Origin of the sequence: Herbiconiux sp., from assembly GCF_004297105.1 — a bacterium.
Lineage (GTDB): Bacteria > Actinomycetota > Actinomycetes > Actinomycetales > Microbacteriaceae > Herbiconiux.
Genome location: NZ_SCVE01000014.1, coordinates 1 through 110,843, shown reverse-complemented (window position 1 = coordinate 110,843; position 110,843 = coordinate 1). Strand labels below are relative to the sequence as shown.

The 110,843-nt window shown below is 67.7% G+C and carries 119 protein-coding genes, 1 tRNA gene, 1 rRNA gene and 1 riboswitch (1 of these 122 running past the window's edge); of the genes, 26 read left to right on the top strand and 95 right to left on the bottom strand.

The window, feature by feature from the left end; all coding sequences use genetic code 11:
- The 4 genes from EPO52_RS12015 to EPO52_RS12000 all read right to left on the bottom strand — a co-directional run.
- A protein-coding gene (locus EPO52_RS12015; protein ID WP_290806703.1) for an anti-sigma factor crosses the window boundary here: on the bottom strand, positions 1-114 show its 5' portion. 738 nt of this gene lie to the left of the window's left edge; only the first 114 of its 852 coding nucleotides appear in the window; its start codon is at positions 112-114; its stop codon lies beyond the left edge, outside the window.
- Positions 111-713, bottom strand: a complete 603-nt coding sequence (locus EPO52_RS12010; RefSeq protein ID WP_290806700.1) for a sigma-70 family RNA polymerase sigma factor — start codon at positions 711-713, stop codon at positions 111-113. The genes EPO52_RS12015 and EPO52_RS12010 overlap by 4 nt, the downstream gene beginning before the upstream one ends.
- A 224-nt stretch (positions 714-937) precedes the next feature.
- Complete coding sequence (locus tag EPO52_RS12005) at positions 938-1,567, bottom strand: DNA-directed RNA polymerase subunit beta (RefSeq protein WP_290806697.1); 630 nt, start codon at positions 1,565-1,567, stop codon at positions 938-940.
- A gap of 102 nt (positions 1,568-1,669) precedes the next feature.
- Positions 1,670-1,742 (bottom strand) — tRNA-Lys (locus EPO52_RS12000).
- Positions 1,743-1,781: 39 nt separating this feature from the next.
- Between EPO52_RS12000 and EPO52_RS11995 the strand changes: the two genes are divergently transcribed.
- Entirely contained in the window at positions 1,782-2,240 is a 459-nt protein-coding gene (locus tag EPO52_RS11995) for a hypothetical protein (protein WP_290806694.1), read from the top strand.
- Between the two features lie 2 nt (positions 2,241-2,242).
- Here EPO52_RS11995 and EPO52_RS11990 read toward each other — a convergent pair whose 3' ends face one another.
- Complete coding sequence (locus tag EPO52_RS11990; RefSeq protein ID WP_290806692.1) at positions 2,243-3,217, bottom strand: DUF4436 family protein; 975 nt, start codon at positions 3,215-3,217, stop codon at positions 2,243-2,245.
- Positions 3,218-3,294: 77 nt separating this feature from the next.
- Here EPO52_RS11990 and EPO52_RS11985 point away from each other — a divergent pair, with 77 nt between their 5' ends.
- Entirely contained in the window at positions 3,295-3,669 is a 375-nt protein-coding gene (locus EPO52_RS11985) for a DUF2510 domain-containing protein (RefSeq protein WP_290806689.1), read from the top strand.
- A 32-nt stretch (positions 3,670-3,701) separates the two neighbouring features.
- On the opposite strand, the gene EPO52_RS11980 is transcribed toward EPO52_RS11985, so the two are convergent.
- Positions 3,702-4,628 carry an aldose 1-epimerase family protein gene (locus EPO52_RS11980; protein WP_290806685.1) on the bottom strand — a complete coding sequence of 309 codons (927 nt, stop codon included), beginning with the start codon at positions 4,626-4,628 and terminating at the stop codon, positions 3,702-3,704.
- 72 nt (positions 4,629-4,700) lie between these two features.
- Between EPO52_RS11980 and EPO52_RS11975 the strand changes: the two genes are divergently transcribed.
- Genes EPO52_RS11975 through EPO52_RS11965 form a run of 3 tightly spaced genes read left to right on the top strand, consistent with a single transcriptional unit; the run spans position 4,701 to position 8,829 of the window.
- Positions 4,701-5,285 carry a TetR/AcrR family transcriptional regulator gene (locus EPO52_RS11975; protein WP_290806682.1) on the top strand — a complete coding sequence of 195 codons (585 nt, stop codon included), beginning with the start codon at positions 4,701-4,703 and terminating at the stop codon, positions 5,283-5,285.
- Entirely contained in the window at positions 5,282-7,018 is a 1,737-nt protein-coding gene (locus EPO52_RS11970; RefSeq protein ID WP_290806679.1) for an ABC transporter ATP-binding protein, read from the top strand. Before EPO52_RS11975 ends, EPO52_RS11970 begins: the two co-directional genes overlap by 4 nt.
- Entirely contained in the window at positions 7,015-8,829 is a 1,815-nt protein-coding gene (locus EPO52_RS11965) for an ABC transporter ATP-binding protein (protein WP_290806676.1), read from the top strand. Before EPO52_RS11970 ends, EPO52_RS11965 begins: the two co-directional genes overlap by 4 nt.
- Before the next feature lie 66 nt (positions 8,830-8,895).
- On the opposite strand, the gene EPO52_RS11960 is transcribed toward EPO52_RS11965, so the two are convergent.
- The 3 genes from EPO52_RS11960 to EPO52_RS11950 form a co-directional block, all read right to left on the bottom strand.
- Positions 8,896-9,780 (bottom strand): bifunctional methylenetetrahydrofolate dehydrogenase/methenyltetrahydrofolate cyclohydrolase, encoded by an 885-nt coding sequence (locus EPO52_RS11960; RefSeq protein WP_290806673.1) that lies wholly within the window; start codon positions 9,778-9,780, stop codon positions 8,896-8,898.
- The gene (glyA, locus tag EPO52_RS11955) at positions 9,774-11,048 is read right to left on the bottom strand and encodes a serine hydroxymethyltransferase (protein WP_290806670.1); all 1,275 of its coding nucleotides are present in this window, start codon (positions 11,046-11,048) and stop codon (positions 9,774-9,776) included. Before glyA ends, EPO52_RS11960 begins: the two co-directional genes overlap by 7 nt.
- 43 nt (positions 11,049-11,091) lie before the next feature.
- Positions 11,092-11,173, bottom strand: a riboswitch (ZMP/ZTP riboswitch).
- Positions 11,174-11,180: 7 nt separating this feature from the next.
- Positions 11,181-12,419, bottom strand: a complete 1,239-nt coding sequence (locus EPO52_RS11950; protein ID WP_290806667.1) for an MFS transporter — start codon at positions 12,417-12,419, stop codon at positions 11,181-11,183.
- Between the two features lie 219 nt (positions 12,420-12,638).
- Here EPO52_RS11950 and purU point away from each other — a divergent pair, with 219 nt between their 5' ends.
- Positions 12,639-13,496 carry a formyltetrahydrofolate deformylase gene (purU, locus tag EPO52_RS11945; protein WP_290806664.1) on the top strand — a complete coding sequence of 286 codons (858 nt, stop codon included), beginning with the start codon at positions 12,639-12,641 and terminating at the stop codon, positions 13,494-13,496.
- A 43-nt stretch (positions 13,497-13,539) separates the two neighbouring features.
- Positions 13,540-14,481: a linear amide C-N hydrolase gene (locus EPO52_RS11940; protein ID WP_290806663.1), complete on the top strand. Its 942-nt coding sequence runs from the start codon at positions 13,540-13,542 to the stop codon at positions 14,479-14,481.
- Here EPO52_RS11940 and EPO52_RS11935 read toward each other — a convergent pair.
- From EPO52_RS11935 to EPO52_RS11900, 8 genes are all read right to left on the bottom strand, one after another.
- The gene (locus tag EPO52_RS11935) at positions 14,478-15,200 is read right to left on the bottom strand and encodes a hypothetical protein (RefSeq protein ID WP_290806660.1); all 723 of its coding nucleotides are present in this window, start codon (positions 15,198-15,200) and stop codon (positions 14,478-14,480) included. The two genes, EPO52_RS11940 and EPO52_RS11935, sit on opposite strands and share 4 nt — an antisense overlap.
- Before the next feature lie 39 nt (positions 15,201-15,239).
- On the bottom strand, positions 15,240-16,028 hold the full coding sequence (locus EPO52_RS11930) for a glucosamine-6-phosphate deaminase (protein WP_290806658.1): 789 nt from the start codon (positions 16,026-16,028) through the stop codon (positions 15,240-15,242).
- On the bottom strand, positions 16,016-17,056 hold the full coding sequence (locus EPO52_RS11925) for an ROK family protein (RefSeq protein ID WP_290806656.1): 1,041 nt from the start codon (positions 17,054-17,056) through the stop codon (positions 16,016-16,018). Before EPO52_RS11925 ends, EPO52_RS11930 begins: the two co-directional genes overlap by 13 nt.
- On the bottom strand, positions 17,053-18,540 hold the full coding sequence (nagZ, locus tag EPO52_RS11920) for a beta-N-acetylhexosaminidase (protein ID WP_290806653.1): 1,488 nt from the start codon (positions 18,538-18,540) through the stop codon (positions 17,053-17,055). Before nagZ ends, EPO52_RS11925 begins: the two co-directional genes overlap by 4 nt.
- Entirely contained in the window at positions 18,537-19,436 is a 900-nt protein-coding gene (locus tag EPO52_RS11915; protein ID WP_290806651.1) for a carbohydrate ABC transporter permease, read from the bottom strand. Before EPO52_RS11915 ends, nagZ begins: the two co-directional genes overlap by 4 nt.
- Positions 19,433-20,422 (bottom strand): sugar ABC transporter permease, encoded by a 990-nt coding sequence (locus EPO52_RS11910; protein WP_290806649.1) that lies wholly within the window; start codon positions 20,420-20,422, stop codon positions 19,433-19,435. Before EPO52_RS11910 ends, EPO52_RS11915 begins: the two co-directional genes overlap by 4 nt.
- 134 nt (positions 20,423-20,556) lie before the next feature.
- Entirely contained in the window at positions 20,557-21,837 is a 1,281-nt protein-coding gene (locus EPO52_RS11905) for an extracellular solute-binding protein (RefSeq protein WP_290806647.1), read from the bottom strand.
- A 62-nt stretch (positions 21,838-21,899) separates the two neighbouring features.
- A complete protein-coding gene (locus EPO52_RS11900; protein WP_290806644.1) occupies positions 21,900-23,093 on the bottom strand; it encodes an ROK family transcriptional regulator in 1,194 nt (397 codons plus the stop codon).
- Between the two features lie 176 nt (positions 23,094-23,269).
- Between EPO52_RS11900 and EPO52_RS11895 the strand changes: the two genes are divergently transcribed.
- The gene (locus EPO52_RS11895) at positions 23,270-23,623 is read left to right on the top strand and encodes a YrdB family protein (protein WP_290806642.1); all 354 of its coding nucleotides are present in this window, start codon (positions 23,270-23,272) and stop codon (positions 23,621-23,623) included.
- Positions 23,623-24,846: an N-acetylglucosamine-6-phosphate deacetylase gene (gene nagA / locus EPO52_RS11890; RefSeq protein ID WP_290806639.1), complete on the top strand. Its 1,224-nt coding sequence runs from the start codon at positions 23,623-23,625 to the stop codon at positions 24,844-24,846. Before EPO52_RS11895 ends, nagA begins: the two co-directional genes overlap by 1 nt.
- 111 nt (positions 24,847-24,957) lie before the next feature.
- Here nagA and EPO52_RS11885 read toward each other — a convergent pair whose 3' ends face one another.
- A complete protein-coding gene (locus EPO52_RS11885; protein ID WP_290806637.1) occupies positions 24,958-26,175 on the bottom strand; it encodes an NADP-dependent isocitrate dehydrogenase in 1,218 nt (405 codons plus the stop codon).
- A gap of 138 nt (positions 26,176-26,313) precedes the next feature.
- On the opposite strand from EPO52_RS11885, the gene EPO52_RS11880 reads away from it, so the two are divergent.
- Genes EPO52_RS11880 through EPO52_RS11870 form a run of 3 tightly spaced genes read left to right on the top strand, consistent with a single transcriptional unit; the run spans position 26,314 to position 27,562 of the window.
- Entirely contained in the window at positions 26,314-26,766 is a 453-nt protein-coding gene (locus tag EPO52_RS11880; RefSeq protein WP_290806635.1) for a GNAT family N-acetyltransferase, read from the top strand.
- Positions 26,763-27,143, top strand: a complete 381-nt coding sequence (locus tag EPO52_RS11875) for an MGMT family protein (RefSeq protein WP_290806633.1) — start codon at positions 26,763-26,765, stop codon at positions 27,141-27,143. Before EPO52_RS11880 ends, EPO52_RS11875 begins: the two co-directional genes overlap by 4 nt.
- Complete coding sequence (locus EPO52_RS11870) at positions 27,140-27,562, top strand: hypothetical protein (RefSeq protein WP_290806630.1); 423 nt, start codon at positions 27,140-27,142, stop codon at positions 27,560-27,562. The genes EPO52_RS11875 and EPO52_RS11870 overlap by 4 nt, the downstream gene beginning before the upstream one ends.
- Here EPO52_RS11870 and EPO52_RS11865 read toward each other — a convergent pair.
- The 9 genes from EPO52_RS11865 to sucC all read right to left on the bottom strand — a co-directional run bounded on the left by EPO52_RS11865 (position 27,559) and on the right by sucC (position 39,060).
- The gene (locus EPO52_RS11865; RefSeq protein WP_290806627.1) at positions 27,559-29,373 is read right to left on the bottom strand and encodes an ABC transporter ATP-binding protein; all 1,815 of its coding nucleotides are present in this window, start codon (positions 29,371-29,373) and stop codon (positions 27,559-27,561) included. The two genes, EPO52_RS11870 and EPO52_RS11865, sit on opposite strands and share 4 nt — an antisense overlap.
- Entirely contained in the window at positions 29,370-31,175 is a 1,806-nt protein-coding gene (locus tag EPO52_RS11860) for an ABC transporter ATP-binding protein (RefSeq protein WP_290806624.1), read from the bottom strand. Before EPO52_RS11860 ends, EPO52_RS11865 begins: the two co-directional genes overlap by 4 nt.
- A gap of 199 nt (positions 31,176-31,374) precedes the next feature.
- Positions 31,375-32,580 (bottom strand): dimethylargininase, encoded by a 1,206-nt coding sequence (gene ddaH / locus EPO52_RS11855; RefSeq protein ID WP_290806622.1) that lies wholly within the window; start codon positions 32,578-32,580, stop codon positions 31,375-31,377.
- A 94-nt stretch (positions 32,581-32,674) separates the two neighbouring features.
- A complete protein-coding gene (gene purH, locus EPO52_RS11850; protein ID WP_290806619.1) occupies positions 32,675-34,285 on the bottom strand; it encodes a bifunctional phosphoribosylaminoimidazolecarboxamide formyltransferase/IMP cyclohydrolase in 1,611 nt (536 codons plus the stop codon).
- Positions 34,282-34,875 carry a phosphoribosylglycinamide formyltransferase gene (purN, locus tag EPO52_RS11845; protein ID WP_290806617.1) on the bottom strand — a complete coding sequence of 198 codons (594 nt, stop codon included), beginning with the start codon at positions 34,873-34,875 and terminating at the stop codon, positions 34,282-34,284. The genes purH and purN overlap by 4 nt, the downstream gene beginning before the upstream one ends.
- Before the next feature lie 2 nt (positions 34,876-34,877).
- Positions 34,878-36,173 carry a DUF6350 family protein gene (locus EPO52_RS11840; protein ID WP_290806614.1) on the bottom strand — a complete coding sequence of 432 codons (1,296 nt, stop codon included), beginning with the start codon at positions 36,171-36,173 and terminating at the stop codon, positions 34,878-34,880.
- Positions 36,174-36,283: 110 nt separating this feature from the next.
- Positions 36,284-36,808, bottom strand: a complete 525-nt coding sequence (locus tag EPO52_RS11835; RefSeq protein WP_290806611.1) for a hypothetical protein — start codon at positions 36,806-36,808, stop codon at positions 36,284-36,286.
- Positions 36,809-36,967: 159 nt separating this feature from the next.
- The gene (gene sucD / locus EPO52_RS11830) at positions 36,968-37,873 is read right to left on the bottom strand and encodes a succinate--CoA ligase subunit alpha (RefSeq protein WP_290806608.1); all 906 of its coding nucleotides are present in this window, start codon (positions 37,871-37,873) and stop codon (positions 36,968-36,970) included.
- 17 nt (positions 37,874-37,890) lie between these two features.
- On the bottom strand, positions 37,891-39,060 hold the full coding sequence (sucC, locus tag EPO52_RS11825; protein WP_290806605.1) for an ADP-forming succinate--CoA ligase subunit beta: 1,170 nt from the start codon (positions 39,058-39,060) through the stop codon (positions 37,891-37,893).
- Between the two features lie 224 nt (positions 39,061-39,284).
- Between sucC and EPO52_RS11820 the strand changes: the two genes are divergently transcribed.
- A complete protein-coding gene (locus EPO52_RS11820) occupies positions 39,285-41,132 on the top strand; it encodes a hypothetical protein (protein WP_290806602.1) in 1,848 nt (615 codons plus the stop codon).
- 65 nt (positions 41,133-41,197) lie between these two features.
- On the opposite strand, the gene EPO52_RS11815 is transcribed toward EPO52_RS11820, so the two are convergent.
- Entirely contained in the window at positions 41,198-43,627 is a 2,430-nt protein-coding gene (locus EPO52_RS11815; RefSeq protein ID WP_290806599.1) for a UvrD-helicase domain-containing protein, read from the bottom strand.
- Positions 43,628-43,639: 12 nt separating this feature from the next.
- Positions 43,640-44,662, bottom strand: coding sequence for a glycerophosphodiester phosphodiesterase family protein (locus EPO52_RS11810; protein ID WP_290806597.1), 1,023 nt, complete (start codon positions 44,660-44,662; stop codon positions 43,640-43,642).
- 144 nt (positions 44,663-44,806) lie between these two features.
- Here EPO52_RS11810 and EPO52_RS11805 point away from each other — a divergent pair, with 144 nt between their 5' ends.
- Positions 44,807-45,637, top strand: coding sequence for a Bax inhibitor-1/YccA family protein (locus tag EPO52_RS11805; RefSeq protein ID WP_290806594.1), 831 nt, complete (start codon positions 44,807-44,809; stop codon positions 45,635-45,637).
- Positions 45,638-45,710: 73 nt separating this feature from the next.
- Here EPO52_RS11805 and guaA read toward each other — a convergent pair whose 3' ends face one another.
- The 5 genes from guaA to EPO52_RS11780 are packed head-to-tail and all read right to left on the bottom strand — an operon-like array spanning position 45,711 to position 50,586.
- Complete coding sequence (guaA, locus tag EPO52_RS11800; RefSeq protein ID WP_290806591.1) at positions 45,711-47,312, bottom strand: glutamine-hydrolyzing GMP synthase; 1,602 nt, start codon at positions 47,310-47,312, stop codon at positions 45,711-45,713.
- Positions 47,313-47,319: 7 nt separating this feature from the next.
- Positions 47,320-47,769: a DUF3817 domain-containing protein gene (locus EPO52_RS11795; RefSeq protein ID WP_290806588.1), complete on the bottom strand. Its 450-nt coding sequence runs from the start codon at positions 47,767-47,769 to the stop codon at positions 47,320-47,322.
- Positions 47,770-47,773: 4 nt separating this feature from the next.
- The gene (locus tag EPO52_RS11790; protein ID WP_290806585.1) at positions 47,774-48,607 is read right to left on the bottom strand and encodes an SURF1 family cytochrome oxidase biogenesis protein; all 834 of its coding nucleotides are present in this window, start codon (positions 48,605-48,607) and stop codon (positions 47,774-47,776) included.
- Positions 48,604-50,043, bottom strand: coding sequence for a cation:proton antiporter (locus tag EPO52_RS11785; RefSeq protein ID WP_290806582.1), 1,440 nt, complete (start codon positions 50,041-50,043; stop codon positions 48,604-48,606). The genes EPO52_RS11790 and EPO52_RS11785 overlap by 4 nt, the downstream gene beginning before the upstream one ends.
- A 12-nt stretch (positions 50,044-50,055) precedes the next feature.
- Positions 50,056-50,586: a TrkA C-terminal domain-containing protein gene (locus EPO52_RS11780; RefSeq protein ID WP_290806579.1), complete on the bottom strand. Its 531-nt coding sequence runs from the start codon at positions 50,584-50,586 to the stop codon at positions 50,056-50,058.
- 184 nt (positions 50,587-50,770) lie between these two features.
- Between EPO52_RS11780 and EPO52_RS11775 the strand changes: the two genes are divergently transcribed.
- The 5 genes from EPO52_RS11775 to EPO52_RS11755 all read left to right on the top strand — a co-directional run bounded on the left by EPO52_RS11775 (position 50,771) and on the right by EPO52_RS11755 (position 56,465).
- Positions 50,771-51,847, top strand: a complete 1,077-nt coding sequence (locus EPO52_RS11775) for an iron chelate uptake ABC transporter family permease subunit (RefSeq protein WP_290806576.1) — start codon at positions 50,771-50,773, stop codon at positions 51,845-51,847.
- Positions 51,844-52,938: an iron chelate uptake ABC transporter family permease subunit gene (locus tag EPO52_RS11770; RefSeq protein WP_290806573.1), complete on the top strand. Its 1,095-nt coding sequence runs from the start codon at positions 51,844-51,846 to the stop codon at positions 52,936-52,938. Before EPO52_RS11775 ends, EPO52_RS11770 begins: the two co-directional genes overlap by 4 nt.
- Positions 52,935-53,741, top strand: a complete 807-nt coding sequence (locus EPO52_RS11765; protein ID WP_290806570.1) for an ABC transporter ATP-binding protein — start codon at positions 52,935-52,937, stop codon at positions 53,739-53,741. The genes EPO52_RS11770 and EPO52_RS11765 overlap by 4 nt, the downstream gene beginning before the upstream one ends.
- 79 nt (positions 53,742-53,820) lie before the next feature.
- The gene (locus EPO52_RS11760) at positions 53,821-55,359 is read left to right on the top strand and encodes an alpha/beta fold hydrolase (RefSeq protein WP_290806567.1); all 1,539 of its coding nucleotides are present in this window, start codon (positions 53,821-53,823) and stop codon (positions 55,357-55,359) included.
- Between the two features lie 89 nt (positions 55,360-55,448).
- On the top strand, positions 55,449-56,465 hold the full coding sequence (locus tag EPO52_RS11755; protein WP_290806564.1) for an ABC transporter substrate-binding protein: 1,017 nt from the start codon (positions 55,449-55,451) through the stop codon (positions 56,463-56,465).
- A gap of 88 nt (positions 56,466-56,553) precedes the next feature.
- Here EPO52_RS11755 and EPO52_RS11750 read toward each other — a convergent pair whose 3' ends face one another.
- The 3 genes from EPO52_RS11750 to guaB form a co-directional block, all read right to left on the bottom strand.
- Positions 56,554-58,284 carry a glycerol-3-phosphate dehydrogenase/oxidase gene (locus tag EPO52_RS11750; RefSeq protein ID WP_290806561.1) on the bottom strand — a complete coding sequence of 577 codons (1,731 nt, stop codon included), beginning with the start codon at positions 58,282-58,284 and terminating at the stop codon, positions 56,554-56,556.
- Positions 58,285-58,335: 51 nt separating this feature from the next.
- The gene (locus EPO52_RS11745; protein WP_290806558.1) at positions 58,336-59,454 is read right to left on the bottom strand and encodes a GuaB3 family IMP dehydrogenase-related protein; all 1,119 of its coding nucleotides are present in this window, start codon (positions 59,452-59,454) and stop codon (positions 58,336-58,338) included.
- A 143-nt stretch (positions 59,455-59,597) separates the two neighbouring features.
- The gene (gene guaB / locus EPO52_RS11740; RefSeq protein WP_290806555.1) at positions 59,598-61,100 is read right to left on the bottom strand and encodes an IMP dehydrogenase; all 1,503 of its coding nucleotides are present in this window, start codon (positions 61,098-61,100) and stop codon (positions 59,598-59,600) included.
- Between the two features lie 254 nt (positions 61,101-61,354).
- On the opposite strand from guaB, the gene EPO52_RS11735 reads away from it, so the two are divergent.
- The 4 genes from EPO52_RS11735 to EPO52_RS11720 are packed head-to-tail and all read left to right on the top strand — an operon-like array spanning position 61,355 to position 65,460.
- Complete coding sequence (locus tag EPO52_RS11735) at positions 61,355-62,644, top strand: branched-chain amino acid ABC transporter permease (RefSeq protein WP_290806552.1); 1,290 nt, start codon at positions 61,355-61,357, stop codon at positions 62,642-62,644.
- A 14-nt stretch (positions 62,645-62,658) separates the two neighbouring features.
- Entirely contained in the window at positions 62,659-63,636 is a 978-nt protein-coding gene (locus EPO52_RS11730) for a branched-chain amino acid ABC transporter permease (protein WP_290806549.1), read from the top strand.
- Positions 63,629-64,615, top strand: a complete 987-nt coding sequence (locus EPO52_RS11725; protein WP_290806546.1) for an ABC transporter ATP-binding protein — start codon at positions 63,629-63,631, stop codon at positions 64,613-64,615. Before EPO52_RS11730 ends, EPO52_RS11725 begins: the two co-directional genes overlap by 8 nt.
- A 5-nt stretch (positions 64,616-64,620) precedes the next feature.
- Complete coding sequence (locus EPO52_RS11720; RefSeq protein WP_290806543.1) at positions 64,621-65,460, top strand: ABC transporter ATP-binding protein; 840 nt, start codon at positions 64,621-64,623, stop codon at positions 65,458-65,460.
- A 209-nt stretch (positions 65,461-65,669) separates the two neighbouring features.
- Here EPO52_RS11720 and EPO52_RS11715 read toward each other — a convergent pair whose 3' ends face one another.
- The 4 genes from EPO52_RS11715 to groES all read right to left on the bottom strand — a co-directional run bounded on the left by EPO52_RS11715 (position 65,670) and on the right by groES (position 69,364).
- Positions 65,670-67,028 carry an ABC transporter substrate-binding protein gene (locus EPO52_RS11715; protein WP_290806540.1) on the bottom strand — a complete coding sequence of 453 codons (1,359 nt, stop codon included), beginning with the start codon at positions 67,026-67,028 and terminating at the stop codon, positions 65,670-65,672.
- Between the two features lie 163 nt (positions 67,029-67,191).
- A complete protein-coding gene (locus EPO52_RS11710; RefSeq protein WP_290806537.1) occupies positions 67,192-67,980 on the bottom strand; it encodes an ABC transporter substrate-binding protein in 789 nt (262 codons plus the stop codon).
- 34 nt (positions 67,981-68,014) lie between these two features.
- Positions 68,015-68,938 carry an EamA family transporter RarD gene (rarD, locus tag EPO52_RS11705; RefSeq protein ID WP_290806850.1) on the bottom strand — a complete coding sequence of 308 codons (924 nt, stop codon included), beginning with the start codon at positions 68,936-68,938 and terminating at the stop codon, positions 68,015-68,017.
- Positions 68,939-69,067: 129 nt separating this feature from the next.
- A complete protein-coding gene (gene groES / locus EPO52_RS11700) occupies positions 69,068-69,364 on the bottom strand; it encodes a co-chaperone GroES (RefSeq protein ID WP_259525260.1) in 297 nt (98 codons plus the stop codon).
- Between the two features lie 153 nt (positions 69,365-69,517).
- Between groES and EPO52_RS11695 the strand changes: the two genes are divergently transcribed.
- Positions 69,518-70,702: a class I SAM-dependent methyltransferase gene (locus tag EPO52_RS11695; protein ID WP_290806530.1), complete on the top strand. Its 1,185-nt coding sequence runs from the start codon at positions 69,518-69,520 to the stop codon at positions 70,700-70,702.
- Here the strand turns inward: EPO52_RS11695 and EPO52_RS11690 are convergent.
- From EPO52_RS11690 to glmS, 10 genes are all read right to left on the bottom strand, one after another.
- Positions 70,699-71,238 (bottom strand): DUF4190 domain-containing protein, encoded by a 540-nt coding sequence (locus EPO52_RS11690; protein WP_290806527.1) that lies wholly within the window; start codon positions 71,236-71,238, stop codon positions 70,699-70,701. The genes EPO52_RS11695 and EPO52_RS11690 overlap by 4 nt on opposite strands.
- 103 nt (positions 71,239-71,341) lie before the next feature.
- Positions 71,342-71,623 (bottom strand): DUF4190 domain-containing protein, encoded by a 282-nt coding sequence (locus EPO52_RS11685; RefSeq protein ID WP_290806524.1) that lies wholly within the window; start codon positions 71,621-71,623, stop codon positions 71,342-71,344.
- A gap of 119 nt (positions 71,624-71,742) precedes the next feature.
- Complete coding sequence (gene tsaD / locus EPO52_RS11680; RefSeq protein WP_290806521.1) at positions 71,743-72,798, bottom strand: tRNA (adenosine(37)-N6)-threonylcarbamoyltransferase complex transferase subunit TsaD; 1,056 nt, start codon at positions 72,796-72,798, stop codon at positions 71,743-71,745.
- Positions 72,795-73,295, bottom strand: a complete 501-nt coding sequence (gene rimI, locus EPO52_RS11675; protein ID WP_290806518.1) for a ribosomal protein S18-alanine N-acetyltransferase — start codon at positions 73,293-73,295, stop codon at positions 72,795-72,797. Before rimI ends, tsaD begins: the two co-directional genes overlap by 4 nt.
- On the bottom strand, positions 73,292-73,903 hold the full coding sequence (gene tsaB, locus EPO52_RS11670; RefSeq protein ID WP_290806516.1) for a tRNA (adenosine(37)-N6)-threonylcarbamoyltransferase complex dimerization subunit type 1 TsaB: 612 nt from the start codon (positions 73,901-73,903) through the stop codon (positions 73,292-73,294). Before tsaB ends, rimI begins: the two co-directional genes overlap by 4 nt.
- A 34-nt stretch (positions 73,904-73,937) precedes the next feature.
- Complete coding sequence (tsaE, locus tag EPO52_RS11665; protein WP_290806848.1) at positions 73,938-74,435, bottom strand: tRNA (adenosine(37)-N6)-threonylcarbamoyltransferase complex ATPase subunit type 1 TsaE; 498 nt, start codon at positions 74,433-74,435, stop codon at positions 73,938-73,940.
- The gene (gene alr / locus EPO52_RS11660) at positions 74,435-75,577 is read right to left on the bottom strand and encodes an alanine racemase (RefSeq protein WP_290806513.1); all 1,143 of its coding nucleotides are present in this window, start codon (positions 75,575-75,577) and stop codon (positions 74,435-74,437) included. Before alr (EPO52_RS11660) ends, tsaE begins: the two co-directional genes overlap by 1 nt.
- Positions 75,574-76,734, bottom strand: a complete 1,161-nt coding sequence (alr, locus tag EPO52_RS11655) for an alanine racemase (protein ID WP_290806510.1) — start codon at positions 76,732-76,734, stop codon at positions 75,574-75,576. The genes alr (EPO52_RS11660) and alr (EPO52_RS11655) overlap by 4 nt, the downstream gene beginning before the upstream one ends.
- Complete coding sequence (locus EPO52_RS11650; protein WP_290806507.1) at positions 76,731-77,096, bottom strand: holo-ACP synthase; 366 nt, start codon at positions 77,094-77,096, stop codon at positions 76,731-76,733. The genes alr (EPO52_RS11655) and EPO52_RS11650 overlap by 4 nt, the downstream gene beginning before the upstream one ends.
- A 6-nt stretch (positions 77,097-77,102) precedes the next feature.
- The gene (glmS, locus tag EPO52_RS11645; protein WP_290806505.1) at positions 77,103-78,950 is read right to left on the bottom strand and encodes a glutamine--fructose-6-phosphate transaminase (isomerizing); all 1,848 of its coding nucleotides are present in this window, start codon (positions 78,948-78,950) and stop codon (positions 77,103-77,105) included.
- A gap of 111 nt (positions 78,951-79,061) precedes the next feature.
- Between glmS and coaA the strand changes: the two genes are divergently transcribed.
- The gene (gene coaA, locus EPO52_RS11640; RefSeq protein ID WP_290806503.1) at positions 79,062-80,012 is read left to right on the top strand and encodes a type I pantothenate kinase; all 951 of its coding nucleotides are present in this window, start codon (positions 79,062-79,064) and stop codon (positions 80,010-80,012) included.
- A gap of 174 nt (positions 80,013-80,186) precedes the next feature.
- Here the strand turns inward: coaA and glmM are convergent, their stop codons facing one another.
- The 16 genes from glmM to EPO52_RS11560 form a co-directional block, all read right to left on the bottom strand.
- On the bottom strand, positions 80,187-81,551 hold the full coding sequence (glmM, locus tag EPO52_RS11635) for a phosphoglucosamine mutase (protein WP_290806500.1): 1,365 nt from the start codon (positions 81,549-81,551) through the stop codon (positions 80,187-80,189).
- 26 nt (positions 81,552-81,577) lie between these two features.
- Complete coding sequence (gene rpsI, locus EPO52_RS11630; protein ID WP_290806497.1) at positions 81,578-82,063, bottom strand: 30S ribosomal protein S9; 486 nt, start codon at positions 82,061-82,063, stop codon at positions 81,578-81,580.
- 47 nt (positions 82,064-82,110) lie between these two features.
- Positions 82,111-82,557, bottom strand: coding sequence for a 50S ribosomal protein L13 (gene rplM, locus EPO52_RS11625; protein WP_290806494.1), 447 nt, complete (start codon positions 82,555-82,557; stop codon positions 82,111-82,113).
- Between the two features lie 179 nt (positions 82,558-82,736).
- Positions 82,737-83,600 (bottom strand): tRNA pseudouridine synthase A, encoded by an 864-nt coding sequence (locus EPO52_RS11620; protein ID WP_290806845.1) that lies wholly within the window; start codon positions 83,598-83,600, stop codon positions 82,737-82,739.
- A 171-nt stretch (positions 83,601-83,771) separates the two neighbouring features.
- Complete coding sequence (gene rplQ, locus EPO52_RS11615; RefSeq protein WP_290806491.1) at positions 83,772-84,329, bottom strand: 50S ribosomal protein L17; 558 nt, start codon at positions 84,327-84,329, stop codon at positions 83,772-83,774.
- A 56-nt stretch (positions 84,330-84,385) separates the two neighbouring features.
- Positions 84,386-85,375 (bottom strand): DNA-directed RNA polymerase subunit alpha, encoded by a 990-nt coding sequence (locus EPO52_RS11610; RefSeq protein WP_290806489.1) that lies wholly within the window; start codon positions 85,373-85,375, stop codon positions 84,386-84,388.
- A 176-nt stretch (positions 85,376-85,551) separates the two neighbouring features.
- Positions 85,552-85,950 carry a 30S ribosomal protein S11 gene (gene rpsK / locus EPO52_RS11605; RefSeq protein ID WP_022896808.1) on the bottom strand — a complete coding sequence of 133 codons (399 nt, stop codon included), beginning with the start codon at positions 85,948-85,950 and terminating at the stop codon, positions 85,552-85,554.
- Positions 85,951-85,984: 34 nt separating this feature from the next.
- Positions 85,985-86,362 (bottom strand): 30S ribosomal protein S13, encoded by a 378-nt coding sequence (rpsM, locus tag EPO52_RS11600; RefSeq protein ID WP_066041126.1) that lies wholly within the window; start codon positions 86,360-86,362, stop codon positions 85,985-85,987.
- Between the two features lie 145 nt (positions 86,363-86,507).
- Positions 86,508-86,624 carry a 50S ribosomal protein L36 gene (gene rpmJ, locus EPO52_RS11595; protein ID WP_085018765.1) on the bottom strand — a complete coding sequence of 39 codons (117 nt, stop codon included), beginning with the start codon at positions 86,622-86,624 and terminating at the stop codon, positions 86,508-86,510.
- An 83-nt stretch (positions 86,625-86,707) separates the two neighbouring features.
- Positions 86,708-86,929, bottom strand: a complete 222-nt coding sequence (gene infA / locus EPO52_RS11590; protein ID WP_022883252.1) for a translation initiation factor IF-1 — start codon at positions 86,927-86,929, stop codon at positions 86,708-86,710.
- 110 nt (positions 86,930-87,039) lie between these two features.
- Complete coding sequence (locus tag EPO52_RS11585; protein ID WP_290806401.1) at positions 87,040-88,185, bottom strand: mannitol-1-phosphate 5-dehydrogenase; 1,146 nt, start codon at positions 88,183-88,185, stop codon at positions 87,040-87,042.
- A gap of 18 nt (positions 88,186-88,203) precedes the next feature.
- Positions 88,204-88,635 (bottom strand): PTS sugar transporter subunit IIA, encoded by a 432-nt coding sequence (locus EPO52_RS11580; protein ID WP_290806398.1) that lies wholly within the window; start codon positions 88,633-88,635, stop codon positions 88,204-88,206.
- A gap of 24 nt (positions 88,636-88,659) precedes the next feature.
- Positions 88,660-90,255 carry a PTS mannitol transporter subunit IICB gene (locus EPO52_RS11575; RefSeq protein ID WP_290806396.1) on the bottom strand — a complete coding sequence of 532 codons (1,596 nt, stop codon included), beginning with the start codon at positions 90,253-90,255 and terminating at the stop codon, positions 88,660-88,662.
- Positions 90,256-90,337: 82 nt separating this feature from the next.
- On the bottom strand, positions 90,338-92,017 hold the full coding sequence (ptsP, locus tag EPO52_RS11570) for a phosphoenolpyruvate--protein phosphotransferase (protein ID WP_290806393.1): 1,680 nt from the start codon (positions 92,015-92,017) through the stop codon (positions 90,338-90,340).
- Positions 92,017-92,286 (bottom strand): HPr family phosphocarrier protein, encoded by a 270-nt coding sequence (locus EPO52_RS11565; RefSeq protein WP_290806390.1) that lies wholly within the window; start codon positions 92,284-92,286, stop codon positions 92,017-92,019. Before EPO52_RS11565 ends, ptsP begins: the two co-directional genes overlap by 1 nt.
- Before the next feature lie 2 nt (positions 92,287-92,288).
- On the bottom strand, positions 92,289-92,645 hold the full coding sequence (locus EPO52_RS11560) for a hypothetical protein (protein ID WP_290806387.1): 357 nt from the start codon (positions 92,643-92,645) through the stop codon (positions 92,289-92,291).
- 216 nt (positions 92,646-92,861) lie between these two features.
- On the opposite strand from EPO52_RS11560, the gene EPO52_RS11555 reads away from it, so the two are divergent.
- Positions 92,862-94,784 (top strand): BglG family transcription antiterminator, encoded by a 1,923-nt coding sequence (locus tag EPO52_RS11555; protein ID WP_290806384.1) that lies wholly within the window; start codon positions 92,862-92,864, stop codon positions 94,782-94,784.
- On the opposite strand, the gene map is transcribed toward EPO52_RS11555, so the two are convergent.
- From map to rrf, 28 genes are all read right to left on the bottom strand, one after another.
- On the bottom strand, positions 94,785-95,633 hold the full coding sequence (gene map, locus EPO52_RS11550; protein ID WP_290806843.1) for a type I methionyl aminopeptidase: 849 nt from the start codon (positions 95,631-95,633) through the stop codon (positions 94,785-94,787).
- 33 nt (positions 95,634-95,666) lie between these two features.
- Positions 95,667-96,287 carry an adenylate kinase gene (locus EPO52_RS11545; RefSeq protein WP_290806382.1) on the bottom strand — a complete coding sequence of 207 codons (621 nt, stop codon included), beginning with the start codon at positions 96,285-96,287 and terminating at the stop codon, positions 95,667-95,669.
- Entirely contained in the window at positions 96,284-97,606 is a 1,323-nt protein-coding gene (secY, locus tag EPO52_RS11540) for a preprotein translocase subunit SecY (RefSeq protein WP_290806379.1), read from the bottom strand. Before secY ends, EPO52_RS11545 begins: the two co-directional genes overlap by 4 nt.
- A gap of 134 nt (positions 97,607-97,740) precedes the next feature.
- Complete coding sequence (gene rplO, locus EPO52_RS11535; protein ID WP_290806376.1) at positions 97,741-98,442, bottom strand: 50S ribosomal protein L15; 702 nt, start codon at positions 98,440-98,442, stop codon at positions 97,741-97,743.
- Positions 98,442-98,627: a 50S ribosomal protein L30 gene (gene rpmD, locus EPO52_RS11530; RefSeq protein WP_171707109.1), complete on the bottom strand. Its 186-nt coding sequence runs from the start codon at positions 98,625-98,627 to the stop codon at positions 98,442-98,444. The genes rplO and rpmD overlap by 1 nt, the downstream gene beginning before the upstream one ends.
- Complete coding sequence (gene rpsE, locus EPO52_RS11525; protein WP_290806373.1) at positions 98,627-99,322, bottom strand: 30S ribosomal protein S5; 696 nt, start codon at positions 99,320-99,322, stop codon at positions 98,627-98,629. Before rpsE ends, rpmD begins: the two co-directional genes overlap by 1 nt.
- Positions 99,319-99,690, bottom strand: coding sequence for a 50S ribosomal protein L18 (gene rplR / locus EPO52_RS11520; RefSeq protein WP_290806370.1), 372 nt, complete (start codon positions 99,688-99,690; stop codon positions 99,319-99,321). Before rplR ends, rpsE begins: the two co-directional genes overlap by 4 nt.
- Before the next feature lie 3 nt (positions 99,691-99,693).
- The gene (gene rplF, locus EPO52_RS11515) at positions 99,694-100,230 is read right to left on the bottom strand and encodes a 50S ribosomal protein L6 (protein ID WP_290806367.1); all 537 of its coding nucleotides are present in this window, start codon (positions 100,228-100,230) and stop codon (positions 99,694-99,696) included.
- Between the two features lie 6 nt (positions 100,231-100,236).
- The gene (gene rpsH / locus EPO52_RS11510) at positions 100,237-100,635 is read right to left on the bottom strand and encodes a 30S ribosomal protein S8 (protein WP_290806364.1); all 399 of its coding nucleotides are present in this window, start codon (positions 100,633-100,635) and stop codon (positions 100,237-100,239) included.
- A 76-nt stretch (positions 100,636-100,711) separates the two neighbouring features.
- Complete coding sequence (gene rplE, locus EPO52_RS11505) at positions 100,712-101,305, bottom strand: 50S ribosomal protein L5 (protein ID WP_290806361.1); 594 nt, start codon at positions 101,303-101,305, stop codon at positions 100,712-100,714.
- A complete protein-coding gene (rplX, locus tag EPO52_RS11500) occupies positions 101,305-101,664 on the bottom strand; it encodes a 50S ribosomal protein L24 (protein ID WP_290806359.1) in 360 nt (119 codons plus the stop codon). The genes rplE and rplX overlap by 1 nt, the downstream gene beginning before the upstream one ends.
- Positions 101,665-101,666: 2 nt before the next feature.
- Positions 101,667-102,035 (bottom strand): 50S ribosomal protein L14, encoded by a 369-nt coding sequence (gene rplN / locus EPO52_RS11495; protein WP_137837171.1) that lies wholly within the window; start codon positions 102,033-102,035, stop codon positions 101,667-101,669.
- Positions 102,036-102,359, bottom strand: coding sequence for a 30S ribosomal protein S17 (rpsQ, locus tag EPO52_RS11490; RefSeq protein ID WP_290806354.1), 324 nt, complete (start codon positions 102,357-102,359; stop codon positions 102,036-102,038).
- Positions 102,359-102,679, bottom strand: a complete 321-nt coding sequence (gene rpmC / locus EPO52_RS11485; RefSeq protein ID WP_290806351.1) for a 50S ribosomal protein L29 — start codon at positions 102,677-102,679, stop codon at positions 102,359-102,361. The genes rpsQ and rpmC overlap by 1 nt, the downstream gene beginning before the upstream one ends.
- Positions 102,679-103,098, bottom strand: a complete 420-nt coding sequence (gene rplP / locus EPO52_RS11480) for a 50S ribosomal protein L16 (protein WP_290806348.1) — start codon at positions 103,096-103,098, stop codon at positions 102,679-102,681. Before rplP ends, rpmC begins: the two co-directional genes overlap by 1 nt.
- Before the next feature lie 2 nt (positions 103,099-103,100).
- A complete protein-coding gene (rpsC, locus tag EPO52_RS11475; RefSeq protein ID WP_290806346.1) occupies positions 103,101-103,865 on the bottom strand; it encodes a 30S ribosomal protein S3 in 765 nt (254 codons plus the stop codon).
- Complete coding sequence (gene rplV, locus EPO52_RS11470) at positions 103,865-104,260, bottom strand: 50S ribosomal protein L22 (RefSeq protein WP_290806343.1); 396 nt, start codon at positions 104,258-104,260, stop codon at positions 103,865-103,867. The genes rpsC and rplV overlap by 1 nt, the downstream gene beginning before the upstream one ends.
- A 27-nt stretch (positions 104,261-104,287) precedes the next feature.
- Positions 104,288-104,569, bottom strand: a complete 282-nt coding sequence (rpsS, locus tag EPO52_RS11465) for a 30S ribosomal protein S19 (RefSeq protein ID WP_022897962.1) — start codon at positions 104,567-104,569, stop codon at positions 104,288-104,290.
- Between the two features lie 11 nt (positions 104,570-104,580).
- On the bottom strand, positions 104,581-105,420 hold the full coding sequence (gene rplB, locus EPO52_RS11460) for a 50S ribosomal protein L2 (protein WP_066041181.1): 840 nt from the start codon (positions 105,418-105,420) through the stop codon (positions 104,581-104,583).
- A 25-nt stretch (positions 105,421-105,445) separates the two neighbouring features.
- Positions 105,446-105,751 carry a 50S ribosomal protein L23 gene (gene rplW / locus EPO52_RS11455; RefSeq protein WP_290806333.1) on the bottom strand — a complete coding sequence of 102 codons (306 nt, stop codon included), beginning with the start codon at positions 105,749-105,751 and terminating at the stop codon, positions 105,446-105,448.
- Entirely contained in the window at positions 105,748-106,407 is a 660-nt protein-coding gene (gene rplD, locus EPO52_RS11450) for a 50S ribosomal protein L4 (RefSeq protein ID WP_290806330.1), read from the bottom strand. Before rplD ends, rplW begins: the two co-directional genes overlap by 4 nt.
- A 3-nt stretch (positions 106,408-106,410) precedes the next feature.
- The gene (gene rplC / locus EPO52_RS11445) at positions 106,411-107,067 is read right to left on the bottom strand and encodes a 50S ribosomal protein L3 (RefSeq protein WP_290806327.1); all 657 of its coding nucleotides are present in this window, start codon (positions 107,065-107,067) and stop codon (positions 106,411-106,413) included.
- Between the two features lie 24 nt (positions 107,068-107,091).
- Positions 107,092-107,400, bottom strand: coding sequence for a 30S ribosomal protein S10 (rpsJ, locus tag EPO52_RS11440; RefSeq protein WP_092547990.1), 309 nt, complete (start codon positions 107,398-107,400; stop codon positions 107,092-107,094).
- A 261-nt stretch (positions 107,401-107,661) separates the two neighbouring features.
- The gene (locus EPO52_RS11435) at positions 107,662-108,432 is read right to left on the bottom strand and encodes a fructosamine kinase family protein (protein WP_290806319.1); all 771 of its coding nucleotides are present in this window, start codon (positions 108,430-108,432) and stop codon (positions 107,662-107,664) included.
- Between the two features lie 53 nt (positions 108,433-108,485).
- Positions 108,486-109,253: a hypothetical protein gene (locus EPO52_RS11430; RefSeq protein ID WP_290806316.1), complete on the bottom strand. Its 768-nt coding sequence runs from the start codon at positions 109,251-109,253 to the stop codon at positions 108,486-108,488.
- Between the two features lie 182 nt (positions 109,254-109,435).
- A complete protein-coding gene (locus EPO52_RS11425; protein WP_290806313.1) occupies positions 109,436-110,398 on the bottom strand; it encodes a DNA topoisomerase IB in 963 nt (320 codons plus the stop codon).
- 15 nt (positions 110,399-110,413) lie between these two features.
- Complete coding sequence (locus EPO52_RS11420) at positions 110,414-110,626, bottom strand: Rv0909 family putative TA system antitoxin (RefSeq protein ID WP_290806309.1); 213 nt, start codon at positions 110,624-110,626, stop codon at positions 110,414-110,416.
- A gap of 103 nt (positions 110,627-110,729) precedes the next feature.
- Positions 110,730-110,843, bottom strand: a 5S ribosomal RNA gene (gene rrf / locus EPO52_RS11415); the annotation flags it as partial.

The window sequence follows — 110,843 nt, the reverse complement described above, 5'->3', positions numbered from 1 at the left end:
CTCGGATGACGCGGCCTCGCGTTCGAAGGCCTCGGCCTCCTCGGGGCTCAGCGCATCGAGCGAGTAGGCACCGGTGAGCAGGCGCGGATCGCTGTCGTCGTGTCGTTCGGTCATGATGTCACCCCCAGTTCGTCTCGAAGTCGGATCATCCCGTCACGGAGTCTGGTCTTGACGGTCCCCACCGGGATGGAGAGGAGACCTGCGACCTCGGTATGGCTGTAGCCGCCGTAGTAGGCGAGGGAGATGGCCTCGCGCTGAAGCGCGGTCAGCTTGTCCATGGCCCGCTTCACACGCTCGTGCTCGATGCGGATCTCGACGGTCTCGCTGACCTGGTCGTAGTCGGGTTCGATGTCGCGCAGGCCGATGCGCTCGTCGCGGTCATGCCCCGCCTGCGAGGAGCGCACCCGGTCGATCGCGCGGCGGTGCGCCATGGTGAGCATCCAGGACATGGCGTTGCCTCGGGTGGCCTCGAACTTCGTGGCCGTGCGCCAGATCTCCAAGAACACCTCCTGAGCGACTTCTTCGGACTGCGCGTGATCGATGAGCACTCGCTTCACGAGACCCAGTACGCGCGGCGCAGTTCGGTCGTAGAGCTCTGAGAACGCCTGCTGGTCGCCGCCGGCGACGAGTTCGAGGAGGGACTCGAAGCTCTGCACCGCTTCGGCGCCTTCGATATCCGTCGTTCCTCGGTCAGTGGTCACGAGTTCAAGCATGACAGGTCACGCTCCTGCCCGCTCTCGGCACTTTCCGGATGACGTCCACGATCGATATTCGGAGCCGGACCAGAACCGGATTGCGCCGGGGAACACGGTGCGCTAAGCACGGTGCCGGGCAGCGGAGAGCCGGGCCGCAGAAACGCCTCTCGGCGGAAGGCCGCTCGTAGCGGCGAATTTTGGAGCCCGGGGTTACTGCGACCCGACCGTCTCAGTTTAACCGATCAGTCGAGGTTGTCGTGCCGCCAGAGGGCACCCGACTGGGTCAGCTCGTCGGCTGTCGTCTCGAAACGGAGGGCCCGGGTGGTGAGGGTCGAGGCCGTCTCGGGGGCCCCGATCTCCGCGTCGTCGGCGATGCTGGCGCAGCCCTGAGCCATGATCCGGCAGAACGAGGAGGCCCGATCCAAGGCCACCGCAAAATCTCCTGTGAAGAGTCCGCGGAGGATTTGATCGGCCAGGTCGGTGATCTCCTTGGGGCCCGTTGGCGACTCAGCGCCGGCCACCACGGGGTCGATGCTCGGAATGAGGTTCACACCGCGCTCGAAGAAGTAGCTCGCCTGCTGGGGGTCTTGCCGGATGAGAGCGCGCAGCAGATAGATGCGCCAGAGGCTGCCCGGCAGGCTGTGGGCGCTCGCACGTGACCAGAGTTCGGCGACGGCGTCGATCCCGTGGTCGTCGGTGAAGGCGAGCAGCCGGTCGATCACCTCGGGCTGCGGATCGTCGCGCACCCTGCTGAGCAGGGCTCCGGCGGTCTCGTGGGCGATGCGGTTGATCGTCGCAGGATCCTCGCCGCCCTGGAACGCCTCGAACGCGCTCCCGTCGTAGAGCACCGGTCGGTGGAAGTCGTTGGCCATGCCATCCCATCTCGCGGGGGCTGCACACCCCGCAGGAGGTACAACGCTACGCGCCGTCATCCGTTCCCGCCCGACGTCACGCGCACAGCGAAACTGCGAAGGTGTCCCCCGTCGGGCTCGAACCGACGACCCACGACTTAAAAGGACGTTGCTCTACCAACTGAGCTAGAGGGACCGGGCATCGGGTGTCTGACGTCGCTCCTAGCGTGAAGCCATGAAGACATGCACCCAATGCAACGAGTCTAAATCACTCGAGGAGTTCAATGCCAAGCGCGCCGCGCGCGACGCACACCAGAACGTCTGCCGCGACTGCAATCGGGCGAGCGCGCGGCGCTACTATGCCCTCAACCGCGAGGCACACATCCGCGTCATCCTGGCACGCACGGCGGCCCAGCGGCGGGCGAACCTCGAGCTGATCGGCCGGCATCTCGTGGAGCATCCCTGCGTCGATTGCGGGGAAGCCGACCTACGCGTTCTCGATTTCGATCATCGCGATGCCACACAGAAGGCGGCCGAGGTGATGATCCTGGCGAAGAACGGATACTCGCTGCGTCGGGTGATCGATGAGATCGCCAAGTGCGACGTGAGATGCCGCAACTGCCACGCGAAGGTCACGTACGAACGCATGGGTGCCAATTGGCGAAGCGCCTTCATCGCGTCGACGCTCGGCTGAACTCAATCCGCGTGTGCGCCGCCGTTCACGTGGGGTGGCGTGGAGGGGGGTGCGCCGCGGGCGAACTGCGGGTCGGGGGTGCCCCAGCGGTTCCAGGCGAGCACGTAGATGGTGAGGCCTGCGATCAGTCCCACGATCACCCAGAGCACCACGAGGAAGTCGATCCACGAACCGATCGGCGGCGAGCCCGGAAGGAAGCCGCGCAGGGGGATCGTGGCGAACAGCATCGCGCCCATCCAGCTCGTGAGGGTGGCCTCGACCTTGCGGTGGCCTGTGTAGGCACGGATGGCTACGAACAGCACGAGTATGGGCATCACGACGAGAAGACTCAGCAACAGGAACCCGAACGCGAGCGTGCTCCCTGATCGCGAAGCACCGATGTCGAGGGAGGGCAGCGATTCGGTGCGGCCGTCGGTGTCGGTCACCGCAACGGGCTTCTCGTGGTTCTCCTGCACCTGGAAGTTCCAGCCCGACACAGAGCCCTGCCATTGCACGAAGGTGGGCAGAGCGGTCTTGACGCCGTCCTCCGTGCTGTACGCGAGTACCGAGAGGGTGGCGTCGTAACGGTCGAACGGCCAGTTCTCCACCGTGCCCGCTGCCGGCACCGAGATCGTCTTCGTGACCAATGCCAGGGAACCGGCCTCCAGCGAGACGGCCTGCGTCCCATCGATCGGGGAGACGATCACCGAGAGATCCTTCGTGAGGGTCAGGTTGTCGTCGGCCACCAGGGAGTCGGGCGGGAAGATACGCACGTCGACCGAGAGCCGCTCGCCCGGCCCGTTCACGGATACGGGCGCCATCTCGACGCGCACTGCCTCGGCGTCGGACGTGCCCAAGGTGCCCCCCTGCCCCGAGCGGGCGTTGGCGGAATAGAGCAGGATCACCGCCACGTAGCCGAGTACGACGAGCAGGACGAACGCGCCGGCCACGATTCGGCGCCCCTGGAACCGCCCCTGTTCTCGCTGCTCAGACCCCATGCGCCGAGCCTACCGAGGGCACGCCCGACGCGGCGACTCTGACGAGCCGCTCAGCCGCCCGGGGTAGGTTCGTGCGTATGAACTATCTGCCGGCCCACGGCGCGATCCCGCCGGGCTGGTACCCCGACCCGGAGGCGGCCGACGTGCTCCGCTGGTGGGACGGCTACCGCTGGACCGACGACTTCGCGCCCGGCCTCACCGACCCCGCCGACAGCCGCAACGGCTACGCCACCGCATCGCTCGTGTTCGGCATCCTGGCCATCGGGGTGAACGTGCTCTTGCTCCCCAGCGTTCTCGCGGTGGCATTCGGCGTCGCGGGTCTCGGCAAGGCCACCCGCATGGGCCAGGGGCGCAGCATGTCGACCATCGGCATCGCGCTGGGCGCGATCGGCGTGCTGCTCATGATCGCGCTGATCGCACTCGTGATCATCACCCGCCTCGGCTCCCCCTGACCTCGGCATCACGCGGGATGACGTGACTCACGTCACGCAGCGAGGTAGCGGATGCCCCACTCCAGCTCCCACGTCTCGCCCGGTTCGAGCCAACGAAGCCCCTCCCCCGAGTTGAACGCATCGGCCGGAGCCGTCATCGGCTCGATCGCCACCGCACGCCGCGGCCCGTCGTCGGCGGCGAAGTTGCGCGGGGTGAACACCTGCACGAACCCGAAGTTCTCGTCGGCCCACAGTTCGACGCGGCGGCCATCGGGCGCGGTGAGAGACTGCGTGCTGCGGCCATCCGTCACCGTCACACCGCCGAACCCGTGGTCGATCTCCAGGTCGCCGATACGACGGCCTTGCGTGAGGTCGAAGTCGGTGCCCTGCACGCGCTCCTCCGAGATGGGGATCTGGTTCTCATCGGTGAGGAACCGCGTCGCAGCATCGACCGTGAGCACGAGCTCGTCGATCGGCACAGCGCCCAGTGCGAGATACGGATGCGCGCCCACCGCCACCGGAGCAGCCGCCTCCGAGCGGTTCACGATCCGGTGCCGCACGGTGAGCCCATCCGACGAGAGAAGGTGCTCGACAGACGTGTCGAGCAGGAACGGATACCCGTGCTGCGGGAACACGGTCGCCGTCTGCACCACTCGGTGAGCCTCCTGCACGTCGAGCCGATACCCGGTGAAGCGCAGGAGTCCGTGGATGGCGTTGTGCTGCTTCGGCTCCGACAGATCGAGCTGCTGCACGGCACCGTCGAGCATCCACCGACCGTCCTTGACGCGATTGGGCCACGGAACCAGCACGATGCCCGCCGCGCCCGGCGGCGTGCGCGACTCGTCGAACGTCTCGACGAGCGCGACCCCGTCGACCTCGAGCGCACGGATACCCGCCGCCACCTCGGTGACCACCGCGCTCACCTCATGCCCGCTGCTCGACAGGGTGAGGCGGTATTGGGCTCCGGTGGGTGCAGTCACAGGCACAGCCTAGCGAGGGACGGATGCGCGCGACGGCTTGCGAGTGAGCGCTCACTCATTTACTCTCGACCTGTGAGTGAACGCACCGCCCGGGCCCCCGCCCTGCCCGTCGAAGACCGTCGCCGCGCCATCGTGGCCGCGGTCATCCCGCTCCTGCTCGAACGCGGAGCGGATGTCACCTCCCGCCAGCTCGCCGACGCCGCCGGAGTGGCCGAGGGCACGATCTTCCGCGCATTCGGCGACAAGGAGTCGGTGATCGCCGCCGCCGCCGAGATGTACTTCGATCCCGACACCGCCCGCAACGCCCTGCGGGCGATCGACCCCGACGATCCGTTCGAGACCAAGCTGGCCCAGGTGATCGATCGCGTGCGCGAACGGGTCACCGGCACGATGCGCATGATGGCCGCCCTCGGCCGCCGCCTCCCTCCCCCGCACTCGGCCCGGGGCGACACCGGCGAGATCATCGGCCGAGTCTTCGCGGCGGAGCTGCCGCGTCTCGGCCTCTCCGCCGAGCGGCTGGAGCACCTCGTGCGCGTGGTCGCCTTCGGCTCCGCCATCCCGCCCGTGGCCCGGGTCGACGATCCCCTCACCTCGGAAGAGCTCGCCCACATCCTCGCCCACGGCCTCCTCGACCCCCAGGAAGGAGGGTCGCGATGACCCTGCTCAGACTCCTCGGCCACTACCTCCGGCCGCACGGGCGTTCCATCGCGCTCGTGGTGCTGTTCCAGCTCATCCAGTCGGTGGCGTCGCTCGTGCTGCCCACGCTGAACGCCGACATCATCGACAAGGGTGTGGCGACGGGCGACACCGCCTACATCCTCTCCACCGGCATGATGATGCTCGGCGTCACCGTGGTGCAGGTGGCCGCCGCCATCGCCGCCGTCTGGTTCGGCGCCCGGGTGGCCATGGCCCTCGGCCGCGACCTGCGGGCGGCTCTCTTCCACCGGGTGAGCGGGTTCAGCGAGCGCGAGGTGTCGGCGTTCGGAGCCCCCTCGCTCATCACCCGTTCCACGAACGACGTCCAACAGGTGCAGATGCTGGCACTCATGACCTTCACCCTGCTCGTGTCGGCGCCCATCCTGGCCATCGGCGGCGTGGTGCTCGCTCTCCAGCAGGATGTGCAGCTCTCGGCGATCATCGCCGTCAGCGTTCCGGTTCTGCTCATCTCGCTGAGCCTCATCATCGTGCGGATGGTTCCGCAGTTCCGCCGCATGCAGGGCCGCATCGACACCGTGAACCGGGTGCTGCGCGAGCAGCTCACAGGCATCCGCGTCGTGCGCGCCTTCGTGCGCGAAGAGGGCGAGACCGAGCGCTTCGCGCGGGCGAACCGGGATGTCACCGACTCCGCGCTGCGGGCGGGCCGCCTGATGGCGCTCATGTTCCCCACCGTGATGCTCGTGCTCAATGTGTCGAGCGTGGCGGTGATCTGGTTCGGCGCCTTCCGCATCGACGACGGGTCGATGCAGGTGGGCACCCTGATCGCCTTCCTCAGCTACCTCATCCAGATCCTCATGGCGGTGATGATGGCCACCTTCATGGCCATGATGATCCCGCGTGCCTCGGTGTGCGCCGACCGCATCACCGAGGTGCTCGAGACGGAGACCTCGGTGGTGATGCCGGCCAACCCCGTGCGCGACCTGCACAGCACCGGCACCATCGAGCTGCGCAACGCCACGTTCGCCTATCCCGGCGCGGATCAGCCGGTGCTGCGAGGGCTCGACCTCACCGTCACCCGGGGCCAGACCCTGGCCATCATCGGCAGCACCGGATCGGGCAAGACCACCCTCGTGAACCTGCTGCCGCGGCTCTTCGACGTCACGGAGGGCTGCGTGCTGGTCGACGGCGTCGACGTGCGCGAGCTCGACCCCGACCTGCTGTGGAGCCGCATCGGCCTCGTGCCGCAGAAGCCCTATCTCTTCTCGGGCACCGTGGCATCCAATCTCCGTTACGGAAAGCCGGATGCCACCGACGCCGAGCTGTGGCACGCGCTCGAGGTGGCGCAGGCCGCCGATTTCGTGAGGGCCATGCCCGGGCAGCTCGAGGCGCCGATCGCCCAGGGCGGCACCACGGTGTCGGGCGGCCAGCGCCAGCGGCTCGCCATCGCGCGGGCTCTGGTGAAGCGACCCGAGATCTACGTGTTCGACGACTCGTTCTCGGCCCTCGACCTCACCACGGATGCCCGCCTGAGACAGGCGTTGCGCGCCGACGTGGGCGGCGCGACGCAGGTGATCGTGGCCCAGCGGGTGTCGACCATCGTCGACGCCGACCAGATCGTGGTGCTCGAAGACGGCGCGATCGTCGGCCGTGGAACGCACGACGAACTCCTCGCGACGAATGAGACGTACGCCGAGATCGTGGCCTCGCAGCTCACGGCGGAGGAGGCAGCATGAGCGGGCGCGGACCCTTCGGCGGCGGCGCAGGCCAGCCCGTGCAGAAGTCGATCACCTTCGGCCCCTCGGTCAAGCGGCTGCTCGCCCGCCTCAGCCCGCATCGGGTGCCCGTGGTGCTGGTGGTCCTGCTCGGCGTCATCAGCGTGGTGTTCACGGTGCTCGGGCCCTCCCTGCTCGGCCAGGCCACGAACATCGTGGTCGCCGGGGCCTTCACGGGCACGCCGATCGACTTCGACGCCCTCGCCGTGGTACTCGGCACGGTGCTGGTGCTCTACGTGCTCGCATCCGTCTTCTCCTGGTTCCAGGGGCGCCTACTCAACGCCATCGTGCAGCGCACGGTCTTCGCCCTGCGCGAGGAGGTGGAGGCGAAGATCAACCGGCTCCCCTTGTCGTACTTCGACCGGATGCCCCGCGGCGAGCTGCTCAGCCGCGTCACCAACGACATGGACAACGTGGCGCAGAGCCTGCAGCAGACGCTCAGCCAGATGCTCACGAGCGTTCTCACGGTGGTGGGCGTGATCGTGATGATGTTCGTGACCTCGCCGCTGCTCGCGGTGATCTCGCTGGTCACCATCCCCCTCACCGTGGGCATCACGGCCGTGATCGCGAAGCGGTCGCAGAAGCTCTTCGTGGCCCAGTGGTCGCACACCGGCGCGCTCAATGCCCAGGTGGAGGAGAACTTCACGGGGCACGCCCTGGTGAAGGTGTTCGGCCGTCAGCGCGAGGTGGAGGCATCCTTCCTCGAGAAGAACGACGAACTCTACCGGGCGAGCTTCGGCGCCCAGTTCGTGTCGGGCATCATCATGCCCGCCATGATGTTCGTCGGCAATCTCGTGTACGTGGCGATCGCCGTGGTGGGCGGGCTGCAGGTGGCCTCGGGGGCGCTGACGATCGGTGCCGTGCAGGCCTTCATCCAGTACTCGCGGCAGTTCACCCAGCCGCTCACCCAGCTCGGCTCGATGGTGAACCTGCTGCAGTCGGGGGTGGCCTCCGCCGAGCGCGTGTTCGAGTTGCTCGATGCTGAGGAGCAGTCACCGGATGCCGACCCCGCGTCGACACCGAGCGACTCCCGCGGCCGCCTGGTGTTCGATGACGTCGCGTTCCGCTACGTTCCCGATCGCCCCCTCATCGACGGCCTGTCGCTGGTGGCGGAACCCGGCCAGACCATCGCCATCGTGGGCCCGACGGGAGCCGGCAAGACCACGCTGGTGAACCTCATCATGCGGTTCTACGAGATCCAGGCCGGGCGCATCACGCTCGATGGTGTCGACATCGCCGAGATGACGCGGCACGATCTCCGGTCGCGCACCGGCATGGTGCTGCAGGACACGTGGTTGTTCGGCGGCACCATCCGCGACAACATCGCCTACGGCCGGCCGGATGCGACCGAGGAGGAGATCGTGGCGGCGGCGCGGGCCACCTTCGTCGACCGCTTCGTGCACTCGCTGCCCGAGGGCTACGACACCGTGCTCGACGACGAGGCGTCGAACGTGAGCGCCGGCGAGAAGCAGCTCATCACCATCGCGCGGGCGTTCCTCGCGCGGCCGAGCGTGCTCATCCTGGATGAGGCCACGTCGTCGGTCGACACCCGCACCGAGAAGCTGGTGCAGAGCGCCATGTCGGCGCTGCGGGCCGATCGCACGAGCTTCGTGATCGCGCACCGGCTCTCGACCATCCGCGACGCCGACCTCATCCTCGTGATGGAAGCGGGTCACATCGTTGAGCAGGGCACGCACGAGGAGCTGCTGGCGGCCGAAGGCGCGTATGCACGGCTCTATGCATCGCAGTTCGCGTCGGCGGCCGCCGACTGAGGCGGGAGACGACGAACGGCCGCGCAGGGGGTCACCCGGCGGCCGTTCGGCGGAATTCGCGAGACCTCAGAGAGCGGCGCGGCGCTCCGCCTCGGCCACCACGTTCTCGAGCAGCATCGCACGGGTCATCGGGCCCACGCCGCCGGGAACCGGCGAGAGGAAGCCCGCCACCTCGGCGGCGCCCGGGTCGACGTCGCCCACGAGTCGAGCCTTGCCGGTCTCCTCGTTCACCATGCGGGTGATGCCCACGTCGAGCACGGCGGCGCCGGGCTTCAGCCAGTCGGCCTTGATGAGCCCGGGCACGCCCACGGCTGCGACCACGACATCGGCTCGCCGCACCTCGTCGGCCAGGTCGACCGTGCGCGAGTGCGTGAGGGTGACCGTGGCGTCGACGCCCTTGCGGGTGAGCAGCAGACCGAGCGGCCGTCCGACGGTGAGGCCGCGGCCCACGACCACCACGTGTTTACCGGGCAGCGTGATGCCGTAGCGCATGAGCATCTCGACGATTCCGGCCGGGGTGCAGGGCAACGGGGAGTTCAGCTCCCCGCTCACGCCGAGTACGAGCCGGCCGAGGTTCGTCGGGTGCAGACCGTCGCTGTCTTTCGCGGGGTCGATGAGCTCGAGCATCGCGTTCTCGTCGATGCCCGCGGGCAGCGGCAGCTGCACGATGTAGCCCGTGACGGCGTCGTTGGCGTTGAGCTCCGCGATCGCGTCACGGACGTCCTGCTCGGATGCCGTGGCCGGCAGATCGACGCGCACCGACTCGATGCCCACCTCCGCGCAGTCGCGGTGCTTACCGGCGACGTAGGAGATCGATCCGGGGTCGTCGCCCACCAGCAGCGTGCCGAGGCCGGGAACGATGCCCTGGGCCCGCAGCGCCGCCACCCGCTCGGCGATCTCCGCCTTGAGGGCGGATGCCGTCTCGACGCCGTCGAGCCGGACCGCTACCACTGCTCGAGGCCCGGGTAGAGCGGGAACGCGTCGGTGAGGGTCTGCACGCGTGCACGCAGCGCCGCGACATCCGGCGCCGGCTTCAGCGCGGTGCCGATGATGTCGGCCACCTCGGTGAACTCCACGTCGCCGAAGCCGCGGGTGGCGAGGGCGGGCGTGCCGATGCGGAGGCCCGAGGTCACCATCGGGGGGCGCGGGTCGAAGGGCACCGAGTTGCGGTTCACGGTGATCCCCACCTCGTGCAGGATGTCTTCGGCCTGCTGGCCGTCGAGCTCGGAGGTGCGGAGGTCGGCGAGCACGAGGTGCACATCCGTTCCCCCGGTGAGCACGTCGACGCCGGCGGCGCGGGTGTCGTCGGCCGTGAGGCGCTCGGCCAGGATGCGTGCGCCCGAGAGGGTGCGCACCTGGCGGTCTTTGAACTCGGGCTCGGCCGCGAGCTTGAACGCGGTGGCCTTGGCGGCGATGACGTGCATGAGCGGGCCGCCCTGCTGGCCCGGGAACACGTTCGAGTTGAGCTTCTTGGCGAGCTCCAGGTCGCGGCTCACGATGAAGCCGGAGCGGGGGCCCCCGATGGTCTTGTGCACGGTCGACGACACCACGTCGGCGAAGGGCACGGGCGACGGATGCAGGCCTGCCGCCACGAGACCGGCGAAGTGCGCCATGTCGACCCAGAGCTTGGCGCCCACCTCGTCGGCGATGGCGCGGAAGGCGGCGAAGTCGAGCTGGCGGGGGTAGGCCGACCAGCCGGCGATGATGACCTGCGGCTTGTGCTCGAGGGCCTTGTCGCGCACCACGTTCATGTCGACGAGGAAGGTCTCGGGGTCGACGCCGTAGGAGACCGCGTTGTAGAGCTTGCCGGAGAAGTTGAGCTTCATGCCGTGCGTGAGGTGGCCGCCGTGGGCGAGCTCGAGCCCGAGGATGGTGTCGCCCGGGGTGGCGATGGCGGAGAGCACGGCGGCGTTGGCGGTGGCACCCGAGTGGGGCTGAACGTTGGCGTACTCGGCGCCGAACAGCGACTTGGCACGGGCGATGGCCAGTTCTTCGGCGATGTCGACGAACTCGCAGCCGCCGTAGTAGCGGCGGCCCGGGTAGCCCTCGGCGTACTTGTTGGTGAGCACGGAGCCCTGGGACTCGAGAACGGCGCGGGGAACGAAGTTCTCGCTCGCGATCATCTCGAGGGTGTCGCGCTGACGGCCCAGCTCGAGCTTCAGGACTTCAGCGATCTCAGGATCGACTTCACTGAGTGGCGCGTTGAAGATGTCGGACATGACGGGCTCCTTTTCGGCGTGACGGACTACGAGTGTCGGGATCCGTATCGACCCAGGCGCGCGGCCGAATCCCTGTCCGTCGCTTCCCGATGGTGACCATCTGAACGCCAGTTGCGACGCTCAGAGCCTACCTCAAAGGCGCTGCGCTCGGCGAGTGAGTGCGGGGGTCGCGATGAGCAGTGCCGCGCCGATCACGAGGGCCCCGAGGTAGAACCACGGCAGGGATGTGAGGCCGAAGGAATCGAGGAAGAACCCGCCCACCAAGGCGCCGAGGCCGATCCCCGCGTTGAAGGCGGTGGAGTAGAAGGCACTCGCCGAGTCGCGGATAGCCGGCGACGCGGCGTGCATCAGCTGGGTGGGCAGCAGCGTGGGGATGACACCGAAGGCGACGCCCCACACGAAGAAGGCGCCGATGGCGAGCACGGGGTTTGCCGCGAACACGGCGAGCGTCACCACGGCGAGTCCGGTGGCGCCCAGTGCGATCAGCAGCCCGGTGCTCGGCCGGCGCCCGAAGAGGATGCCCGCCGTACCGACGCCGATGGCCCCAGCGAGTCCGTAGACCAGCAGCAGCAGGCCCACCTGGCCCTCGGGCACACCCATCTCGCCGATCATGAAGGGCGCGATGTAGGTGTAGAAGGCGTAGTTGCCGATCATGATGACGGCCACCAGGATGCAGATGAGCGCCACCACGGGGATGGTGGGGTCGAGCGGGCCCCGGCGACGCGCGGCGCGGATGGCTGCGGTGTCGGTGTTCACCTCGAGGTGCGCACGGTGGTCGACGCGGGGAAGCAGGAACCAGATGAGCACGGCACCGAGGAGCGCCAGCATCCCGATTCCGAGGAACGGCGCACGCCAGCCGAGGGCGTGTCCGACGGTGGTGGCCAGCGGCACGCCGAGCACGAAGGCAAGGGTGCCGCCACCGGTGGTGATGGCGACTGCCCGGCCGATCTGCTCCTTGGGCACGAGGTGGGCCGAGTAGGCGCCCACGACGCCCCAGAACACACCATGGGCCATGCCGCCGACGATGCGGGCGCCGACCAGCACCCCGAAGTTCGGGGCGAGACCGCCGATGACGCTGGTGAGGGCGATTGCGACGAGCACCAGCATGAGCAGGAGGTGCCGCGGAACTCGTCGGAAGAGCATGGTGAGCGGAACACTCGTGAGAACCACGGCGAACGCGAAGAAGCTGATGAGAAGGCCGGTCTGCGACTCGGAGACACCCAGGCCCGTGCTCATCTCCGGCAGGAGGCCGGTGGGGATCATCTCGGCCGTGACGGAGAGGAACACCGCGCAGGCGAGCACGATGAGCCCGCCCCAGGGGAAGGGTTTGACGACCGGAACGGACCCGGTCTTCGGCATAAATGTGGTCACGGAGTGCGCACCATTCGAAGACTTCTCGAAAACGGCGGACAGAGGATGCTCGAGTGCTGATCCTGACGACCTGACGTACCGCGGCTCCGAGCCGCGCATCGCGGCCCCGCTAGACGGTGACGACTTCGTACATGCCCGTGGCCGGACGATGACCGCGCGACCACTGACTATTGTAGCTGAGGGGCACTCGCAGGCAAGAGGCACAGAGGAGATACGCAGATGACGCTGCCGCACAATCACTGGGTTCTGACCTTCGTCTGCGCCGACCTGCCCGGCATCGTGCACGCCGTGAGCGGCGCGGTGGTCGAATCGGGCGGCAACATCACCGAGAGCCAGCAGTTCTCGTCGGCCGACACCGGCCGTTTCTTCATGCGCCTCCAGGTGGAGTCGCAGTCGGGCCGCGAGGTGTTCGAAGCCGCGCTGGCGCCCGTGGTGGCGCGCTACGACATGGACTGGCAGCTCGACGTCGTGGGCCGCCCGCTCCGCACCCTCGTGCTCGTGTCGACGGCGGCGCACTGCCTGAACGACCTGCTCTTCCGCGAGCGCAACGGCCAGCTGCCCATCGACGTTCCGCTGGTGCTCTCCAACCACGGGTCGCTGCGCGAGCTGGCCGGGTTCTACGACGTGCCCTTCGAGTCGCTTCCCGTGACGGATGCCGCCTCCAAGGCCGCCTTCGAACAGCGCGTCATCGACGTGGTCGAGGAGCACGACATCGAACTCGTGGTGCTGGCGCGCTACATGCAGATCATCTCCCCCGAGCTCTGCGAGCGCCTCGCGGGCCGGCTCATCAACATCCATCACTCCTTCCTGCCCGGTTTCAAGGGCGCGAACCCCTACAAGCAGGCCCACGCCCGCGGCGTGAAGCTGATCGGTGCCACCGCGCACTTCGTGACGAGCGACCTCGACGAGGGCCCCATCATCGAGCAGAACGTGGTGCGCGTCGACCACACCCGCACGCCCGCCGAGCTCGTGGCCATCGGCCAGGACGAGGAGAGCCGCACGCTCACCACGGCGGTGAAGTGGTTCGCCGAAGACCGCGTGCTGCAGGACGGCGCCCGCACCATCATCTTCCGCTGATCGATCCCCTGTCCGGCACCGGGTCACCGGGTACTCTCTGACCATGTGCACTCGGATCTTCTGGAACGACAATGCGGTCGCCAAGACCGTCAGCCGCTGCATGGACTGGTCGGTGAGCGACGAGCCCGACCTATGGTTCACCCCGCGTGGCCTGAGCCGCTCGGGCAATGCCGGCGCCGACTCGTTCGAGTGGGTGTCGCAGCACTCGAGCGTCTCGGTCAGCATGTGGGGCCTCGGCACGGTCGACGGACTCAACGAGAAGGGCCTCGCCGCTCACGCCCTGTACCTGAACGTCGAAGACGTGCAGTACCCGGCACCGGATGACCGACCCGCGGTGTCGATCGCGCTGTGGGTGCAGTACTTCCTCGACAACTTCGCCACCGTCGCGGAGGCGGTCGACGGGGTCGATCGGGTGCGCCTCTTCTCGCAGGAGATGCGGGGCCAGCAGATGGGCGTGCACATCGCGCTGGAGGATGCATCCGGCGACTCGGCCATCATCGAGCCGATCGATGGACGGCTGGTCGTGCACCACGGACCCGAGTTCACCGTGATGGCGAACTCCCCCTCGCTCGACAAGCAGCTCGAGAACCTCCGCAACTACCGTCCGTTCGGCGGTGAGCTGCCGCCACCCGGTGACATCACGAGCCAGGACCGGTTCGTGCGCGCCTCGTATTTCTTGCACTATCTTCCGGAGCCCGAGAACGAGCAACAGGCGGTCGCGGGTGTGTTCCAGCTCATCGCCAACGTCTCGGTGCCCTATGGCGCGCCCTACTCCGACGGCGGCGTCTACCCCACCTGGTGGCAGTCAGGTGCCGATCTCACGAACGGCGTCTACTACTTCGGGTCCACCCGTAGCCCCAGCATCTTCTGGGTGACGCTCGCCGATCTCGCCGACGGCACCGAGGTGCTGCGCCTCGACCCGCGCGACGAGTCGCTCGTGGGAGATGCATCCGCCCGTCTCACCCCGGCCGCACTGGCGTTCTAGGCAGGGCGCCCGGGTTCTCGCGCCATCAGCCAGCCGGCGACGGCATCGAGACGCCTCCAGCTGTCGGCGTCGGCGAGATCGAGCGGCTCATCGAGGTAGGCGGTCGCGCCGTCGCCCTGCTCGCGATACCGGAATCCGATCGGTGCCGACGCAAACCCCGCTGCGGCCGCCGGCAGCGAACCGAGGTGCGCTTCGCTGATCGAGAGTTCGGCGGGTGCCGACCCCTGCTCGACCCCGGCATCACCGCGAACCCCGAGCTGCAGGAAGACGCGCTCCACGGTCTTCGCCGCACCCCCGGCCGTCGTCTCGGAGATCAGCACCGTTCCCATCTCGAATGCGTCTCCGTGAGGGCCTCGGCCGCGCACCATCAGGCGCAGTGGGGCGACATCGGCGTCGAAGCCGATCGCGAGGCCGTTGCGTTCGGCCAGGTGCTCGAGTCGCAGGCGCCGGCGCAGGGTGCGTGCCTTCGACCGCCTCGTGAGAAACCACGCCACCACGAACAGCACGGCGATGCCGATCACGAACCATGGCACCAGGTCGAGGTCGCCGCCTGTGACATAGAACGCCAGGAAGACCACGAGGGCGCAGGTGCCGAGGAAGCCGAGCACGGTGGCCCACACCCGCCGCAGACTCAGGGGAGCGTTCCGCGATCGTCGCGCGCGCACCTCTCGGGCGTCGATCTTCTCCTCGAGCGCGCCGAGGTCCATCCACTCGAACATGAGCCTCCCTCATCCGTACGACGAGGATAGCTCATCCGGTCAGAGGATGACGGGATCCCAGATCGGCTTCTGGGCGAAGGCGTCGCGGTAGTACTCGAGTTCGGTGAGCATGCTCGCGGCCTCCTCGTCGACCACCACGGTGGCTCTCGGATGCAGTTGGATCGCGGATGCCGGCACGCTCGCCGAGAGCGGCCCCTCCACCGCGGCGGCCACCGCGTGCGCCTTGGCCGCCCCGAAGGCGAGCAGCACGAGCCGCTTCGCACGCAGGATGGTGCCGAGCCCCTGGGTGATCGAGTGCACCGGCACGTCGTCGATCGAGGCGAAGAAGCGCGCGTTGTCCTCGCGGGTCTGCCGTGTGAGTGTCTTGACCCGGGTGAGCGACGCGAACGAGGAGCCCGGCTCGTTGAAGCCGATGTGCCCGTCGGTGCCGATACCGAGGATCTGCAGGTCGATGCCGCCCGACGAGGTGATGGCCACCTCGTAGCGCTCCCCCGCGGTCTCGATGCCGAGCGTGCGGCCATCCGGAACATGCACGGCGGCGGGGTTCAGCTTCAGCGGCCCCACGACATCGCGCGCGATCACCGAGTGGTAGCTCTCCGGATGCGTCACGGGGATGCCGACGTACTCGTCGAGGGCGAAGCCGCGCACCGCCGAGAGGTCGAGTCCCGCCCGCACGCGCTCCGCGAGTGCGCGGTAGACGGGCAGGGGGGTGTCGCCGGTCGCGAGGCCGAGCACGGCATCCGGGCGCGTGCCCACCAGCCGCTCGATCGCCTCGGCCACGAGCGCGCCGGCCGCCTTGCGGCTGCCGACCACGATCACTTCAGCCACTCGGCCATCCTCTCGTCGTCGCGCCGGCCATCCAGCGCGTTGTCGTCCGGGCCACCGGCGTCGTGCTGGTCGTCGGCATCTGCGCCGGCCTCTGCGCCGGCTGAGGCCCGGGGTGCGCCGACCAGTGCAGCGCCCACCGCCGCGGCGGGGAAGCCTGCCGGAACCAGCCGCACACGGCCGTCGAGGCCGAGCGACGCCAGGAACGACGACTCCTCCGCCCAGGATGTCAGAACCCGCCGCACCTCGTCGAGCAACCAGTCTCCGAGGTTGCTGAGTCCTCCGCCGATCATCACGAGCTCGACATCGACGGTCAGCACGAGAACACGCACCGCGGCAGCGACGTTGTCGACGAGGAGCGAACGGATGGCGATCGCCGTCTCGTCGCCCGAGGCCGCGGCCGCCAGCAGCGAGCGCGCCGGGATCGGATCGTCGCTGCCCCACTGCCGCGCGATCGCCGACCCGGAGGCCACGGTCTCGAGGCAGCCCCGTTGGCCGCACGGGCACAGCACGCCGTTGGGGTCGACCGGGATGTGCCCGATCTCGCCCGCCGCACCGCGCGAGCCGCGCCAGAGCGCTCCGTCGATCACGAGACCGGCGGCGAGACCGGTACCGAGGTTGAGGTAGGCCATCGACGGCACGAGACCGCCGACCGCGCCCGTGGGAGGCACCATCAGGTGGTAGGCGCCGAGTGCCGCCGCTTTGACATCGTTCTCGACCTTGACCTCACGCCCGAGCAGAGCGGTGAGCCGCGGGCCGAAGTCGAGCTCGTCGAAGCCGAGGTTCACCGCGTGCGACACGCCCCCGGTCGCCACGTCGACCTGACCGGGGATGCCGACCCCGATCGACTCGAACTCGAGCGGGCTGAGACCGGTGGCCTCGGCGATGCGCGCGACGCCGTCGAGCGCGGTGGCGATCACGGCGTCGGCGCCGAAGCCCGTGGCGAGGCGCACGCGTTCGACGATCACACCGCGCGCGTCGACGGCCACGGCATCCGTCTTGGTGCCGCCGATGTCGAGACCGAGCCTCATGCCCGCACCCCCTCGGTCTCGAGCAGCTGGGCGAGCGCCTCGCCGAGCAGAGCGGATGCCCCGAACGTCGCGATCTGGGCGTAGCTCGGGTCGTCTCCCGGCCAGCCCATGTCGACCGTCACGACACGCTCATGCCGCGCACGAAGGGAGTCGATGAGCCGAACGACCTCCGCCCGTCGCTGGTTGTCCTTTCCGACCACGAGAACAGATGCCGCTTCGGGAATATCTCCGATCGGCGACGCCCAGTCCGCTTCCGTGACCGCGACGATCGGCAGCTCCGGCCCACGGGCGCCGAACGCGGCGAACGGCCCCCACGGCACCTCCCCCACGGCGATGTTCGCCACCGTGTCGACGCGCACGACGACCCAGCCGGGGCCGGCGAGGTCGACGGACGGATCGATGCGGAAGATCGAAGCGAGTGCGGAGGCGTCGAGCGACGAGTGGTGCGGAGCCGAATGAGACGCGGTGGGAGCCGCCGTGACCGTCTCCTTCAGCACGCGCACGAGCCGGCGCAGCCGCTCGTCTGCGTCGGCCAACCGTTCCACCGGGAGCGATCCATCGCCGAGCGCCTCGGCCACAGCGGCCACGATCTGCTCCAGCTGGGCTTCGGTGTTCTTCGTGCCGATGCAGAGCAGGTCGCACCCGGCGGCGAGCGCCCGCACGGCGGCGGCCGGGATGCCGATCTCGCCGCTCGCACCCACCATGTCGAGGGCATCGCTCACGACGACTCCGCTGAACCCGAGTTCCCCACGGAGGATGCCGCCCAGGATGCGGGCCGAGAAGGTGGCGGGGTTCTCGGCGTCCACCTGCGGAAGCAAGATGTGGCTGGTCATCACGGTGAGCGCCCCGGCCTCGATGGCCGCCGCGAAAGGCCGCAGCTCGCGCTCATGCAGCGTCTCGAGCGACACATCGACCGTGGGCAGCGAGAGGTGCGAGTCCTGCGCGGTGTCGCCGTGGCCCGGGAAGTGCTTGATGCTCGCCGCCACTCCCTCCGCCTGCAGCCCGTCGACCCAGGCCGCGCCGTGGCGCGCGACGAGGTCGGCCGAGGTGCCGAAGCTGCGGATGCCGATGACCGGGTTCCGGGGATCGGAGTTGATGTCGACATCCGGTGCGAAGTCGAGGTTCACGCCCACGGCGCGCAGTTCGGCGCCCACGGCGCGCCCGACGGCCCGCGTGGCCTCGCGATCGTCGAGGCGCCCGAGCACGGCATTGCCCGGATAGGGCGCTCCGCGGTCGTAGTAGAGGCGCGTGACGTCGCCGCCCTCCTCGTCGATGGCGATGAGGGCATCCGGGTTCGCGGCCCGGATCGCGTCGGTGAGGGCGCGCACCTGCTCGGGCGACACGATGTTCTCGCCGAAGAGGCACACCCCACCGAGGCCGTCGCGGAGCATCCGCTTCACCCAGTCGGGCAGCTCGGTGCCGACGAATCCGGGCAGGAGGGTGCGGAGAACCTGCTGCCGGCTCGAGGTCGAGGGCCCGCTCATCCCTTCACCGCCCCGCTGACGAGCCCGGAGGTCATACGGCCCTGCACGATCAGGAAGAACACGATCACGGGGATGGCCATGAGGGTCGATCCCGCCATGATGGCCGCCCAGTTCGTGGTGCCGGTGACCTGCTGGAAGGTGCGCAGCCACACGGGCAGCGTCATCATCTCGGGTCGGGAGTTCACCACGAGGGCGAGCAGGAACTCGTTCCAGGCCTGGATGAACCCGAACACTCCCGTGGCGACCAGCCCGGGAGCGAGCAGAGGGAACGTGATGCGCCAGAACGCGCCGGTGCGCGAGCAGCCGTCGATCATGGCCGACTCCTCGAGCTCGACGGGCACGCCGTTCACGAAGCCGCGGAGCGTCCAGATGGTGAAGGGCAGAACCGTGGCCACGTACACGAGGGTGAGCCCCCCGATGGTGTTGAGCAGGCCCCAGCCGTCGAGCACCCGGTAGGTGGAGACGATCATGGCCTCGGCCGGGATCATCTGGATGATGAGGATGGCGAAGATGAAGGTCTTGCGACTCTTGAAGCGGTAGCGCGTGACCGCGAGCGAGGCCAGGAACGCGAACACCAGAGCGATGATCACGGTCGACACGGTGACCATGAGCGAGTTGCCCAGCGCAGGCAGGAAGGGTGCGCGCCCCGGGTCGAAGATCACGGTCTCGTAGTTCGCCATCGTGAGGTTCTGCGGCACGAAGTTCGGCACCGCGCCACGGATCTCGTTGTTCGGCTGCAGCGAGGTGTTCACCATCCAGTAGACGGGGAAGACCGAGAACAGGAAGACGATGATCGAGAGCGCGCCGAGCACGATGGCCGTGGTGCGCTTCTTCGCCGACAGGCGGCGGTGCGGGGTGCGGGTGGTGGCCGGAGCGGTTGTCACAGCGGCGCTCATTCTTCCTCCTCCTTGAGGCTGCGGCGCACGTAGAAGATCGAGATGCCCACCATAAGGATCACCATGATCACGGCAATCGCGCCGCCCGTGCCGTAGTCGCCCTTGCCGAGCGAGGTCTGATAGATGTACACGCCGAGCGTGGAGGTCTGCTCCTTGATGCCGCCGATGCCCTGCAGGGCGAAGATCTGCGTGAACACGCGCAGGTCCCAGATGACCTGGAGGATGATCACCACCACGAAGATGGAACGGAGATAGGGGAACACGATCAGGCGGAACCGCTGCCAGGCGCCCGCACCGTCGAGCTGCGCGGCTTCGAGCACCTCGTCAGGCACCTGGGTGAGGCCGGCGAAGATGGTGAAGGCCACGAAGGGAACCGCTCCCCAGGTGACGATGATAGTGGCCACCACGAAGAACGAGAACGGATCGATGAGCCAGGAGTGGTTCGTGAAGTCCTGCCCGCTCACGGCCTCGAGCAGGTAGTTGACTACGCCGTACTGGGTGTCGAACATCCAGCCCCACACGATGGTGGCGGTGAGCGCGGGCATGGCCCAGGCGAGCAGCAGGCCCACCGAGACGAGCACCTTGAAGACCTTGTTCACCCGATTCATCAGCAGCGCCACGAGGGTGCCCAGCACCATCGCCGTCACCACGTTGGCGAGGCAGAACAGGATGCTGCGGCCGAGCACCGCCCAGAACTGCGGGTCGCTCAGAACCCGGGTGTAGTTGTCGAAGCCCACGAAGGGTGCGGGGGCGCCGAACACCTGCGCCCGGCCGAACTCCTGGAACGACATCACGAACAGCTGGATGAGCGGCCACCCGATCACGACGGCCAGGATGACGAGGGCCGGCAGGAGCAGAACCCCCGGCGTGAACCGGCCTGGCTTGGCCCGAGAGGGGCCGCGTTTCTTCTTGTTCTTCGGCGTGAGCGGAAGCTCTTGAACGCCTCCGGATTCATGCTCCCGGACCAGCATCACAGACGAGGTCATCCGTGGTCCTCCTACTACGATTGCGGTGTGCCTTCACCTTCCTAGGGCGATGGGCATCTGGGCCCGACGGTGGCCGTGTTGGCGCACGGCCACCGTCGGGTTTTCACTCTGTCGAGCGGATCCTCCGCCTCCTCCTAGGAGTTGAGGATGCCGTCGATCTTCTCGTCGAGCGCCTTGGCGAGGCTCGTGACGTCGCCGCCCTCCCCGATCGACACGAAGAAGTCCTGCAGGGCGCCGGAGGCCTCGACATCGGCCCACTTCGGCGAGGCCGGGGTGAGCTTGGCGTTGGCGGCGGCCTCGGCGATGGCCTTGGCGACGTCATCCGTTCCGAGGGTCGAGGCGAGCGAGAGCTTGGCCGGCACGAGGCCCGCCTTGCCGAGGATCGTCTGGTAGTCGTCGCTCAGCATGATGGCGAGCGCCTTCTCGGCGAGATCGGGGTGAGCCGAGTTCGCCGACACCGCGATGTTGGAACCGCCGGCGAAGACGTGGGCCGCGCCGCCGTCAGCGCCGGGGAGGGCGTAGACACCGAGGTTCGACTCCTGGTCGGGGCATCCGGGGGCCTTCGAATCGAGGGGGGCGAGGATGGAGCCCTTCACCCAGCTCGGAGCGGAGAGGTTCGCCACGGTTCCCTCGCAGAACGGAACCTGCGGGTCGGTCTCATTGCCGTCCTTCGGTGCGACGGAGGCTTTGGTCATGACCTCCTGCACCTGCTCGAGGCCCTTGATCGACTCGGGGCTCGAGAACGACGAGGTCCAGGTGTCCCCGTCCTGGGTGGCGATCTCGCCGCCCGCCTCCCAGATGTAGGGCAGGGCGTTGTACCAGTCCTGGCCGGGGAAGTAGATGCCCGAGACGCCGGGGTTGGCGGCGGCGAGCGCGACACCGTTCGACACGTACTCGTCGAGCGTGGTGGGCACCGTCAGTCCGGCGTTCGCGAGCAGGTCCTTCTTGTAGAACACCAGGCGGGCGCCGGAGTAGTAGGGGGCGGCGAAGAACTTTCCGTCATACGATCCGGCCTCGACGAAGCCGGGCAGCAGGTCGCTGCCGCCGAGCGAGTCGTACTGGTCGCTCAGGTCGAGGAACGCACCGGCCGACGTGAAGGCGGCGGCCTGGGTGTTGCCCACCTCGACCACGTCGGGGCTGTCGGAGCCCGAGAGGTTCGTGGTGAGCTTGTCGACGAGGCCCGTCCACGACTGCTCCTCGATGGTGAGCGTCGAACCGGGGTTCTCGCTCTCGAACGTGGTCTTCAGGTAGTCGCGCGCATCCTGCGGGGTGTCGGTGCCGTTCAGCCAGACGCGGATGTCGCCGGTGGAGCTCGCGGCGGAATCGCCGCCCGACGTGGTGCCACCGGCGCATCCGGCGAGCGCGAGCGCTGCCGTGAGGCCGAGGGCGGTGACAGCGAGTGTCGTCTTCCTCATTGTGTTCAACCTTTCCTAGGGCGATGGGTACTGCGGGTTACTGCTGTGATGCGAGGGTTCCGTCAGGAGACCCCGAGCTGGCCGGAGAGGACCATGACGGCCGCGCCGCGCAAGACGATGTCGTGCCCGAGCGTGGTCATCCGAAGCGAAAGAGAGCCGTGGAACTCGGCCATCGTCCGGTTTCGGAGCGTCTCGACGGTGGCGGCCATGAGGGGCCCGTCGAGAAGTTCGGTGGGGCCGCTCAGGATGATCTCACTGAGATCGAGCGCGCCCACGATGGGGGCCAGGGCGATGCCCAGCCGTTCGCCGGCCTCGCGGAGGGCGACTGCGCGGTCGGCCGCATCCGCTCCCTCCAGCCGGGTGATGAGATTCGGGATGCTGAGCCACGTCTCGAGGCAGCCGCGCTTACCGCAGGCGCACACCGCTCCTCCGTCGGTGCCCACCACGACGTGGCCGATCTCGCCGGCGGCGAAACGGCTACCGTAGAGCGGGGTGCCGCCAAGCAGCAGGCCCGCGCCGACACCGTGGCCGATGGTGATGAGCATCGCGTCGCTGTCGGCGCCCCCGAAGCTGTGTTCGGCGAGCACCGCGGCATTGGCGTCGTTGGCCACGAGCACCGGCACGCCGAAGCGCTCGTTCAGGATGCTCTGCAGCGGCATCCCGTTCCAGCCGAGGTTCGGCGCCGAGAGCACGACCCCGCCCAGGTCGACCACACCCGGTGATCCCACGCCGATGCCGAGCACGGGGGCGGTGGCCTGCTCGACGAGCTGCCGGGTGAGGGCGACGACCTTCTCCACCGCATCATCGCCGGTGCTGCCGGCGAGCTCCACCTCGGCGCGGGCGCTGATGGCGCCGTCGAGATCGAGGAGGGCTCCCGAGAAGGTGGAGTGCTCGGAGAGGTCGAGGCCCACGATCACGAAGGCGCTTCGGTCGAGATCGAGCAGGGTGGCGGGCTTGCCGGGGCGGGTCTCCTCGCGCTGACCGAGCTCCTTGATGAGGCCGTCGGAGATGAGTTCGGCCACCAGGGCGCTCACGGTGACGCGGGTGAGACCGGTCTCGCGGGCGATGTCGGCGCGGCTGCGCACACCCTCGCGGTAGAGGGTCTGCAGAACGAGCGAGCGGTTGTGGCCTCGGGCGTGCTCGGGGAGCACCTTGGAGCTCGGTCTCAAGGCTTTTCCGTGTGCGAAGCCCTGAACCGGATACGGCTGTGCCGTGTCGGTGCGGGAAGAGCTTCGCTGCACTTCCGATGCAGTCATGTTTGTTAGTAAAGCGTACGAACAATCACCGTGCAAGAGTTCGTGACGACTTTGTGCGCATCCTTTACAAACCCGTAACACGCGACCCGCGTGATGAGCGGCGGGCTCGCGGGGGTTGGGCTCGGCCGCAACGGCCGGCTCCGCCGACGGTGCGCCACTGGCCTAACATGGACTTCGTGCAGGAACAGACCGCGGCGACACGAATCAGCTTCAACGACGTGCTGAGGTTCGTGCTCGAGCTGTTCACCTTCTTCACCCTCGGGTGGTGGGGCTTCACGGCGTGGCCTTTCCCGTGGAACATCGCGTTCGGCATAGCCACCCCCCTCTTCGCCATCGTGGTGTGGGGCCTCTTCCGCTCGCCCCGGGCCGTGTTCCACATCGACGCCTTCGGAAAGGCGCTCGTGGAGATCGTGGTGATGGGCTCGGCCGCACTCGCCTGGCTCATGCTCGGCCAGCCGATCATCGCCGCCGTGTTCGGAGTCGTGGCCGTCATCTCGGGTGTGATCTCGGGGCGCAAAGAGTTCCAGTGATGCTCCTCCTCCACGGAGCCCGCAAACTCGACGCCGACGGTATCGTCGACGACTTCTGGATGCTCGCCGAGGGCACCCGTATCACTGCGGTGGGCACCGGCACCGGCTGGCGACACCACGTGCAGGGCGAACGACGGATGTTCGAGGAGACGACGGATGCGGCATCCGTCGTTCCGCCGACAGATCGCGATTCTCCGTCGACTCCGCCGACCATCGAGGTGGTGGATGCCGCCGGAGGCTGGCTGACGCCCGGGTTCATCGATCTGCACGGGCACGGGGGCGGCGGGTTCGCCTTCGACGACGGCGCCGACGCCATCCGCTCGGCCCTCGCCGAGCACCGCGCCCACGGAACCACCCGCTCGGTGATCTCGCTCGTGGCGAATCCGCCGCACGTTCTGGCAGCGAGCCTCGACGCCATCGCGCGCCTGGCCGCCGACGACCCCACGGTGCTCGGCGCCCACCTCGAGGGCCCCTTTCTCGCGCCCTCACGGAAGGGCGCCCACAACCCCGACTTCCTGGGCGTGCCCACCCGCCACGTGCTGAAGCAGCTGCTCGAAGCATCCGAGGGCCGCCTCGTGCAGGTCACGATCGCCCCCGAACTCCCGGGTGCCCTCGAGGCGATCGACACGTTCGTGGCCTCGGGCGTCGTCGTGGCCGTAGGCCACACGGATGCCTCCCTCGAGGTGACCCGCGAGGCCTTCGCCCGGGGAGCCACTCTCCTCACCCATGCCTTCAACGCGATGCCGGGCATCCACCACCGCGACCCGGGGCCGATCGTGGCCGCCATCGACGACGACCGCGTGACCCTCGAGCTCATCGCGGACGGCGTGCACGTGCACCCGGCCACCCTCGAGGCCGCCTTTCGAGCCGCGCCCGGCCGCATCGCCCTCATCACCGACGCCATGGCCGCCGCCGGCGCCCCCGACGGCCCCTACCGCCTCGGCACCCTCGACGTCGAGGTCGCAGACGGCCGAGCGCTCCTGGCCGGCACCGACACCATCGCCGGCTCCACCCTCACCCAGGACGCCGCCCTCCGCACGTCGATCGCCGCAGGCGTCGACCCGGTGTCCGCGGTAACAGCCCTCACGTCCACCCCGGCCCGCGTACTGGGCCGCTCCCACGACCTGGGCCGCCTCTCCCCGGGCTACCTGGCAGACGCAGTCCTCCTCAGCCAGACTTACGAAGCGCAGCGAGTGATCGCCGAAGGTCGCACCCTCCCTTGAGCGCAGCGAAGCGGGGCCGGGACATCGTGCTCACGCCGCCTTTCAGCTCCGCTGAACCCTGAGGCGTGAGTGCGATATCCCGGCCCCGCTTCGCGACCAGACCAAAGAGACCTAGGCCGACATGCGCGCCTTGAGGTTCTCATCGAGAGTCGCGAGGAACTCCTCGGTGGTCTGGTACGGCTGGTCGGGGCTCACGAGGAGCGCCAGGTCTTTCGTCATCTTGCCCGACTCGACCGTCTTGATCACGACGTCTTCCAGCGTGAGCGAGAAGTCGATCAGCTCCTGATTGCCGTCGAGCACGCCGCGGTGGGCGAGCCCCCGTGTCCACGCGTAGATCGACGCGATCGGGTTGGTCGACGTGGGCTTGCCGGCCTGGTGCTGACGGTAGTGCCGGGTGACGGTGCCGTGGGCGGCCTCCGCCTCGACGACCTTGCCATCCGGGGTGGCGAGAACCGACGTCATGAGGCCGAGCGAGCCGAAGCCCTGGGCCACGGTGTCGCTCTGCACGTCGCCGTCGTAGTTCTTGCAGGCCCAGACGTAGCCTCCCTCCCACTTCATGGCCGACGCGACCATGTCGTCGATGAGGCGGTGCTCGTAGGTGAGGCCCGCGGCGTCGAACTTCTCCTTGAACTCGGTCTCGAAGATCTCCTGGAAGATGTCTTTGAACCGGCCGTCGTAGGCCTTCAGGATGGTGTTCTTCGTGGAGAGGTACACCGGGTAGTTGCGGGTGAGGCCGTAGTTGAGCGAGGCGCGGGCGAAGTCGCGGATCGAGGCATCCTGGTTGTACTGCACCTGCGCGATGCCGTCATCCGGAGCGTCGTAGACGTCGAACTTGAGCGGCTCGGAACCGTCTTCGGGGGTGAACTGGACGGTGAGCTTGCCCTTGCCCTTGAACACGAAGTCGGTGGCGCGGTACTGGTCGCCGAAGGCGTGACGGCCGATGATGATCGGCTTGTTCCAGCCGGGAACGAGACGCGGGATGTTCGAGATGATGATGGGCTCACGGAAGATGACGCCGCCGAGGATGTTGCGGATGGTGCCGTTCGGCGACTTCCACATCTTCTTCAGGCCGAACTCCTCCACACGCGCCTCATCGGGCGTGATGGTGGCGCACTTGACGCCGACGCCGTGCTTCTGGATGGCGTGGGCCGCGTCGATCGTGACCTGGTCGTCGGTGGCGTCGCGGTGTTCGATGCCGAGGTCGTAGTACTCGAGGTTCACATCGAGATACGGGTGGATAAGCGTGTCTTTGATGGCCTGCCAGATGATGCGAGTCATCTCGTCGCCGTCGAGTTCGACGACCGTGCCTTCAACCTTGATCTTGGACAATTCAGCTCCTCAACAGCCGCCGGAAATGGGCCGTCCACCAGTTTACCCGCTTTCCCAAGTATCTCGACATCGAGATACTTTCCCGCACTCACGGCACACTCGCTGGCGCGCCCCTTGCGCAGCCGTTACCCTGAGTCCATGGGTGAACTGAGGCTCGAAGAGTTGTCCGCATCGAACATCGTCGCGGCGAACACGCTCTCGCTGAAGCCCGGGCAGGAGCAGTTCGTCGCTCCCGTCTCGCACTCCATCGCCGAGGCCTACGTGAACCCGGTCACGGCCTGGCCCCGGGTGGTGCTCGAAGACGACGAGGTGGTCGGCTTCATCATGGGCAACTTCGATCCGGATGCGCACGAGGTCGAGTTCCGCAGCTGCATCTGGCGCATCAACGTGGCCGCCACCGCGCAGGGCCACGGCGTGGGTCGCTTCGCGGTACTCGCCCTCGCCGATGAGGCGCGCTCGCGGGGATTCGGCCACATCACGGTGATCTTCGAGCCCGGCGAGGTCGGGCCCGAGGCGTTCTTCGCCAAGCTCGGATTCGAGAACACGGGCGAGACGCCGTACGGCGAGACGGTCGCCGCTCTGCCGCTGTGACCGCGGGGCGCGAGCCCGGCGCATCCGATGACCAGCCGTCGTTCGTCGACGACGTGCTCGACGTGGTCGACTCCATCCCACCGGGCATGGTGCTGAGCTACGGCGACGTCGCAGCCCTGCTCGGCACCCGCGCCGCGCGAGCGGTCGGCAGCATCATGCGCCGCTACGGTCACGCGCATCCGTGGTGGCGGGTGGTGCGCGCCGGAGGCCTGCCGCCCATCGGCCACGAGGCCTCCGCCCGGGCGCACTACGATACCGAGGGCACCCCGCTCCGAGCGATCTCGCGGGAACCGGGCTATGCAGTCAGCTACGCTGTAGCTCGGTGGCAGCCGGCGAACCCGGGCGCCCATGATGAGAGGACCGACCACAGCCGATGAAACGACGCGCACTTCTCGCCGGGATCGCGGCGACAGCACTCGTCGCCTCACTCTCCGGTTGCACCCTCGCCAGCGCGCTCACGCCGCCCGTCGAATCGCAGCTCTACGCCACGAAGGCCGATGCATCGGGGCCGAACGCCACGATCTCAATCCCATCGTTCGTGCCCGATGACGCCGTGATGATCCGCATCAAGCAGAACGCAGAGACCGGTGATGCCATCCTGAAGTGGGATGACCCGGCCCCCGAAGACATGGGTGCTGCCTGCGATCCGCCCGCCACTGACGTCACAGCTCCCTTGGATGACACATGGTGGCCACAGCAAATCAGCCCTGACAGTGTTGCCTGCATAGACAACTGGCACGTATCGCGGATTGGCTCGAGCTTCTTCGCTTGGGAATACGGCTCTCCGGCCGCTTAGACCAGGGATTCGCGCCAGGAGGCGTGCAGCTGGGCGAATCGCCCCTCTCCCGAGATGAGATCGGCCGGCGTTCCGTCTTCGACGATGCGACCGCGTTCCATCACGAGCACGCGATCGGCGATCGACACGGTCGACAGCCGGTGCGCGATGATGATCGCCGTGCGGTCGGCGAGCAGGGTCTGCAGAGCATCCTGCACCAGGCGTTCGCTCGGGATGTCGAGCGAGGCGGTCGCCTCGTCGAGGATGAGCACCGCCGGGTCGGCCAGGAACGCCCGGGCGAACGAGATCAACTGACGCTGACCCGCCGACACTCGGCCGCCGCGCTTGTTCACGTCGGTCTCGTAACCGTTCGGAAGACCGCGGATGAAGGTGTCGGCCCCCACGGCGACGGCCGCCGCGACGATCTCCTCTCGGGTGGCATCCGGTTTGCCGATGGCGATGTTGTCGGCCACGGTACCCGAGAACAGGTAGGCCTCCTGGGTGACCATCACGATGGCGCGCCGCAGGTCTTTCGGGTGCAGGTCACGCAGATCGATGCCGTCGAGGGTGACCCGCCCCTCAGTGGGGTCGTAGAACCGCGAGATCAGCTTGGCGAGCGTCGACTTGCCGGCACCTGTCGAGCCCACGAGCGCGATGGTCTGCCCCGCCGGCACGGCGAGGTCGAACGCGGGCAGGATGGGTCGATCTGCCTTGTAGCCGAAGGCGACGTCATCGAACGACACGGCACCCTTCGACGTCCACAGGTCGACCGGCTGCTCGGGGTCGGGCACGCTCGGCTGCTCCTCGAGTACGCCGGAGATCTTCTCCAGGGCCGCCGTGGCGCTCTGGTATCCGTTGTAGAACATCGCCATGTCTTCCATGGGATCGAAGAACCGTCGCGTGTAGAGCACGGCGGCGAGCAGCACACCCACCTCGATGCCGCCGCCGATCACCCGGAACCCGCCCACGAGCAGCACCACGGCCACGGCGACGTTTCCGATCAGCACGAGCCCGGGATCGTAGATGCCGAAGAGCTTGATGACGCGGGCGTTCGTCTGACGGTAGTCCTCCACGAGGCCGCCGAACTCGACCTCGTTGCGCTTCTCCTTGCGGAACGCCTTCACCGCCCGGATGCCCGTCATGGTCTCGACGAAGTGCACGATGAGGTGGGCGGAGGCGACCCGGGTGCGGCGGAAGAGCCGCTGCGAGCGCACCTGGAACCAGCGCGTGAGCACCGCGAGCGGCACGAGCGCGGCCAGCAGGATGAAACCCGACTCGGCATCGAGGAGGAACAGCGCCACCGCGGTGAACACCATGTAGAGCACGCCCTGCACCAACTGGTTGATGCCCGAGTCGAGCAGCTCGCGGATGGCGTCGAGGTCGCTGGTCTGCCGCGAGATGATGCGACCCGACGTGTAGCTCTCGTGGAACTCGAGACTCAGTCGCTGGGTGTGCAGGAACACGCGCCGGCGCAGGTCGAACAGGATCGCCTGGCTGATCTGCGCCGAGAGCACGGTGAACCAGGCGATGAGTACCGCCCCGAGCACGCCGGCCAGAAGATAGGCCACCCCGGCGAGCGCCACCGGCATCCAGTTCTGCTGCAGCAGGGCGGGCAGGCCCGAGTCGATGCCGTAGGCGATGATCGCGGGACCGGCCACCTGGGAAGCCGTGCTGATGACCACGGCGATCATGCTGACGATGAGCCGGCCGCGCATCGGCCGCACCAAGGAGCCCAGCAGGCGCAGCGAACGATCGCGGATCTGCTTGCTCTCGGCGGTCGACAGATCGTCGCGCTCTTCGCCCTCGACTCCGGTCACGGATGCATCGCTCATGTCGTCACCTCCTGGTTCTGTTCGTCGTTCTGCTGTTCGTCTGCTTCGAGGCTCGAGATCACGAAGCGGTAGTGCTCGCTGGTGGCGAGCAGCTCGGAATGGGTACCCACGGCGGTGACCCGCCCGTCTTGCAGCAGCGCGACGCGGTCGGCGAGCGCCACCGTGGAGGGCCGGTGCGCCACGATGAGGGCCGTGGTGGTGGCGAGCACCCGCCGCAACGCCGCTTCGACCAGGGCCTCGGTGTCGACATCCAGGGCCGACAACGGGTCGTCGAGCACCAGGATGCTCGGCCGGGCCGCGATGGCCCGAGCGAGTGCAAGGCGCTGACGCTGCCCTCCGGACAGGCTCAGCCCCTCCTCCCCCACCTTGGTGTCGAGCCCCTGGGGCAGGTCGTCGACGAAGGAGGCCTGCGCGATGTCGAGCGCCTCGCGCAGCTCGGCCTCACTCGCCTCCGGCCGGCCGAGCAGCACGTTCTCGCGCACCGTCTGGCTGAACAGCGTGGCCTCCTCGAACGCCATCGCGATGCGGGTTCGCAGGTCGTCACGACTGAGGTCGCGCACGTCGACGCCGTCGACCCGCACCGCTCCCCCGGTGACGTCGTAGATGCGGGTGGTGAGCGCGGTGAGCGTCGACTTGCCCGATCCTGTGAGCCCCACGAGGGCCATGGTCTCTCCGGGGCGCACCGTGAGGGTGACTCCGTCGATGAGGTCGGGGAACGACTCCGGCGCGTCCTGGTAGCGGAAGTGCACGTCGTCGAACGACAGCTCACCTCGCCCGCCCTCGATCACGGCCGGGCTCACGGGATCGGTGATGGTGTTCTCCGAGTCCATCACCTCGAAGAAGCGCAGCGTGGCCGTCTTCGCATCGAGGGTCATCGCGAGGAAGTAGCCCATCGACCAGATGGGGAACAGCAAGACGGTGCCGGTGGCGAAGAACGCCACGAGCTCGCCCACCGACGACTGACCGGTGGACGCCAGCCACACTCCGACCACGAGGCACACCCCGAACGCGAGGTCGGGGATGAGGGTGAGGTAGAGCCAGATGCCCGCGATGGCCTTGGCCTTCTCGATCTCCGTGCCGCGCAGTTGCTCTGCCTGGTTCTCGAAACGCTTCAGGGCGTACCGGCTCCGGCCGAAGGCCTTCAGCACCCGGATGCCGTGCACCGACTCCTCGACGCTCGTGGCGAGGTCTCCGGCCTGGTCTTGGCTGAGCCGCGCCACCCGTGAGTACCGCCGCTCAAAAGAGAAGCTGTAGGCGATGACCGGGATGGCGGCCAGCGCGAAGATCAGTCCGAGCACCCAGTTCAGCGTGAGCAGGATGACCAGGCCGCCGATGAGGGTCAGCACGTTCACCACGAGAAGCACCAGGCCGAACGACAGCCAGCGGCGGATGAGGTTCAGGTCGCTCACGGCGCGCGAGAGCAGCTGGCCGCTCGGCCAGCGGTCGTGGAAGGCCACCGGGAGGTCTTCGAGGTGCGCGTAGAGCGCATTGCGCATGCGTGCCTCGACGTGGGTGCCCGGCGTCAGCACGAGCGCGCGACGGGCACCGATGAGCACGGCCTCGAACACGCCGAGGGCCAGCACGATGCCGAAGGCGAGCCAGATCTGCCCGGCGTCGCCGTCGGTCAGCGGACCATCGACCATCCACTGCAGCACCTGCGGGATGGCGAGCGCCACGGCGCTCGCGGCGAGCGAGACCACCATGGCGGTGTAGATGCGCGGCAGCGCCTTCGCCGCGTAGGGCCGCAGTCGCAGCAGCACCGCCACCGTTCCGGCGGCATCCGACCCTGGTTTCTCTGACATGTTCCCGTTCCTCATCGCTCGCGGCGAGCTCGTGGCTCAACGCATCGCCGCGCGCGACGATTCCCGCGAAGGTGTGGTCGGGGATGCCGAGATGACCCTAGCTCGAGGGTGGCCGGCGGCGCGCAGCCTTACAGGCTAGCGGCAGGGCGGTGCTCAATGCAAGACGGATCAGGACGAGACGGAGCAGGTCACGACGAGATCAGCGCACCCGCACGGAGAGGCAGGTGACGCATCCCTCGAGCTTCTCGAACTCCGAGATGTCGACCGAGATCACGCGGTAGCCCAGGCCCTCGATGAGCCGCGCCGACTCCGGAGCGGATGCGGCCACGAGAACGGTGTCGTCGGCCAGCACGACCACGTGCGCGCCACTCGGCTCGGGCATCTCGAGGAATCGGTCGAAGATGAACGGGTCGTCCACGAGCGGCCGGTAGCCGATCACCGTGCCGTCGGGCAGCGCCGTGACGGTGCTCTTGAGATGCAGCGCCTTCGAGGTGGGCACCGCCACCACCGAGTAGCCGCGCGGCGCGAGGATCTTGCGCAGCTGACGGATGCCGTCGGAGTTCGTGCGCCCACCGCGCCCCACGTAGATGGTGGAGTCGATCTTCAGCACGTCGCCCCCATCGAGGGTGCCGGGCTTCTCGATGCGGGTGACCTCGAGGCCGAGCGCGGTGAGCGACTCCTCCACCTCGGGCAGCTCGTCCTCGCGGCTCTCCGCACCGGGGCTGCCCAGCACGGCGAGCGTGCCGAACATCACCACGGCGTCTTCGACGAACACCGAGTCGGCGAGATCATCGGCGACAGGCACCTCGACGGGCACCCAGCCCGCACCCGTGAGCGCGGCGACGTAGGTCTCCCACTGCTCCTTGGCGAGCTCGACATCGACCTCGGTGCGCTCGACATGGGTCACGATCCCCTCGGCGAGCGAGGCACCGGGCCGGCGCACGAGCACGTACTTCTTGCGCAGCACCTCCTGCTCCTCGGAGAGGGCGATGCGCCCGTGGATGCGACGGGCCACGGTGACGGATGCGACCACTGCGGCCAGAATGAAGATCAGGTTGTTGCCCACGAGCGTGCCGAAGAGCGGCGCGATCATGTCACCCAGGGCCACCCCTACCGAGAGCGCCCCGAGACCCGTTCCCACGAGGGTGGCGATCACGGCCGAGACGACTCCGGCGATGAGTGCCGTGTACCACCGGCGATAGGCACCCACGATGCCGAAGATGGCCGAGAACAGGAACAGCAGCAGGGTGGAGTTCAGGAAGTACTCGCTGTAGACCGTGAACACCTGGGCGTTCTGGGCATTGGCGATGAAGTACGCCAGGTCGGCGGTGACGAGCGCTATCACGGCGACGACCGCCGCCGCGACGACGGACGCGGTCACGGAGCGGAGCCGGAACGATGACATAGTGACGACCTTAGGTGATTCTGCCTGAACGATTCCGGCGAGCCGGTGGGGTGGCTGCTGAACGTCTGCCGGCCCCTGCTGGACCGGCTTCGGCTCAGTGGAAGAAGTGGCGCTCCCCGGTGAAGTACATGGTGACGCCGGCCTTCTGGGCTGCTTCGATGACCTCGGCGTCGCGCACCGATCCGCCGGGCTGCACGATGGCCTTCACCCCCGCCGCGATCAGGATTCCGGGGCCGTCGGCGAAGGGGAAGAAGGCGTCGGATGCCGCCACCGAGCCCTTGGCCCGATCGCCCGCTCGGGTGACCGCGAGCTCGCAGGAGTCCACCCGGTTCACCTGACCCATGCCGACGCCGACGGATGCTCCTCCCGAGGCGAGCAGGATCGCGTTCGACTTCACGGAGCGGCAGGCCTTCCACGCGAACTCGAGGTCACGGAAGGTGGCCTCGTCCGCGGCCTCGCCCGAGACCAGCGACCAGGTCGACGGATCGAGCGACGAGAAGCCGTCGGGCGTCTGGGCGAGGAAGCCGCCGCTGATCTGACGCAGCTCGACCGGTTCGCGCCGGTACCCTTCGGGCAGCGTGAGCAGGCGCAGGTTCTTCTTGGCCGAGAGCACCTCGAAGGCATCCGCGTCGAAGGCGGGGGCGATCAGCACCTCCGTGAAGATCTCCTTCACCGTCTCGGCCATGGCGAGGGTGACGGGCCTGTTGGCGGCGATGACGCCGCCGAACGCCGAGAGCGGATCGCAGGCGTGCGCCTTCGCGTGAGCGTTGGCGATGGCCTCGGGGGCCGACGGATCGGCCACGGCGATGCCGCACGGGTTGGCGTGCTTGATGATGGCCACCGCCGGCTCGGCGAAGTCGTAGGCCGCGCGCACGGCGGCATCGGCGTCGACGTAGTTGTTGTACGACATCTCCTTGCCGTGCAGCTGGATGGCCTGCGCGATTCCGTGGCCGTCTTCCGCCGCGTAGAGCGCCGCCTGCTGATGCGAGTTCTCGCCGTAGCGCAGGGTGCTGGCCCGGGCGACCGAGACGCCGAGCGTCGACGGGAACTCGGGGGCCGCATCCGCAACCGTCTCATCGAGCTGCGCGGCGAACCAGGCCGCCACGGCCGTGTCGTACGAGGCGGTGTGGGCGAACGCGTCGGCCGCGAGGCCCCGGCGGGTCTCGAGCGTGGTTCCGCCCGCATCCAGGGCCGAGACGATGTCGCCGTACCGCTCGGGCGACACCACGATCGCCACATTGGCGAAGTTCTTGGCCGAGGCGCGCACGAGGGCGGGGCCGCCGATGTCGATCTGCTCGATCACCGTGTCGGGAGCGGCGCCCGACGCCACCGTCTCGCGGAACGGGTAGAGGTTCACCACCACGAGGTCGAACGGGCGGATGCCGAGCTCCTCGAGCTGGTGCGTGTGCGAGTCGAGCCGCAGGTCGGCGAGGATGCCGGCGTGGACACCCGGGTGCAAGGTCTTCACCCGGCCATCGAGCGATTCGGGGAACCCGGTGACGGCCGACACCTCGGTGACGGTCACCCCCGCGTCCGCGATGGTCTTGGCCGTCGATCCGGTCGACACGATCTCGACGCCGGCGGCGGCGAGCGCCTGCACCAGCTCCACGAGCCCCGTCTTGTCGCTGACCGAGATCAGCGCCCGGCTGATCGCCACGTCGTCGCGGTGGGTGTAGAGGCTCGGGTCGTGCTGCGGACCGCTCATCGTGCTGCTGTCTCCTTGAGGTCGACGTCTCCGTTGGCGATGTCGAGCACGGCCTGCACGAGCAGGTCGCGTTCGACGGACTTGATGCGTTCGTGCAGATCGTGCTCGGTGTCGCCCGGCCGGACGGCGACCTCGCGCTGCACGATCACGGGGCCCGTGTCGACGCCGTCGTCGATCACGTGCACGGTCACCCCGGTGGTGGCCACGCCCGCGGCGAGCGCGTCGCGCACGGCGTGGGCACCCGGGAAGGCGGGAAGCAGAGCGGGGTGCGTGTTGATGAGGCGCGGACTGAGCGCGTGCACCACGTTCGGGGGCAGGATGCGCATGAACCCGGCGCACACCACGAGGTCGGGTGCCCAGCGCTCGATCTGGGCGAGCAGCTCGTCGCCCCATTCGGCGCGCGAGGCGAACGAGGTGGGCACCACGGTGAAGCTCGGGATGCCGAACTCCTCGGCGTGCGCGAGTCCGTCGGCGTCGTTGTCGGCACCCACGGCGATCACCCGGGCGGGATACTCGGCGTCACTGGCTGCTTCGAGGAGCGCCCGGAGATTGGAGCCTCCCCCGGAGATCAGAACCAGGAGGGAAAGCACCGTCACAGTGTATCCGCTGGCTCCCCGCTCCCGTGCCGGTCGCTCGGGCCTGAGGCTCCCGCCGCAGGGCCACGCGAGGTGGCGCCGGCGAGCAGCCCGAGCAGCACGGAGACGGTGAGCTCCACGAAGGCCCACAGCCACACGAGGCCCGCATCCGGACCTACGTCGGCAAGGCGCCCCGGCCCCGCCGCGCCGCCCGACCAGAGCGCCAGGAGGGCCAGGATGCTGGCGCCCACGACCCCGCAGCCGAGCGCGGTGGCGGCGAGCCGGATGCCGCGCCTGCCCCGCCCCCGGACGAGCGCGAGGTAGGCGGGCCGCAGGATGGCCGCCGTGAGGAAGCCGATCACCACCGGCACGAGAAGGCCTGCGAAGCCGAGCGCCGGAGTGCCCTGCGGCAGAGCGCCGAGCACCGGCAGTGACGGCACGAGCCCGAGCTGGGTGCCGAGCGGCGAGACGGCGGATCCGGTGCCCAGGGCGAAGCCGGGACCCACGAACCAGGAGGCGGTCCAGATGATGAGGTTCGGCAGCAGGGCGAGCTGCGCGAGGGTGAGCGAGATGCCGCCCATCAGTCCGGCCTGCAGGCTCTCGTAGAGGGCCACGATCGACGAGAAGTTGAACACCAGGATGAGCGCCATCGCGACGGCGCTCACGCCGACCACACCGGCCGCCGCGATCGCGCCGCCTCGGAAGACGAGGGCCACGAGGCCCCGATCACCGGGAGCCAGGCCGTTGGAGAGGGCCGACATTCGGGCTCGGATGCCCGACGAGGCGCCGAATTCGACGGGCGTCACCCGGCGGTTCGCCCAGGCATAGCCGATGGCCAGGCCGATCGCGTAGACGAAGGCGGGGAACACGGCGCTCTGGGCGAGCGACGGGAGGGCGCCGGCCGACCCGGCGCTCACGGCCACGAGCAGGCCGAGAACTCCGACACCCAGCACACCCACCACCGCACCGGTGACGGGATAGGGTGTGGCACCGAGGCGCCGGCCGGCACGCAGGCCGAGCAGCACGGTGATCACCGCGAACCCCAGCAGGGCGATGCCCACTTCGAACGGCACTCCCGCACCCTCGACGCCGAGGCGGAGAGCGAGGTCGGGGTCGACCGTCAGCAGGAGGTCGACCCCGTTGCCGAGCAGCCAGAGGTCGCCCGAGGCACGCCAGAAGTCGAGCCAGTCGACGGCCAGCCCGAACTGCGTGGCCCACAGGATGGTGAGCGGAACCAGCGGGATGCCGACACCGATGGCGACGACGATCACCGCGTCGAGGGCGGCGAGGAGAGCGGTGATTGGGCGATTCATGCGTGGCCGAGCCTACCTGCCGGTCGCGGACATCCGACGACGGCACGCTCGGCCCCGGACAAGCTCAGCGGTCACTCAGCGGGAGGGACCCGCTGGCGCCCGCGGCGGCGTCAGTGGAACACGGCTTTCAGCAGGATGACGGCGATGCCGAGCAGGGCCGTCGTCGCTCCCGCGGCAAGACAGGCGTACCAGCGGGCACCGCGTTCGGCGAAGGCGAGCACGCCGAGCGCGAAGAGGATGACCACGCCCACGGCGAGGGCGAGGTCGTAGCCGAGCGACTCCGAGATGATGCCCGCCGAACCCAGGGCGAGCGTGCCGACCGGGATGATGGCGGCGAGAAGCAGGCCCGCGGAGTGCCGCACGGCGTGGGCGAGCGCCTCGCCCAGAGGGATCTCGCGGCCGTTGCGCTTGCCGTGGTGGGCGACGGTGGTGGCGAAGACGTGGGCGATCCAGAACACGAAGCTGGTGACCGCCACCTTCACCATCAGGTCGAAGTCGTTCTCACCGTCTTCGATCAGCACGATGAGGGCACTCACGATGATGGTGCCGTAGATCGACTCGGGCGTCACGAGCTCGTGGCGCAGCCGCAGCCACAGGGGCGCCGGCGGGCTGGAGACGGATGCGGCTTCGTTCACGATGCAATTCTGTCAGACGGCACCGCACGCAGCAGGCCGTACCCGACGCCCCAGGGTGAGCGCGCTGCCGCGCAGCGACAGCACGCGAACATGTCGCCCGCGCCGCAGAGGCGGCGGCGCGGACTGTGGGGGCTGCGCGCAGCACAGCCCCCACAGCAGCTAGCCCAGCGCCGCGTAGACCTCGCGGAGAAGGGCAGCGGTCTCGCTCGGGGTCTTGCCGACGCGCACGCCGGCGGCCTCGAGTGCCTCCTTCTTCGCCTGGGCGGTTCCGGCCGAACCCGACACGATCGCACCGGCGTGACCCATGGTCTTGCCCTCGGGAGCGGTGAATCCGGCCACGTAGCCCACAACGGGCTTGGTGACGTTCGCCTTGATGAAGTCGGCCGCGCGCTCCTCGGCGTCGCCGCCGATCTCGCCGATCATCACGATGGCGTGGGTCTCGGGGTCGGCCTCGAACGCGGCGAGCGCATCGATGTGCGTGGTGCCGATGATGGGGTCGCCGCCGATGCCGATGGCGGTCGAGAAGCCGAGGTCGCGCAGCTCGTACATCATCTGGTAGGTCAGCGTGCCCGACTTCGACACGAGACCGATGTGGCCCTTGCCGGTGATGTTCGCGGGAGTGATGCCCACGAGCGCCTCACCCGGCGTGATGATGCCGGGGCAGTTCGGGCCGATGATTCGGGTCTTGTTGCCCTTGGCCTTGGCGTAGGCCCAGGCCTCGGCCGAGTCCTGCACGGGGATGCCCTCGGTGATCACCACGAGCAACGGGATCTCGGAATCGATGGCCTCGACGATGGCGTCTTTCGAGAACGCCGGGGGCACGAATGCGATCGACACGTCGGCGCCGGTGGCCTCGATGGCCTCCTTCACGGTGCCGAACACGGGCAGCTCGATGGCGTTGCCGTCTTTGTCGGTGTGGCTCACCGTGGTGCCCGCCTTGCGTGCGTTGACCCCGCCCACGACCTGGGTGCCGGCCTTCAGCATGAGAGCGGTGTGCTTGGTGCCCTCACCGCCCGTGATGCCCTGGACGATGACCTTGGAATCCTTGTTCAGAAAAATCGACATGTTCTCTCGTCCTTTGCTTACTTCGCCGCTGCGGCGAGCTCGGCGGCCTTGTCGGCGCCGTCGTCCATCGTCAGGGCCAGGGTCACGAGGGGGTGCGCGGCCTTCTCGAGGATGGCGCGGCCCTCCTCCACCTTGTTGCCGTCGAGGCGCACCACGAGCGGCTTGGTGGCGCTGTCGCCGAGCACCTCGAGGGCGCCGACGATGCCGTTCGCCACGGCGTCACAGGCGGTGATTCCGCCGAAGACGTTCACGAACACGCTCTTCACCTGCGGGTCGCCGAGAATCACGTCGAGGCCGTTGGCCATCACCTGGGCGGATGCTCCGCCGCCGATGTCGAGGAAGTTGGCGGGCTTCACGCCGTTGTGCTTCTCACCGGCGTAGGAGACCACATCCAGCGTCGACATCACGAGGCCGGCGCCGTTGCCGATCACGCCCACCTCGCCGTCGAGCTTCACGTAGTTGAGGTCGTTCTTCTTGGCCTTGGCCTCGAGCGGGTCGGCCGCCTCGGCGTCTTCGAGTGCCTCGTGGTTCGGGTGACGGAATCCGGCGTTCTCGTCGAGCGAGACCTTGCCGTCGAGGGCGATGATGTCGCCCTCCTCGGTGAGCACGAGCGGGTTGACCTCGACCAGGGTCGCGTCTTCGCCCTTGTAGACCTCCCAGAGCTTCACGAACACGGGTGCGACCTTGTCGACCAGCTCGGCGGGGAACTTCGCGTCGACGGCGATCTTCTTCGCGGTCTCGAGGTCGATTCCCGCGATGGGGTCGACCTCGATGCGGGCGAGAGCCTCCGGGCGCTCGACGGCGAGCTGCTCGATCTCCATGCCGCCCTCGTAGCTCGTGAGCGAGAGGTAGGAGCGGTTGGCGCGGTCGAGCAGCACGGAGAAGTAGAACTCCTCGGCGATGCGGGCGCCGCCGGCGACCATCACGCGCTTCACGATGTGGCCCTTGATGTCGAGACCCAGGATGGCCTTCGCGGCCTCCTCGGCGGCGGCGGGGTCTTTCGCGACCTTGACACCGCCGGCCTTCCCGCGGCCGCCCACCTTGACCTGGGCCTTCACCACGGTGACGCCGCCGAGCTTCTCGGCCGCGGCCCGAACCTCTTCAGGGGTATCGGCGATGATGCCGGGGAGCACGGGCACGCCGTAGCTCTCGAAGAGGTCTCGGGCTTGATACTCGAATAGATCCACGCTGGTCTTCCAATCCGCTTTTCGTTTCGTGCCTGCAGGGGTTTCGCAGGGCATGACTGACGGCGCGACAAAAGGTGTGTCCCCTCCATCGCTCCGGACACCATCTAGCACTCTACCCCCGTCCTGACGGGCGACTTGTCCTCCCCGAACCGGCAACCGGGGCTGTTCTCCACAGATCGTCGTGAGCGACCACGGGCCGACGGATGCTCGCGGAGCCTGGTGCCATGAACTCACGACTCCGAATCCTCGCCTTCGCCCTGCTGGGCCTCCTGCTGCTGCCCCTTGGCGCGGTCACCTCCGCGCTCAGCGCCGCGCCCGCCCAGGCGCTGTCCGTCACCGGTCACGGCACCGGTGTGCTCTGGTCGAAAGACCACACGTCGTGGCTCGGCAACTATCTGCTCGGCGACGGCAACTTCGGTTACTGTCTCGAAGCGCAGAAGCCGGTTCCGGGTGCCTCGGCCATCGAGTACGTCGACGGGCCCGGCACCGGGCGGTACTCGCGCGACGATGCCGCGCGGCTCAGCTACATCGCCCGCACCTGGGGTGCGCCCACCGATCGGCTCGACACGGCGGCGGCCCAGCTCGCCACCTGGACGATCACGGGCCTCTCCCCGCATGATCAGGCCTATTACGCCCAGCGCGCCGACGGCGACGCGGGCGAGGTCCTGTTCAGGGCCAACACCATGCTCGGTATCGCGAACGGGGAGGGGGGCGCGTCCCGGGGCGCCTGGGTCGACCTCGGACTCAATGTGGCGGGTTCCGGAGGCTCCGTCATCTCCCAGCTGCGGGTCGACTACCTCGCCGGAACCCGCACGATCGACCCCGGCCGATACTCCGGCACGATGACGCTGCGTGGCGCCACCTTCGGAGACGGCAGCCGCACGATGACGGTGCGCAACGGCGAGGCCCAGCCGATCCGGCCCGATCAGTCGGGAGGCCGCGCGGCGGTGTCGGTCGACGTGGAATACCGCGATCTACCGTTCGGTGCCTCGTTCGTGCTCGGTCGCAACACGGGGGCGGGTCAGAGCCTGCTCATCTCGAGCACGACCACCATGGCGGTGCACGCCACCGCCAGCTCGGTCGGGCCGAACGATCTCCCCTTCCAGCCGCGCGTGCAGACCACGGCCAGCGCGCCCGTGGCCGCGCCCGGCGCCTCGCTGCACGATGAACTGAGGCTCGACGTGCATCCTGATTCTCCGACGGGTGGCGAGTGGCCGGTCTACCGGCGGCCCGATGGAGCACTCGCGCCGATCCCCGTGGTCATCACGAGCGTGCTGCTCGGCCCGTTCGGCACTCGCCCCCTCGAATCCGCCACGGCTCCCGTGGGGGCGCCCGTGGTGTGCACGGTGGAGCGGCTGGTGGAGTCCGGCCCGGGCACGGTGCACTCGGAGCCGTGCACCGTGTCGGCAGCGGGCTACTACGTCTGGATGGATTCGATCGATCCCGGTCGCACGCCGGCCGATCGTGGCGGCGGCCGTATCGGCGCCTGGCAGTCGGCGTTCGGCGTCGCCGACGAGACCACCGTCGTTCCGGCGGCGCTCGAGATTCGCACAGCAGCCTCCGACTCCACCCTCGACGGCCCCGCCTGCGTACGCGACCGCCTGGCGGTGTCGGGGTTGCCGGCCGGCATCGACCCCCTTCGGGTCGTGAGCACCCTGCTCGGTCCGCTGACCTCGGCACCGTCGGCCGGCAGCGTGCCGGTCGACTGGCAGAAGTATCCCGTCGCGGGTTCGGTCACCACCATCGTGGCCGCCGACGGAGAGCACGACTCCCCCTGCATCGCGGTGACCCGGCCCGGCTTCTACTACTTCCTGGTCGACTCCCCCGAGGTCCCGGATGCGGCAACGCAGACGCCCTTCATCGCCGGATTCAGCGACCGGCGGGTGCACGCCGAAGAATCAGTCGCCTTCGCGCCGCCGCCGTCCGCAACGCCTTCCGCGAGCCCGCAGCCGCAAGCACTGGCCTCGACAGGGGCGCCGGTCGGACTCGGTCCGGTCGGCATCTCGGCCGCGGTGATCGCCATCATGGGCGGCCTGGCCGCGCTCGGGCTCACGCTGCGGAGCCGCAGGTGAACCCCGCCCGTCGCGGGCCAGCCGGTGCAGCCGGGCTCAGCGGCCGGAGCAGGCCCTCTCGCGGGTCAGATCTTCTCGATCGGCGCGATCTTGATGAGCAGCTTCTTGGGCCCGGCCGATTCGAATTGAACGTGCGCCACCCGCTTCGCTCCCTCGCCGGTGACCTGGTTCACGCGCCCTTCACCGAAGTCGGTGTGTCGGATGCGGTCTCCCGGAGCCAGCTCGAGGTCGCCGTTGTCGCGCACCTGGCCGGTGACCCGGTTCGCCCACTCGGTCTTCGGCCGCGGCGGACTAGGCGCGATGCCGAAGCCCGCGTCGCTGTTCCAGCGCGAACCGGCGCCGTAGGAGGAACGCCCTCGACTGGCGTTGAGTGCGCGTGGCTCGGTGCCGCCGCGCGAGGTGGCCATGCCGGGCGACTGCAGCCAGTCGATCAGCTCTGCGGGGATCTCCTGGAGATAGCGGCTCGGCATCGCCACGGCGGTCTCACCGAACTGCGCGCGGGTCATCGCGAGCGAGATGAAGAGCCGCTTTCTCGCCCGCGTGATCCCCACGTAGAAGAGACGGCGCTCCTCGGCCGGCCCGCCCGGCTCGCTTGCCGACATCCGGTGGGGCAGCAGGTCTTCTTCGACTCCGGTGAGGAACACCGCGTCGTACTCGAGGCCCTTCGCGGTGTGCAGCGTCATCAGCGACACGGTGCCGCTCGTGTCGTCGAGGTCGTCGACCGCGGCCACCAGCGAGACCTCGGTGAGGAAGTCGATGAGGGTGCCGTCGGGGTTGTTGCGGTTGAACTCCTTCGTGACCGCGAGCAGCTCCTCCACGTTCTCGGCGCGGGCTTCGTCTTGCGGGTCGCGACTGGCGCGCAGGCTCGTGACGTAAGCGCTCTTCTCCATGAGCAGAGCGAGCACGTCGCTCACCGGCGACTCACCGGCCGGGTTCTCGGGGTCGACGAGCGCGGCGGCCTCATCGAGCAGAGCGGCGAGCTGGAGGATGGCCGAGGTCACCTTCGGGCCGAGACCGAGCTCGCCGGCACGGCGCATCGATTCGCGGTAGCTGATGCCCTCGCGTTCGGCGAAGGAGGCGAGCTGCGTCTCCGTCGCCGGGCCGATACCGCGCTTCGGGGTGTTGAGGATGCGGCGCAGCGCGAGCCCGTCGAAGGGGTTCGCCACCGAGGTGAGGTAGGCCATCGCGTCTTTGATCTCGGCGCGCTCGTAGAACTTCGTGCCGCCCAGCACCCGGTAGGGCAGGGCGGAGCGGATGAAGATCTCCTCCAGCGCCCGGGTCTGCGAGTTGGTGCGGTAGAACACGGCGATGTCTTTGTAGGCGGTGCCCGAGTCGTGGAGTTTCACGATCTCGTCGGCCACGAACTGCGCCTCGTCGTGGCCCGAGTAGCCGGTGAAGCCCACGATCTTGTCGCCGTCGCCCACGGCCGTCCACAGCTTCTTGTCTTTGCGATCGAAGTTGTTCGAGATCACCGCGTTCGCCGCCGAGAGGATGTTCTGGGTCGAACGGTAGTTCTGCTCGAGCAGCACGACGCGGGCACCGGGGAAGTCGCGCTCGAACTCCACGATGTTACGGATGTCGGCGCCGCGGAAGGCGTAGATCGATTGGTCGGAGTCGCCCACCACGGTGAGCGAGGCGCCGCCGCCCGCGAAGGCGCTGAGACCGGCGAGTTCGTTCGACTGCGGTGGCCGGGTGAGTTCGCGGATGAGCGAGTACTGCGCGTGGTTCGTGTCCTGGTACTCGTCGACCAGGATGTGCCGGAACCGCCGCTGGTACTTCTCCGCCACCTGAGGAAAGGCGCGGAAGAGGTAGACGGTCTGGCTGATCAGATCGTCGAAATCGAACGCGTTGGCCTCGCGGAGCGCCCGCGAGTAGGCGCGGAACATCTCCACGAACATCGCGTCGTTGGGGTCGGAGAAGTTCGCTTGCCGCGCGTAGCTCTCGACATCGGTGAGCTCGTTCTTCAGTTTCGAGATCTTGCCCGTCACCTGCGACACCGTGAACCCGTACGTGTCGGCCTGCAGGTCTTTGATGATGCGCTTGACGAGGGCCCGCGAATCCTGCGAGTCGTAGATGGTGAAGCTCTTCGTGAAGCCGAAGTTCTCGGCCTCCCGGCGAAGGATGCGCACGCAGGCGGAGTGGAACGTCGAGATCCACATGCCCTCGGCCACCTGGCCGAGCAGGGCGCCGACACGCTCGCGCATCTCGGCCGCGGCCTTGTTGGTGAAGGTGATGGCGAGGATCTGGCTCGGCCACGCCTCGCCGCTCTTGATGAGGCCCGCGATGCGGTGGGTGAGAACCCGGGTCTTTCCACTGCCCGCGCCGGCCACGATCAAGAGGGCGTTGCCACGGTAGACCACGGCCTCACGCTGCTCGGGGTTCAGCCCGGCGAGCAACTCGTCGTCTTCGTCGCCCTCGAAGCCGGGGCCCGCGCCGGGGCCGCCGACGATGATCGGCGTCACGCTGTGGGGGGTGGATTCGGTGGTGTCGCTCATGCTGCACCAAGTTTAGTTCGCGCCACCGACGCTCTCACGTGCGGCGATCGCGAGATCGGGCTGGTCGGCGAACACGCCGTCGACCCCGGTTGCCAGCAGAGCAGCGAACTCGTCCTGCCACCGGCCGAAGCCACCCGCGGTCCGCCCCACCCGGTAGTCAGAGGGCAGGAAGGCGTTCTCGGCGCGAAGTGTCCAGGTGAAGACATCCAGCCCGGCCCGGTGGGCGCGCTCGACGACATCGGAGGTCGCGGGGGCGGCGCCATCGCCATCGCGCGGCATGATGGTGACCTTGTCGAGGCTGATGCCGTCGACCTCCCCGGCGAGCGCGGTCAGGCCGGCATCGGTGAGTGCCTCGGCATAGGGTGCCGCGTCGGCCGCGCCCTGGCGGGCCACCTGGTCGAACGGTGTCCCCGAGTCCTCGATGAGGTAGATCCAGCGTGCGCGGACGCCGAGGTCGCACAGTCGGAAGAGCGCGCTCTTCTCGAACGACTCCACCACCAGGCGCTCGCTCGAACCCGCCCAGCCCGCGGTCTCGAGCTCTGCGGCCACGGCGTTCTCCAGCGAGAGCCCGATGGAGTCGAAGTAGGTCGAGTGCTTCAGCTCCACCACGGCGGTGCGCGGGGTGAAGTGCGATGCCTTCTCCACGAGGCGGAGCACTTCTGCAAGTCGCAGGATGCCGAACCGCCCGTCGTACGTCGCACTGCCCGGCCGCAGAGACGTGAGCCGCTCCCGGGCACGAAGGGTGCGCAGCTCGGCCCAGGTGAAGTCCTCGGTGAACCAGCCGGTGTGCCATTCCCCATCGATCGACTTCGTGGTGCGGCGATCGGCGAATTCCGCCCGGTCGGCCACATCCGTGGTCCCGGAGATCTCGTTCTCGTGACGCACCACCGGCACGCCGTCTTTCGACAGCACGACGTCGGGCTCCACGGCATCCGCCCCCAGGGCGAACGCGAGTTCGTAGGCCGCCGCCGTGTGCTCGGGGCGGTAACCGCTGGCGCCGCGGTGGCCGATGACGAGGGGGCGCGTGGAGGTCACCCACCCACGCTAGCGATCGCAGCCGCTGTTCGCCCACGGCGTCGCCGATGCCCCCGATCAGGGGCGATTATCAGACACGCCTCCAGGCGGGTGCACTACCCTGAAAGGGTCCACGATCACGTTCCCCATCAAGAAGAGACTGACATGGCAGAAGCAACCTCCAGCAACCCGGCCTTCTCGCGCAATCCGGTGTTCAACGGCAAGGCCGTTGCGAACCAGACGCCCACGATCTCGGCCGAGGGCCTCCAGGACATGTACGAGCGTCCGTCGGCCACGCCCACCGACACCCAGCGCATGAGCTACGACGGCGTCATCCTGAAGACCGCCGGCATGTTCGTGGTGCTGCTGGCGACCGCGGCGATCGGATTCCTCGCGAACTTCCCCGTTCCCACCGTTCTCGGCCTCGGCCTGATGATCGGCGGTGTCATCGGCGGTCTCGTGTTCGGCCTCGTCAATGCCTTCAAGCGCGAGCCCTCGGTTCCGCTGATCCTGCTCTACGCGGCCTTCGAGGGCCTCGCGATCGGTGCCATCTCGGGCTTCTTCGAGGCGCAATGGTCGGGCATCGTCCTTCAGGCCGTGCTCGCCACCCTCGCGGTGTTCGGCGTCACGCTCGCGCTCTTCGCGAGCGGCAAGATCCGCGCATCGAAGCGGGCGACGAAGGTGTTCCTCATCGCCCTCGTCGGCTACGGCATCTTCTCGCTGCTCAACTTCGTGCTGATGATCACCGGCGTGGTCACCGACCCGTGGGGCCTTCGCGGCGCCACCATCGGCGGCTTCCCGATCGGCATCATCATCGGGCTCTTCGCCGTGCTGCTCGCCGCCTACTCGCTCGTGCTCGACTTCGACTCGATCCAGCGTGGCGTCAAGGCGGGTGCACCGCGCAAGTACGAGTGGTCGGGCGCCTTCGGCCTCGTGCTCACGCTCGTGTGGCTCTACCTGGAGCTGCTGCGCATCATCGCGATGTTCAGAAACTGACCGACGCAGCACCCCCACGAAGAAGGCCCCGTCCACTCGGACGGGGCCTTCTTCGTGCTCGGGGGCGGAGCGGTCACTCCCACTCGATGGTTCCCGGCGGCTTCGACGTGACGTCGAGCACCACGCGGTTCACACCCGCCACCTCATTGGTGATGCGGTTCGAGATGCGGGCGAGAACGTCGTAAGGAAGACGCGTCCAGTCCGCCGTCATCGCATCTTCGCTCGAGACGGGCCGCAGCACGATCGGGTGCCCGTAGGTGCGTCCGTCGCCCTGCACGCCCACCGAGCGCACATCGGCCAGCAGCACCACAGGGCACTGCCAGATCTCGGCGTCGAGGCCGGCGGCGGTGAGCTCGGCGCGCACGATGGCATCGGCTTGCCGCAGCAGTTCGAGCCGCTCGAAGGTGATCTCTCCCACGATGCGGATGCCGAGACCGGGGCCGGGGAACGGCTGGCGCGACACGATCACCTCGGGCAGTCCGAGCTCGCGGCCGATGGCCCGTACCTCGTCTTTGAAGAGCGCACGCAGCGGCTCCACCAGCTCGAAGTCGAGGTCTTCGGGCAGCCCGCCCACGTTGTGGTGGCTCTTGATGTTGGCCGTACCGCTGCCACCGCCGGACTCCACCACGTCGGGGTAGAGCGTGCCCTGCACGAGATAGCGGATGGGGTCGCCGTCGGCCGCGGCCTCGGCGATGAGGTCGGCCTGAGCCGCCTCGAAGGTGCGGATGAACTCGCGCCCGATGATCTTGCGCTTCTCCTCGGGGTCACTCACCCCGGCGAGCGCGGTGAGGAACCGCTCACGGGCGTCGACCGTGACGAGTCGCACGCCGGTGGAGGCCACGTAGTCCTCTTCGACCTGGCGGCGCTCGCCTTCGCGGAGAAGTCCGTGGTCGACGAACACGCACACCAGCTGGTCGCCCACCGCAGCGTGCACAAGCGCACCGGCGACAGCCGAGTCGACACCGCCGGAGAGGGCGCAGATGACGCGGCCCGTTCCGACCTGGGCACGGATGGCGGCCACCTGGTCGGCGATGACGTTGCCCGGGTTCCAGTCGGCGGGGATGCCGGCGGCCCGGTGCAGGAAGTTCTCGATGACGTCTTGCCCGTACTGCGTGTGCTTCACCTCGGGATGCCACTGCACCCCGTAGAGGCCCCGCGACGCGTCGGCGAACGCAGCCACCGGCGTCGACGAGGTGCGGGCCAGCACCTCGAAGCCCGCGGGGGCTTCGACCACCGAGTCGCCGTGACTCATCCACACGGTCTGGTCGGAGGGCTGGTCGGCGAGCAGCACGCTGCCGTCGGAGCCGGACGACACCACGGCGTCGAGCGAGACATCCGTCGACCCGTACTCGCGGGCGCCGGTCTTCGCGACCTCGCCGCCGAGCGCACGAGCCATCACCTGGAAGCCGTAGCAGATGCCCATCACAGGGATTCCGAGCTCGAAGATGGCCGGGTCGAACTGCGGAGCGCCTTCTTCGTAGACGCTCGAGGGGCCACCGCTCAGAACGATGCCGACCGGGTTCTTCGCCACGACCTCGGCCGCGCTGATCGAGTGCGGCACGATCTCGGAGTAGACACTCGCCTCGCGCACACGCCGGGCGATGAGCTGTGCGTACTGGGCACCGAAGTCGACCACGAGAACGGGGCGGGTGAGCTCCGCGTGATCGGGGGTCACTGCTGCGCTAATGGGATGCCTCCACGGGCTCGGGGGTGGGCGCCTGCGCTTCACGCGAGGCGAGGTACTCCTTCACCTCGCGCGCGATGCGCGCTTCGAGGAAGAAGGAGAGGAACGGGATGATGCCGCCGAGAGCGATCACGATGAACCGCCAGAACGGCCAGCGCATCAGGCTCCACAGACGGAAGTCGGAGAAGAGGTACACCACGTAGAACCAGCCGTGCGCGATCAGGATGCCGGTGCTGAGGTTCACGGCCACCACCGTGGTCGCCGGCACGAACGCCAGGAAGCCGCGCGGGCCGCCGAGCTCGAGCTCGACCCCGAGCGGCGTGTACTTGAGAAGCATCTCGGTGCAGAGCAGGAGCAGCATGACACCGGTGATGACGGAGGCGACCTGGTAGAACTTCAGCGCCCCGCGGATGCGCGGGAAGTCCTTCAATTTGGGTGCGAGGGCCATGTCTCTAGACTACCTGCGCATCGTCGTCGTCATCCTCGTTCTCGCGCTCCCAGGCGTCACGCACCAGGCGGTACCAGAGGTACACGGCGAAGCCCGCGAACACCACCCATTCGGCCGCGTAGAAGATGTTCAGCCAGTTCAGCTGCACCGAGCGATCGGGTTCGGGCGAGGCGATCGGCTGAAGCGCATCCGGGGCCTGGTCGAGCACCAGATAACCGCCGTACACGTCGGCCGCGGCATCGAACTCGGGCCAGACGTTCACGAGCGACGCCACCGACATCGACGTCTGCAACGAGCCGCCGAGGAGCGGAGAGATGTCGCCGGTCGCAGCCTTGGCATCCTTGGTGTTCGGCGCCTCCGTGGGCAGATAGCGGCCCTCGATCGTCTCCGGCACGGTGTCGCCGTTCGCGGCGAGCTGCTCTGCGGTGCGCCGGGCGAGGTCACCGTCCGGCGTCCAGCCGATCGCCACCGCGAGGTAGGTGTCGGCGGGCTGATCGACGGCGAACTGCCCGATCACCCAGTAGCCCGAGGTTCCGTCGTTCAGCCGGTCTCCGAGGATCTCGTAGCCCGAGCCCACGAAATGCCCCGAGACGGTGGTGCGCTGAGCGGCCTGGGTCTCGACCACCGGCGTCTGCGGCGTCGCGAACTCGTCGAGCGGGATGACCGTCTCGGTCTGCCCGTAGGTCACCTCGCCACTCGAGACGGCGCGTTCGAGCTGCCACTGCCCGAGCGCGGCGAACCCGCCGGCGATCGCGAGCGCCAGCACGAGCGCGGCGATCCAGCGCGGTCGGCGCATGACGCTGCCGACGGTGGTCTTCTTGGTCTCAGTGGAGCTCAATACTCGCTGTCCCTCGAGGTCGTGTTCTGTTCATCCGACTGCTGCATGGCCTGCTCGATCAACCGGTCGGCGTCGCTGCCCGCACTCTCGCGCTCAGCAGGAAGTGCGGATGCGGCACCGTCGTCACCGAAGTCGACATCGTCCGAGGCGAACGATATTCCCCCCGTCTGAGTGGAGGCGTCGGCGGAGGCCATCCCCGCCATCAGCGCGATCGCCTCCTCGTCCGACAGGTCGCGCCGTGTGGCCGCGGCCGCCTTGGCTTTCTTCTTCTTCGTGCGCAGCACCACGGCCCCGATGCGTTCGGAGTTCACCGCCAGGATGGGCCCCATGATGGCCATGATGAGCACGTAGAGCCCCGCGAACGGCTGGATGCGCGAGTCGAGCCCCGCGGCGAGCGCCAGCGTGGCGAGGATCAGCGCGAACTCGCCGCGGTTCTGCAGGATGGCGGTGGTGTTGATTCCCGCTTGCGGACCGAGCCCGTTCAGCCACGCCACGAACTGCCCGGCGATGATGTTGAGCACCACCGTCATCACCACGGCGCCGATCACCGGCACGATCACCTGGGGGAAGGCGGAGATGTCGAGGGCGAGCCCGAAGTTCAAGAAGAAGAAGGCGCCGAACACGTCGCGCAACGGGATGGCGATGTGTTCGATCCGGTTGCGGTAGCGGGTGGCACCCAGCACGAGCCCGATCAGGAACGCACCGATCGCATCCGTCACCCCGAGGATCTCGCCGAGCCCCCCGAACATGATGGCGAGGCCGAAGAACAGCACGGTGAACAGCTCGTCGTCTTTCGTGCGGAACAGCCGCGACACGAAGCGGCCGCCCCAGCGCGCCACCGAGAACATCACCACGAGGAACAGGAACGAGATGCCGAGCCTCAGCACTACGGGCCAGACCTCGGTCTCCCCCGAGAGCACCACGGAGACGATGGCGAGATAGACCGCGATGAACACGTCTTCGACCACGGTGACGCCCAGGATCATGGGTGTCTCGCGGTTGGCCAGCCGGTTGAGCTCGATCAGCAGCTTGGTGACGATGGCGCTCGACGAGGTGGCCGTGATGCCCGCGATGATGAGCGCTTCGCGGGTGCCCCAGCCCACGAGGAAGCCGAAGGCGAAGCCCACGATCATGTTGATGAGGATGTAGGAGCCGCCCGAGATCAGCAGCTTGCCTGCGTTGGAATAGAACTCGTCCTGGTCGAACTCCAGACCCAGGTTGAACAGCAGGAGGACCAGCCCGAAGACGGCGATCAGCTGGATGTAGTCGCCATCGGCGAAGCTGATCGGGAACCATCCTGTGAAGGGGCTCGCGAGCAGACCCACCACCATGTAGATCGGGATGGCGGGCAGACCGATCTGCTTGCCGAGACGACCGAGGACATAGGCGATGACGAACAGGACGCCCAGAACCAGGAGGTCTTCGCCGAGGTGCATGCGGTGCGCCCTCTAGCTTCCCGGTGAACCGTCGACGGCCACCTTGGGTTTCATCTCACCGGTGCGGAAGAAGCTGAACGCCTTCGCCACCTTCTCGGGAGACCCCGCCACCACGAGGGTGTCGCCGGGGAAGACCTTGAAGTCGGGAGCGGGGGCCGGGTTCGCGGATTCGCCGCGCACGACGGCCACCACCGTGAGACCGGCGATGCCGCGTTCGGCCGGCGAGCCGAGGGGCTGGCCGGCGATGTGGTCTTCGTAGTCGACCGTGAACCAGTCGATACTGAGGCCCGGGATCTGATCGAGCGCGGTGAGCGACTCGGTGATCTGTGTGCCGCCGAGCAGTTCGGCGAGGGTGTGCGCCTCGTCGTCGGAGAGACGCAACGACACCTTGGTGGCGTCGGAGCCGTCTTCGTCGTCGGAGAAGGTGATGAGGTCGCTGTGGCCGGAACGGTGCGCGATGACACCGACCTTGCCGCCGTCGGCCGTGACGAAGGTGTGCAGCACCCCCACCCCGGGGAGCTTGACCCGCCGAACATCAACCATTGTCGCCGCCTCCTCAGACACGCACCGCGATCGATCCGATGGGCGGTGAACCCAGTTTAGTCGCGGCCCACCTGGGTGCAGTCGCGGGAGGGCCGCTGTTCGCGCACGGCGATGGAGTGCAGCCCACCGGATGCCCGGGGCCGGTCGCTTAGGATAGCTTTGCCTAATCCGAAGGGTGCCGTCCATGAGTTCCGATCTCGACAGCCTGCGGCTCCCCACCGCGGCCGAGCGGCGGGCCGCAGCCTCCTCCACAGGAATCGCACGCACCACTCTCGCCCGCACCGGCATCCTCGTGGCCGCCCTCGTCGTGCTCGTTCTCGTCTCGATCGCGAGCCTCTTCATCGGCTCCGGCGGCTTCGCCCCCGACGTCGTGTGGCGCGCCCTCACCGAGGGCGGTACCGACACCACTTCGGTTCTGATCACCGATTACCGCGTGCCCCGGATGCTCCTGGGCATCGCCGTGGGCGCGGCTCTCGGCGTGGCGGGCGCCGTGATGCAGGCGGTGACACGCAATCCGCTGGCCGACCCCGGCATCCTGGGCGTGAACTCCGGCGCCTACTTCGCGGTCGTGACATCCGTTGCCCTGATCGGCGTGGCCGACCTCACGAACTACATCTGGTGGTCGTTCCTCGGCGCGGGCGTGGCCGCCGTGGCCGTCTATCTGATCGGCTCGCGTGCGGGTGGCGGCGGGGCCACGCCGGTGCGGCTCGTGCTGGCGGGCGTGGCGCTCTCCGCAACGCTGCAGGGTGTCACCTTCAGCATCACGATCCGCAATCCCGACATCTTCGACAAGATCCGCTTCTGGCAGGCGGGCTCGCTCCAGAACCGGCAGTTCGACACGCTCTGGGGCATCCTGCCGTTCGTGATCGCGGGGGTCGTTCTGGCGCTGCTCGTGGCGCGGTCGCTCAACGCGGTGGCGCTCGGCGACGACCTCGCCACCTCGCTCGGCGCCCGCATCCTCCGCACCCGCCTGGTGTCGGTGCTGGCCATCACGCTGCTCTGCGGCGCCGCGACGGCCGCAGCCGGGCCGATCGCCTTCCTCGGCCTCATGGCGCCGTTCATCGCCCGCTCGATCGTCGGGCCCGATCAGCGCTGGGTTCTGCCCCTCACGATGGTGTTCGCGCCCATCGTGTTCGTGGCGGCCGACATCGTGGGCCGCGTCGCCGTTCAGGGCGAGATGCCGGTGGGTGTCGTCGTGGCGTTCGTGGGCGCCCCCGTTCTGATCGTGCTGATCCGCCGTTCGAAGACGCAGGGCCTGTGAGCGCGCCCGTCACGCCGCTCAGCCCCGGCGCGACCGACACGACCCGGCCGCCGGCGCCGGCCGGCCGGCGCACCTTCCGCATCGGCCCGTTCAGCGGCGTGCTGCATCGCCGCACCGTGGTGGTGGTGTCGATCCTCATCGCGTTCACGATCGTGCTCGGCGCCGTCGCCCTGACGCTCGGTGAGTATCCGATCCCGCTCGACCAGCTCATCGCGGCACTCGGGGGTTCGGGCTCCGACGGCGTGCTGCGCATCGTGCTCGACTGGCGGCTCCCCCGGGTGCTGATCGCCGTCGTGGCGGGTGTCGCGCTCGGGCTCTCGGGGGCGATCTTCCAGTCGCTCACCCGCAATCCGCTCGGCAGCCCCGACATCATCGGGTTCAATTCGGGCGCCTACTCGGGCGCGCTCATCGTCTCCCTCGTGATCGGCGGCAACTACGCCTCCACCGTCGCCGGCGCGCTGATCGGCGGCATCGCCACGGCCTTCGTCGTCTACGTGCTCGCCTACCGCCGCGGTCTGCAGGGCTTCCGGCTCATCGTCATCGGCATCGCCATCAGCGCGGTGCTCAACGCCCTGAACGACTACCTGCAGCTGCGCGCCGACCTGAACGCCGCCATCGCCGCCGCGAGCTGGGGTATGGGCTCGCTCGACAATCTCGCCTGGAGCGAGGTGCTTCCGGTCACCCTCGCGGTCCTCATGCTGCTGCCCGTGCTCGCCGTGTTCGCGAGCAGGCTCCGGATGCTCGAACTCGGCGACGACGCGGCCGCGAGTCTCGGGGTGCCGGTCGAGCGCTCGCGCCTCATCCTGCTTGTGATCGGTGTCGCGTTCGTGGCCACCGTCACGGCGATCGCCGGACCGATCGTGTTCGTGGCGCTGGCCGCACCCCAGATCGCACGCCGGCTCACCCGCTCCCCCGGGCTCGCTCTGGTGCCTGCCGCGGCCATGGGCGGCGCCCTGCTCCTCACGAGCGACGTCATCGCTCAACGCATCGTGGCTCCGGAGCAGCTCCCGGTCGGAGCGGTCACCGTCACGCTCGGTGGCGTGTACCTCATCGCCCTTCTCATCTCCCAGTCACGAAGGCGGTCGTCATGACCTCATCCGCTCCGCACGCCTCCCGGCTCGAAGGCCAGGGGCTCCGCGTGGGCTACGAGAAGCGCCCGGTCATCGAGTCGCTCGACGTGGTCATCCCGCCCGATTCGTTCACGGTGATCGTCGGGCCGAACGCGTGCGGCAAATCGACGTTGCTGCGCGCCCTCGCGCGGCTGCTGAAACCGGCCACCGGCCAGGTCGTGCTCGACGGCACCGACATCGCACAGCTGCCCTCGAAGGAGGTCGCGAAGCGCATCGGCCTGCTGCCCCAGACCAGCATCGCGCCCGAGGGCATCTCGGTCATCGACCTCGTGTCGAGGGGGCGATACCCGCACCAGACGATCTTGAAGCGGTGGTCGGATGCCGACGAGCGCGCGGTGACCGCGGCCATGTCCGCCACGAACGTCACGTCGCTCTCGGGCCGCACCGTCGACGAACTCTCGGGCGGTCAGCGCCAGCGCGTATGGGTGGCGATGGCGCTCGCCCAGGAGACTCCGCTGCTGCTGCTCGATGAGCCGACGACCTACCTCGACATCACCCACCAGGTCGAACTGCTCGAGCTCTTCACCCGCCTCAACCGCGAGAGCGGGCGCACCCTGGTGGCGGTCCTGCACGATCTCAACCAGGCGGCGCGCTACGCCACGCACCTCATCGCGATGCGCGACGGGCACATCGTGGCGGAGGGCGCGCCCGCCGAGATCGTCACCGCCGAGATGGTGCACGAGGTGTTCGGCCTGCGCTGCCGGGTGATCGACGATCCCGAGTCGCACACGCCGCTCGTCATCCCCCTCGCCGGAGCGCACTAGGCCGCATCCGCTCCGGCCGCTTCGGCGCCGCGGCGCCGGTGGTGGGTAGAATCTCTCGCACCGGGGGGATCACGTCATCATGAACACACGCATCATCCGGCGCGGCGCGATCATCGCCGCCGCCGTTCTGCTCAGCGCACTCGGGGTTTCGGGTTGTACCGGCACACGCTCCGATTCCGGCCAGGTCTCGGGCGGCGGCACGCCGGCCGCATCCGTCGCCCTGGTGCGCGGGGTCGAGGGGTTCGACGACGTGTACGGGCAGCGGATCGAGTGGGGCGGATGCTCGTCGCTCAGCGAGAAGGCGCAGGCGGCCTTCGATGCCGCGGGCCGCACACGCGACGACCGCGAGTGCGCCCGGGTGAGCGTGCCGCTCGACTGGGACGACTCGAGCAGCCGCGACCGCATCGAACTCGCCGTCGTGCGCTATCCGGCGACGGGGCCCGACCGCCTCGGCAGCCTGCTGGTCAACCCCGGCGGCCCGGGCGGCGACGGCCAGTCGCTCGCGGCGCGTCTCGCGGCCGAGCCGCGGGCCGACGACATCTCGGCGGCCTACGACCTCATCGGCATGGATCCTCGGGGCATCGGCGAATCGTCGCCGATCTCCTGCACGGCCGACGACGAGACCAAGCCCGACAACGTGCTGTTCGCCGAGTGCCTTCGCGACAACCCGCTCACCCACCACATGGACACCTCCTCGGTGGCCAAAGACCTCGATGCCCTGCGCTACCTGCTCGGTGACCCGGCGCTCAACTACCTCGGTTACTCCTATGGCACGGCACTCGGCGCGACCTACGCCTCGCTCTTCCCCCACCTGGTGGGGCGCATGGTGCTCGACAGCGCGATCGACGCGACCTGGGCCGGGCCGATCAACAGCTTCGATCAGGGCGAGGCGATCGAACTGGCCTCGGTCGAGCTCGGCGAGAGTTGCGTGGCGACCAACACGACGGCATTCCCCTGCCCGTGGACCGACGAGGAACAGCTGAGTGCTCTGCGTGACCGGCTCGCGGAAACGCCCTGGATCGCGAGCGACGGCACCGAGGTCGGCGACACCTTCTTCGACGGCTACCTCACCACCACGAACTACAAGGTCAACGGCGAACGCACGCACCGGCTCGAGTTGATCGCGGGGGCTGCGGCAGGCGACCAGGCGTCGATCGACGCGATCGCGAGCGACCACGCCTCCTCCTCCGTCGGTCTCGCGGGCACCATCGTGATGTGCTTCTCGCAGCCCGTGCATCCGGATCTCCTCGCTCTCTACGACCACGTGCTCGAACGCACCGGAGACCGCGACCGGGCCGACAAGGAGGTGGCCGACCTCGGGTCGAAATGCTCTCTCCTCGAAGAGGAGGGCACCGACTTCACCGAGAGCTTCGACGCCACCGGTTCAGCGCCGATCCTCGTGATCGGCGTCACCGGCGATCACGCGACGCCGTACGACAAGGCGCAGAGCCTGGTCGACCAACTCGGCACGGCGCACCTGCTCACACTCGTCGCCAACCAGCACGGGGCGTCGTACCTCAAGCAGAACGCGGCCTGCATCGACGCCTACACGACGTCGTACCTGCTGCACGGCGACCTGCCACCGGACGGGACGGTGTGCCGGCTCGACGGGGCCTAGGTCGTTATCCCCTCGTTATCTGGATTGGTTAGGCTTACCTAACAGACACCTCGGTGTCACGAACCCATCCCGAACGAAGGCCCTCCTTTATGCGCGTGTTCCCCCGTCCCCTCGCCCTCGTGGCCGTCGCCGCGGCATCCGCTCTGGCCCTCACCGCCTGTGCCGGCTCGGGCGCCGCCACCTCGGAGACATCGGCCGCGAGCGACTCCGGTGTGGTCAGCACGATGTACGGCGACGTGACCGTTCCCGCAGCCTCCGACGACCTGAAGGTCGTGGCCCTCGGCTGGAGCGACGCCGAGATGGCTCTCGCCCTCGGCGTGGTGCCCGTGGCCGTCTACGACTGGCAGGGCTTCGGCGACGAGAACAAGGGCGTGGGGCCCTGGGCCACCGACCTCTTCGGCGACGTGACCCCCGAGATCATCTCGAACTCGGGCGACTCGCTCAACTTCGAGCAGATCCAGGCACTCAGCCCCGACCTCATCCTGAACACCCGGGCCGCCGATGACGAGAAGGTCTTCGACCGCCTCTCCGAGATCGCCCCCACGGTCTACGCCCCCACCGGCACCGCCGCGTTCGCGACCGCGTGGGACGTGCAGCTCGAGCAGGTGGGTGCCGCCCTCGGCAAGTCGGATGAGGCCGCCACCCTCGAAGATGAGACGAAGGCCTCCATCGCGGATGCCGCTGCCGCGAACCCCGAGTTCGCCGGCCTCACCACCGTCGCCGCCACCAAGTTCGGTGACGCCTACGGCGCCTACCTCGCCGGAGACGGCCGCTTCGACATCCTCGCCGACCTCGGCTTCGTGCAGAACCCGGCTGTTCTCGACCTCGAGCCTGCCGGCTTCTACGCCAACGTCTCGGCCGAGCAGGTCTCCGTGTTCGATGCCGACGTCACCGTGATGCTGCCGATCGGCTTCACCGCCGAGGAGATCCTCGCCGACCCCCTGCTGCAGACCCTCTCCGTGGTGAAAGACGGCCGGGCGGTCGCGCTCGACCCGTCCGACGAGCTCACGGGCGCCTACAGCGCCGCCTCGGTGCTGAGCATCCCGGTCGTGCTCGACCAGCTGGTCCCCCAGCTGGCCACCGCAGCCGCAAAGGTCACCAAGTAACCCCCACCCCCACTTCCTCCTCGCGAGTCGCCAAAATCCGGTCTAAAACCTCAGTTTCAGACCGGATTTTGGCGTTTCGCGAGGAGGGTTACGTGGTGGGCACGATGTCGGGGGCCTCGAGGCGGATGCGCTCGGCCGACTCGTCATCGGGCTGCTCCTGGCTCGCACGCTCCGCCGCGACGCGCTCGAGGTAGAAGGCCACCTCGCGCTCGACTTCGTCGTCGCTCCAGCCGAGCACCCCGCCCATGAGCCTCGCGGCCACCGGAGCGGCCGAGACACCGCGGTCCCAGGCCTCGATCGAGATTCGGGTGCGGCGCGCGAGCACGTCGTCGAGGTGCAGTGCGCTCTCGTGCGAGGCCGCGTACACCACCTCGGCGCCGATGTAGTCGTCGGCACCGGGCAGCGGCTCGGCGAGTGTCGGGTCGTCGAGGATGAGGTCGAGCAGTTCGTCGGTCAGCGTGCCGTAGCGGTTCAGCAAGTGCTCGATGCGCACCGGATGCACGTCGAACTTGCGTGCGATCTTGTGCCGCTTGTTCCACGCCGCCTGGTACCCCTCGGCGCCGAGCAGGGCGATGTCCTGCGTGACGGAGGGCGAGATCTTGCCGTCGAGTGCGGACACGGCGGCATCGATCGCATCCTTCGCCATGATGCGGTACGTGGTCCACTTTCCGCCCGCGATCACCACGAGCCCGGGCACCGAGTGCGCCACGAGGTGCTCGCGCGAGAGCTTCGAGGTCTGGTCGCTCTCGCCGGCGAGCAACGGTCGCAGGCCTGCGTAGACACCCTCGACGTCTTCGCGGGTGAGCGGCACGGCGAGCACCTTGTTCACGTGCTCGAGCACGTAGTCGATGTCGGCGGCCGTGGCGGCGGGATGCGCCTTGTCGAGGTTCCAGTCGGTGTCGGTGGTGCCGATCAGCCAGTGCCTCCCCCACGGGATGACGAAGAGCACGCTCTTCTCGGTCCGCAGCAGCAGCCCCGACTTGCCCTGGAAACGGTCGCGCGGCACCACGAGGTGGATGCCCTTCGAGGCGCGCACCTTGAACTGACCGCGCTCGCCCACCATGGCCTGGGTGTCGTCGGTCCACACTCCGGTGGCGTTCACCACCTGCTTGGCACGGATCTCGAAGTGCTCGCCCGACTCGAGATCGTGCGCCTTCACGCCGACGACGCGTTCGCCCACCTTGAGGAAGCCCTCCACCTTCACCCGGCTCGCGACGTGCGCGCCGTAGGAGGCGGCGGTGCGGGCGAGGCTGGCCACGTAGCGGGCGTCGTCGACCTGGGCGTCGTAGTAGGTCATGCCACCCACGAACGCATCCTTCGCGAGGCTCGGCATCAGAGCCTGCACTTGACGCTTCGAGAGGTGCCGGTGGTGCGGAACCCCGGGCGGGCGGCCGCCGGTGTAGGAGAAGATGTCGTAGAGCATCATCCCGGCCCCGATGTAGGCGCGCTCGATGAACCGCTTGTTCAAGGGGTAGAGAAACCGCACCGGCTTCACGAGGTGGGGCGCGATGCGCTGCAGCAGGAGTCCGCGCTCGATCAGAGCCTCACGCACCAGGCGGAAGTCGAGCTGTTCGAGATACCGGATGCCGCCGTGCACGAGTTTCGACGACCGGCTCGACGTTCCCGACGCCCAGTCACGCGCCTCGACCATGCCCACGCGCAGGCCGCGGGTCACGGCATCGAGAGCGCTGCCGGTGCCGACGATACCGCCGCCCACCACAAGGATGTCGAGCTCTTTGCTCTTGAGCGTCTCGATGGCCGCGGCTCGTTCCTCAGGGCCGAGCTTGGTGGAGTGGGAAACCGACTTCGTCGTGGCCATGGGACTCTCCTTCGTCGCAGGGCGGGAAGCTACCTGCGTCCGATTCCCACGCTAGTCAACCCGGTAGGGAGCGACAACCACTTCGACCCGCTGGAATTCCTTGAGGTCGGAGTATCCGGTGGTGGCCATCGAGCGCCGGAGCGCGCCGACGAGGTTGGCCGTACCATCCGCCACCGGCGAGGGGCCGTAGAGGATCTGCTCGAGCGGCGCGACCGAGCCCACGTGCACGCGATTGCCCCGGGGCAGCTGTGAGTGGTGCGATTCGGGCCCCCAGTGCCAGCCGCCGCCGGGGGCGTCGCTCGCACGCGCGAGGGCGCTGCCCAGCATGACGGCGTCGGCGCCGACGGAGATGGCCTTCACGATGTCGCCCGAGGTGCCGAGGCCCCCGTCGGCGATGACGTGCACGTAGCGGCCGCCCGACTCGTCCATGTAGTCGCGGCGGGCGCCGGCCACGTCGGCCACGGCGGTGGCCATGGGAGCGTGGATGCCGAGGGTGGCGCGCGTGGTGGAGGCCGCACCTCCGCCGAAGCCCACGAGCACACCGGCCGCGCCGGTGCGCATGAGGTGCAGGGCGGCGGTGTAGGTGGCCGCGCCTCCCACGATCACGGGCACGTCGAGCTCGTAGATGAACTTCTTGAGGTTGAGGGGTTCGACGGTCTTCGACACGTGCTCGGCCGAGACGGTGGTGCCACGGATGACGAACAGGTCGACGCCGGCGGCGACCACGGTCTCGTAGAGCTCCTGGGTGCGCTGCGGCGAGAGGGCGCCGGCCACGGTGACTCCGGATGCCCGCACCTCGGCCAGACGGGCGGTGACCAGTTCGGGCTTGATCGGCTCGGAGTAGATCTGCTGCATCCGCTCGGTCGATCGACCTTCGGGCAGGTTGCGGATCTCGTCGAGCAGGGGCTCGGGGTCGTCGTAGCGCGTCCAGAGGCCTTCGAGGTCGAGCACGCCGAGGCCGCCGAGCTGGCCGATCATGATCGCGGTGCGCGGCGAGACGACCGAATCCATGGGGGCGGCGAGCACCGGGATGTCGAAGTGGTAGGCGTCGATGTTCCAGCCGACCGACACGTCTTCGGGGTCGCGGGTTCGGCGCGAGGGCACGATCGCGATGTCGTCGAAGGAGTAGACGCGGCGACCCCGCTTGGCACGGCCGATTTCAATTTCCATCACGCCTCATCCTATCGGAGGCGCCCCACCCGCCCCTCAAGCCGAACGATCAACGCAGCTCGCTGGGTGGGGATTCGACTCCCCGCCGCCTTTGAGCTCCGCTCAACCCCTAGGCGGGGAGTCGAATCCCCACCCAGCGAGCGTCAGCGGCGATAGTTAGGCGCCTCAACCACCATCTGCACATCGTGCGGGTGCGACTCCTTGAGCCCCGCCGCGGTGATGCGCACGAAGCGCCCCTTCGCCTTGAGCTCGGGGATGGTGCGCGCGCCCACGTAGAACATCGACTGACGCAGGCCGCCGGCCAGCTGGTAGGCGACGTTTCCGAGTGGGCCGCGATAGGGCACCTGGCCCTCGATGCCTTCGGCGATGAGCTTGTCGTCTGACGGCACATCCGACTGGAAGTAGCGGTCTTTGGAGTACGAGGTCTTCTCGCCACGGGTCTGCAGTGCGCCCAGCGAGCCCATGCCGCGATAGTTCTTGAACTGCTTGCCGTTGATGAACACGAGGTCGCCGGGGCTCTCGTCGCAGCCGGCGAGCAGGGAGCCGAGCATCACGGTGTCGGCGCCGGCCACGAGGGCCTTGGCGATGTCGCCCGAGTACTGCAGGCCGCCATCGGCGATGACGGGCACACCGGATTCGCGGGCCGCGAGCGATGCCTCGTAGACGGCCGTGACCTGGGGCACGCCCACGCCCGCCACCACACGCGTGGTGCAGATCGAGCCGGGGCCCACGCCCACCTTGATGGCATCGGCACCCGCGTCGACAAGTGCCTGCGCGCCGGAGCGCGTGGCCACGTTGCCGCCGATGACGTCGACCTCGGCGAAGGCCGGGTCGCTCTTGAGCCGGCGGATGATGTCGAGCACACCGGCGCTGTCGCCGTTGGCGGTGTCGACCACGATCACGTCGACGCCCGCGTCGAGGAGGTTGGTGGCGCGCTGCCAGGCATCGCCGAAGAATCCGATGGCCGCACCGACGCGGAGCCGGCCGGCAGCATCCTTCGTGGCGTTCGGGTACTTCTCGCTCTTGTCGAAGTCTTTGACCGTGATGAGACCCGAGAGGCGGCCGGCGTCGTCGACGATCGGCAGCTTCTCGATCTTGTGCTGGGCGAAGATGGCGACCGCGTCATCCGGGTCGACACCCACGCGGGCCGTGATGAGCGGCATCTTCGTCATGACGTCGCGCACGAGGGTGGTGCTCTTCTCGAACTGCGAGACGAAGCGCATGTCGCGATTGGTGATGATGCCGACGAGCACGCCGCTGCCGTCGACCACGGGCAGACCCGAGACGCGATACACGCCGCAGAGCGCGTCGACCTCGGCCACGGTGGCGTCGGGGGTGGTGGTGACGGGATCGGTGACCATGCCCGATTCGCTGCGCTTCACGCGATCGACCTGCTCGGCCTGATCGATGATGGAGAGGTTGCGGTGCAGCACGCCCAGGCCGCCCTGTCTCGCCATGGCCACGGCCATGCGCGATTCGGTGACCGTGTCCATCGCCGCGGAGAGCAGCGGAGTGGCCACCTGGATGCGCTTCGTGAGACGCGAGGTGGTGTCGGCCTCACTCGGGATGACGTCGGTGTGCCCCGGCAGGAGCATCACGTCGTCGTAAGTCAATCCAACAAAGCCGAACGGATCCGCCTGGTCCATCACACTCCCTCTTACCCAAGTCCTGATCAATGGTAACCGTTAGGAACTGAGCACTATTCCGTGTAGAAATGACCGACGCAGAATTAGGTGGCCACTTGAAACACCGTGGACACAATTCGCGGGTATGGTCTAGCAAAGTCGCTACGACCATGGACACGGAGACACCACCGCACCCGGTGTTCTCCCACAGGAGGTGCTGTCTTTTGATCGCAGGAATCCGAATCGGACGCGGAGTCCGTCTCATCACGATGCTGATGGCAGTGCTCGCACTGTGCCTGGGCGTCGTGCTGGGCTCAGGAGCTCTGTCGGCGTCGGCATCCACGACGCCCGTCCCTACGCCCACCCCCACGAGCGACTTCACCAACACGCTCTCGATCGGGGGCATCCTGCGTGACGGCGACACCCTGGTGGAGGGCGCCGAGATCACGGTCGCGGGCGCGGGCGGCTTCTCCGAGGTCGCCACCACCGACGACACGGGCCGCTGGTCGGTCGTCGTGCCGGAGAAGGGCGACTACACGGTTACCCTCGACCCCGAGAGCCTGCCCGACGGCGTCGCTCTGCGCGACCCCGACAAGTCCGAGGCCAGCGTCTCCGCCGACGAGTGGCAGACGAACACCCTCACCCGCTCCTTCCCGCTCGGCGAAGACACCCGCCAGACCACGGGATTCTTCGAGCAGTTCCTGCAGCGCCTCGTGGCCGGCCTCAACTTCGGCCTGCTGATCGCCCTGGCGGCCATCGGTATCACGCTCATCTTCGGCACTACGGGCCTCAACAACTTCGCCCATGGCGAGATGGTGACCTTCGGCGCCATCGTCGCCTGGCTCGTCGCCGTGATCGCGGGCCTCAACATCTTCCTGGCCATGGTGATCGCCGTCGTGCTCGGTGGCGTGTTCGGCTACCTCAACGACTGGTTGCTCTGGAAACCCTTGAGGCGAAAGGGGGTGAAGCTCGTGCAGGCCATGATCGTGTCGATCGGTCTGGCCATCGCACTCCGCTACCTCTACCTCTTCTTCATCGGCGGCGAGACGAAGAACATGAACGTCGGCCTCTCCGACACCGTCGTCCTCGGCCCCGTGCGCATCACCACGGGTTCCATCTTCAGCATGGCGCTCTCGATCGTGGTGCTCGTGCTCGTCGGCCTCTTCCTCACCCGCACCCGCATCGGCAAGGCGACCCGGGCGGTCTCCGACAACCCGTCGCTCGCCGCCGCATCCGGAATCGACGTCGACCGCATCATCCGCATCGTGTGGGTGCTCTCCGGTTCGCTCGCCGCCCTCGCCGGCGTGATGCTGGCCCTGTACCGCCAGGTGTCGTGGGACATGGGCTTCCAGGTGCTGCTGCTGATGTTCGCCGCCGTCACGCTCGGTGGTCTCGGGTCGGCCTACGGCGCACTCGTCGGCTCCATCGTCGTCGGTCTGTTCGTGGAGCTCTCGACGCTCTTCATTCCACCGGACCTCAAATACGCGGCGGCTCTCGTCGTGCTCATCGTGGTCCTCCTGGTTCGCCCGCAGGGCATCCTGGGCCGTAAAGAACGAATCGGTTAAGGGAGGAGAGACTCATGGACTGGGGAAACATCTTCGGAAACGCCGTCGGCGAGATCATCTCACCGACCACGGCGGCCTACGCCCTCGCGGCCATCGGCCTCGGCGTGCACTTCGGCTACACGGGCCTGCTGAACTTCGGTCAGGCGGCCTTCCTCCTGATCGGTGCCTACGCCTTCGCCATCCCGACGCTGGCGGGCGCGCCCATCATCGTAGCGGTGCTGTGTGCCATCGCCTGCTCGGTCATCTTCGCCTTCATCCTGGGTATCCCCACGCTGAGGCTCAGGGCCGACTACCTCGCGATCGTCACCATCGCCTCGGCCGAGGTCGTGAGGTTCATCGTCACCACGACGGGCCTCACCGACTTCACCGGTGCCGCCAACGGCCTCTCCGGGTTCAAGGGCACCTTCGCGGCGATCAACCCGATCCCGGCGGGCACCTACGGCTTCGGTCCGTTCACCTACAACGAGTACGACTGGTGGGTGCGGATCGTGGGCTGGACCCTCGTGGTCCTCGCCAGCGTGCTCGTGTGGCTGCTCATGCGCAGCCCGTGGGGCCGCGTGGTCAAGGGCATCCGTGAAGACGAGGATGCCGTGCGCTCGCTCGGCAAGAACGTGTACAGCTACAAGATGCAGGCCCTCGTGATCGGCGGTGGTCTCGGCTCGATCGCCGGTATCATCTTCATCCTGCCCCGCGCGGTGCAGCCGGCGAACTACACTACCGGCCTCACCTTCTTCATCTGGACGATCATGCTGCTGGGTGGCGCGGCCACCATCTTCGGACCCATCATCGGCTCCATGATCTTCTGGGTCGTGCTCTCGCTCACCCAGGGCATCCTCTACGGTGCCATCGAGTCGGGGGCCCTCGGGTTCCTCTCCACCACCCAGGCCGGGCAGATCCGCTTCATCCTCGTGGGTGTGGCCCTGATGCTCCTCGTCATATTCAGACCGCAAGGTATTTTCGGAAACAAGAAGGAGCTGTCCTTCAGTGTCTAACATCGAAACTGCTGCCCCGCAGACCCATCCGCTCGTGAAGGGCGAGGTCGGTCCCGGATGCGCGAAGACCGATCCCATCGTGATCGCCGACAGCGTCACCCGTCAGTTCGGCGGGCTCAAGGCGGTCGACGTGGCCCACCTAGAGATCCCCCGCGGCAAGATCACGGCTCTGATCGGCCCGAACGGTGCCGGCAAGACCACCATGTTCAACCTGCTCACCGGTTTCGACAAGCCGAACACCGGCACGTGGGAATTCAACGGCAAGTCACTCGCCGGCGTGCCCGCCTTCAAGGTGGCTCGCGCCGGCATGGTGCGCACCTTCCAGCTCACCAAGTCGCTCGGCCGCCTGTCGGTACTGCAGAACATGCTGCTGGGTGCCACCGGCCAGAAGGGCGAGGGGCTCTTCACCTCGCTCATCAAGCCGCTCTGGCGCGCACAGGAAGAGGAGAACACGGCGCGTGCCGACGACCTCCTGGCCCGCTTCAAGCTCGACGCGAAGCGCGAAGACTACGCGGCCTCCCTCTCCGGCGGCCAGCGCAAGCTGCTCGAGATGGCCCGCGCGCTGATGTCGAAGCCCGAGCTGATCATGCTCGACGAGCCGATGGCCGGTGTGAACCCGGCGCTCACCCAGTCGCTGCTCGGCCACATCAAGAACCTGAAAGAAGACGGCACCTCGGTGCTCTTCGTCGAGCACGACATGCACATGGTCATGCACATCTCGGACTGGGTTGTGGTGATGGCCGAGGGCCGCGTGGTGGCCGAGGGCCCGCCCGAGAACGTCATGAAAGACCCGGCCGTGATCGACGCCTACCTGGGCGCCCACCACGACACCGACCTCGGAGACCTGATGGAAGACGGCCCGAACCCGGTGATCGAGGCCGAGCGCAAGGCGCACGAGGCGCACCCGGAGGCCGAGACGGCCGGCTACGGCGTCAGCACGACCCCGGCGGCCACCGACGCCGACGACGAGGAGAAGTAGAGCGCATGAGCGACATCGATCCCAACGAGGTCAACGCCGAAACCAACCTGCTCGCCGAGGAAGGCGGGAAGCCGCACACCGCTGCGCCGCACACCCTGGCACCGACCGACCGCGGCGACGCCGTGCTCAAGACCGAGAACCTGGTCGGCGGGTACCTGCCCGGTGTCAACATCCTGAACGGCTGCACGATCGAGGCCTACCCCGGTGAGCTCATCGGCATCATCGGCCCGAACGGCGCCGGCAAGTCCACGGTGCTGAAGGCCATCTTCGGGCAGATCAAGATCCGCAGCGGCCGCGTCATCCTGAAGGGCGAGGACATCACGGGGCTGCGGGCCAACAAGCTCGTCACCAAGGGTGTCGGCATGGTTCCCCAGAACAACAACGTGTTCCCGAGCCTCACGATCGAGGAGAACCTCGAGATGGGCCTCTTCCAGAAGCCCTCGATCTTCGCCGAGCGCTTCGACTTCGTCACCACGCTCTTCCCCGAGCTGGGCAAGCGCCGCAAGCAGCGCGCAGGCTCGCTCTCGGGCGGCGAGCGGCAGATGGTGGCCATGGGCCGCGCGCTCATGATGGAGCCCTCGGTGCTGCTGCTCGACGAGCCCTCGGCAGGCCTCTCCCCCGTGCGCCAGGACGAGACGTTCATGCGCGTGCACCAGATCAACCGCGCAGGCGTCTCCGTGATCATGGTGGAGCAGAACGCCCGTCGTTGCCTGCAGATCTGCGACCGCGCCTACGTGCTCGATCAGGGCAAGGACGCCTACACGGGCACCGGCCGCGAGCTCATGAAAGACCCGAAGGTCATCGAGCTCTACCTGGGCACCCTGGCGGCCGACCAGGGCCACTGACCCACTCCCGCACCACACGCACCGGATGCCGGGCACCGCCGTCGAGGCGGGGCCCGGCATCCGTCGTTTCAGCAGGCGCCCGGGATCGTCCCCGGTGCTCCACAGCGCAGTCGCGCAGGGGCCCAGCAGCGGCCCGCCCGCGAACGGCCGGGAATGCGAGAAGGCCCGGCACCCCGTGAGGGGGCCGGGCCTTCAGGCTGTGCGGAGGACTAGCCTGCGAGCGAACCGAACTCGACGTTCAGCGGCGCGTAGTTGTTGTCCTGGCCGTACTGGTAGATGCCGATGTAGGCCTCGGTGGGGTCACCGTTGTCATCGAACGTGATGGGTCCGGAGACGCCGTCGTAGTCGATGTCGGTACCCGCAGCCAGCAGGTCGGCGCACTCCGCGAAGGAGGTGCACTTCGTGCCGCCCTCGGAGACCGCCTTCATGTTGGCCTGGATGATCGGACCGGTCGTGCCGCCACCCGCAACGGCCGCGAGGGCCATCAGGTTGACCGCGTCGTACGACTCGGCACCGTAGCTGAAGTCGGTCAGCGTCGGGTCGACACCGAGCAGCTTGGCCTTGAACGAGTCATCCGCGAGAACGCCGGGGAGCGTACCCTTGGCGCAGTTCAGGGTTCCCTTGTCGAACGCGTCACCGTAGTTCGACAGGTTGCCGTCGACGAAGTAGACCTTGTCACCGGGGAAGCCCTTGGTGCCCACGAGCTCGGGGATGATGACCTTCGTCTGGTCGAACGCGATCACGGCGATGGCGTCGGGAGCCTCGGCCACGACGGCGTCGATCTGCGACGAGAACTGGCTGTCACCCTCGTTGAACGCCTCGGAGGCGACGACGGTGCCACCAGCGGCCTCGACCGACTTGGTGACGTTCTCGGCAAGACCCGAGCCGTACGCGTCGTTCAGGTAGATGATGCCGATGTTCGTGTTGCCATCGCCCACCATCAGGTTGCCGAGCACGCGGCCCTGCAGCACGTCGGAGGGAGCGGTACGGAAGTAGTATCCGCCGTCGGCGTAGGTCGAGAAGTCGGGCGAGGTGTTCGCCGGCGAGATCTGAACGACCTGAGCGCCCGTGACCTGGTCGATGAAGGTGAACGAGACACCCGACGAGGCCGCACCGACGATGCCGGAGACGCCCTGCGAGAGCAGGTCGGTCGCCGACTGGGTCGCGATGTCGGTCGTGGTGTCACCGGAGTCACGGTGGATGACCTCGACGTTGCCGCCGAGCACACCCGGGGCCGACGCGTTGATCTCGGCCACAGCCAGGTCGACACCCGCGATCTCGGGCGGGCCGAGGAAGGCGAGGCTACCGGTGGTCGGCAGGATCGAGCCGATCTTCAGCGACGTGGCGCGCGACTGCGCCGCCTCCGGGGTGACGGGCGTGATGGCCGGGGCCGTCGTCGCCGCATCGGTGCCGCAGACTGCTGCCGCCGCGGTCGTCTCTCCGCCATCGGTCGACGGGGTCGACGCGCAGGAAGCCAGCAGCAGAGCGCCGGCACTGAACGCGGCAACACCCGCAACGATCGAGAGGGGCTTCGAGCGCGAGGCCTTGGCCTTCGCAAATACGCTCATGGTGCTCCTTATGTGAATGTGTGCAGTTTCTCGGCAGACTCGAAGAATCGGCCGTTCATTCAAAGTAGGCGGCAATTGCCGCCGGAACAATACGCTGGTGTTACAGCCGTGTAACACGGCCGAATCGTTACCTTGCGGTGACCTGAGGGCATCGCCCGTCGGGTCAGAGCGCGAGGCCGATGAGAGCGAGCACCCCCGGCGCAGGTTCTGAGCCCGACACCCCGAGCTGCCCGGTGACACCGGTGTACCGGATGTCGGCGCGCGAGTTGAGCACCTCGAGGCACGCCCCGTAGCTCGAGCACTCGATGTCGCCCGAGGTGATGGCCGGGAGGAACCGGGCGATGGACGCACGGCCGTCGTCTCCGGCGAGCGAGGCCGCCAGCGCCACGATCACCGTGGCGTCGTAGCTCTCGGCCCCGTAACGGGTCTCGCTCAGCGTGGGGTCGGCCGACCGCAACCGGGTGAGGAAGGCCTCGTCGGCGGTGAGTGCGTCGCCGGATGCGCTGAGACCCGGCACGCCCGCAGCGGTCGCCGCGTCATCCGTCGCCGGGATCAGTGCGACTGCATTCGGGCCGACGATCGCGTCGATGCCCCGGCTGTCGAGACCCGTGACCGCTGCGGCACCGGTCGCGGCATCGGCGTGCAGCACGATCACCGGCACGCCCCCGACGCCGCCCGCCTCGTCGATGTCGCGCACGGCGAGCTCCACGCCCGCCAGCGAGGCGGCGCCGAAACCGGCGTCCGCTCCCGTGAGCGGCACAACGGCGCCGATCACCAGAGTGCCGTCACCGCTCGGCATGGGCTGCGCCATCGTGGGGATGGGTGTGGGCGACGGTGTGCCCGAGGACTCCGGTGAGCCGAAGCATCCGGTGAGGGCGAGTGCGCCGCCGGCCACGATCGACGCGACGATGGCCGCCCGTGCGCCGGACCGGATGCGGGTGTCGTCACTCATGCTCGCATTACTGTATCGCCCTGCCGCCACGTGCTCACGATACGGGGCCGAGTGGTTCGGAGCGCGCGCCGCGGCCGGCTCGCGCCATGTCGGCGATCAGGATCGCCACGGCCAGCCAGACGATTCCGAACCCGAACCAGCGCTCGGGCGGCATGGGCTCGTGCAGCACGAACACCCCGATCGCGAACTGGAGGATGGGCGCGATGAACTGGATGAACCCCACGTACACCAGAGGCAGGCGCCGCGTGGCGGAGGCGAACAACAGCAGAGGGATGGCTGTTGCCACCCCGGTCAGCACCAGCAGAGTCGTGTGCAGCGCGCCATCACCGAAGGTGAGTCCGCTGAGCTGCGAAACCACCATGAGCTGCACGACCGCCACCGGCGTCAGCCAAGCCGTCTCGAGGCTCAGTCCGCTCACGGCGTCGATACTCGGCCCCACGTATTTCTTGACGAGGCCGTAGAGGCCGAACGACGCGGCGAGGATGAGGGAGATCCACGGAACGGCACCGTAACCGACCGTGAGCACCACGACGGCGGCGGCGCTCACGCCGATGGCCACCCACTGGAGCACGCGCAACCGCTCGCGCAGCACGACCACCCCGAGCAGCACCGTCACGATCGGGTTGATGAAGTAGCCGAGCGATGTCTCGACCACCTGGCCGGACAGCGTGCCGAGGATGTAGGTCTGCCAGTTCACGTAGATCAACGCCCCGGCGAGGCCCATGAGCAGCACCAGCCTCGGCTGCCTCGCGATGGCGAGGAATCTGCCCCAACTGCGGGTCGCCGTGATGAGCACCGCACAGAACACGAGGGAGAACAGGATGCGCCAGGCGACGATCTCGAACGCCCCGGCCGGCACCAGGGCCAGGAAGTAGAGGGGAAGGAGCCCCCAGAGAACATAGGCGCCCACCGCGGCGAGCAGGCCGGAGCGGAACTTCTGCTGGTCCGTGCCCGCGATCGACGGCTGATCAGGGCGGGGCGGGGTCACCGCGTCACTCTACTCCGGGCTCGGCCGGCAGGCCGACTCCCCGAAACGCAGAGAACCCGGGCGGCCGAAGCCACCCGGGTTCTCAGAACGATCGTGTCGTCAGCGAACGACGACCGCGAGCACGTCGCGGGCCGAGAGCACGAGGAGGTCTTCTCCGCCGTACTTCACCTCGGTTCCGCCGTACTTGGAGTAGATGACCTTGTCGCCGACGGCGACGTCGAGCGGCACGCGGTTTCCGTTGTCGTCGATACGACCGGGGCCCACGGCCACGACCTCGCCCTCCTGGGGCTTCTCCTTGGCGGTGTCAGGGATGACGAGGCCGGAAGCAGTGGTCTGCTCGGCTTCGACCTGCTTGATGACGATGCGATCCTCGAGCGGCTTGATGGAGACCGACACGGTTGACCTCTTCTTTCTCAGTTACAAAACGTCTGGGTTAGCACACTCACTCCGAGAGTGCTAAGTCGAGTTTAGAGGCTTCGCTGGCACTCGCGCAATGTGAGTGCCAGAGTATGACGCCTCGATCCGTCGCCCCCTTGGTAGCGTTGCCGGATGGACTCCCGCGAGCTCTCGCTCCTGCTCACCGCCGAGGGTCTGCGCCTTCTCGACTCCCTCCCGCCCTACTCCGCGGGTGGCGCCGCCGGCCAGGTGAGCGCCCTGCGCAAAGCGGGCCATCCCGCCGATCTCGTGGCTGCCGTACTCACCCAGGCGCGGCTGCGCGAAAAGGCCGCGCAGAAGTTCGGTCCGTTCGCCGATCGTCTTCTCTACACCCCCGCAGGGCTGGAGCAGGCCACCCGCCTGAAGGTCGCCGCCCTGCACGCCGGCCGCTTCCGCGAGGCGGGCGCCACCCGGGTCGCCGACCTCGGCTGCGGCATCGGAGCCGACGCGCTCGCGCTCTCCGCCCTCGACCTCGCGGTGCGGGCGGTCGAGCGCGACGAGGTCACGGCCGCCGTCGCCAGTTACAACCTGGCCACCTTCCCCGACGCCGAGGTGGTGCTGGGCGACGCCGAGCAGGCCGACCTCACGGGCATCGACGCCGTCTACCTCGACCCTGCCCGCCGCACAGGGGGCACCGAGAACACGACCCGCATCACACGAGCCGCCGACTACTCACCCTCGGTCGACTTCGCGTTCGACCTCGCCGAGCGGATGCCCACGGGCATCAAGCTGGGTCCGGGCTTCGACCGGCAGCTGATCCCGGCGCACGCCGAGGCACAATGGGTCTCGGTCGATGGGCAGGTGGTGGAGATGGGTCTCTGGTTCACCTCTCTCGCCCGGCCCGGCATCCGTCGCTCCGCCCTCGTGATCAGAGCGGATGCGGCCCACGAACTCACCGCCGCCGAAGACAGTACCGACGCGGAGCCGAGAGAGCTCGGCGAGTACGTCTACGAACCGGATGGGGCGGTCATCCGGGCCCGGCTGATCGGCGACCTCGCGGGCTCGATCGGCGCCGGGATGCTCTCGCCCGGCATCGCGTATCTCACCGGGGACACGCTCGTGCAGACCCCGTTCGCCTCGGCGTTCCGCGTACGCGAACGGCTACCGGCCGGAGAGGGGAACCTCAAGAAGGCGTTGCGCGAGCGAGGCATCGGCACCCTGGAGATCAAGAAGCGCGGGATCGATGTCGATCCCGCGCTCCTCCGCCGCCGCCTGGCCCTCAAGGGGCCGGAGTCGGCGACGCTGATCATGACCCGCGTGGCCGGAGAGCACGAGGCCCTCCTGGTGCAGCGGGTCTAGTAGTTGTAGTACCCGCTTGTTCCTGCCGTTGCGATGGCAAGCCCGATGATGACGATGTAGCCGATCACGAAGAGCAACCCGAAGCCCGTGAACACGTAGCTCAGGATGAGGCCGGCCTTCGCGAGCCCACGGCCCGACTCGCCCGTGCGGTCGATCTGCTTCAGCGCGATGTGGCCCGTGACGATGCCCGCGATGCTGAACACGAAGGCGAGGATGATCGTGATGATCGCCAGGGTGTTCGTGGGCGGCGCGGCCGGCGCCTGCGGGTAGCCGCCGTAATACGGCTGCTGCGGGGGCTGGTACCCGGGCGGAGGAGCCTGCTGGTAGCCCTGGGCGGGGGCCGGCGGCTGCTGGTACCCGGGCGCCGGAGGCTGCTGGTAGCTGGGGGCCTGGGGCTGCTGCGGGTAGCTCGGCGGCGCCGTGTAGTTCGGTGCCGGAGGCGCCGGGGGCGCCGGCGGTGCCGGCGGTGCCGGCGGGGTCACCGGCGGAACGCCGGGCTCGCCCGCGGGAGGGGTGGGATTGTTGGTGTCGCTCACGGGGAACGCCCTTCTGTGTCGACGGCCGCCATCGGCCGTTGTGGCCCTGACCTGTTAACAGAGTAGGCGCAGGCGGCCCGAAGACCACCTGCGCCGGTGGAACTCAGTACGTGGTGACCACGTTCGGGTTCGACGCCGCAGCAACGGCGATCACGATGATGATGATGACCCAGAAGAGGATCGAGAGCGCACCGATGACGATTCCTGCAATCGCAAGACCGCGGCCGTTCTCGCCGGTCTTCTTGATCTGGTTGAGCGCGATCGCGCCGAGGATGATGGCGATGAGGTTGAACTGCAGAATCGCGATCACGAGCGAGACGATCGCGAGAACGTTCGTCTTCGGTGCAGCGGGCACTGCCGCGTATCCGGGGGTGGGCTGAGTCAAGGGAGGGCTCCAATTGTCCTGAGTGATACTGACAGGCACCTATCGTGGCAGGGTGTCTGAGAAAGTGTCAATGCGGAGTGACGCACAGCGTCACCCCAGATAGGGAAAGAACGCGGCCCCTAGAGCCTCTCCACCTGGATCTGGGTGACCGGAAGCGTCGAATCCGCACCGAATCCGAGGGTCGACGGCCCATACCCGGCCTCGATCAACTGCGCGCCGAGCGCCGCGATCATCGCGCCGTTGTCGGTGCACAGCGAGAGCGGAGGGATGCGCAACGCGACCCCCGCGGCCGCTGCCCGCTCCGCGGCGACCTCGCGCACCCGCGCGTTCGCCACCACCCCGCCACCGAGCAGCAGCCGCGGGATGCCGTAGTCGGCGCAGGCCCTGAACGCCTTGGTGAGCAGCACGTCGACCACGGCCTCACGGAAGCTCGCCGCGACATCCGCCACCGGCACCACCTCGCCCGCGTCATCCGTCTTCTCCACCCAGCGCGCCACGGCGGTCTTGAGACCCGAGAACGAGAAGTCGTAGCGGTGTCTCTCAAGATCCTTGGCGCCCATGAGCCCGCGCGGGAACCGGATGGCGGCGGGGTCGCCCCCGACCGCGGCACGATCGATCTGCGGACCGCCCGGATACGGCAGGCCCAGCAGCCGGGCCACCTTGTCGAAGGCCTCCCCCGCCGCGTCGTCGATCGTCTCGCCGAGCAGTTCGACGTCGTCGACGAGGTCACGCACGAGCAGCAACGACGTGTGGCCGCCCGAGACGAGCAGGGCGATCGTGGGGTACTCGAGCGGCTCGTCGGCGAGCACGTCCGCCCCCACGTGTCCCACCAGATGGTTCACGGCATACAGCGGCTTGCCGGTGGCGACGGCCAGCGCCTTCGCCGCGCCCACGCCGACCATGAGCGCGCCGGCGAGCCCCGGACCGCTCGTGACGGCGACGGCGTCGATCTCGTCCAGGGTGATCCCGGCTTCGGCGAGCGCCGCATCGAGCGTCGGTGTCATGGCCTCCAGGTGGGCGCGCGCCGCCACCTCGGGCACCACGCCCCCGTAGCGGGCGTGCTCGTCCATCGACGAGGCGATCACGTTGGCGAGCAGGGTCGAGCCGCGCACGATCCCCACGCCGGTCTCGTCGCACGACGTCTCGATTCCGAGCACGACGGGGCCATCCGTCATCGCGGCACCTCCTCGGTGGCGAGGGCGGCCCGGTGCGGAGACAACGGTGCCTTCATCACGATCGCATCCACTCCGTCGGGCTGGTAGTAGGCGGGCCGCACCGCGATGTCCGCGAAGCCGAGCGAGAGGTAGAGCCCATGGGCCACGGGGTTGTCGGCGCGCACCTCGAGGAAGATGCTCGTCGCCCCGCGCGTGGCGGCTTCGCCGAGCAAGCGTGTCATCAGCTGGCGACCGAGTCCCCGGCCGCGGGCGGCCTCGGAGACGGCGATGGTCTGGATGTCGGCATCACTCGCGCCGCGGGGGCAGAGCAGACCCGCGTAGCCCTGCAGCGCATCCGGATGCTCCGCGTCGACCCCCACGAGGTAGTAGCACTCGGGATGCCCGATCTCCCGTTCCATGGAATCGCGTGACCAGGCGTCGGTGGTGAACGACGACTCCTCGAGGGCCATGATCGCGTCGAGATCGCCGGGCTGGGCCCGCCGCAGCTGCCAGGTCATCGCGACACCCGCTTCCGGGCGCCGGGCATCGTGACGTCGGGCGAGCGCAGGTAGAGCGGCTCGGTGAACTCGTCGGGCAGCCCCTGCGCGCGACGGATGCGGGCGATCCGCCCGAGCTGGCCGGCGCTGATCTGCGTGGCATCCACACGCCGCAGCTCCGGGTGGGGCAGTTCGTCGGGCCGGCACAGCGCCGGACCATCGGTGCGTTCCGTCCCTAGGTCGCCGAGCGCGTACGCCGACCAATAGACCTCACGTCGGCGCGCATCCGTCACCACGAGGATCCCGCCACGCACGCCGGCCGACCACTGCTCGAGCGCCACGGCGTCGTGACTCACCACGGGGATGAGCGGGCGGGCGATTCCCCAGGCGAACGTGCGGGCGGCGGCGATGCCCACACGCAGGCCCGTGAAGGGGCCGGGACCCATGCCGGCAACCACGGCATCGAGGCTGTTCGGGGTCACCGCAGCGTCGTCGAGCGTCGCCTCGATCATCTCGCCGATCACCTCGGCGTGGCGCATGGTGTCTTCGGTGGAACGCTCGGCGAGAACGCGGTCGCCGTCGGTCACGGCGACCGAGGTGCCGGCGGAGGTGTCGATGGCGAGAAACACCCTTCGAGCTTAATGCCGCCGCTACGGGTGCCGGTCAGCGCCAGCGAGGGCCGACGCCCTCCACGCGCACGCGACGCGGCTCGATGGGCGCCTCGACCTCGGCGTCGTCGGCCTCGATCTCCCCCTCGGCAGGCACCCCGGCCCCGTGCGGCCGGTCGATGTCGATCGCCAGATACGAATCGGTGAGCACGTCGATGAGTCCGGCGCCCCACTCCACCACCACCACCGAGTGCGCGAAGTCGATGTCGAGATCGTCGAGCTCGAGCGCGCTCCCCAGCCGGTAGGCGTCGACGTGCACGAGCGCGGGCCCACCCACGAGCGAGGGATGCGTACGCGCGAGCACGAAGGTGGGGCTCGTCACAGGACCGCGGATGCCGAGCCCCTCGCCCAACCCCCGGGTGAACGTGGTCTTGCCCGCGCCCAGGTCTCCGGAGAGCAGCACGACGTCTCCGGCGCGCAACGACGAAGCGATGCCGATCCCGAAGGCATGCATCGCCTCGGGATCCGCGATCTCGAAGTCCCCCTCGATCATCATTCGCCCCGGTACACCCGTGTCACACGCGCTCCCACCCGGGCCACGATCTCGTCGCCGATCGTGTCGGCGTAGCCGGCCCAGTCCTCGGCAGTGGGTTCGCCCTCGTCTCCCGTGCCGAACACCACGACCTCGTCGCCCACCTCCACGGCGTCGTCGCCGACGTCGATAACGAACTGGTCCATGGCGATGCGCCCGGCGATCGGATAGCGGCGCCCACGCAGCTGCACCTCGCCGGTGCCCGACGCGATCCGGGGGATGCCGTCGGCGTAGCCGAGCGGCACGAGCGCGAGGGTCGACTCGCCATCGGTGCGATAGGTGTAGCCGTACGAGATGCCGTGATCGTGGGGCACGCGCTTCACCGAGACCACGGGGGCGCGCAGCGTCATCACGGGCCGGAGGCCCAGATCGCGGGCCGACCGGTCGTCGAAGGGCGAGATGCCGTAGGCGGCGATGCCGAAACGCACGAGGCCGAGGCGTGCCTCGGGCATCCGGATGCCGGCCGACGAGGCCGCGAGGTGCAGCAGCGCGAAGCGCGCACCGAGTCCTTCGGCCACGGCCACCGCTTTGTGCAGGCGGGCGAGCGCGATCTCGTCGTCCTCCGGCGATGCATCGGCGAGGTGCGACCAGGCGGCGTGCAGCGTCAGCACACCCTGTGCGTCGTAGTCGATGGCACTCTGCACGAGCTGCGGCCAGTCGGCCTCGGTGGCGCCGTTGCGGCTGAGCCCCGTGTCGACCTTGAGGTGCACCCGCGGCGCTCGGGAGGCCCCCGATGCCGCGATGGCGTCGAGCTGCCACACCGCCGAGATGCCGAGGTCGATGTCGGCATCGGCGGCCTCGCGGAACAGGGCGTCGGGATCGTGCATCCAGGCGAAGATCGGGGCGGTGATGCCCGCCTCGCGCAGCGCGAGTGCCGCGGGGATGTCGAGCACCGCGAGCGAGGTGGCTCCCGATTCGAGGGCGGCTCGCGCGAGCGGCAGCATGCCGTGTCCGTACGCGTCGGCCTTCACGGCGAGCATCGTCTCGGCGGGCTTCGCCAGCTCCGAGAGGGTGCGCACGTTGTGACGGAACGCGTCGAGGTCGATCACGGCTTCGCGGCGGGGAGCAGCCAGAGGCACGCCTGTGTTGTTCGGCTGAGTCATCCGTGCACCCGCTTCACGCGCCGGCCGAGTCGCGTCACGATCTCGTAGTTGATGGTGGAGGCCGCTTCGGCCCAGTCGTCGGCGCTCGGGTACCCCTCGGCGGGGTCGCCGAACAGCACGACGCGGTCACCCACCGCCGCGACGCTCTCGCCGAGGTCGACGACGAACTGATCCATGGCCACCCGTCCCACGATCGGGTGAATGGCACCGTTCACCCACACACTGCCGGTGTTCGAGACGTGTCGCGGGATGCCGTCGGCGTAGCCGAGCGGCACGAGTCCGAGCGTGGTGTCGGATGCGGCCCGATAGGTGTACCCGTAGGAGACGCCGACACCGGCCGCCACCCGCTTCACCGCGATCAACCGCGCTTCGACGCGCATCGCGGGCGTCAGCCCGAGCTCCGCCGACCCCACTCCGCCGTAGGGCGAGAGGCCGTACAGGCCGATTCCGAGCCGCACCAGGTCGAGCCGCGTCTCGGGCAGTCGGAGGGCACCGGCCGTCGAGGCCAGATGCCGGATCGTCGGACGCAGTCCGGCCGCTGCCGCCCGCGCACCCGCCTCATCGAAGGCGGCGAGCTGCGCGAGGTCGTGGTCGTCGGCCGCGTTCGAGAGATGGCTGAAGAGACCCTCCACCACGAGGCGACCGGATGCCTCCGCCTCCCGTGCCGCCTCGAACACCGCCGCCCAGTCGGAGCGCTGGATGCCGTTGCGGCCGAGTCCGGTGTCGACCTTGAGGTGCACACGGGCGGGATGCGCGGGCGAGCCGGCATCCGCTGCCCGCTCCAGCTGGGTGCGGGTGCTGATGCCGAGGGTCACGTCGTGCGCGACGGCGGTCGTGAAGTCGGGATCGTCTCCGTGCAACCAGGCCAGCACCGGGGCGTCGATGCCCTCCGATCGGAGGGCGAGCGCCTCGTCCACATCGGCGACGCCGAGCCAGGTGGCTCCGCCGGCGAGCGCCGCTCGGGCGACTTCGGTCGCGCCGTGTCCGTAGCCGTCGGCCTTCACGACCGCCATCACCGCCGCGGGCGCGACCACTGCGGCGACGTGCGCGGCGTTCGCCGTGAACGCCGAGGTGTCGACGATGGCACGACGCAGGGCCGGGGGCGCAGCGGGAACTGCCGACGGCCCCGCCGCCGCATCCGGTGCCCGGCCGCTCATGATCGCACCCCGCCGCCTTCGGCCACCACGAACGCCAGGGCGTTGCCGCCGTCGTGGGTCATGCTGAGGTGCACGTGGGTCGCGCCGATCGCGGCCACCGCGGCGGCGACCCCGCCGGAGAGCGCGAACGAGGGATTGCGCTCCGCATCCGACACCACGGCCATGTCGTGCCACCGGAACTCGGTGGAGTGGCCCACCGCCTTGATCAGCGCCTCCTTCGCGGCGAACCGCGCCGCGAGCGAACGCGCGGGCAGCACCCGCTCGGCCTCGGTGAACAGCCGGTCACGCAGCTTGGGCGTCTTCTCCAGGGCGCGCTCGAAGCGGGCGACGTCGACGAGGTCGACTCCGACTCCGACGATCACGGCGGCCTACTCGACCGTGACCGACTTGGCCAGGTTCCTCGGCTGATCGACGTCGAGGCCCTTGGCGGTGGCGAGCTCCATGGCGAAGAGCTGCAGCGGGATGACCGTGAGCAGCGGTTCGAACAGTGGGGCGGCGAGCGGGATACGGATGACCTCGTCGGCGAACGGCAGCACCGCCACGTCGCCCTCTTCGGCGATGGCGAGGATGCGCGCGCCGCGCGCGCGGATCTCCTGGATGTTCGACACCACCTTCGCGTGCAGGGAGTTGGGGTCGCGCGGGCTCGGAACCACCACGAACACGGGCTGCCCCGGCTCGATCAGGGCGATCGGCCCGTGCTTCAGCTCGCCGGCGGCGAAGCCCTCGGCGTGGATGTAGGCGAGCTCCTTGAGCTTCAGGGCACCTTCGAGTGCGATGGGGTAGCCCACGTGGCGGCCGAGGAAGAGAACGGCACGCGAGTCGCTCATCCACTTGGCCAGCTGGGTGATCTCGGGGGCGCTCGTGAGCACCTTCGCGATCTTCTTCGGGATGCTCTGCAGCTCCTTGAGCTGCTTCGCGCCCGCGGCCGGCTCGATCGTCTCCCGCACGCGGGCGAGGTGCAGACCGAACAGGTAGAGGGCGGTGATCTGGGCCACGAAGGCCTTCGTGGAGGCGACGGCCACCTCGGGACCGGCATGTGTGTAGACCACGGCATCCGACTCCCGTGCGATCGTCGCGCCCTGCGTGTTGCAGATGGAGAGGGTGCGGGCACCGCTCGCCACGGCGTACTTGACGGCCATCAGCGTGTCCATCGTCTCGCCCGACTGGCTGATCGACACCACGAGCGTGCGCGAGGTGAGCACCGGCTCCCGGTAACGGAACTCGTGCGAGAGCTCCACGTCGACGGGTACGCGCGCCCACTTCTCGATGGCGTACTTGCCGAGCATCCCGGAGTAGCTGGCGGTGCCGCAGGCGATGATCACCACGCGGTCGATGTCTCGGAGCATGCCGTCCTGCCCCTCGAGCTCGGGCAGCACCACCTGGCCGTCGACCACGCGGCCGAGGATCGTGTTGGCCACGGCCTCCGGCTCCTCGCTGATCTCTTTGGCCATGAAGCTCGACCAGCCGCCCTTCTCGGCGGCCGAGGCATCCCACGACACCTCGAACTCGTGCGCTTCGACGGGAACGCCGTCGAAGTCGGTGACGAGCACCTCGTCGGGGGTGATGACCACGATCTGGTCCTGGCCGATGGCCACTGCCCGGCGCGTGTGCTCCACGAAGGCCGCCACGTCGGAGCCGAGGAAGTTCTCGCCCTCGCCGAGCCCGATCACGAGCGGCGAGTTGCGACGCGCGCCCACGACGGAGCCGGGCTCGTCCTGGTGCAGGGCGAGGAGGGTGAAGGCACCCTCGAGGCGCGACACCACGCGGCCCAGAGCGGCGGGCAGTCCGTCGCCCGCCTCGTATTCCCGGCCGAGCATCTTCGCGGCCACCTCGGTGTCGGTCTCGCTGTCGAAGGCGTAGCCGTCGTCGAGCAGTTCCTGCTTGAGGGTGGCGAAGTTCTCGATGATGCCGTTGTGAATGAGCGCGATGCGGCCGTCGGCCGAGAGATGCGGATGCGCGTTGCCGTCGGTAGGGCCGCCGTGCGTCGCCCAGCGGGTGTGACCGATTCCCGTCTGGCCGTCGGCCATGGGGCGCGCCTCGAGATCGTCGGCCAGAACGGCCAGCTTGCCCGCGCGCTTGCGGGTGGAGAGCGTGCCGTCTTCGCCGATCACGGCGACACCGGCGGAATCGTAACCGCGGTATTCGAGCCGGCGCAGTCCGCCGAGGAGCACCTCGAGACTGCTGTTGTTGCCGACGTAACCCACGATTCCACACATGCCAGCGAGTTTAGTCGAGCGTGACCGGAGGACTCTGACAGCCACCCGCGTCCGCGTCACCACGGCGGATCGCGCACGGGCGAACCAGGGAATCGGGCAGAATGGGGTTCTATGCCCGATTCCGCCTCCTCATCCGGATTCGCGCAGTTCAGCCCGTTCACCGAGTTCGACCGGGCACACTGGGCGGCGCTCGCGCCGACGACCCCGCTGCCGCTCCAGGAGACCGAGGTCGTGCAGCTGCGCGGTCTCGGCAACCCCCTCGACATGCGCGAGGTCACCGAGGTGTACCTCCCGCTTGCGCGGCTCATCAACCTCTACGCCACCAGCGCCCAGCAGCTGCACCGATCGACATCCGACTTCCTGGGTGAACGCAGTAAGTCGACACCGTTCGTCATCGGCGTCGCCGGCTCCGTCGCGGTGGGCAAGTCCACCACCGCGCGCCTGCTGCGCGAACTGCTCGCCCGCTGGGCCGACACCCCCCGGGTCGAACTCGTCACCACCGATGGCTTCCTGCTGCCGAACCGCGAGCTCGAGCGACGCGGCCTGATGCAGCGCAAGGGCTTCCCCGAGTCGTACGACCGCCGGGCGCTCTTGCGTTTCGTCACCGCGGTGAAGAGCGGCAATCCCGAGGTGCGCGCGCCGTTCTACTCGCACCTCAGCTACGACATCGTGCCCGAGGCCCAGATCGTGGTGCGGCAGCCCGACATCCTGATCATCGAAGGCCTCAACGTGCTGCAGCCGCCGAGCGCGAACCGGCTCGCAGTGAGCGACCTCTTCGACTTCTCCGTCTACGTGGATGCCCGCACCAACGACATCGCCACCTGGTACGAGAACCGCTTCCTCGACCTGCAGCGTGGCGCTTTTGCGAACCCCAAGTCGTATTTCCACCGCTACTCGACCCTGTCGGAGGCCGAAGCCCGCGAGACGGCGCGCTCGATCTGGAAGTCGATCAACCTGCCCAACCTCATGGACAACGTGCGCCCCACCCGCTCCCGCGCCACCCTCGTGCTCCGGAAAGACGCCGACCACAAGGTCAACAAGGTGCTGCTGCGCAAGCTGTAGGTGTGTTGGTTGCCACATGATGTGGCAACCCACGCACCTAGCCAACACTTTCTGGCAACTCGCAAGCGCACTCGCCCCACGCCAGGCTCCCCGTCCAACCACTTGCCACAAGATGTGGCAACCGGATGCGACTTGCCACATCTTGTGGCAAGCCGACGTCGCGCACGGCGCCGATCAGCCCAGCTGCTCGACCCCGGTCGACAGACGCTGGCGTACCACGTCGGCCAGGTGTTCCGCGATGCGATCGGCGGTGACCTGGTCGCCCGCCTCCACCATGACCCGCACGAGCGGCTCGGTGCCCGACGGGCGCAGCAGCACGCGACCGGTCTCGCCGAGGTCGGCTTCGGCCTCCGCTACTGCCGTGGCCAGCACGCGGTCGGTCTCCACGCCGTCGCGGTTCACACCGCGCACGTTCACGAGCGTCTGCGGGTACACCTTCATCACGCTCGCCAGTTCGGCGAGGCTCTTCTTGGTGGCCGCCATCTGACTCACGAGCTGCAGACCGGTCAGGATGCCGTCGCCCGTGGTGGCGTGGTCGGCGAAGATGATGTGCCCCGACTGCTCGCCGCCGAGGCTGAGGTGCTTCTCGTTGATGGCTTCGAGAACGTAGCGGTCGCCCACCTTGGTCTCGAGCATCGTGATGCCGTGCTTCGCCATGGCGATCTTCAGCCCCAGATTGCTCATCACCGTGGCCACGAGCGTGTCGTCGCGCAGAGCACCGCGTTCGAACTGCGCAATGGCGAGGATGGCCATGATCTGGTCGCCGTCGATCACATTTCCGGATGCGTCGACCGCAAGACAGCGGTCGGCATCACCGTCGTGGGCGATGCCCACATCGGCTCCCGCCTCGAGAACGGCGGCAGCGAGCTTGTCGAGATGGGTCGAGCCCACCCCGTCGTTGATGTTCATGCCATCCGGGTCGTTGCCGATCACCGTGATCCGCGCGCCGGCCTGGCTGAACGCCTCGGGTGACACCCCGGAGGCGGCGCCGTGCGCGCAGTCGAGCACCACATGGATGCCGTCGAGACGATGCGGCAGCGTCGTCAACAGGTGCACCACATAGCGGTCTTCCGCGTCGGCGAACCGGCGGATGCGCCCGATGTCTCCTCCGAGCGGCATGAGCTGCGGATGCTCGAGCGCCGCCTCGATGGCGATCTCGACGTCATCCGGCAACTTCTTTCCACCGGCGGCGAAGTACTTGATGCCGTTGTCGGGCGCGGGGTTGTGGGATGCAGAGATCACCACGCCGAAATCCGCACCGATGTCGGCGATCAGATAGGCAGCCGCGGGGGTCGGGAGAACTCCGGCGTCGAGAACGTCGACGCCGGAGCTCGCGAATCCCGCCGAGACGGCGGCCGCGATGAAGTCACCCGACTGGCGCGGGTCGCGAGCGACGACCGCGACCGGTCGACGACCGGCATCCCGGGCTGCCGCGCCCAGCACGCGTGCACCGGCCTGCGCGATCCGAAGAGCGAGGTCGGCGGTGACGTCCTGGTTCGCGAGCCCACGCACCCCATCGGTGCCGAAAAGGCGAGCCATACGCTAAGCGTAGGACCGAAGCGCGATCAGCGCTTCGAGAACTGCGACGCCTTACGAGCCTTCTTGAGACCGGCCTTCTTACGCTCGATGACTCGCGAGTCACGGCTGAGGAAGCCGGCCTTCTTGAGCTGCGCACGGTTGTTGTCGCGGTCGATCTCGTTCAGCGCACGCGCGATGGCGAGGCGGAGGGCACCGGCCTGACCCGAGGGGCCACCACCGGTGATCTTCGCGACCACGTCGTAGGAGCCGATCAGGTCGAGCACCTTGAAGGGGTCGGTGATCAGCTGCTGGTGCAGCTTGTTGGGGAAGTAGTGCTCGAACTCGCGGCCGTTCACCGTGAGGGTGCCGGCACCGGGAACGAGGCGCACGCGGGCGATGGCCTGCTTGCGACGGCCGACGGCTGCGCCGGACACGTTGAGAACGGCACGGGGGGCGCGGGGCGCCTCTTCGGCCGGGGTTTCGGTGGAGTAGCTCTCGGGAGCCACGTCAATCTGGTCTGCGATCTTCGCCACGGTAGTGATAAGTCCTTTGTCTGAGTCTGCTGAATGAGCGCGGGACGCTACTGGGCGACCTGGTCGAGAGTGTACGGAACGGGCTGCTGAGCAGCGTGCGGGTGCTCGGCACCTGCGTACACCTTCAGCTTGCGGAACTGGTCGCGACCGAGCGAGGTCTTCGGGAGCATGCCACGGATGGCCTTCTCCACGGCGCGCTCAGGGTTCTTCTCCAGCAGCTCGGAGTAGCTGACGGCGGTCAGGCCGCCCGGGTACCCGGAGTGACGGAAGGCCTTCTTCTGCGCCAACTTCGATCCCGTCAGCGCGACCTTGTCGGCGTTGACGATGATGACGAAGTCACCCATGTCCATGTGGGGGGTGAACGTGGCCTTGTTCTTGCCACGGAGGATGGCGGCCGCGTGGCTCGCCAGACGACCGAGAACGACGTCGGTCGCGTCGATGATGACCCAGCCGCGCGAGACTTCGCTGGCCTTGGGAGTGTAAGTGCGCGTCACAGTAGTGCTGCTTTCTTGTTCGAGTGAGGAGTTCGTGAATCCCACTCCGGTGGGCGTTTTCCCGACGCCGTCAGATCGACAGACTCAGGGCGAACGCATCCGATGGAGGGCTCAACTACGGGTGAACAGCACGAGGCGTGGACACCAAGGGTCTAGATTACGCGATACCACTCTCCCGGTCAAATGAGCTCCCGACGCGCCCTCGTCTGCTCCGCCCGGCCCGCGAGTTCGGCATCGGCGGGGTAGCCCACCTCGGTGAGTACGAGACCCTTCGCGGGCATCACGAGGAACTCGCCCGTGCGCGCCCGCGCATCTCGAAGCCGTACGACGTCGTCGCCCGTCAGCGATCCGTCGCCGACACCCACCGTGACACCCACCAGCGACCTCACCATGCTGTGGCAGAAGGCATCCGCCTGCAGCGCGGCCACCAGGACTCCGTCGGCCTCGCGGCGCCAGGTGAACGACTGCAGCGTTCGGATCGTGGTCGAATGCGGTCGTGGCTTGCAGAACGTGGCGTAGTCGTGCAGCCCCAGGAGGGCGCGGGCCGCCGCATCCATCGCGTCGAGATCGAGAACGGTCGGATGCCGCACCGTCGTGCGCCGCAGCAGCGGGTCGCGGAGGCCGGATGCGTCGCTCACCCGGTACTCGTAGCGCCGCCACACGGCGCTGAACCGGGCATCGAACCCGGCCGGCGCGAGCCGAGAGGCCACCACCACATCGGAATCCGCCCCCAGCACGCCGTTGATGCGCTGACCGAGGAGTACGGCGAGAGCGTCGGGTGCCATGGTGCGCGCATCGTCGCCGCGCCGTCGCAGGCTTCGCAGCTGGGCGTCGTCGAGTTCGAGGTGCGCGACCTGCCCCGTGGCGTGCACACCCGCATCCGTGCGACCGGCCACGTTCACGCTCGGCGCCGGCGGATACCGACGGAACAGGGTGGCGAGTGTCTCCTCGAGCACACCTTGCACAGTGCGGAGCCCGGGCTGCCTGGCCCATCCCGAGAAGTCGGTGCCGTCGTACGCGATGTCGAGCCGGATGCGCCACATCCCACTCTCTGCACTCACACCCCCAGTTTACGGAGGAGTTTCTCGCTCAGCTGCTCCGAGGTTCCTTCTCGATTCGCCTGCGCCCCAGAACTCCTCCGTCTGCACAGGCGAAACGACGAAGGCCCCGTCATCCTCTCGGATGCGGGGCCTTCGTGCAGTGCGGGTCGGAGCCTACTTGGCGTCCTTCTCCTCGGCGTCGGCCTCGGGAGCCTCGTCGGCCTCCGCAGCGTCTGCCTCAGGAGCCTCGGTGGTCTCCTCTGCAGGAGCCTCCTCGGTCTCTGCCTCAGGAGCCTCGGCCTCGACCGGAGCCTCCTCGACAGGAGCAGCCGCGGCGGCCGGAGCCGACTTGGTGCTCTTCTTCTTGGCCACGACGGGCTCGAGAACGAGCTCGATCTGCACCATGGGGGCGTTGTCGCCCTTGCGGAAGCCGAGCTTGGTGATGCGGGTGTAGCCGCCCTCACGCTCTGCCATGAGCGGAGCGATCTCGGTGAAGAGCTCGTGCACGACGGCCTTGTCGCCGATGATGCCGAGAACCCGACGACGAGCGTGCAGGTCTCCGCGCTTGGCGAACGTGATGAGACGCTCGGTCAGCGGACGCATCCGCTTGGCCTTGGTCTCGGTCGTCTTGATGCTCTTGTGCGTGAACAGGGCAGCAGCCAGGTTGGCGAGGAGCAGGCGCTCGTGCGCCGGTCCGCCGCCGAGACGGGGTCCCTTGGTTGGCTTGGGCATTTCTTATCTCCAGGTGTGGGTCAGTTGGTCGGGTTGATCAGCGGAACGAGAGAACGTCAGGCGTTCTCGTCGTCATATCCGCCGTAGAAGTGGGCGCCGTCGAAACCGGGAACGGTGTCCTTCAGCGAGAGACCGAGCTCGACGAGCTTGTCCTTCACCTCATCGACCGACTTCTGTCCGAAGTTGCGGATGTTCATGAGCTGCGTCTCCGAGAGGGCGACCAGCTCGGAGACGGTGTTGATGCCCTCGCGCTTGAGGCAGTTGTACGAGCGCACCGACAGGTCGAGGTCTTCGATCGGAACCGAGAGCTCCGACGACAGAACGGCATCGACCGGCGCGGGGCCGATCTCGATGCCCTCGGCTGCCGAGTTGAGCTCACGGGCCAGACCGAACAGCTCGGTGAGGGTGCGACCGGCGGATGCGATGGCGTCGCGCGGCGTGATGGCCGGCTTCGTCTCGACATCGACCACGAGGCGGTCGAAGTCGGTGCGCTCACCGGCACGGGTGGCCTCGACGCGGTAGGTCACCTTGAGCACGGGCGAGTAGATCGAGTCGATCGGGATCTGCCCGGCCTCGGAGAACTCGCTGCGGTTCTGGGTGGCCGAGACGTAGCCGCGCCCGCGCTCGATGATGAGCTCGAGCTCGAACTTCGCCTTGTCGTTGAGCGTGGCGATGACCAGGTCGGGGTTGTGGATCTCCACACCGGCCGGAGCCGAGATGTCGGCCGCGGTGACCTCGCCCGACGCGTGCTTGCGCAGGTAGGCGGTGATCGGCTCATCGTGCTCCGAGGAGACGACGAGGCCCTTCACGTTGAGGATGATCTCGGTGACGTCTTCCTTCACACCCGGGATGGTGCTGAACTCGTGCAGCACGCCATCGAGACGGATGCTCGTGACAGCAGCACCGGGGATCGACGACAGAAGCGTACGGCGGAGCGAGTTGCCGAGGGTGTAGCCGAAGCCGGGCTCCAGCGGCTCGATGACGAACCGCGAGCGGAACTCCGAGATGTTCTCCTCGGTGAGGGTGGGGCGCTGTGCAATGAGCACTGTTATTCCTTTCGGCTGAGTGTCCGCTATATGACACTCACGTGACGAGGTATTGAGTTGTGAGAAGAAGTGAAGGAGCAAGTACCGCCACGGGCTGCAAGGCCCGTCTTCAGCACCTACGCCGAGTCCCGCGGTCGTCCATCAGGACGCCCGCGGGATTCGAGGCGCAATAAGCGCTAGACGCGGCGACGCTTGGGCGGGCGGCATCCGTTGTGCGCCTGCGGGGTCACGTCGTTGATCGAGCCCACCTCGAGGCCGGCGGCCTGGAGCGAGCGGATCGCGGTCTCGCGGCCGGAGCCGGGACCCTTCACGAACACGTCGACCTTCTTCATGCCGTGCTCCTGAGCCTGGCGCGCGGCCGACTCGGCAGCGAGCTGCGCGGCGAACGGGGTCGACTTGCGCGAGCCCTTGAAGCCGACGCCACCCGAGGAGGCCCAGCTGATGACGGCACCGGTGGTGTCGGTGATCGACACGATGGTGTTGTTGAAGGTCGACTTGATGTGGGCCTGGCCCACGGCGACGTTCTTCTTCTCTTTCTTGCGCGGCTTGCGAACGGCCGACTTGGGGGTTGCCATATATATCTCCTGGAATCCTGGTCAGTCGGCGCGCTTAGCGGCCGGCCTTCTTCTTGCCGGCGACGGTGCGCTTCGGGCCCTTGCGGGTGCGAGCGTTGGTCTTGGTGCGCTGTCCGCGCACGGGGAGGCCCTTGCGGTGGCGAACGCCCTCGTAGGAGCCGATCTCGACCTTGCGGCGGATGTCGGCGGCGACCTCACGGCGGAGGTCACCCTCCACCTTGTAGTTGCCCTCGATGTAGTCGCGGAGAGCGACCAGCTGGTCGTCGCTCAGATCCTTGACCCGGATGTCTCCGGAGATCTCGGTGTCGGCGAGGGTCTTCAGCGCGCGCGTGCGGCCGACCCCGTAGATGTACGTGAGGGCAACTTCCACGCGCTTGTCGCGGGGAATGTCAACTCCTGCTAGACGTGCCATTGTGGCTATCTCCTGTTGATGAGTGGAGGTGTGGGACAGTGCCTGTGCTCCGGCCTCCAACCGGGGGTGTCCACCGCCCGGACGAACCGGGCGGCTTCTGGCACTGCCTATCTGTATTCAGTTGTCTCGCACAGGGCGAGGGCGATTAGCCCTGGCGCTGCTTGTGACGCGGGTTGCTCTTGCAGATCACCATGACGCGACCGTTACGACGGATCACGCGGCAGTGCTCGCACATGGGCTTGACGCTGGGGTTGACCTTCATTGTTTTTTCTCTCTTCGCTGTCCTCGTACCTCGCAGAACGCCGCGAGGCCGTTACTTTCCAGCAGCGACCTATTTCTAGGGGTCTACTTGTAGCGGTAGACGATCCGGCCACGGGTGAGGTCGTAGGGGCTCAACTCCACGATCACGCGGTCCTCGGGGAGGATGCGGATGTAGTGCTGACGCATCTTGCCCGAAATATGGGCAAGGACCTTGTGGCCGTTCGTCAATTCCACCCGGAACATAGCGTTCGGGAGAGCCTCGACGACTGCGCCCTCGATCTCGATTACACCGTCTTTTTTGGCCATAGCCTCACTGTCACTCAAGTAGTCTGTGCTGGTCGTGCGGAGAATCGGCACACGAAAATGGGCCGAAAACACCAAAGATCGAGCTTACGCTAAGAAACGCCCGGGCGCAATCAGCGGAATGACTCCACGGATCGTATAGTGCCCACGAGGTCGGCGAACAGCGGATGTGACGGCTCGATGCCGCAGGCCCGCTCCGCGAACTCCTCCGGAGTGGAGGAGGAGAGCAGCTCGGCGAGTTCGGCGGTCTGCGGGTCGCTCGGCGCGTCGAACCGCAGCGCGGAGCGTACCGCTCGAAGCAGCGCCGCCGTCGGCAGCCCCCGCTCGGCGAGCTCGGCGGCAGGGCCGATGAAACGCTCGTGGCGGCTGATCTTGCGGAGCGGCTGACGACCCACGCGCTCCGGGGTGTCGGTGAGATAGGGATTCGCGAAGCGCACCAGGTTCTTCTCCAGGTACGCCTCCTGCACGGCGGGGTCGAACTCGTGCTTCGCCACGAGCAGCGCCTTCGTCTCCTCGAGCACCGCCTTCACCTCGGTGAACACCTCGGGGATGGCCAGTGCATCGGCGAGCGTCGTCGCGCCCTCGACCCAGCCGTGGTACGCCACAGTGGCGTGGCCGGTGTTCACCGTGAAGAGCTTGCGCTCGATGTAGGGAGCCAGATCGGGTACGAAGTGCGCGAGCGGGATGTCGGGAGTCGCGTCTCCGAAGGGCCCCGACTCGATGGCCCACTCGAAGAAGTCCTCCACCGTCACATCGAGGCCCGCATCCGGAGCCTGGTTCGGCACGATGCGGTCGACGGCGGTGTTCGCGAACACGCCCTTCGCGAGTGCCTCAGGTTCGTCGCCGAGGCGACCGGCGATCTCGCCCTTCAGCACGTCGGTGGCGTTGATGGCGTTCTCGCACGCCATCACCACGAGCGGCGGCAAGGCCGCGCTGCGCGCCGAGAGCGCTCGGGCGATCACGGGAGCCACGAACTTCAGGATGTTCGGACCCACCGCGGTGGTGACGATGTCGGCGGTGGCGATCTCGGCCACCACCGCGTCTTCATCACTGCCGCTGTTGAGAGCGCGGTATCCGGTGACCGTGGTGGTGGAGGCATCCTCCCCCACGGCGTGCACCGCATAGCTCGACGAGGCGGCGAGCGCGTCGATCAGTTCGGCGTTCACATCGGCGAAGACCACCTCGTAGCCGGCCTCGTGCAGGATGAGCCCCACGAACCCGCGGCCGATGTTGCCCGCTCCGAAATGAACTGCCTTCATGATGTCCGCTTTCAGGTATTAGTCGTTGATGTCGCCGAGGATGGCGAGCACCTCGTCGGGCGTGCCGGCGGCGAGGAGCTTCGCCACCTCGTCGTCGTCGCTGAAGACGATGGCGATCTTGGTGAGGATCTCCATGTGGCCGCCGTCTTTCCCGGCGATGCCCACCACGAAGCGCACCTCTTCGCCACCCCAGTCGAGGGGCTCGTCGTACCGCACGAACGAGAGCGCCGACGCGATGATCGTGTCCTTGCCCTCGTTCGTGCCGTGCGGGATCGCGAGGAAGTTCCCCATGTACGTCGAGACCGTCTCCTCGCGCTGGAGCATGTAGTCCAGGTACTCGGGTGCGACAGCACCGGCGGCCACCAGGATGGCGCTCGCCTCGGCGATCGCCTCCTCCTTGGTGCCCGCAGTTCCACTCATGCGGATCTGCGACGGTTCCAGAACGGCCATGGGGTTCTCCCTCTCTCGCGTCGCCTAGTTGGCGGCGCTCTGTTCCTTCAGCTTCTCGACGACCTCTTCGTATCGAGGGCTGTTCATGAAGTTGTCCACCGACACGTGCTCGGCGCTCGGCGTCTTCTCCTGAGCGCGCGGCGTGAGCTCACGCTGCGTGATCACGAGGTCGACATCGTCTTCGAGGTTCGCGATCGCCTTGTTCACGACGGTCACACCCTCGATGCCGGCCTTCTTGATCTTATTCCGGAGCACGGATGCTCCCATGGCGCTCGATCCCATTCCCGCGTCGCAGGCGAACACGATGTTCGTGATCCTGCGGGTGTCGGTGAGCAGCGAGGTCTGCTCGGCCACGGCCTCGGCGTCGCCCGCGGGCACGCCCTCGGCCGAGAGGGTGCCGAGCACCGAGCTCTCCTTGCCCTTGTTGGCGGTGGTCTGCGCGATGGCCGTCGACAGGTCGCCGGTCTCACCACGGGCGAGGTCGCGCTTGCGGCTGGCCCGGAGGATGATCGACGCCACGAGGAACGACACCGTCGCGGAGAGCAGCACCGAGAGCAGCACGCCCACATAGCTGTCCGGCGCGGTCTGGATGAGCACGGCGATGATGCTGCCCGGCGAGGCCGGTGCGCGCAATCCGGAGTTGAAGAGCACGTTCACGGCGACACCGGTCGCGCCACCGGCGATGGCGGCGAGGATGGTGAGGGGCTTCGACAGCACGTAGGGGAAGTAGATCTCGTGGATACCGCCGAAGAACTGGATGATGATCGCGCCGGGAGCGCTGGCCCGGGCCAGCCCGATGCCGAAGATCGAGAACGCGAGCAGGATACCGAGGCCCGGGCCGGGGTTCGCCTCGATGAGGAACAGGATCGACTTGCCCTGCTCGGCCACCTGCTGCACGCCGAGCGGTGTGAAGACGCCGTGGTTGATGGCGTTGTTGAGGAACAGCACCTTGCCCGGCTCGACCAGGATCGAGGCCAGGGGCAGGAGCCCCAGGGTGACGAGCCAGTTGACCGCGCCCTCGAGCGCCTTCGACAGAACCTCGATGACGGGGGCGATGCCGAAGAATCCGGCCACGGCCAGGATGAAGCCGAGGATACCTGCCGAGAAGTTGTCGACCAGCATCTCGAACCCGGCCTTGATCTTGCCGGCCCAGATGCTGTCGATCTTCTTGATCAGCCACGCGCCCAGCGGGCCCATGATCATGGCACCGATGAACATCGGCACCGAGGCGCCGACGATGACACCCATCGTGGCGATGGTTCCCACCACGCCGCCTCGCGCACCGTAGACCATGCGGCCACCGGTGTTGGCGATGAGCAAGGGCAGCAGGTAGGTGATCATCGGCGAGACGAGTCCGACGTACTGCGTGAACGTCGTTCCGTCATCCGCCTGGGCCAGCGACGTCGCCGCCCCCTGCCAGCCGATGATGTCGGCGTTGCCGAAGCCGCCGAGGATGCCGTTCGGCAGCCATCCGGTGGCGATGAAGAGGCTGGTGATCAGACCCCACGCGATGAACGCGGGGATGTTGGGCATGACCATTCCGGAGAGGAAGGTGCCGAAGCGCTGAACGCGCACACGGGCCCCACCTCCTGAGGCCTTGGTTTCTGACGTCGTTGTCATGACGGCTTCTCCGTTTCTGTGTTCTCGGGGTTGTAGGAATGAGCGGTGTGGTGCAGGTTCAGCCGGGGCTGAGGGTGGTGCGTCAGGCGCCGGCCGCGGCCGCAGTGACCGCGCCCCGCGCCTCGATCGCGCTGTTCGCCGAGAGAGCGAGCTCGGCGAAACGCTGGGCGTCCTCGAGCGTGAAACGCGCGAGTTCAGCACGCACGTCGGCGAGAGCCGACGGCGACATCGAGAGGGTGGTCGCTCCGAGGCCCACGAGCACCACAGCGAGAAGCGGATCGGCCGCCGCCTCGCCACAGATACCGACGGGCTTGCCGATCGCCTTGCCGGCCTTGCCGACCTCGCCCACGAGCTTGAGCACCGCTGGATGCCACGGGTCCTGGAACGACGCCACCGAGCCGAGCAGGCGGTCAGCCGCCAGCGTGTACTGGGTGAGGTCGTTGGTGCCGATCGAGGCGAAGTCGGCATCGGCGAGGATGCGGTCGGCCAGAAGAGCGGATGACGGCACCTCCACCATGACACCGGCTGTCTTGAGTCCGAGCTGGCGAGCGAGTGTCGTGAAGTAGCGCGTCTCCTCCACGGTGGACACCATGGGTGCCATCACCCACACCTCCGCGTCGGTCTCCGCATCGGCGGCGGCGAGCGCCATGAGCTGGTCGCGCAGGATCGGCTCGTTCGCCCGCAGGGCTCGCAGACCGCGGAGCCCGAGAGCCGGGTTCTCCTCGGGGGCGTCGTTGAGGAAGCTGAGTGGCTTGTCGGCCCCCGCATCCAGGGCGCGAACGACCACCTTCTTGCCGGCGAAGGCTTGGAGCAGGCGCACGTACTGTGCCTTCTGGTCTTCGACCGTCGGCGCGGTGGAGGAGTCGAGGAAGAGGAACTCGGTGCGGAAGAGGCCGACTCCCTCGGCCCCCTTTGCGAGCGCATCCGCCGCGCCATCGGCCGAGCCGAGGTTGGCGAGCAGGGGCACGAGGGTACCGTCGGCGAGAGCGCCCGGGCCGGTGGCTGAGCTACGCGCGGCTTTGATCTCCTCGGCCTTGGCCGCTGCCGCTGCGCGATCGGCGTCGCTCGGACCGACCGACACGGAGCCGGTCGAGGCATCCACGATCACGTCGGTGCCGTCGGTGAGCCGCAGCGCATCCTGCACGCCCACGATTGCCACGATCGACTTCTCACGGGCCAGGATGGCGGTGTGCGAGGTGGGGCCGCCGTCGCTCGTCACGAGGGCGAGCACCTTGTCGAGATCGAGCAGTGCCGTGTCGGCCGGGGCGAGGTCGCGGGCCACCAGCACGAACGGGTAGTCGGGGTCGGGCACACCCGGGGCGGCCACGCCACGGAGGTGGGCGACCACGCGCTGCGAGACGTCGTCGAGGTCGGTGGCGCGTTCGCCCATGTAGCCGCCCATGCTCACGAGCAGGTCGCGGAAGGCGGCGAAGGCCTCGTAGACGGCGCGCTCGGCCGTCTTACCCGCATCGATGCGCGCACCGACGTCGTCGATGAGCGTGGGGTCCTCGGCCATGAAAGCCTGAGCCTCGAGCACGTCTTTCGCCGAGCCGCCGGCACGTTCGCCTCGGTGACGGATGATCGCCGCGGTGGCCGCGAGCGAGGCGCGGGCGCGCTCCTTCTCGGCGTCGGCGGTGAGGGTGCTCGTGGTCTCCTCGGGCTCGGGGAGAGGGTCGGGCATCCGGAGCACGGGTCCCGTGGCGATGCCACGGCCGATGCCGGTGCCGTGCAGTTCGCTGCCTGCTGCGATGTCGTCGGCCATCACTCGGCGTCCAGATCGGTACCGAGGAGCGTGGCGAGTTCGTCGAGCAGTGCATCGGAGGCGGGAGCCTCGGACGCGAGTGTGACGCTGTCGCCCTTCTCGATGCCGAGCGAGATGACGCCCAGGATGCTGGCCGCGTTCACCGCCTTGCCCCCCGCCTTGGAGATCTGCACGGGAACGCCCGACTTGGCGACGGCCTGGGTGAACAGGGTCGCCGGGCGCGCGTGCAGTCCATGCTTCGATGCCATTTCAACAGTGCGTTCGGCCATCTTCAGTCTCCTTGTGTGGGCTCAGCCTTGAGCAGGTTCTCGACGCTTCCCGATGTCTCGAGCAGCTCCGTCACGAGGTCGGCCGCGGCGTCGGCGCCTTCGGCACCGAATGCGGTGTCCGGCAGCAACGCCGCCTTCACACCCCGGGCTCGAGCACGCTCGTTCACGTCATCGAACTGGGCGCTCAAGTGGGGTCCGACCAGCAGGATGCGCGTCGCCGCGAGCCGTTCGTCGAGATCGGCCAGAGTGCCGGCCTCGACGATCAGGTCGAGACCGCGCGTTCGGGCGACCCGGCGCACGCGGAGCGCGAGAAAAGTGCTCGATGCTCCTGCACCGCAGACGATGAGCACTCTGTCCACGCACGCCTCCTCGCGTCCTGCTTCGATCTTTACGATCCTGCGGTACCTCCGTACCCGTTTCCAGCAGCGTTGCTTCCTCACCCCCGGAAGGCTCTCTGAAGACGGGCCGTGAATCCGGGGTCGTCGCTTGATTTCCCAGCCACGGCATCCGCCCGGCGCATCCGGGTACGCTTGGACGGCAACAGCGCCGGATGCCGGCGCCGAGGGCGACGGGTGATGAGCGAGAAGTACGAACGACTGCTGGACTACCTGGCGGAGGCCGACGACTGGATGACGGCGGGCGAGCTCGCCGACCGGCTGGGCGTCACCACCCGCAGCGTGCGCAGTTACGTCACGAGTGTGAAGACCGCCGCCCGCCCCCTCGAGGTGATCGCATCGTCCACGAGCGGCTACCGCCTCAATCGAGAGGCGTACGCGAACTTCCTGACCGGGCTGAGGTCTCGGGATGCCGAGCCCGGCAGCCCTCGGGAGCGGGTGCACTATCTCATCCGACGACTTGGCGACGCGCCATCCGGTGTCGATGTCTACGACCTGTCCTCCGACCTCTACGTCAGCGACTCCACGGTCGAGGCCGACCTGCGCAAGGCGAAGATCCTTGTCGAGGAGGCCGGGTTGTCGCTCGTGCGTCGCGGCAGCATCGTGTCACTGGCCGGCAGCGAGCTGAACCGGCGGCGGCTGCTCAGCCGCATCTTCCGCGACGAGAGCGCGCAGGGTTTCCTCGACCTCGAGAACATCCAGCGCGAATTCGCCGCCGACGGCCTGCCGGCGTTCAAGACCGGGCTCATCGGCATGCTCGACGGCAACGGGTACTTCGTGAACGAGTACTCCATCAACAACGTCCTCCTGCACGTCGTGATCGCGGTCGACCGGGTCAAGAAGAACCGGCCGATCGATACCGCCGACGACCTGCCGCTCTCCGACACCATCCGCGACATCGCCACGCAGCTCGATGTGCTCGTGCAGGCGCACTTCGGCGCCGTGCTCGGCCGCCGCGAGCTCGCCTACCTCTCGGTGCTGCTGACGACGAGGGTGCTCACCCCTGGGCACGACGAGCCCACCGAGAGCGTGGCCGACACCTACCTCGACGCCGATGACCTCGCCGACATGCGCCGCATCGTGAAGCTCGCGAGCGACGAGTACCTCGTCGATCTCGACGACGAAGACTTCATCGTGCGGCTGAGCCTGCACATCCGCAACCTGGTCGCGCGCGCACACGACAACTCGTACTCGCGCAACCCGATGACCCGCTCGATCAAGGGCTCCTACCCGATGATCTACGAGCTCGCGGTCTTCATCGCCAGCCAGATCCAGCGTCGGCATGCGATCACCATCACCGACGACGAGATCGCCTACATCGCGCTGCACGTGGGCTCGTACCTCGAGCGACAGAATCTGCGCGAGGAGCGGGTGAGTTGCGCGCTGGTGTGCCCGAACTACTACGACATGCACGTGATGCTGCGCACGAAACTCGAGGCCGAGCTCGGCGGCGAGCTGCAGATCGACGTGGTCATCACCCGGGCGGATGTCGACTGGGGCAGCCTCTCGTCAGACATCGTGGTCACCACCATTCCCGTGCCCGCGGCGCGCGACAACGTGGTGGTCATCCAGCCGTTCCTCACCGAGGCCGACCTCGAGGCCATCCGCCGTGCGATCACCACGGTGAGGCGGCACCGGCGGCGCATGGAGATCAAAGACGAACTCCTGCAGTACTTCGACGAGCGGCTCTTCTGGCGCAACCTGCACACCCACTCCGAGGCGGGGATGATCCGCACGCTCGGGCAGTCGATGGTCGAGCTCGGAGTCATCGACGACACCTACGTCGAGGGGGCGATCGAGCGGGAGACCATGTCGTCCACCGCTTTCACCGACACGATCGCCGTTCCGCACGCCATGGCCATGAGCGCATCGCGCACCGCCATCGCGATCGTGGTCAACGAGACCCCGATGTCGTGGGGCGAGAACCGGGTGAACGTCATCGCGCTCATCGCGTTCAGCGAGAGCGGCCGCAAGGCGTTCCAGAACGTCTTCGACCAGCTCGTCGAGGTGTTCTCCGACCGCGATGACGTTCAGCGCATCGTGCGGCGCGGAACCGATTTCGCGTCGTTCATCGACGAGCTCGTGCACGTCATGGACACCTGATCAGGGAATCGGAACCGGAGTGATCCCGAGGGGCGCAAGCCCTGCCGCTCCCCCGTCGGCTGCCGTCAGCACCCAGATTCCGTCAGCGTGTACGGCCACCGAGTGCTCCCAGTGGCTCGACATGCTGCCGTCGGCGGATGCCACGGTCCACTCGTCGTCGCGAACGTACGTGTCGGTGGTGCCGGCTGTGATCATCGGCTCGATGGCCACCACGAGGCCGGGCCGCACCTCCGGTCCGCGCTGGCGCACCCGGTAGTTGAACACCGGCGGCGCCTCGTGCATGCTCCGGCCGATTCCGTGGCCGATGTAGTCGGTGAGGATTCCGTAGGTCGCCCCTGCCGCGACCGAGGGGTGGTCTTCCACGTATTCCTCGATCGCCTCCCCCACCTCGTTGAGATGCCGTGCTGTCGCCAGGCGCGCGATGCCGTGCCAGAGCGACTGCTCGGTGACATCCGACAACAGCCGGCGAGCGGCCACGAGGTCGGGGCGTGCGGGGTCGTCGAGAACGATCGTGATGGCCGAGTCGCCGTTCCAGCCGCCGACATCGGCGCCGCTGTCGATCGACACGATGTCGCCCGCCTCGAGAACCCGGCTGCCGGGGATACCGTGCACGATGTCGTCGTTCACCGACGCGCACACGGTGTGGACGTAGCCGGGCACCATCTGGAAGTTGGACACGCCGCCCAGCGAGCGGATCGTACGATCGGCGATCGCGTCGAGCTCGAGCGTGGTGATGCCCGGGCGGATTGCGGCACGCACCGCATCGAGCGACGCGGCGGTCACCAGACCGGGCTCGACCATCAGACGGAGCTCGGCAGGTGTCTTGTAGATGCCCTTGTTGCGGCCGATCACCGGGCGCCGCCCATCACGCGGGAATTCCGGTCATCGACTCGCGAGAGCCGCGATGATGCGTCCGGTGACCTCGTCGATCTCGCCGAGGCCGTCGACCTCCACCACGAGCCCTCGTGACTGGTAGACCGCCACGAGAGGGGCGGTCTGCTCGGTGTACACGTCGAGTCGCTTGCGGATGATCTCTTCGGTGTCGTCGCTGCGGCCCTGCTCCGCGGAGCGCTTCAGCAACCGCGCGACCACCTCATCGGTGTCAGCGGTCAGCACCACCACGGCGTCGAGCGCCGAGCCGGCCACTCCGAGGATGTCGTCGAGCTCCTCGACCTGCTGCAGCGTGCGCGGGTAGCCGTCCAGCAGGAAGCCGTCGGCCACGTCGGGCTGGGCCAGGCGGTCGCGCACCAGGTCGTTCGTGAGGGAGTCGGGTACGTACTGGCCGGCGTCCATGAAGGTCTTCGCCTTCACACCCAGCTCGGTCTCGTTCTTTACGTTCTCACGGAAGATGTCGCCGGTGGAGATCGCAGGGATGCTGTAGGCCTCGGAGAGGCGAGCCGCCTGCGTGCCCTTACCGGCGCCGGGCGGCCCCACCAGAAGAAGCCTCAATGCCGTGCCGGACTCGACGGCACTGCTCCCGGTGGTTCCGACCGTTTCCGTCATCGCAAGAGCCCCTCATAATGGCGCTGCTGCAGCTGGGAGTCGATCTGCTTCACCGTCTCGAGACCGACACCGACGATGATGAGGATCGACGCACCACCGAACGGGAAGTTCTGGTTCGCGCCTACTGCCACCAACGCTATCAGTGGCAGAAGGGCGATCAGACCGAGGTAGATCGAGCCCGGAAGCGTGATGCGGGTGAGCACGTAGTCGAGGTATTCCGCCGTCGGGCGTCCCGCACGGATACCGGGGATGAAGCCACCGAACTTCTTCATGTTGTCGGCGACCTCTTCGGGGTTGAAGGTGATCGCGACGTAGAAGTAGGTGAATCCCACGATGAGCAGGAAGTACAGCAGCATGTAGAGCGGGTGATCGCCACGAACCAGGTAGTTGTTGATCCAGGTCACCCAGCCGGCCGGTGCCTCGCCGGCGGCGGGCTGGTTGAACTGCGCGATCAGGGCCGGAAGGTACAACAGCGACGACGCGAAGATCACCGGCACCACACCGGCCATGTTGACCTTGATGGGGATGTAGGTGTTGTTTCCACCGTACGTTCGCCGCCCGACCACACGCTTGGCGTATTGAACCGGGATGCGTCTCTGCGAGAGCTCGACGTACACCACCAGGAACACCACACCGACTCCGACCGCGATCACCACGAGGAAGATCTCGAAGCTCTTGGTCTGCGCGATGAGCCAGAGCGACTCGGGGAAGCGCGAGGCGATGGAGGTGAAGATCAGGAGCGACATGCCGTTGCCGATGCCGCGCTCGGTGATCATCTCACCGAACCACATGATGACGCCGGTACCGGCCGTCATGGTGATCACCATGAGCAGGATGGCGTACCACGCGTCGTTGGTGATCAGCTGGCCGCATTCTGCGACGGTCGACGTACCGAACAGGGCGCCGCTCCGAGCGACCGTGATCAGCGTCGTGGACTGCAGGATGCCGAGCGCGATGGTCAGGTAGCGCGTGTACTGCGTGAGCTTGCTCTGACCCGACTGGCCCTCCTTGTAGAGGGTCTCGAAGTGGGGGATGACCACCCGCAGCAACTGCACGATGATCGAGGCCGTGATGTACGGCATGATCCCGAGCGCGAAGATCGAGAGCTGGAGCAGCGCGCCACCCGAGAAGAGGTTGACGAGCTCGTAGAGGCCTGAGGTGCCTTGGTTGGCCGCCAGGCAGGTCTGCACGTTTCCGAAGTCCACGAAGGGAGCGGGGATGAATGATCCCAGGCGGAAAAGCGCGACGATGCCGAGCGTGAAGCCAATCTTCCTGCGGAGATCCGGAGTCCGGAAGATCCGCGCGACGGCTTTGAACAAAAAGGGCCTCCTGCGTTCGTGTGGCTCAATGCCAAGAAGACCGGTGACCCGAATCGTGGCCTCGACAGGCTACATCATTCTGATGAAGCATCTGTTTTCGGGCACGGATTCAGGTCACCGGTCGACGGTCTTGCTTACTTGACGGACCCACCAGCGGCGACGATCTTCTGCTCGGCGGAGCCGGAGACCTTGTCGACCGTGACGGTCAGCTTCACAGCGATGTCGCCATCGCCCAGAACCTTGACCTTCTCGTTCTTGCGAACCGCGCCCTTGGCCACGAGGTCGGAGATGGTGACATCTCCACCAGCGGGGTAGAGCTCAGCGAGCTTGTCCAGGTTCACGACCTGGTACTCGACGCGGAACGGGTTCTTGAAGCCGCGGAGCTTCGGGGTGCGCATGTGCAGCGGCATCTGCCCACCCTCGAAGCCGACGCGCACCTGGTAGCGGGCCTTCGTGCCCTTGGTGCCACGACCGGCTGTCTTACCCTTGGAGCCCTCACCGCGACCAACGCGGGTGCGAGCCTTCTTGGCACCCGGCGCGGGACGGAGGTGGTGCACCTTGAGCACGTGCTCACGGGGTCCAGCAGCCTCGGTCTCGACCTTCTTGGGCGCTGCCTTGGCTGCGGGAGCCTTGGCGGCGGCAGGAGCCTTCGCGTCGGCGGCATCAGCCTTCGGCGCAGCGGCCTTCTTAGGGGCAGCAGCCTTGGCCGGAGCCTTGGCGGCGGCCTTGGGAGCCGCCTTCTCTGCAGCGGCAGCCTTGGGCGCAGCGGCGGCCTTGGGGGCCGCGGCCTTCTTCGGAGCCGCCTTCGCGGTCTCCTTGGCTTCTTCTTCAGCCATTAGTCAATCTCCTCGACCTTCACCAGGTGTGCGACGGTGCGCACATAGCCCCGGTTCTGGGCGTTGTCTTCGCGAACGACGATGTCGCCGATCCGCTTCAGTCCGAGGCTGCGCAGCGTGTCACGCTGGTTCTGCTTCTCGCTGATCTTGGACTTGATCTGGGTCACCTTGAGGCGCGCGGCCATCATGCACCTGCCTTCGCTGCGAGGGCGTCGGCCTCGGCGCGCACGAGGCGGGCCGGGGCGACGTCTTCGAAGTCGAGGCCTCGGCGAGCGGCGACTGCACGCGGCTCCTCGAGCTGCTTCAGCGCCTCGACGGTCGCGTGCACGATGTTGATCGTGTTCGACGAGCCGAGCGACTTCGAGAGGATGTCGTGGATACCGGCACACTCGAGAACGGCGCGCACCGGGCCACCGGCGATAACACCGGTACCGGCGGCGGCGGGGCGCAGAAGCACCACACCGGCAGCCGCCTCACCCTGAACCGGGTGGGGGATCGTGTTTCCGACGCGAGGGACGCGGAAGAAGTTCTTCTTCGCCTCCTCGACGCCCTTGGAGATCGCGGTCGGCACCTCGCGGGCCTTGCCGTAGCCGACACCCACCAGTCCGTTACCGTCGCCGACGACCACGAGAGCGGTGAAGCTGAAGCGACGACCACCCTTCACGACCTTCGAGACGCGGTTGATAGTGACGACGCGCTCGAGGAAGTTGCTCTTGTCCGAGTCACGACCGCCGCGGTCGCCGCGGTTGGGGTTGCGCTCGCGACCGCCACGGCGGGCCTCGCGGGGCTCGTTCTGGGTCGACTCCGTCGAGGCTGCTGTCTCGACCGGAGCCTCGGCAACTGCTGCCACGTCCTGCTCCTTGTTGGTTTCGGTGCTCACAGGCTCAGACCACCCTCTCGTGCTCCATCGGCGATGGCCGCAACGCGACCCGCGTAGCGGTTGCCGCCGCGGTCGAAGACGACCGCCTCGACGCCGGCCTGCTTGGCGCGCTCGGCGACCAGCTCACCGACCTTCTTGGCCTTGGCCGTCTTGTCACCGTCGAAGGTGCGCAGATCGGCTTCGAGCGTGGATGCCGACGCGAGGGTGTGACCCTTGCTGTCGTCGACGACCTGCACGAAGACGTGACGGGCCGAGCGGGTGACGACCAGGCGCGGACGCGCGGGCGTGCCCTCGACCTTCTTGCGAAGGCGCAGGTGCCGGCGATCGCGGGCTGCGGACTTCGACTTTCCTCTGATTCCAGTAGCCATGGTCTACTTACCACTCTTTCCGGCCTTGCGGCGAACGACCTCGCCGGCGTACCGCACACCCTTGCCCTTGTAGGGCTCGGGCTTGCGCAGCTTGCGAATGTTGGCGGCAACCTCACCGACGGCCTGCTTGTCGATGCCGTTGACCGTGAGCTTGTTGTTGCCCTCGACGGTGAACGTGATGCCCGCAGGCGGTTCGACCGAGATGGGGTGCGAGTATCCGAGCGCGAACTCGACGCCGCTGCCCTTGGCAGCGACTCGGTAACCGGTTCCGACGACCTCGAGGCTCTTGGTGTAGCCCGTGGTGACGCCGACGATCTGGTTCGCGATCAGGGTGCGGGTGAGGCCGTGCAGCGAGCGAGAATTACGCTCGTCGTCCGGGCGAGTGACGAGAACCTGGTTCTCCTCGACCGAGGCCTTGATGGGCTCAGCGATGACGAGCGCGAGCTCGCCCTTCGGGCCCTTGACTGCAACCTGCTGGCCGTCGATGGAGACGGTGACGCCGGCAGGGATGTCGATGGGGAGACGTCCGATACGTGACATTGTCGGTTACCACACGTAGGCGAGGACTTCCCCACCCACGCCCTTCTTGCTCGCCTGGCGGTCCGTGAGGAGACCCGAGGAGGTGGACAGGATGGCCACGCCGAGGCCACCGAGAACGGTGGGGATCTCGGTCGACTTCGCGTAGACACGGAGTCCGGGCTTCGACACGCGCTTGATGCCCGCGATCGAACGCTCCCGATTGGGGCCGAACTTGAGGCTCAGGGTGAGCGTCTGCCCGACCTTGGCATCGGCGATCTCCCAGCCGGAGATGTAGCCCTCCGCCTTGAGGATGTCGGCGATGTGTCCCTTGAGCTTCGAATGCGGCATCGACACGGTGTCGTGGTGCGCCGAGTTCGCGTTGCGCAGTCTGGTCAGCATGTCTGCGACCGGATCTGTCATTGTCATGATCTATTGCCTTTCGCGCCTGGTTTCGACACCCTTTTCGAGGATGCCGACCTGTGGTCGTCGTGGGTGGGTGGAGCTAGTTGGTGGTGCTGTCGTTCGACTTGAAGGGGAAGCCGAGCGCCTTGAGCAGCGCACGTCCCTCGTCGTCGTTCTTGGCGGTGGTGACGACAGTGATGTCGAAACCACGAACGCGGTCGATCTTGTCCTGGTCGATCTCGTGGAACATCGACTGCTCGGTGAGACCGAAGGTGTAGTTGCCGCGGCCGTCGAACTGCTTGTCCGAAAGACCACGGAAGTCGCGGATGCGGGGAAGCGCAAGCGAGAGCAGACGGTCGAGGAACTCCCACGCACGGTCGCCACGCAGCGTGACGTGGGCGCCGATGGGCTGACCCTCACGCAGCTTGAACTGGGCGATCGACTTGCGGGCCTTGGTGACCTGCGGCTTCTGGCCGGTGATCGCGGTGAGGTCCTTGACCGCACCGTCGATGACCTTGCCGTCGCGGGCGGCCTCGCCGACACCGGTGTTCACGACGATCTTGACGATGCCGGGAACCTGGTGAACGTTCGTGAAGGAGAAGTCCTTCGTGAGCTGCTCGACGATCTCGTTCTTGTACTTCTGCTTCAGGCGCGGCTGGATTTTGCCAGCGGGCGCGGCAGTGTCGGTGCTCATCAGAGGTCCTTACCTGACTTCTTCGCGTAACGAACGCGGACCGTCTTCGTGACGCCGTCCTTCGTTACCTCTTCGTTGCGGTGGCCGACACGCGTCGGCTTCTTGGTCTCGGGGTCGACCAGGGCGACGTTCGACACGTGGATCGGCGCCTCCATGGTCTCGATGCCGCCGGTCTTGGTGCCGCGCTGCGACTGACCGACGCGAACGTGCTTCGTGACGAAGTTCACGCCCTCGACGATGACGCGGTCGCGCTCGACCAGAACCTCGATGACACGTCCCTGCTTGCCACGGTCTCCGCCGCGGTCCTGGCTGGGGCCGGAAATGACCTGAACGAGGTCACCCTTCTTGATGTTCGCCATGACTAGATAACCTCCGGTGCCAGCGAGATGATCTTCATGAACTTCTTGTCACGGAGTTCACGGCCGACCGGTCCGAAGATGCGGGTACCACGGGGGTCTCCGTCGTTCTTCAGGATCACGGCGGCGTTCTCATCGAACTTGATGTACGAACCGTCGGGACGACGGGTCGACTTGACGGTGCGGACGATGACGGCCTTGACCACATCGCCCTTCTTGACGTTTCCGCCGGGGATGGCGTCCTTCACGGTCGCGACGATGACATCGCCGAGACCCGCGTAACGACGGCCGGATCCACCGAGAACACGAATCGTCAGGAGCTCCTTGGCGCCGGTGTTGTCGGCGACCTTAACTCGTGATTCTTGCTGCAGCATTTACTTGGCCTTTTCCAGGATCTCAACCAGGCGCCAGCGCTTCGACGCTGACAGGGGACGGGTCTCGTTGATGAGCACGAGGTCGCCGATGCCCGCGCTGTTGGTCTCGTCGTGCGCCTTCACCTTGGAGGTGCGGCGGATGACCTTTCCGTACAGCGGGTGCTTCACGCGGTCCTCGACCTCGACGACGATGGTCTTGTCCATCTTGTCGCTGGTCACGTAACCGCGACGCGACTTGCGGTAACCGCGCGCCGCCTCGTCCTTGACGTCGTGCGAGGACGACTCGTGGCCGGCCGCGACGACCTTCTCTTCGGTCTTAGCCATTACTTCGCCTCCTCAGTCTCTTCAACGGCCTCAGCAGGTGCCTCGGTCGCCTTCTTGGTCTTCTTGGTCGCCTTGGCCGGAGCCTCGACGGGAACGGGCGTGGCACGGATGCCCAGCTCGCGCTCACGGATGATCGTGTAGATCCGCGAGATGTCGCGCTTCACAGCGCGGAGTCGGCCGTGGCTCTCCAGCTGGCCGGTCGCCGACTGGAAGCGCAGGTTGAACAGCTCTTCCTTGGCCTTGCGAAGCTCCTCGAGAAGTCGAGAATCTTCGAACGTGTCGAGCTCCGCCGGGGCGAGCTCCTTAGAACCGATCGCCATTACGCGTCGCCCTCCTCGCGCTTGATGATGCGTGCCTTGAGAGGCAGCTTGTGAATTGCACGGGTGAGTGCCTCGCGAGCGATGGTCTCGTTGACCCCGCTCAGCTCGAACAGCACGCGTCCCGGCTTGACGTTGGCGACCCACCACTCGGGCGAACCCTTACCGGAACCCATGCGGGTCTCGGCAGGCTTCTTCGTGAGCGGACGGTCGGGGTAGATGTTGATCCACACCTTCCCACCACGCTTGATGTGACGGGTCATCGCGATACGAGCGGACTCGATCTGACGGTTGGTCACGTAAGCGGGGGTGAGGGCCTGGATGCCGAACTCACCGAAGCTCACCTTGGTGCCACCGGTGGCGTGGCCACTGCGACCCGGGTGGTGCTGCTTGCGGTGCTTGACTCGACGGGGGATAAGCATGATTACGCCTCAACTCCTGCTGCAACCGGTGCGTCCGCCTTGGGAGCGGAGTTACGGCGCGGACGGTCACGGTCGCCACGCTCGGGGCGCGACGACTTCTGGTTGGCCTGCTCGCGGGCGAGCTCCTTGTTGGTGATGTCGCCCTTGTAGATCCAGACCTTCACACCGATGCGGCCGAACGTCGTCTTGGCCTCGTAGAAGCCGTAGTCGATGTTGGCGCGAAGGGTGTGCAGCGGAACGCGGCCTTCACGGTAGAACTCCGAGCGGCTCATCTCGGCGCCGCCGAGACGGCCCGACACCTGGATGCGGACACCCTTGGCGCCGGCGCGCTGAGCACCCTGCAGGCCCTTGCGCATCGCGCGGCGGAATGCCACACGAGCGGTGAGCTGCTCGGCGATGCCCTGAGCAACGAGCTGAGCCTCGGCCTCGGGGTTCTTCACCTCGAGGATGTTCAGCTGGATCTGCTTGCCCGTGAGCTTCTCGAGGTCGGAGCGGATGCGCTCGGCCTCTGCGCCACGACGACCGATCACGATGCCCGGACGGGCGGTGTGGATGTCGACGCGAACGCGGTCGCGGGTGCGCTCGATCTCGATGCGCGCCACTCCGGCGCGGTCGAGCGAGGTCTTCAGCAGGTTGCGGATCTTCACGTCCTCAGCGACGTAGTCGCTGTAACGCTGACCCTTCTTCGTGCTGTCGGAAAACCAGCGCGACACGTGGTCGGTGGTGATTCCGAGGCGGAAGCCGTACGGATTGACTTTCTGGCCCATTACTTGCTCACCTTCTTGCTCGCGCCCTCGATCGATGCGGCCTCGTCGGGCGTCGCAAGAACGATCGTGATGTGGCTCGTGCGCTTGTTGATGCGGAACGCGCGACCCTGAGCACGGGGCTGGAAGCGCTTGAGCGTGGTTCCCTCATCGACGAATGCCTTCGCGATGAAGAGGTCCTGCTCGTCCAGGTAGCTGTTCGAAGCATCTGCCTTGACCCGCGCATTCGCGATCGCCGAGGCGACCAGCTTGTACACGGGCTCCGAAGCGCCCTGCTGGGCGAACTTCAGGATTGCCAGAGCCTCGACGGCCTGACGGCCGCGGATCAGGTTGACGACACGACGGGCCTTCATGGGGGTGACGCGGATGTGACGCACGCGTGCGATCGACTCCACCATTTCTCTTCCTCCTTCACGTCACCGCGGTTAGCGGCGACGGCCCTTCTTGTCGTCCTTCACGTGTCCACGGAAGGTGCGGGTCGGGGCGAACTCGCCCAGCTTGTGACCCACCATGGTCTCGGTGATGAACACCGGGATGTGCTTGCGGCCGTCGTGCACGGCGATCGTGTGCCCGAGGAACGCGGGGATGATCATCGAGCGGCGCGACCAGGTCTTGATGACGTTCTTGGAGCCGGCTTCGTTCTGCGTGACGACCTTGCGGTACAGGTGGTCGTCGACGAAGGGGCCCTTCTTGAGACTGCGTGGCATTTTCTAGACTCCTACTTACGCTTCTTGCCGACGGTCCGACGACGCACGATGAGCTTGTCGCTTTCCTTGTTGGGGTGACGGGTACGGCCCTCGGCCTGACCCCAGGGGCTGACCGGGTGACGACCACCGGAGGTCTTGCCCTCACCACCACCGTGCGGGTGGTCGACGGGGTTCATGGCCACACCACGCACGGTCGGGCGGATGCCCTTCCAGCGGTTACGGCCGGCCTTGCCCCAGTTGATGTTCGACTGCTCGGCGTTGCCGACCTCGCCGATCGTGGCGCGGCAGCGCGCATCCACGTTGCGGATCTCGCCCGACGGCAGACGCAGCTGCGCGTAGGGGCCGTCCTTCGCCACGAGACGAACGGATGCACCGGCGGAGCGGGCCATCTTGGCACCGCCGCCCGGCTTCAGCTCGATCGCGTGGATCACGGTACCGGTCGGGATGTTGCGCAGCGGCAGGTTGTTACCGGGCTTGATGTCCGCGCCGGCACCCGACTCGACGATGTCGCCCTGGGCGAGCTTGTTCGGCGCGAGGATGTAGCGCTTGGTGCCGTCCACGAAGTGGAGCAGCGCGATGCGCGCGGTGCGGTTGGGGTCGTACTCGATGTGAGCGACCTTCGCGTTGACGCCGTCCTTGTCGTTGCGACGGAAGTCGATCACGCGGTACTGGCGCTTGTGGCCACCACCGATGTGACGCGTCGTGATGCGACCCTGGTTGTTGCGTCCACCGGTCTTGGAGAGCGGGCGGAGCAGCGACTTCTCAGGAGTCGAACGGGTGATCTCTGCGAAGTCCGAGACGGACGAACCGCGGCGGCCCGGCGTCGTGGGCTTGTACTTACGAATAGCCATGTGTCTTTTCCTCTAGCTTCCGGGCCTAGCCGACGGCCGTGAAGATGTCGATGGAGCCGGACTTGAGGGTCACGATCGCGCGCTTGGTGTCCTTGCGCTTGCCCTGACCGAACTTGGTGCGGCGGGTCTTGCCCGTGCGGTTCAGCGTGTTGATCGACGCGACCTCGACACCGAAGATCTTCTCGATGGCGAGCTTGATCTCGGTCTTGTTCGAGCGGGGGTCCACCACGAAGGTGTACTTGCCCTGGTCGATCAGGCCGTAGCTCTTCTCCGAGACGACGGGCGACAGGATGATGTCGCGCGGGTCCTTGTTGAACGCGGCGTTGCTCATGCGGAAACCTCTTCCGTCTTGGACTTCGAGGCGACGAACGCGTCGAAGGAACCCTTGGTGAACACGATGTCGTCGGAGACGAGGACGTCGTAGGCGTTCAGCTGGTCTGCGGGCAGAACGTGAACGGTCGGGATGTTGCGCACGCTCTTGAGGCTCAGCTCGTCGCTGCGCTCCAGCACGATGAGAACGTGCTTCGACGACGCGACGGTGGCGAGGAACTCGTTCACGGCCTTGGTCGACGGCGCCTCACCCTGCGAGAGGGACTCGACGACGTGCACGCGGCCACCGCGGGCCCGGTCGGAGAGAGCACCGAGCAGGGCCGCGGCGATCATCTTCTTGGGGGTGCGCTGAGCGTAGTTGCGGGGCACGGGTCCGTGGACGATGCCACCGCCGGTCATCTGAGGGGCGCGGATCGAGCCCTGACGAGCGCGACCGGTTCCCTTCTGCTTGAACGGCTTGCGGCCGGCACCGGAGACCTCACCACGACGCTTGGTCTTGTGGGTTCCCTGGCGGGCGGCAGCGAGCTGTGCGACGACGACCTGGTGGATGAGCGGGATGTTGGTCTGCACGTCGAAGATCTCAGCGGGCAGCTCGACGGTTCCGGACTTCTTGCCGGCGACGTCGAGGACATCGAGCGTGTTAGTTGCGGTAGCCATGGACTACGCCCCCTTCACTGCGTTGCGGACGAAAACGAGACGGCCCTTGGCACCGGGAACGGCGCCCTTGACGAGCAGCAGGCCCTTCTCGGCGTCGACCGAGTGGATGACGAGGTTGAGCACGGTGACGCGCTCTCCACCCATGCGGCCGGCCATGCGCATGCCCTTGAAGACTCGGCTGGGCGTCGACGACGCACCGATCGAGCCGGGCTTGCGGTGGTTGCGGTGCGAACCGTGTGAAGCGGAGACACCCTTGAAGTTGTGGCGCTTCATGACACCGGCGAAGCCCTTGCCCTTGGAGGTGCCCACGACGTCGACCTTCTGGCCGGCCTCGAACACGCTCTCCGCGGTGAGCTCCTGGCCGACGGTGTAGTCGGCGGCATCCGCGGTGCGGATCTCGGTGATGTGACGGCGAGGCGTGACGCCGGCGGCCTCGAAGTGGCCCGCCTTCGGCTTGTTCACCTTGCGGGGGTCGATCTGACCGGCGGCCACCTGCACGGCGGCGTAGCCGTCGCGCTCGGGGGTGCGGATCTGGGTGACGACGTTGGGCGAGACCTCGACGACGGTCACGGGGATGAGACGGTTGTTCTCGTCCCACACCTGGGTCATGCCGAGCTTCTTGCCGAGCAGTCCCTTGGAAGTCTTAGCTGCGAGAGCCATAGTGATTACCTAGTCCCTTCGCGCTCAGAGCTTGATCTCGATGTTGACGTCGGCGGGCAGGTCGAGACGCATGAGCGAGTCGACAGCCTTCGGCGTCGGGTCGATGATGTCGATGAGACGCTTGTGGGTGCGCATTTCGAAGTGCTCCCGGCTGTCCTTGTACTTGTGGGGCGAACGGATGACTGCGATCACGTTCTTCTCCGTCGGAAGCGGCACGGGGCCGACGACGGTTGCTCCCGCGCGGGTGACCGTGTCGACGATCTTGCGCGCCGAGGTGTCGATGACCTCGTGGTCATACGACTTAAGTCGAATGCGGATCTTCTGTCCCGCCATGTGTGACTCTCTCTCTGTCTCGCGTCATACAGCCTCGACTGCATTGGACGCCCACTGTTTTGCTATCAAGCACCGCAGACACACCTCTAGCCAGGAGAGATGTGGTTTGCGATTAAGCTTCGCTCTGCTGTCTGCGGCCTAACCTCGATATGGGTTATGCACTGCCAAGACAGTGATTCGGGCACGCAAGGCGGCCCAAAATGTTGAACTAGACGAGTTTGCCACATTCCCGGGCTACATGCAACCCGGGCGTGTCGCGCCTCAGGATGCGGTTCCCGCCCCTAGTTGCAGGACGGCTCGCGCCGCGCGCTCGAGCTCCCTGCCGTAGGAGGGGCCGTGCCCGACAGCATGCACGGCGAGGGGGAACATCTGATGGATCGGCACTCGCTGGTGCCAGCCCGGTGCGAGCGGTGCGGCATCGTCATAGCCGGCCAGGATGTCGTCGAGAAACGGCGCCCCGAACAGCACCAGCATGGCCAGATCGGTCTCCCGATGCCCGCCGTGCGCGGCCGGATCGATCACCACCACTCCGGTGGGCGTCCACATCACGTTGCCCGACCAGAGGTCGCCGTGCAGACGTGCCGGCGGCTCCCCGTCGTCGAAGATGCCCGACTGGATGAGGTCGCAAGCCCGCTGTACGAGTTGGAACCCATCGGCAGAGAGGTTGCCACGGGCCACCGCCTGTTCGGCGTAAGGCCGTACGCGCTCCTGCGGATAGAAGTCGCTCCAGGCAGAGTGCTCCACTACGGGCATCTCACGCCTGCCGATATAGCACAGCCCCTGCCAGCCGTCCGGCGGTGATCCGAACGCGGGAGCCCCCGCGGAGTGGGTTCGCGCGAGCAGCTCTCCGAAGCGGCGGGCCGCCTCCCGGCTCGGCCGCGTGCTGCGCAACTCCTCGAGTTCGATGGTGTCGGATGCGACACGTTCCACCTTCACACATGGCACTCCGCTGGCTGCGGCGAGCCAGGCGAGTCCGGCCGCCTCGGCCTCGAAGAAGCCCTCCGGAGCGGCAGGATCGACCTTGGTGAACACGGCTTTAGGCTAAGCGACGAACGTTTCGGACACGTGTCGCCGGCGATTCTTCCTTACGGGCCGCTCCGAGCGCTCTCCGCTAATTCGCGCGCACGAATGGCGGAATCCGAGTCTCCCGCCTCATCGAATGCCGCCGCAGCGATCGCGCAGTCCTCCATTCGCGCCAGGCTCAGTAGGCATCGAGCTTGCGAGAGAGTGATGTCGCCGATGATCCACGGTGCATGGGCGGCCGTCGCGGTCGCCAGAGCTTCTTCGAGGTCGGCCAGCCCCGACAGGTCACCGAACCGCACGCGGGCCACGCCGAGGAGGTGGACCGCCTCCACGTATGTTCCCAGGAAGTCTGGATCATCTCGCACCGCTTCGGCACCCCGGGCCGCCTCGGCTGTCGCGGAGTCGTCGGATTCATCGAGCAAGAGACGCGCATGCTCCACACGCACCGTCGCTTCCGGACCGTTCCCGCCGCATTCCCGGCAACACTCCGCCGCCGCCGCATAGACCTCGCGCGCCTGGCCGGAGCGACCACCCATCACCAGGGCTCTGGCCCACCACGTCATCGTGGCTGCCAGATCGACAGGGTCGCCGGCCACACGACGCTGGGCATCGAACGCCTTCGCGAGAACGATGCAAGCCTCATCGCTTCTCGCCTCTACGACCAATTGACGCCCGAGGGCGAAGAGCCGGTCGCCGCAGTCGGTCGACAGCTCGGGACCACCATTCAGAGCCGCCATGACATCTGCGCGTAGACGCGATCGGATCGCAGCTGTCGTGACGATTGTGCTGCGATCGAACGTCGCTTCGAACACATCAAGAGCCGTGAGCATACGTCATTTTATCACGAGTGGTGCGATAAGGAACGTTCTTACGGGAGAACCCGGAGCCCAGTCGTCAAATTCCGCTGGTCGCTCACGGCCTAGCTCTGTTCGCAGCGTCTGGCGGCGAGCCTCCCGTAAGAACGATTGCCCCTATTCTGCGCTTCCCCGCAGAGAACACAAGTCTTGACTTTCTAGCGGAACAGGAGTGCGCGCAACTCCGACTCCGGACGAGCCGGGTCGATCACCTCTCCTGCTGCGTAGTGATCCACAACACGCGGATCCACATAGCTCGTCTTGGCGATGGTCGGAGTATTGCCGAGAACGCCGGCCGCGTCGCGCATGGCCTGCGCGAGCGCTTTCGCCCGCGCGCTCTTCTTGGTCTCCGTGCCGTGCTTCGCCAAGCTCACGGCTGCGGCGAGCGTGCCGTGCAGGGTGCGGAAGTCCTTCGCCGTGAAGTCACCCCCGGTGCGCTCTCGCACATAGGCGTTGATCTCCTCGGCGTCGACAGGATGCCACACGCCCCGTTCGTCCTTCCACGACAGGAGACGTGCGTTCGCACCGCGGCGCTTGAGGCTTCGCACGAGCGTCGCGAGATCGGCGTCGACGATCTCGGAGTCCCATTCCTGACCGCTCTTCGCGGGGAACGCGAGGTGCACAGCGGCGCCACTCGTCGTGGCATAGGCGCAGAGCAGTGTGGTGAGGCCATAGCTGCCGTGCTCCTGCGCGTATCGCTCGCTACCCACTCGGAGCGAACCGGTATCGAGCATCCGGAAGCCGGCCGCGAGGATGCGGTTTCGCGTGTAGCCCTCTTCACGCAGATGCATGGTGACCTGCCGTCGAGCTGCCGGCAGAGACTCGGCCAGAGCGAGCGCTCTGTCGTACTTGATCCGGTCCTTCTGCTCACGCCAGGTCGGATGGTAGATGTACTGACGCCGGCCGGCTGCATCCACCCCGGTCGCCTGCACGTGACCGTTGGCGTACGGCGCGATCCAGACATCAGTCCACGCCGGCGGGATGGCCAGGTGCTCGATTCGAGTGCGTAGCTCCGGATCCCGCACCGTCTCCCCCGCGTCATCGCGGTAGGTGAAGCCCTTACCCGACCGAATACGACGGATGCCCCGTCCCGAAGAGTCTGATCGTCGGAGGCGGGGCATCTCATCAGTCAATACCTATTCGGTGCCGACCGCCTTGTCGGCTGCCGATCGCGCGCCTTCAACCTGCTCGTCGAACTTTCCTCCGGTGACCTTCTTCACCGTGTCCGCGACCCCATCGAGGACCTTGTCGCTGATGTCCTCGGCCTGCTGGCTCTTCAACGCGTCCTGGACCTTGCTGTCGCCCAAGAACTCCTGAGCCTTCTTGGTGATGTCGTCAAGACCTGCCATGTCGAACTCCTTTGCTCGCCGCCCCGCCGCGCGAAGCGCTGGCTCCAGAAAAGCAGGTTAAACCAAAAGAGGCCAGCCCGAAGGCTGGCCTCTTTCGAAAGAAGTCCGGCGGTGTCCTACTCTCCCACAAGGTCCCCCTTGCAGTACCATCGGCGCAGAGAGTCTTAGCTTCCGGGTTCGGAATGTGACCGGGCGTTTCCCTCTCGCTATGGCCGCC

Excerpts from the sequence above, each read along its gene's own strand:
- EPO52_RS12010 (WP_290806700.1), bottom strand. The coding sequence starts at position 713 with ATGCTTGAACTCGTGACCACTGACCGAGGAACGACGGATATCGAAGGC.
- EPO52_RS12005 (WP_290806697.1), bottom strand. The coding sequence starts at position 1,567 with ATGGCCAACGACTTCCACCGACCGGTGCTCTACGACGGGAGCGCGTTC.
- EPO52_RS11995 (WP_290806694.1), top strand. The coding sequence starts at position 1,782 with ATGAAGACATGCACCCAATGCAACGAGTCTAAATCACTCGAGGAGTTC.
- EPO52_RS11990 (WP_290806692.1), bottom strand. The coding sequence starts at position 3,217 with ATGGGGTCTGAGCAGCGAGAACAGGGGCGGTTCCAGGGGCGCCGAATC.
- EPO52_RS11985 (WP_290806689.1), top strand. The coding sequence starts at position 3,295 with ATGAACTATCTGCCGGCCCACGGCGCGATCCCGCCGGGCTGGTACCCC.
- EPO52_RS11970 (WP_290806679.1), top strand. The coding sequence starts at position 5,282 with ATGACCCTGCTCAGACTCCTCGGCCACTACCTCCGGCCGCACGGGCGT.
- EPO52_RS11965 (WP_290806676.1), top strand. The coding sequence starts at position 7,015 with ATGAGCGGGCGCGGACCCTTCGGCGGCGGCGCAGGCCAGCCCGTGCAG.
- glyA (WP_290806670.1), bottom strand. The coding sequence starts at position 11,048 with ATGTCCGACATCTTCAACGCGCCACTCAGTGAAGTCGATCCTGAGATC.
- purU (WP_290806664.1), top strand. The coding sequence starts at position 12,639 with ATGACGCTGCCGCACAATCACTGGGTTCTGACCTTCGTCTGCGCCGAC.
- EPO52_RS11940 (WP_290806663.1), top strand. The coding sequence starts at position 13,540 with ATGTGCACTCGGATCTTCTGGAACGACAATGCGGTCGCCAAGACCGTC.
- EPO52_RS11935 (WP_290806660.1), bottom strand. The coding sequence starts at position 15,200 with ATGTTCGAGTGGATGGACCTCGGCGCGCTCGAGGAGAAGATCGACGCC.
- EPO52_RS11925 (WP_290806656.1), bottom strand. The coding sequence starts at position 17,056 with ATGAGGCTCGGTCTCGACATCGGCGGCACCAAGACGGATGCCGTGGCC.
- nagZ (WP_290806653.1), bottom strand. The coding sequence starts at position 18,540 with ATGAGCGGGCCCTCGACCTCGAGCCGGCAGCAGGTTCTCCGCACCCTC.
- EPO52_RS11915 (WP_290806651.1), bottom strand. The coding sequence starts at position 19,436 with ATGAGCGCCGCTGTGACAACCGCTCCGGCCACCACCCGCACCCCGCAC.
- EPO52_RS11910 (WP_290806649.1), bottom strand. The coding sequence starts at position 20,422 with ATGACCTCGTCTGTGATGCTGGTCCGGGAGCATGAATCCGGAGGCGTT.
- EPO52_RS11905 (WP_290806647.1), bottom strand. The coding sequence starts at position 21,837 with ATGAGGAAGACGACACTCGCTGTCACCGCCCTCGGCCTCACGGCAGCG.
- EPO52_RS11900 (WP_290806644.1), bottom strand. The coding sequence starts at position 23,093 with ATGACTGCATCGGAAGTGCAGCGAAGCTCTTCCCGCACCGACACGGCA.
- nagA (WP_290806639.1), top strand. The coding sequence starts at position 23,623 with ATGCTCCTCCTCCACGGAGCCCGCAAACTCGACGCCGACGGTATCGTC.
- EPO52_RS11880 (WP_290806635.1), top strand. The coding sequence starts at position 26,314 with ATGGGTGAACTGAGGCTCGAAGAGTTGTCCGCATCGAACATCGTCGCG.
- EPO52_RS11870 (WP_290806630.1), top strand. The coding sequence starts at position 27,140 with ATGAAACGACGCGCACTTCTCGCCGGGATCGCGGCGACAGCACTCGTC.
- EPO52_RS11865 (WP_290806627.1), bottom strand. The coding sequence starts at position 29,373 with ATGAGCGATGCATCCGTGACCGGAGTCGAGGGCGAAGAGCGCGACGAT.
- EPO52_RS11860 (WP_290806624.1), bottom strand. The coding sequence starts at position 31,175 with ATGTCAGAGAAACCAGGGTCGGATGCCGCCGGAACGGTGGCGGTGCTG.
- ddaH (WP_290806622.1), bottom strand. The coding sequence starts at position 32,580 with ATGTCATCGTTCCGGCTCCGCTCCGTGACCGCGTCCGTCGTCGCGGCG.
- purH (WP_290806619.1), bottom strand. The coding sequence starts at position 34,285 with ATGAGCGGTCCGCAGCACGACCCGAGCCTCTACACCCACCGCGACGAC.
- EPO52_RS11840 (WP_290806614.1), bottom strand. The coding sequence starts at position 36,173 with ATGAATCGCCCAATCACCGCTCTCCTCGCCGCCCTCGACGCGGTGATC.
- sucD (WP_290806608.1), bottom strand. The coding sequence starts at position 37,873 with ATGTCGATTTTTCTGAACAAGGATTCCAAGGTCATCGTCCAGGGCATC.
- EPO52_RS11820 (WP_290806602.1), top strand. The coding sequence starts at position 39,285 with ATGAACTCACGACTCCGAATCCTCGCCTTCGCCCTGCTGGGCCTCCTG.
- EPO52_RS11815 (WP_290806599.1), bottom strand. The coding sequence starts at position 43,627 with ATGAGCGACACCACCGAATCCACCCCCCACAGCGTGACGCCGATCATC.
- EPO52_RS11805 (WP_290806594.1), top strand. The coding sequence starts at position 44,807 with ATGGCAGAAGCAACCTCCAGCAACCCGGCCTTCTCGCGCAATCCGGTG.
- EPO52_RS11795 (WP_290806588.1), bottom strand. The coding sequence starts at position 47,769 with ATGGCCCTCGCACCCAAATTGAAGGACTTCCCGCGCATCCGCGGGGCG.
- EPO52_RS11785 (WP_290806582.1), bottom strand. The coding sequence starts at position 50,043 with ATGCACCTCGGCGAAGACCTCCTGGTTCTGGGCGTCCTGTTCGTCATC.
- EPO52_RS11780 (WP_290806579.1), bottom strand. The coding sequence starts at position 50,586 with ATGGTTGATGTTCGGCGGGTCAAGCTCCCCGGGGTGGGGGTGCTGCAC.
- EPO52_RS11775 (WP_290806576.1), top strand. The coding sequence starts at position 50,771 with ATGAGTTCCGATCTCGACAGCCTGCGGCTCCCCACCGCGGCCGAGCGG.
- EPO52_RS11765 (WP_290806570.1), top strand. The coding sequence starts at position 52,935 with ATGACCTCATCCGCTCCGCACGCCTCCCGGCTCGAAGGCCAGGGGCTC.
- EPO52_RS11760 (WP_290806567.1), top strand. The coding sequence starts at position 53,821 with ATGAACACACGCATCATCCGGCGCGGCGCGATCATCGCCGCCGCCGTT.
- EPO52_RS11755 (WP_290806564.1), top strand. The coding sequence starts at position 55,449 with ATGCGCGTGTTCCCCCGTCCCCTCGCCCTCGTGGCCGTCGCCGCGGCA.
- EPO52_RS11750 (WP_290806561.1), bottom strand. The coding sequence starts at position 58,284 with ATGGCCACGACGAAGTCGGTTTCCCACTCCACCAAGCTCGGCCCTGAG.
- EPO52_RS11745 (WP_290806558.1), bottom strand. The coding sequence starts at position 59,454 with ATGGAAATTGAAATCGGCCGTGCCAAGCGGGGTCGCCGCGTCTACTCC.
- guaB (WP_290806555.1), bottom strand. The coding sequence starts at position 61,100 with ATGGACCAGGCGGATCCGTTCGGCTTTGTTGGATTGACTTACGACGAC.
- EPO52_RS11735 (WP_290806552.1), top strand. The coding sequence starts at position 61,355 with ATGGCAGTGCTCGCACTGTGCCTGGGCGTCGTGCTGGGCTCAGGAGCT.
- EPO52_RS11730 (WP_290806549.1), top strand. The coding sequence starts at position 62,659 with ATGGACTGGGGAAACATCTTCGGAAACGCCGTCGGCGAGATCATCTCA.
- EPO52_RS11720 (WP_290806543.1), top strand. The coding sequence starts at position 64,621 with ATGAGCGACATCGATCCCAACGAGGTCAACGCCGAAACCAACCTGCTC.
- EPO52_RS11715 (WP_290806540.1), bottom strand. The coding sequence starts at position 67,028 with ATGAGCGTATTTGCGAAGGCCAAGGCCTCGCGCTCGAAGCCCCTCTCG.
- EPO52_RS11710 (WP_290806537.1), bottom strand. The coding sequence starts at position 67,980 with ATGAGTGACGACACCCGCATCCGGTCCGGCGCACGGGCGGCCATCGTC.
- EPO52_RS11695 (WP_290806530.1), top strand. The coding sequence starts at position 69,518 with ATGGACTCCCGCGAGCTCTCGCTCCTGCTCACCGCCGAGGGTCTGCGC.
- tsaD (WP_290806521.1), bottom strand. The coding sequence starts at position 72,798 with ATGACGGATGGCCCCGTCGTGCTCGGAATCGAGACGTCGTGCGACGAG.
- rimI (WP_290806518.1), bottom strand. The coding sequence starts at position 73,295 with ATGACCTGGCAGCTGCGGCGGGCCCAGCCCGGCGATCTCGACGCGATC.
- tsaE (WP_290806848.1), bottom strand. The coding sequence starts at position 74,435 with ATGATCGAGGGGGACTTCGAGATCGCGGATCCCGAGGCGATGCATGCC.
- alr (WP_290806513.1), bottom strand. The coding sequence starts at position 75,577 with ATGACTCAGCCGAACAACACAGGCGTGCCTCTGGCTGCTCCCCGCCGC.
- alr (WP_290806510.1), bottom strand. The coding sequence starts at position 76,734 with ATGAGCGGCCGGGCACCGGATGCGGCGGCGGGGCCGTCGGCAGTTCCC.
- glmS (WP_290806505.1), bottom strand. The coding sequence starts at position 78,950 with ATGTGTGGAATCGTGGGTTACGTCGGCAACAACAGCAGTCTCGAGGTG.
- coaA (WP_290806503.1), top strand. The coding sequence starts at position 79,062 with ATGCCCGATTCCGCCTCCTCATCCGGATTCGCGCAGTTCAGCCCGTTC.
- glmM (WP_290806500.1), bottom strand. The coding sequence starts at position 81,551 with ATGGCTCGCCTTTTCGGCACCGATGGGGTGCGTGGGCTCGCGAACCAG.
- EPO52_RS11620 (WP_290806845.1), bottom strand. The coding sequence starts at position 83,600 with ATGTGGCGCATCCGGCTCGACATCGCGTACGACGGCACCGACTTCTCG.
- rplQ (WP_290806491.1), bottom strand. The coding sequence starts at position 84,329 with ATGCCCAAGCCAACCAAGGGACCCCGTCTCGGCGGCGGACCGGCGCAC.
- rpsK (WP_022896808.1), bottom strand. The coding sequence starts at position 85,950 with ATGGCAACCCCCAAGTCGGCCGTTCGCAAGCCGCGCAAGAAAGAGAAG.
- rpsM (WP_066041126.1), bottom strand. The coding sequence starts at position 86,362 with ATGGCACGTCTAGCAGGAGTTGACATTCCCCGCGACAAGCGCGTGGAA.
- rpmJ (WP_085018765.1), bottom strand. The coding sequence starts at position 86,624 with ATGAAGGTCAACCCCAGCGTCAAGCCCATGTGCGAGCACTGCCGCGTG.
- infA (WP_022883252.1), bottom strand. The coding sequence starts at position 86,929 with ATGGCCAAAAAAGACGGTGTAATCGAGATCGAGGGCGCAGTCGTCGAG.
- EPO52_RS11585 (WP_290806401.1), bottom strand. The coding sequence starts at position 88,185 with ATGAAGGCAGTTCATTTCGGAGCGGGCAACATCGGCCGCGGGTTCGTG.
- EPO52_RS11580 (WP_290806398.1), bottom strand. The coding sequence starts at position 88,635 with ATGGCCGTTCTGGAACCGTCGCAGATCCGCATGAGTGGAACTGCGGGC.
- EPO52_RS11575 (WP_290806396.1), bottom strand. The coding sequence starts at position 90,255 with ATGACAACGACGTCAGAAACCAAGGCCTCAGGAGGTGGGGCCCGTGTG.
- ptsP (WP_290806393.1), bottom strand. The coding sequence starts at position 92,017 with ATGGCCGACGACATCGCAGCAGGCAGCGAACTGCACGGCACCGGCATC.
- EPO52_RS11565 (WP_290806390.1), bottom strand. The coding sequence starts at position 92,286 with ATGGCCGAACGCACTGTTGAAATGGCATCGAAGCATGGACTGCACGCG.
- EPO52_RS11555 (WP_290806384.1), top strand. The coding sequence starts at position 92,862 with ATGAGCGAGAAGTACGAACGACTGCTGGACTACCTGGCGGAGGCCGAC.
- EPO52_RS11545 (WP_290806382.1), bottom strand. The coding sequence starts at position 96,287 with ATGACGGAAACGGTCGGAACCACCGGGAGCAGTGCCGTCGAGTCCGGC.
- rplO (WP_290806376.1), bottom strand. The coding sequence starts at position 98,442 with ATGGCTGAAGAAGAAGCCAAGGAGACCGCGAAGGCGGCTCCGAAGAAG.
- rpmD (WP_171707109.1), bottom strand. The coding sequence starts at position 98,627 with ATGGCCGCGCGCCTCAAGGTGACCCAGATCAAGTCCAAGATCAGCGAG.
- rplR (WP_290806370.1), bottom strand. The coding sequence starts at position 99,690 with ATGGCTACTGGAATCAGAGGAAAGTCGAAGTCCGCAGCCCGCGATCGC.
- rplF (WP_290806367.1), bottom strand. The coding sequence starts at position 100,230 with ATGTCACGTATCGGACGTCTCCCCATCGACATCCCTGCCGGCGTCACC.
- rpsH (WP_290806364.1), bottom strand. The coding sequence starts at position 100,635 with ATGACAATGACAGATCCGGTCGCAGACATGCTGACCAGACTGCGCAAC.
- rplE (WP_290806361.1), bottom strand. The coding sequence starts at position 101,305 with ATGAGCACCGACACTGCCGCGCCCGCTGGCAAAATCCAGCCGCGCCTG.
- rplX (WP_290806359.1), bottom strand. The coding sequence starts at position 101,664 with ATGGCGAACATCAAGAAGGGTGACCTCGTTCAGGTCATTTCCGGCCCC.
- rplN (WP_137837171.1), bottom strand. The coding sequence starts at position 102,035 with ATGCTGCAGCAAGAATCACGAGTTAAGGTCGCCGACAACACCGGCGCC.
- rpsQ (WP_290806354.1), bottom strand. The coding sequence starts at position 102,359 with ATGGCTAAGACCGAAGAGAAGGTCGTCGCGGCCGGCCACGAGTCGTCC.
- rpmC (WP_290806351.1), bottom strand. The coding sequence starts at position 102,679 with ATGGCGATCGGTTCTAAGGAGCTCGCCCCGGCGGAGCTCGACACGTTC.
- rplP (WP_290806348.1), bottom strand. The coding sequence starts at position 103,098 with ATGCTTATCCCCCGTCGAGTCAAGCACCGCAAGCAGCACCACCCGGGT.
- rpsC (WP_290806346.1), bottom strand. The coding sequence starts at position 103,865 with ATGGGCCAGAAAGTCAATCCGTACGGCTTCCGCCTCGGAATCACCACC.
- rplV (WP_290806343.1), bottom strand. The coding sequence starts at position 104,260 with ATGGTGGAGTCGATCGCACGCGTGCGTCACATCCGCGTCACCCCCATG.
- rpsS (WP_022897962.1), bottom strand. The coding sequence starts at position 104,569 with ATGCCACGCAGTCTCAAGAAGGGCCCCTTCGTCGACGACCACCTGTAC.
- rplB (WP_066041181.1), bottom strand. The coding sequence starts at position 105,420 with ATGGCTATTCGTAAGTACAAGCCCACGACGCCGGGCCGCCGCGGTTCG.
- rplW (WP_290806333.1), bottom strand. The coding sequence starts at position 105,751 with ATGAGCAACGCCGCGTTCAACAAGGACCCGCGCGACATCATCCTGTCG.
- rplD (WP_290806330.1), bottom strand. The coding sequence starts at position 106,407 with ATGGCTACCGCAACTAACACGCTCGATGTCCTCGACGTCGCCGGCAAG.
- rplC (WP_290806327.1), bottom strand. The coding sequence starts at position 107,067 with ATGGCTCTCGCAGCTAAGACTTCCAAGGGACTGCTCGGCAAGAAGCTC.
- rpsJ (WP_092547990.1), bottom strand. The coding sequence starts at position 107,400 with ATGGCGGGACAGAAGATCCGCATTCGACTTAAGTCGTATGACCACGAG.
- EPO52_RS11430 (WP_290806316.1), bottom strand. The coding sequence starts at position 109,253 with ATGCTCACGGCTCTTGATGTGTTCGAAGCGACGTTCGATCGCAGCACA.
- EPO52_RS11425 (WP_290806313.1), bottom strand. The coding sequence starts at position 110,398 with ATGCCCCGCCTCCGACGATCAGACTCTTCGGGACGGGGCATCCGTCGT.
- EPO52_RS11420 (WP_290806309.1), bottom strand. The coding sequence starts at position 110,626 with ATGGCAGGTCTTGACGACATCACCAAGAAGGCTCAGGAGTTCTTGGGC.